The organism is Polynucleobacter sp., assembly GCF_030693775.1.
Lineage (GTDB): Bacteria > Pseudomonadota > Gammaproteobacteria > Burkholderiales > Burkholderiaceae > Polynucleobacter.
Genome location: NZ_JAUXZY010000005.1, coordinates 114,807 through 226,336 on the forward strand (window position 1 = coordinate 114,807; position 111,530 = coordinate 226,336).

Below are 111,530 nucleotides of genomic sequence, written 5' to 3' on the forward strand. Positions count from 1 at the left end.
GCGAAGGCTGAGCGTAGCCACGCAAACAAGTTCACCAAGACTTTGGAAGCGCACTTAGCAAACGTGTAATTGCATTTGCCGTGATTGAAAAAGGCTGCCTCGGCAGCCTTTTTCTTTTGTGCTCTCAATACCTTATTGCCGGCTGCTTTTATTTCCTCCTCAGGAAATAGGAAGGCGTCGAGTTTGGGGTGTACGACTAACCCAAAATAAAAATGGCCATCCGAAGATGGCCATTGCCTAATTCAAAAACTGCTGACTAGAAATTAAGCCTTCTTAGCCCATGCAGAGCACCAGCCTGCGCCAGCCACTTTTTTGGCACCAAACAGGCTGCAACCACCAGTAGGGCCAGAGCCTTGATATAGAGCACAGTTAGAGCAAACTTGACCAGCTGCGTACTTAGGAAACTTGGCTTTGTTTACTTTAGTTGCATCTGCTACATAACCGAGGGCAGCAGCTTGTGGATCGGTTTCAGCAACCATGGCTTGAGCCTGAACAGTATTGCTGAGCGCAATGCTGCAAGCACCGGCAGCGGACATGATCATAAATTGGCGACGACTAGTTTTCATACATTCTCCAAAGGGTGGTACGCGGAACAATTAACAATGCAAATAATTCTGTCTGAATCATAAAACAGATGGGCCATATGCTGGAATACAGCTTTAAGTATCTGATTTATATGACTATTTGATTGAGAACCGTTCTCAATTTGAAAACAGCCCTAGCACACCCTTTTTAGCGGCGGTCCATTAGCGCCAAAAACTCCCGGCGCAAGTTGGCGTCTTTTAAGAAGGCGCCGCGCATAACGCTATTCACCATCTTCGAATCGCGATCTTTCACTCCGCGCCACTGCATGCAAAAGTGATCTGCATCCATCACAATCGCAACCCCAACAGGGCGAATCTTTTTCTCGAGCATATCAGCAAGGTGCACCACGGCTTCTTCCTGAATTTGGGGACGGCACATCACCCACTCTGTAAGGCGTGAGTATTTCGATAGGCCAATCAGTGCCGATTCTTTGCTCGGCAACACCCCAATCCAGACACGGCCCATGATGGGGCAGAGGTGATGCGAGCAGGCGCTGCGAACCGTAATCGGGCCAATGATCATAAGTTCGTTAAGGTGACTAACGTTTGGGAATTTTGTGAGTGATGGTTGCTCAACGTAACGGCCATTAAACACTTCATTGACAAACATTTTGGCAACGCGCTGGCTAGTGTTACGGGTATTGTGGTCACTCTCCGTATCAATCACCAAGCTTTCTAAAACGGCTTGCATCTTCACTGCGACCTCATCGACCAAACCCTCTAAATCACCTGGCTCAATGAACTGGGAAATATTGTCGTTGGCATGAAAGCGGGCTTTCTTTGCCTGTATGCGACGACGAATAATGGTCGACAGCGGCACGCCATCCTCGGCCTTGGACTGTGTCGGCTTCTTTACGGCGGGCTTTGGTGCCACGACTTTCTTTGCTACCTTTAGGGGGCTACTGCTCTTGCGGGTGCTGGTTTTGGTGGCGGGCATAGGATGTTTAGGTACGTTAATGAATTCATGAATGGTAATCAAAAATGATTACCTTCACAGGCCAGGGTTAAATCTGGAAAAAGATAGCAATGATTGCTGCTAGCGCTACAGTCCAAACGGCAGTGCGCAATTTAGGCCAGTCAGCAACGTAGCAAACAATGAAAGCAATCCGTGCTAACACGTAAATGACTGCCAGAAAATCAATACGCTCTTGCGGCGCTTGTGTAATCGCTGCTATTGCGATTGCAGCAAAAAAGAAAGGGATCGATTCAAAGGTATTGGCTTGCGCTGCATTGGCGCGCGCCCGAAAACCAGTTTGCTTTGCCAACCATTGACGCGGATTACTGTTATCAAAATCTTTAAAGCCGAACTTAGCAATGCCTGCCGCTACGATCGGCAGTAAGCCTGCAATCAACACGCATGCAAATGCGATGGTCATTCCACTTTCTCCGCGGGGGTTGGTGGTGTTGTTTTTTTCTTGCCAATGCGCATCTCAGTACCATTCATTAAATTGCGAATGTTGCTCCGATGACGCCAGATCAGTAAAGTACAAACTACGCTAAGGGCAATTGCCATCGGCTGAAAACCGAACAAGAAAACAAAATAAATTGGACCGAAGACAGCGGCAGCCAAGGCAGCGAGTGAGGAGTAGCGCAAAAAGAAAGCCACAATCAACCAGGTTGCCAAAGTTGCTAGGCCCAGCGTCAAATTAATGCCAAATAAAATTCCGCAGGCGGTTGCAACTCCCTTGCCTCCCTTGAATCCATGAAACAAGGGATACAGATGCCCCAAGAAAACAGCAATCACTACGCCGCAGAAAATCCACGCAGCTGCGCCTTGGGTCACCATCGCCTCACCCAATACCAAACGAGCCAGGATCACTGCCACAAACCCTTTAAGGGCATCGCCAAGCAATGTCAGTACTGCAGCGCGCTTATTACCCGTGCGCAGCACATTGGTTGCGCCAGGATTTCCGGATCCATAGGAGTAAGGATCGGGCAAGCGCATGCATTTACTTACAACGACCGCAAATGAAATCGAGCCAATGAGATATGCGAAGGGGATTAACAGCCAAGTCATAACGCTATCTTAATCATTATTCCTAAATGGTTTTAAAACCAGGGACTGCTTGACCCCAGATAGGGACTAGATTGACTAGCCTCTGGGGTGATGGTGCTGATGAATGGATTTGAGCCGCTCTCGCGCTACGTGAGTATAAATCTGCGTAGTCGATATATCGGCATGACCCAGCAGTAACTGCACCACCCTCAGATCGGCGCCGTGGTTGAGTAAATGCGTGGCAAAGGCATGGCGCAGGGTATGCGGTGACAGTGCTACCGGAATTTGCGCGATTGCAGCATAGCGCTTAATCAAAGCCCAAAATGCTTGGCGGGTGAGAGCGCCACCGGTATGCCGACCAATAAATACCGCATCGGAAGTTTTGCCGGCCAATAGGGTTGCCCGCGTTTCTCCAAGGTATTTACGCAACCATTCTCCTGCTTCGCCACCAAAAGGTACTAGCCGTTCTTTGCCACCCTTGCCATTCACGATGCGCACGATGCCTTCATTGAGGCTGATGGCCACGGTTTTCAGGCTAACGATTTCGGAAACGCGTAGGCCACTGGCGTACATCAATTCCAACATAGTGCGATCGCGCAAACCCAAGGGGGTTTCGATGTCGGGCGCCTGGATTAAGCGGGTGACTTGATCTTCGCTTAAGGTCTTCGGAAAGCGCTGCGCCTGTTTGGCGGCACGCAAGGTCATGCACGGATCCCGCTTTACCCACTGGTGACGTAAGGCGTGGCGATAAAACCGTTTAAACACCGTGAGGCGTCGATTGGCAGTAGTCGCTTTATCTGTTCGACGGCATGCAATATATGCTGTTAATTCAGTTTCGGTGGCGGCATATAAATCGATGCCGCGCTCCTGTTGCAACCAGTGGGCTAGTAAAAGCAAATCCCGTCGATAGGCAGCGAGGCTGTTTTTGGCGAGGCCGTCTTCTAGCCAGCAGGCATCGCAGAATCGCTCAATTGCTTCTTGTGTTGCCGGCGAAATAGCGCGTAACTTAGAATCGGCATCAGCTGTTGCATTCGATATCGATGCCATCAAAGGACTAAGCTCGCTTAATTTTTAATCGTCTGAGATCAGCGGTTGAAAATAGCTGACTACGGCCCACAATATGCGACGGCTTAAGCCTACCAGATTGAACATAGCGGCGTAAGGTTGGTAGAGATACCTCTAGATACTCTGCCGCTTGCTCTGCTGAGAAGCGGGTATTTTTTAGGTGGCCGAATACTTCTTCATGGGTTTGCATATCTACCCAACTCAGAGGGCTATTCGGCAATGCTTGCATAGAACTCTTAATCCCTAAAGTTATCAAAACCCAATGGTGCTTCGCTAACATCTTTGCGCAGCAATGCCATCACTGCTTGCAGATCATCCCGCTTGCCACCGGTAACGCGTACCGCGTCCCCCTGAATACTGGCTTGCACTTTTATCTTGCTGTCTTTGATGATGCGCACAATTTTTTTCGATAAATCCGAAGTCACACCTTTTTGAATCTTCATGCTTTGCTTGCGCTTATCGCCGCCAATCGTTTCCAGCTTGTCGTCTTTGAGGTAGCGTACGTCAACGTTGCGTTTAGCCATTTTATTAATCAGGACATCGCGCACTTGACCTAATTTAAAGTCATCGTCTGCAAATAAAATGAGTAGCTCTTCTTTGAGCTCGACCCTGGAATCTGATCCCTTAAAGTCGAAGCGGGTAGAGATCTCTTTATTGGCCTGTTCAATGGCGTTCTTTAATTCCACCATATTTGGCTCGCACACTACGTCAAATGTTGGCATTTATTGCTCCTATTTACTCAAAATTACGGAAGACGAATAAGATTGTGGCATGAACTCCGCCCCAAATGCGCCTTCCTCACCCAAAACGGCCCCGCCCTCCGTGATTCCAGTGATGCTGCCTGACGTTTCTTTAAGAGCGCGCAATAGCTTTGGATTTGACGTTCTTGCTGAGCAAGCCTATTCCATTACCGATGCTGAGCACATTGGGGCTGTGATGGAAGCAATTAAGGCAGCAAACCTACCCTGGCGTGTACTGGGCGGCGGTAGCAATGTGGTCTTGCCACCAACACTATCCGGCGTGACCTTACTCATGGATATTGCCGGGCAGGCGATCACGCAGCAGGATGAACGCGGTGCTGTAGTGTCGGTTGGGGCTGGCGTGAACTGGCATGACTTTGTGATTTGGACGCTCGATCACAGCCTGCCTGGCCTAGAAAATCTCGCGCTAATTCCTGGTACGGTGGGCGCTGCGCCGATTCAGAATATTGGCGCTTATGGCGTTGAGGTCGGTGAATACATCCAATCGATCGAAGCTTACGATTGCCATTCCAAAACCCTGGTCAATTTGCTGGCGAGTGAATGCGCATTCACGTATCGCAACAGTATTTTTAAAGCCCATCCCAATCGATACATCATTACGCGCGTGCATTTTTACTTGCCCGCTGCGTGGAGTCCCCGTTTACGTTATGCCGATTTGGCTGCTGCCTTTGTAAATCGCCATGTACCAACAGCGGAAGAGGTCATGGTGGCGGTATGCAAGATTCGTAATCGCAAACTACCCGATCCAAAATTGATCGGCAATGCCGGTAGCTTCTTTCAAAATCCGATTGTGGAGAAGGCGCAGTACTTGGCATTACTGAAGCAATTCCCTGAATTGGTGTCCTACCCTGAAGGAAATGAACAGGAGGGAAAGCGCAAATTAGCTGCAGGCTGGATGATTGATCACTGCGGCTTTAAAGGCTTACGCGCTGGCGCTGTGGGCGTTTATCAACACCAAGCCTTAGTCCTCGTCAATCATGGTGGCGGCAGTGCCGATTCGGTCTTAGCCTTAGCAAAAACCATTCAAGACAAAGTGCAAGATACCTTTGGCGTTACTCTTGCGATTGAGCCGATTCGTTACTGAGGCTTCACCTTAGCTAGCGTAACTTCCGCACTGCCTTCTGCCAACTGAATGCGGTAATCGTGCTGAGCCAGCAGCTGATCTGGCTTACGCACTGCGCCCGCGCCCTCTTGCAAAATCACCGCATAACCCCGCTCCAAAGTACGCTGCGGACTGAGTGCCTCTAACTGCGCGGCAAGATGCTGCTGATGCCGCTGCCAGTATTGGGTTCGCACCATCCACGATTGTCCGAGGCGCTGCCGAAGATTCTGAATCTGCTCGCGCATCCGCTCGGGATTGGGCATGGCATGATTTAAACGCAGCGCAAATTGATCGAGTGTCTGGGCCTCGCGCTCGAGTCGCCGCTCTACAGCTTGCGTCATGCCCTGCTTGAAACTAGCCAACTCGGCTAGCAATTGATCGCGGCGCGGCGCGGCCATCTCAGCTGCGCCGGTCGGCGTGGGTGCGCGCAAGTCGGCAACAAAATCTGCAATCGTGGTGTCGGTTTCATGCCCTACGCCGCAGACGATCGGCAACGTGGATTCTGCAATAGCGTAGGCCAACTGCTCATGATTGAATGCCCACAAATCTTCGATACTGCCGCCACCCCGCACAAGCAGAATCACATCCACTACCGCCTCCCGATTAGCCTGTTCGAGTGCCGCGATAATGGTGAGGGGTGCTTCTGGGCCCTGCACTAAGGTGGGGTAAATCACAATCGGAATGTGTGGCGCTCTGCGACCTAAGGTACTCAGGACATCCTTTAATGCTGCTGCCTGCGGCGAGGTGACGATACCAATCGCACGGGGGTGCGTAGGAATGGGGCGCTTTCGCTCTGCTTCGAATAAGCCCTCTTTGGCTAACTTAGCTTTGAGCTTTAAAAAGGCCTCATATAGCCCACCCGTACCTGCGCGGCGCATCACCTGGACGGTTAACTGGACATCCCCACGCGGAACATATAAGCCGAGACTGGCTCCAACCTCTACCAAATCCCCCGATTGGGGCATAAAGCCCACTTGGGCATTTTTGCCCCGGAACATCACGCAGCGAATCTGCCCCTCCTCGTCTTTTAAGGAGAAGTACCAGTGCCCGCTGTCATAGGCCTTAAAGTTCGATACCTCACCGCTAACCCAGACGGAATCAAACTGGTCCTGTAAGGAGCTTGCAATGGCGCGGTTTAGATCGCCAACACTCAGAATGGGGTTCGGTATTTCAGGCATTTTCTAGGGGTCGATTTTGGTGAATAAATAGGGTTTTACTGGATAGGCCTAATACATATCCACAGTCTTGAATGGCATTATCGGGCTCAATTAAGAAGTAAGTGTTTGCTGACCCATAACGTCGTATAAATCTGACACTTGCATCATAAGATATTGATTCATATATATAAATTATTTTAGGTTCAGCTCAGTTTACTGCCATTGTTTGGGGTGCTACACCACAAATCAAGGACTTACAGCAAATAGGGTCAAAAGTTTTGCACAGAGTTATCCACAGCCCAAGCAAAACCCCGCCAAAGCCAAATTTTTTGAAAAATATCAAGCTTCTAGCAATCCCTGTCCACCTGGAAGCCCATTTCATTTCAGCTAAAGTACTGATCTTATGTACACCATCTTACTGTCTGCCGGTTGGCCCATTTGGCCCCTATTAGCCCTCTCCATTGTTGGCCTCGCCATTCTGATGGAGCGAAGTTGGTATCTGCGTCAGAGGCACATTGCCCCACAGGCTGACCTGGAAGTTGCTTTTGGCATAGCCGAGGGATTAGCAAGCGGTAAAGCAGCTCCAACTGGCTTAATTCAGGATCTGCGCCAAAACTCCGTCATCGGCACGCTCCTCGCCTCCATTCTTTCTGAAAAACAGGCAGGGCATTCAGCCGGGCAGGCAATCGAAGAGCTTGCAGTACTCGCAGACACCACTTGGATTAAGTTGGAACGCTATCTTGGAGCCCTTGCCACGATTGCAACCCTTGCCCCGCTCCTCGGCTTATTTGGCACCGTGGTTGGCATGATTGAAATTTTTGGTAGCCAAGGAATAGTGACTGGTAGCGGCGGTAACCCGCAGCAGTTGGCAAACGGCATTTCGATTGCGCTCTACAACACCGCATTTGGACTCTTGATTGCGATACCGGCCTATGCCGGTTGGCGTGGCTTACGTGCCTTGGCTGATCAACGCCAGCGGGAGTGCGAAGAGTTGGCGCGCCAGCTGTTTAAAAAACTCTATCCTGAAAATACATGAGCTGGATTGCGCAACGCTTAAGCGGTCAGCGAGTCAATATCGGTTCGCTACGGAATGCTAATCGGTTTGCCCGTGCCGAGCCAGAAATCAATCTCATTGCATTTATTGATGTGTTGCTAGTGGTCTTAATTTTCCTCATGGTTTCAACCACCTTTACGCGCTACAACGAACTGGCGATTACATTGCCGACTGCCAGCGGTTCGGATACGTCGATCAAGCCGCAGTCCATTACCATCACTGTGAGCCGCGATGGTCGCTACGCCCTCAACGGCAAGGTCATCGATCGCAGCCAATTGGCCGTATCCCTTGGCAAAATCGCTAATCCATCGGCACAGAGCAGCCTAGAAAATAGTCCACAAGTGAATATCGATGCCGATGCCAGGGCACCTCATCAGGCAGTGATGCGCGCACTGGAAGCAGCGCGCGATGCGAATCTCCCTAATGTCGTCTTTAGTAGTCAAGGCAGCAAATAATGCGGTCTTTTAACCGTGCATAAGGCGCCAATCCAGGGTCGATCAGCGCCCGCCTTTTGGGAGCGGCGTGGCTTCCTAAGCTGGCTTCTGTGGCCTCTATCCAAAGTAGTTGGTCTATTTGTGGCGAGCAAAAATGCCCTGCGCGATCTCGGCATTGGAGTAGGAAAACCATTTTCAGTACCCATCATTATTGTTGGCAATCTGCGCGTCGGTGGCACAGGCAAAACCCCGATCGTCATTGCGCTCGCTGAGCGTCTGCGTGCCCGTGGTTTTTATCCGGGCATCATCAGCCGGGGCTATGGTGGTCGCAGCCACTCGAAGCAATCGAATCCAATCGAGGTCAGCAGCAAATCAGATCCCGTCGTGGTTGGCGATGAACCCGTGCTGATGGCACAGCGTACGCAAGACGCAATACCCATTTGGGTATGCCCAGAGCGCCGCAAGAGCATTCGTGCGCTCCTTAATGCCAACCCCGAAGTCAACATCATCATCAGCGACGATGGCTTACAACATCAAGACCTGATCCGTTGGCCAGCGCGCGAAGGCGGCCGTGATATTGAAATCATCGTACGCGATCACCGCGGTGAAGGTAATGGCTTTTTGTTACCGGCCGGCCCCTTGCGTGAGCCTGCTGATCGGGATCGTGACATCACCTTAGTCACTGGGAGCAGTCAAGGCGCTGATAGCCCCACTGATGTTGCCGATGGATTGCATTACATTGCTGACCGCCCTGCATTTACACTCGCACCCACCTTAGCGTTTGCCTATCCTCTGCATGAGCCCAGCCAAGCTATTTCACTTGAGATCCTATTGGCACAGAACAGCAGTGCACCAATCACTGCAATTGCTGCGATTGGTAACCCCCAGCGATTTTTTGATGGCATTCAATCTCATCTTCCATACCCTGCTGCGCCATTGAAAGGCATTGCATTGCCGGATCATGGGCAGATTGATGTCGCCCTGCTTAATACGCTGGATGCGAAGTGCATCTTGATCACCGAAAAGGATGCCGTAAAATGCGCTCATATTGATGATCAGCGTATTTGGGTTGTGCCGATGCAACTCACCCTACCGAATGCACTGATGAATTGGGTTGAGTCGATTCTCCAAAGACCGGATCCGAATGCGATGCACAGCGAGCCTAGAGGGAAAAAAGATGGATAAGCGTTTACTTAGTATTTTGGTTTGCCCTTTGTGTAAAAGCGGCTTGCACTTAGACGAGCAGCAGCATGAATTAATCTGCAGAATTGATAAGCTTGCTTACCCGATTCGGGATGGCATTCCGGTGATGCTAGTGGATGAAGCGCGCACCTTAACGCCTGAAGAAATACAGGCCTTGTAAGTTAATCGATTTTGAACACACTCACCCTCCCCGAATTTAGCGTTGTCATTCCGGCACGCTTAGGCTCTACCCGCCTTCCCCGCAAACCCCTGGCGGATATCGCCGGCAAGCCCATGGTTGTCCGCGTTGCTGAGCAGGCAAAACGCTCTGGCGCACAGAGCGTGATTGTGGCAACTGATTCAGGGGAAATTCAGGCAGTATGCGATGCCCATCGGATCGAGTGCCTCCTCACGCAAGCCGATCACCCTACCGGTACCGATCGAATTGCTGAAGTTGCGCAATTGTTAAAGTTGCCTGGCGATGCATTGATTGTGAATGTGCAAGGCGATGAACCGTTGATTCCGCCAGAGCTGATTAATCAGGTTGCACTGGCATTAGCAGCTCACCCGCAATGCGCGATCGCCACAGTGGCGACGCCCATCACTGATCCAACAGAAATCAATAATCCCAATGTGGTGAAGGTGGTACTCAATCGCCACAATGAGGCCATGTACTTTTCGCGCTCGGTTATTCCATTTGAACGCGATGCAGCAATTACTAAACCCCCATACCTGCGGCATTTGGGGATTTACGCCTACCGGGCGAGCTTTCTAGAGGCCTATGCCCGCCTCGACCCAGCGCCGCCAGAACAGGCAGAGTCACTCGAGCAGCTGCGCGCCCTATGGCATGGCTATCGCATTCAGGTTCATATTACGGCGGATGTACCTCCTGCCGGGGTCGATACTGAGGCGGATTTAGAGCGTGTGCGGCTCGCTTTTGCATCTCGGGGATAATCCTAGGAAAGTTCCGGCCAATAGGCTTACAAAATACGGGACAATGACGAATTGAGGGGAGAATAACAATGCGGTTAATCCTATTGGGCGCACCAGGCGCCGGCAAAGGAACACAAGCTCAGTTTATTTGTGAGAAGTTTGGTATTCCGCAAATTTCGACGGGCGATATGCTGCGTGCCGCAGTCAAAGCGGGTACGCCCCTCGGCGTTGCTGCAAAAAAGATTATGGACTCAGGAGGCCTCGTTTCTGACGACATCATCATTGGTTTGGTGAAAGACCGCCTCAAAGAATCCGATTGCAATCATGGCTATTTATTTGATGGCTTTCCACGCACTATCCCCCAAGCACAAGCCATGAAAGATGCGGCTGTGCCAATCGACTTTGTACTTGAAATTGATGTCCCCTTTGATGCCATCATTGATCGCATGAGTGGTCGCCGCGTTCATCCTGCCTCAGGTCGCAGCTACCACATTAAATTTAATCCGCCCAAAGTAGAAGGCAAAGACGATGTCACGGGTGAGCCTTTAATTCAGCGGGATGACGACAAAGAAGAAACCGTACGCAAGCGCCTGCAGGTCTACACCGATCAAACCCGCCCATTAGTGGAGTACTACTCTAGCTGGGCCGCTAGCGGTGATTCTGCGAAGGTGAAGGCGCCTGCTTATCGCAAGGTCAGTGGCACAGGCACTGTGGACGACATTACGAATTCGATCTTTGCAGTATTGAAGTAAATATAAAAAAATTTATAAAAGTTTTATATGTGTCGTAAGCAATAGCCGTTCTATCGAATCAACTTATTGCACGCACAAGTGCATTCTCTAAAATGGAGGGTTGATTCTTAGAAAGGTTTATATGCCAACAATCAGCAGTTTTTATGGCATCCTCATTCGAATGTTTTTCAATGATCACGCGCCTCCTCATTTTCATGCTGAATACGGTGAATACAAGGCCATAATCGATATTAAGACCCTATCCATTTTGAGTGGCGCACTTCCTAGACGGGCTCACGATTTGGTGTTAGATTGGGCCCATAATCATCAACTTGAGCTACTAGAAGATTGGGATCTATGTATGTCTAAACAGCAGCCAAAATACATAGAACCACTAAAGTGAGATTGCTATGGATTGGGATGTAAATCAGGTTAAAGTTGTCGGCCCTCTACAGTTAGAGGTAGTCTTTGCCGACGGCACCCGCGGTCGTGTGGTGTTTGAACCAACCCACCTGACTGGCGTTTTTACTTCACTTCAAAATCCAAACTTCTTTAACCAAGTCAGAATTAATGGTGGTGCAGTCAGTTGGCCTGGCGATATTGATTTAGCTCCAGATGCCATGCACGAGGCAATTCGCAAATCCGGGGTATGGGTACTGCGCTAATGTATCGTCCAGCTTTTCCCTACTTCAATTCTTTCAGCGCACTCTCAAACGATTCGATATCGGCAAAGCTACGATAGACCGACGCAAACCGAATGTAGGCGACTTTATCCAGGCGCTTAAGCTCACGCATCACGAGCTCACCAACGCGGTCGCTGGCAATTTCTTTCTCGCCCGTTGCCACCAGCTTTTCTTCAATACTAGCAATCGCTTCATCCACTAAATCAGACGATACCGGACGCTTACGCAGAGCGAGCTTGATCGAGCTCGCTAACTTGTCATGGCTGTAATCAACCCGGCTGCCATTCTTTTTGACGATCGCCGGAAATGTCAGCTCAGCGCGTTCATAGGTGGTAAAGCGTTTGTCACAGCTGGTACAGCGTCGGCGGCGGCGCGTGGTATCGCCCTCGTCTGACACCCGGGTATCCATTACCTGGGTGTCCTCGCCGTGACAAAAAGGGCAGCGCACGAATCAGTTTCCGTAAACCGGGAAGCGCTTCGTTAGAGCATGCACTTGGGCTTTGACTTTCTCAATGTTCGCCGCATCATTTGGGTTGTCGAGTACATCAGCAATAAAGTGACCCACCTGAATCGATTCGGCTTCTTTAAATCCGCGGGTGGTCATCGCCGGTGAACCTAAGCGGATACCGCTCGTTACCATCGGTTTTTGTGGGTCATTGGGAATGCCGTTTTTATTGCAGGTAATGTGTGCATCACCCAATACTTTTTCCGCCTCTTTGCCCGTCATGTTTTTGCTACGCAAATCAACCAACATGACATGTGACTCAGTGCGACCTGAAACAATCCGTAAGCCACGCTCAATTAATGTATTGGCTAAGGCTTGTGCATTGGCAATCACCTGCTTTTGGTAGTCCTTAAAGCCAGGCTCCAAGGCCTCTTTAAATGCAGTTGCTTTAGCAGCAATCACATGCATCAACGGGCCGCCTTGCAAGCCTGGGAAGACGGCAGAGTTAATGGCTTTCTCATGCTCAGCCTTCATCAAAATGATGCCGCCGCGGGGGCCACGCAAACTCTTGTGGGTGGTTGAGGTAACGATGTCGGCGTGCGGTACTGGATTGGGATAGACGCCAGCAGCAATCAAACCGGAGTAGTGGGCCATATCGACCATGAAGATGGCGCCAACTTCTTTGGCGACTTTGGCAAAGCGCTCAAAGTCGATGTGAAGCGAATATGCCGATGCGCCGGCAATGATTAACTTTGGCTTGTGCTCGCGTGCCAAACGCTCCATTTGCTCGTAATCAATGGCTTCGTTTTGATCAAGTCCATAGGAGATCGGGTTAAACCACTTGCCACTCAGATTGAGTGCCATACCGTGAGTCAGGTGACCACCTTCGGCCAAGCTCATGCCCATGAAGGTATCGCCTGGCTTTAAGAAGGCTAAGAAAACGGCTTGGTTGGCAGAGGCGCCGCAATGGGGCTGCACGTTGGCCGCCTCAGCACCAAATAAGGTCTTTACGCGATCAATCGCCAGTTGCTCGGCGACATCCACAAACTCACAGCCACCGTAATAACGCTTGCCTGGGTAGCCCTCAGCATACTTATTGGTCAACTGGGAGCCTTGCGCCTGCATTACGGCGGGCGAAGTGTAATTCTCAGAAGCAATCAGCTCAATGTGGTCTTCTTGGCGGCGATTTTCATTCTGAATTGCGGCCCAGAGTTCGGAATCGGTCTTGGCAAGGGTGTTTTGGCGGTCAAACATAGCGATAATCCTGATTTAGTTGGATTGGTTAGATAAAATCAACCTACATAATACAAAACACCTATGAACCCGACCGAAGACCTCTCCTTTTTATCCCTTATTCTCAATGCCAGTTTGATCGTCCAGCTGGTCATGCTGATCCTCATCACCATGTCAATTGCATCTTGGACCGTGATTTTTAAGAAAGGATCGACCCTGCGGGGCGTACGACGCGATACCGAACGCTTTGAGCGTGACTTTTGGTCTGGCGGCGACCTCAATACCCTCTTAGAGGCTGCGCAGCGCAATAACCGCAGCTCAGCTGTAATGGAGCGTATTTTTGCGGGTGGCATGCTGGAGTTCTCCAAAGCACGTGAAATTGATGCAGCGCGCCGCGCCATGAAGGCGACCTACCAACGTGAGATGGATCTCTTGGAGGCCAATCTGCCCTTCCTGGCCTCCGTGGGCTCAGTATCCCCTTACATCGGCTTATTTGGCACCGTTTGGGGCATCATGCACGCGTTTAAGGGCTTGGCCAATGTTCAAAATGCTACTTTGGCTGCGGTTGCACCTGGCATTGCTGAGGCCCTAGTCGCTACCGCCATTGGTTTATTTGCGGCGATTCCGGCAGTCGTTGCTTACAACAGCAATGCGACTGAAATCGATCGCTTAGCCATTCGGTTTGAAACCTTCATGGAAGAGTTCACCAACATCCTGCAGCGCCAAGCTGCCCATCGTTAATTGCTTGCCTTAAGGAATAACTAAGCGAATGGCCCAATCCAGTCGATCATCCTTTCGGTCTAATCGCCGCCGCGCGATGTCGGACATCAACGTCGTTCCTTATATCGATGTGATGCTCGTCTTGCTCATCATCTTTATGGCGACGGCGGCATCCGTTAATCCAGGCATCGTTAATTTGCCTACCGTTGGTGGCGCAAAAACACAAACTCTGCCCCCCATCTTTTTATCGGTGGATGCCAATGAGAATATTACGGTGAAGCGCGAAGGTGAATCATCGCAAACGCTCAGCCGTTTGGAGCTCGGTGCATTTGCCCGCACCCAAGCTGAGAAGTCCGCCGATCAACCGGTTGTACTAGCGGCCGACAAGTCGGTGAAATACGAAGTCGTCATGGATGTGATGGCCAAACTCAAAGAGAATGGCGTCAAGCGGGTTGGTCTTGCTGTTAAGAGCCAGTAATTTCATGGACGTATCTCCCAGCACATGCTGAACCCATGAATACCGCACAACAATGGCCCTCGCCTTTTTCACGGGCACAGCCAATCAAAACCGAAAGTAGCGCACGCGCCTTCTCGTATTCGATGTTGGCGCATTTGGCGCTCATTGCAATGTTCACGATTGGCATTAATTGGCGTACCAGCGCCCCAGGGGGAGTCGAGGTTGAGCTATGGGATTCGACCCCTGTAGCCCAGCGCACTGAAACGCCACCACCGGCGCCCATGAAAGAAGAGGTGGCCGATATTGCGGTCAAGAAAAAACCAGCAGAAAAAGAGCCTCCTAAAAAAGAGGTAGTGAAAGAAGTGCCTAAGCCAGCCAAGGTAACGCCGCCGAAAGAAAAAGCCAAAGAGCCCGAGAAGCCTAAAAAAGCAGAGGAAGCAAAAGCACTCACCCCCGCACAAATTAAGGCCAACGCTGCTGCGGAAAAAGCGCGCGCCGATCAACTCGCAAGACTACGCGCTGCCGCAGGTGCTGAGGGCGGCAGCGGTGGTCAAGTTGGCAGCAGTGTTGGCGGCGGCGGCAATGCACCGCCAGCGTATGCGGATAAAGTGCGGCGCAAGATTAAGCCCCTGATTGTGTTTAACCCTGAATCACTAACGGGCAATCCAGCCGTAGTGGTCTTAGTTGATCTTGCGCCCGATGGCGCGATCTTGAAGCGCAGCGTGGTCACCTCCAGCGGCATTCCCAGCTGGGACCAAGCGGTTTTACAGGCGCTGGATCGTGCAGAAACCTTTCCAAAAGACGACAATGGCATCATTCCCATGCGTCAAATGAGACTCACTTTTAAACCCAAGGATTAATTCCATGCGGACACTCCTCCTGCGACTCCTGCGCCCTCTGATTGGCTTAATTGCGACCCTGGGCTTTTTGAGCCCAGCTATCGCACAAATGAATATTGAAATCACGGGTGTAGGTCAATCCCTCTACCCTATTGCGGTAATGCGTTTTGAGGACGAAGGGAAGTTGCCTACCAGCGTGACAGAAATCATTCGTCAAAATTTAGCGCGCAGTGGTTACTTTAAAAATACTGAGAGCGGCAATGCCAGTGAGAGTGATGAAGGCACGCCTAATTACAAAGCGTGGTCAGCTCGCGGCGCTGATGCCTTGGTTGTGGGCTCTGTAAAACAAACCGGCCCCACTCAATTTGAAATTCGCTACAAGTTATTTGATATTCGGAAGCAGCAAAGCTTAGATGGTTTGCTGATCACCTCAAGTAGTGACAATCTGCGCCAAGCCGCACATAAGATTTCCGATGACATCATTTATAAGTTACTGGGTGAGCGCGGGATCTTCTCGACGCGCCTCTCCTATGTCATTAAAGACGGCAACCGCTACCGCCTGGTGATCTCGGATGCCGATGGTCAGAATATTCGCAATGCCCTCAATAGTGCCGAGCCGATTATTTCGCCATCGTGGTCTCCCGATGGAAAAAAAGTAGCGTACGTTTCCTTTGAAGATCGTAAACCCGTTGTCTATGTTCATGAGCTGGCAACCGGTCGCCGTGTATCGCTCTCCAATCAAAAAGGCAATAACAGTGCGCCAGCATGGTCACCAAATGGTCAGACCGTTGCGCTGGCCTTATCGCGTGATGGCAATACGCAGATTTATTCCATGAATGCGGATGGCAGTAATTTACGTCGCCTCACCCAAGGCAATACGATCGATACCGAGCCGCAGTACTCTCCCGATGGTCGCTCGATTTATTTCACCAGCGACCGCGGTGGCAATCCACAAATCTACCGCATGAGCGCGGATGGCGAGCGGGTCGAAGGGGCTAGACGTGTGACCTTCAAACAATCGTTTGCGACCTCACCGCGGATATCGCCGGACGGCAAGCTCATGGCTTACATCGCCAATGTAGGTGGTGGCTTTCGGGTACATACCCTCAATTTAGCCACTGGCGAGACCCGCGCCCTAACGGATACCGTTCATGATGAATCCCCCTCTTTTGCGGCCAATGGCCGTTACATCCTGTACTCCACCCGGGTTGGCGGTAAGCGGGTACTCGCTGCCGTTTCAGTCGACGGGCAATCAAAACAGGTATTGAGTATTCCGGGGTCTGATGTCAGGCAGCCCTCCTGGGGGCCCTTCATGGATTAGAGTCCCTTTCTAATTCAGGGACGAGAGGGCATAATAGAGTCATAGTGGCATTGTCATCAATGCCCACCACTCATACTGAAAAGGACTATAACCATGATTTCCATTGCTCGGCGTTCAGCTGGATTCGCGATCTTAGGCTTCGTTGCTCTCTTAACCGCTTGCTCTTCTGGAGTGAAGTTAGATGATGTTAATGGTGCTGGTGGTAGCGGTGGAGCTGGTGCATTTGGCTCCCAACCTTGGAATGACCCTAAAAGCCCTTTGTTTGAGCGCAGCGTCTACTTTGGTTTTGACGAGTTCACGGTGGATGGCAAATACCAAAAGATGTTGTCAGCCCATGCGAGCTTTCTCAAGCAAAATACGGCCCAAAAAATCATCATCCAAGGCAATACCGATGATCGTGGCACAACCGAATACAACCTAGCGCTGGGCCAACGTCGCTCCGATGCGGTACGCAAATCACTGGCCTTAATGGGCGTCTCCGATGCACAGATGGAAGCCGTCAGTTTTGGTAAAGAAAAGCCCAAAGCAGAAGGTGCTACTGAAGCAGCGTATGCAGAAAATCGCCGCGCTGATATTGTTTACGTTCCCAAGTAATTTGGAATTCCTGCAATGACATGGAATGTTGCTTTAAGAAGGGCGCTGTCAACTAGCGCCCTTGCTTTTCTATTTGTGCTACCCACATCTGCCTGGGCACTTCTTTCTGATGACGAGGCGCGCAAAGCCATTTTGGATTTGCGCAAGACATTGGCAAGTACGCAGCTCGAGCTGCAAAGCCAAATTGAGCGACTCAAATCAGAAAATGCCCAGTTACGCGGTCAGATTGAGAACCTCCAGCGACAGAGTGAAGAATTCATTGCCAGCCAAAAAACCAACTACCAAGATTTAGACACGCGCTTAAGTAAGTTTGAGCCTCGCACCCTTGAAATTGAAGGCGTTACCGGCACGATCCAGCCTGGAGAAAAAGCAGCCTACGATGAGGCCTTGGCCGCATTTCAGGCGGGTCAACTTAAAAAAGCCGATACAGGTTTTACTAGTTTTGTACGCAAATACAACGCCAGCCCCTATTTGCCGCTCGCACTCTACTGGCTGGGCAATACTAAATACGCCTTAAAAGAATATCCTGGAGCCATCAGCCAATTGCAGGCCCTCATCAAGGCCTACCCAAAACACCCTCGCATTCCAGCAGCGATGTTGACGCTCGGTAACTGCCAACTCGAGAGCGGCAATAAAACAGCTGCTCGTAAAACGTATGGCGATCTGATTGCAAGCTATCCCGACTCTGAAGTGGCGGTAGAAGCCCGCCAAATGCTGCCGCGCACGAAGTAATTGGCTTTTTTAAGCGCAGCATGACTCGTGTCAATTCACTTTCTTCTTTTTCTGGATTTGCACCCCGCACCGCTGGAGCGCCTGCAGTTATCTTGTTTTCTGGTGGGCTAGACTCGACGACAATTTTGGCATTGGCAAAGCAATTGGGTTACGCGCCCTATGCCCTCTCAATTCGCTATGGTCAGCGTCACTCCTCGGAGTTAATTGCAGCAGAACGCATTGCCAAATCGATCGGAGTGGTTCGTCATGAAGTAATCGACCTGGCGCTGACGCGTTTTGGTGGCTCTGCGTTAACCGACTCCAATCTAGCCGTACCGACGACCTCGAATGCCATTGTTAATCCCAATTCAGATATTCCGATTACCTATGTCCCGGCCCGCAATACCATCATGCTCTCGCTTGCACTCGGCTGGGCAGAAGCCTTAGGGGGCTCTGATATTTTTTATGGCGCAAATAGCGTTGATTACTCAGGCTACCCAGACTGCCGCCCCGAATACGTTGCCTCCTTTGAGCGCATGGCCAATCTAGCTACCAAAGCAGGAGTCGAAGCACACAACGATGCGGAACGCTTTCGGGTACATGCGCCCATCATTGCCATGAGCAAGGCAGACATCATTCACCTTGGCATGACTCTGGGAGTGGATTACAGCCAAACCGTGTCGTGCTATCAGGCGGATGCCCAGGGGCAAGCCTGTGGTGAGTGTGAATCTTGCAAGCTACGTAAAGCCGGATTTGTGCAGGCTGGCCTTGCTGATCCAACGCACTACCGCAAATCTGCCTAACGAGATTACGACCTGCGCTATCGGCAGTCCTGCCGATTAGATTATTTGATTTTGAAATCCATCAAACGCGCCACATAGCGTGCAATCAGATCAACTTCTAAGTTCACGGCGTCGCCAGCCTTGAGCTGACCTAATGTGGTGTGTTGCATGGTGTGCGGGATGATATTGATTTCGATCGTGCAGCCACCTGCATTACTTTTGTTTGCAGCATTCACCGTGAGCGAAACCCCATTCACCACAATCGATCCTTTATAGGCCAGAAAAGGTGCAATGTCCGCTGGTGCCTGGATCACCAAATGCCATGAGCCATCGGGGGATTGATCCACTGCTGCAAAACGCTCTACCTGACCGATGCCATCGACATGGCCGCTCACCAAATGCCCGCCGAGGCGATCGGAGAGGCGCAAGGCTTTCTCTAAATTCACGGGGGCTTGTAAATCCAGGCCAATCGTCTTGTTCAAAGACTCACGCGAGATATCCAAAGTAAATTGATTTCCCTGGATTTGGGTCGCTGTCATGCAAGCGCCTTGGATCGCAATGCTATCGCCAATCGCAACATCATCCAGGTAGCCGGCTGGCGTCTCAATCGTGAGGCGCATCCCATCACCAAAGGCAGATGCGGTTGTAATGCGGCCAACTGCAGTAATGATTCCTGTAAACATATCGGTGCTTTATTGGTAGGTGGTTTCTGTATGGGGAGTTTTTAATTCTGCTGTCTGCTTATCTTACGGCCTTACTGCCGTACAAAGCGTAAACGAATATCCGGATCGAATGCCATGCAATCAATTCGCTTCCAATCGGTACGTTGCGTTAATGACGTTAGCTCCGGTAAATTGGCGATACCCAGACCCGAACCAAGCAAGGTAGGCGCTAGATAGACGAGCAACTCATCCACGCAGCCTTCACGCAATAAGGAGCCGTTCAATTTATGGCCGGCCTCTACATGAATCTCATTCATCTCACATTCGGTAGCAAGGTAACGCATGAGTGCAGGTAAATCGACTTTGCCCATGCTGTTGGGCATGGAAATCACTTCAACACCCTGGGCCTGCAGCTGGGCCTGCTTCGCTAATTGCGCATCCGTTGTTATCTCACCGCACACCACCATCGCTCCGCCGTCTTTGCTAGAGGCGGACCCATTTGCAAATGGCCTCAGCACAGCCGCAGTGAGCGGAATATCGAGTTTGGAATCAATGATGATGCGCTTGGGTTGGCGCAAGGTATCAACCGCCCGGACAGTCAAACTGGGATCATCTTCTTTGACCGTACCGACGCCCGTCAGAATAGCGCAGGCTTGAGCGCGCCAGCGGTGACCATCATCCCGGGCAGCAGCGCCCGTAATCCATTGGCTTTGGCCGTTGGGCAGTGCTGTTTTGCCATCAAGGCTGGCAGCAACTTTGAGTCGTACCCAAGGTAATTGCCGCGTCATGCGCGATACAAAGCCAAGGATTAAGGCTGCAGCCTCTTCTTCTAGTAAACCGCACTCCACCTGAATGCCCGCTGCGGCCATCTGCTGGATGCCTTTTCCACCAACCAAAGGATTGGGATCTTGCATGGCAATGACAACACGCGCTGGTTTGGCGGCAATAATCGCCTGAGTGCAGGGCGGCGTTCTACCCACATGGCAACAAGGCTCTAAGCTGACATAAATAGTGGATCCACTGAGGTCTGCGCCGTGCTTACGGGCATCGGCTAGAGCTTCGACTTCAGCATGGGCAAGGCCTACTTTCTGCGTAAATCCGGTACCGATGACTTGGCCAGCGTTGACGATCACACAACCAACCCGAGGGTTCGGGTTCGAAAGGTAAAGGGACTTTTGCGCCTCGGCTAAGGCCAAACGCATAAAGTCGGCATCGTCTTGAGTAAACATACCCCTATTAAAACCGATTTATCGACAGCGCTTACTATCTTGGCTAGGATCGCATAAGCGCCAACGTCCACCGCTACTCAAAATGGCATGGCGCTCAATTCCGCGCGCGCTCTCATGCCGAAATACCATGCGGTTGGCGACAAAACCGCCAGACTGGCTTTTTGCGGATCCAAAAACATCAAAAGTAATCCGTTTTTGTTGTCCATTAGGTCCTGCAAAACCCGAGCTGCGCTCATCTACTTCGACCGGGGTGATAGCGCCCTGCCTTAACAATGCCTGATGCACCGCAGCCGTAGTCTGTGAATGAATTTCTGTTTGAATTACGCTCCAACCGCGCGACCACTGACGCTCAAGCGGCACAATTTGAACGCTAGTCCCACGGCCCAATAAAGCAGCTTGGCGAGCAAATTGCGCATGCTGAATAAAACGCCGGGCGACGGTCTCTACTTCACGCTCCGCCAATTGCTGGTGGAGAAGCGGCGCTCCTATGCTCGCCATGATCGCAACAATAGCAACAACCGCCATCATCTCGAGCAAGGTATGGCCGTTCGCAGTGCCATCCTGCGTCTTTCGAATCGAATGTCGCATTAGGTCAGCTGAGGCTTGATCGACTGCGTTGCTGACCACAGTACGCGCCAACTCAGCCGCCTAAGGGTGTGATCGCGCTTATCGCGATACACCATGATCTCGAGTTGAGTTTGTGTGGCGAGATTGGACTCGGATGGCCTTGATTTTTTTGCTACGGCATTCCCAAGCGCTCGGATGCGGATGAGCTCGCCTGTTGCACTAGTATCCACAACAGTGATATCGCATGCCGAACCAATATCGTATTCATTCGGAACAGCAAGTAGAGTCGCATTACTCAATTGCGCTTCGCAGCGATCGAGTTACTTCTCTGCTGCCACGAAAGCGGTGTGCGCTTCTTGCTCGATGGCGAGTAATCGAATTTGCAGGGCGGTACTGTGCTCTAAGTTAATCACCAAAGTAGTCACGATCGCAATGATGCTGAGGATACAGGCAATGATCATGGCACGTTACGAAGCGCCACAAAGCGACTGAACTCACGCTCCATTAGCGTGGTCTTCAGGGCAATGTGCACCCCGGCTCGAGTCGGAGAAGTCGGCTCACCTGAGCGGGTTTGCTGCCCTACCCACTTAAAGTGAAGTGTGTCGATGTGATTCATCAAACTGGTGTGTTGTAGGCGCCCCTGGCGATCGAGTGAGGCGCACATGAGCGATCCGCCGCGATCATCTCCTGCCTTTTTTACAAAAAATCCTTGGTAGCGTAAGCCATTTTTGGTTCTCGATTGCGATTTTCCGTGATTGAGTTGCTCTACCCGATTTCCCAGGCAATCGCCCTCCGTACCATCGGCAGGCTCGTGCTTTACCCACAGTAAATCCGAATGGTTCCAGCCAGTGCGATGCTCAAGGCCAATGTAATCGACTTTAGCCATACGCAGACCTTGCCGGTACTCTCCCAAGGAGCCAATCTTGCGGTAACCTGCCATGCGAATGGCGCGTGCCATGAGCTCCAGCACCCGAATTACGTCTTGCTCGACTAACCAGGCTTTTTCGACGTGAGTTTGCTTACGCACAAGCGCCGAGCTGGATTGCAGTAGTGGCGCAATCACTGCAATACCAAGACTCATACTCACCAAACATCCCAATAAACTCAAGGCGATCCCCGCTCGTGCTGATCCTGAGCTCGATTCAGTTCGGTGCGCCTCACCTCAATTTGCCCGTAACGCAACAGTACCCGCTGATAGGCCTCCACCACACTGATGTACGTGCCTGCGACCAAAGCCATTGCCACCACTACCTCAATTAGCCCAAACCCCCTGTCATCGACAAGGTGGGCTGTATGGGACGTCGGTATGGATGGGTGAAATCGGCTTGCGTATGGTTTTTGCATGCACCCATATTGCGGGGATGCAGGGCTCATTTCTATCAGGCAATACGGCTTTTCTAAGGCAAAAGTGCAGTAGACCTACCGCTTTTGCCCCCTGCGCTTAAAATAGCGGCTTATGCCTACAACCTCATCCACCATTTCTTCTGTCCCGCAAGGCAGCCTCTCCTCAACCCAGGAGATCATCGCTGAAATGCAAGCGGGTCGCATGATCATTTTGGTAGACGAAGAGGATCGCGAAAACGAAGGCGATTTGGTTTTAGCAGCCGATCACGTTACGCCAGAGGCAATCAATTTTATGGCCAAGCATGGTCGGGGTTTGATCTGCCTAACCCTGACACGCGAACGCTGCCAGCAATTGAACTTGCCTTTGATGGTGCGTGATAACGGCACCTCCATGGGCACCAACTTTACGGTCTCGATTGAAGCGGCCAGCGGCGTTACAACCGGCATCTCGGCAGCGGACCGCGCGCATACCATTCAGACGGCTGTAGCTGCTCACGCAAAACCAAATGACCTGGTGCAACCGGGCCATGTATTTCCGCTGATGGCACAACCGGGTGGCGTACTCATTCGCTCCGGCCATACCGAGGCAGGTTGCGATCTGGCTGCACTGGCCCACTGCTCCCCCACTGCCGTCATTTGCGAAATCATGAAAGACGATGGCAGTATGGCAAGGCTGCCCGATCTGCTGGAGTTTGCCAAAGAACATCAACTGAAGATTGGCAGCATTGCCGATCTGATTCAGTATCGCAGTCAAAACGAGAGCATCGTTGTACGCGAAGGTGAGCGCACCTTCTCAACCCCCTGGGGCGACTTTCAGGGGATTGTGTACCGCGATACCCCCAGCTCCTGTGTCCATCTGGCCCTCGTTAAGGGCAAGCCAACGGAGAACATTGAAACCTTAGTGCGCGTTCATGAGCCCGCCACCGTTCTCGATTTTTTAGAAAGCAATGAAAGTACCCACTCCTGGCCCTTGGCCCATGCGTTGCAGAAGATTGCAGCCGCTCCAGTTGGCGTTGCAGTGCTGCTCAACATCGCAGGTATTGCAGCGCCGTCCGAGGCGAGTTGGCTATCGCAGTTCCATAAGCTCAATAAGAGTGTTTCGCCCAGCGAGAAAAAAACGGTTGGTCACAAAACTGATTTTCGGAGCTACGGTATTGGCGCGCAAATTCTGAAGGACTTGCATGTGGGCAAGATGCGTTTGCTAGCGAAGCCGACTCCCGTACCCAGCCTCTCCGGTTACAAACTTGAAATCACGGGGCATATCCCATTTGAGTCGGCCTAAGCTCGCCTGACTTTAGATAAATCGCACATCACTTTTTTACATCCAAGTAATTACACCTAACCGATCGGAACCATTATGACTAGCCAGACTTCCAATCCTGCCATGGACGATGACTTTGAGGCCCGCGGCGTTGGTATCTTAGAGGCCGACCTGAATGGCCAAGATATGCGCATTGGTATTGTGCAGGCGCGCTTCAATGAGGACCATTGCAATGCCTTAAGTGAAGCCTGCATCGCTGAATTAATTCACCTAGGTGTGGCGCAAGACGACATTCGACTAGTAACGGTGCCTGGCGCACTGGAAATTCCGTTTGCACTCCAAAAGCTCGCTGAGACGGGTGAGTTTGATGGCCTCATTGCTTTAGGCGCCGTCATTCGTGGGGAGACCTATCATTTTGAGCTGGTCTCCAATGAGTCTGCTGCTGGCATCTCTCGAGTCTGTTTGGAATCCGGTCTACCGATCGCTAACGGTGTATTAACCTGCGACACCGATGAGCAGGCCGATGAGCGTGTTCACATCAAAGGGGCTGACTGCGCCCGCGCGGTGGTGGAGATGGCCAACCTCGCTCTAGCCCTCACGCCCGACCTCGATATTGAAATCAATAATGCCGAATAAATCCCCAAAACCTTTGGACGACGGCGTTTCCAAAGCAGCAGCGCCTAAGCGCTCGCTGACGCCTCGCCGCCGCGCCCGCGAATACGCACTGCAGGGAGTCTATCAATGGCTAGTGATGCGCCGCGCTGGCAGCCTAGGTAATGCCGCTGCCATTAGTAAGCAGTTAGCGGAAGATCCCGCTTTTGCCCGCTGCAAACTGGATTTGTTTGACGGTTTATTTAATGGCGTGCTCGATCATGCGGATCAGTTGGATAGTGTGATCGCCCCCGCCCTCGATCGCCCTGCTAATGAACTATCCCCGGTTGAGCATGCCGCTTTACTAATTGGCGCTTATGAACTGGCGATGGATCTTTCTGTGCCGTATAAGGTAGCCATCAATGAAGCAGTGGAGCTCGCCAAAACCTTTGGTGGCACGGACGGCCATAAGTACGTCAACGGGGTGCTTGATTTATTGGCACAGTCCCTCAGAACAGCCGAGACCCAAGCAGGCTAAGCCAAGACCTAAGGCTACAGCCCAGTCCTAGCAATTACGCGTTGGAATTACCCGCAGCCCTTGGGGAACGATTGCGCGCTACATCGTTGAGCTCTTCACGCTCCGTAATCACTTTGGAGGTATAGCTGTTCGGACCACTGCTGGCATTCGGGGCACCGAGGTAACTGCGCAAACCGGCCTCGAGTGAGCCAGCCTTGGCTATACATGCTTTCAGTATTAAGGCGCCTACCCGAATGTTCGCTTCCGGCGCAAATGCGGCCACAGTACCGCCGTAGGGCTCAAATTTTTCGGTATGCACACGGGTGAGTACTTGCATTAAGCCCTGAGCCCCTGCGCGACTTTGCGCATTGGGGTTAAAACTGGACTCGGTAGCCATAATCGCCAGTAGCAGAACTGGGTCCAAATTAACTTCATTGGCCACCTCGACTGCATGTTTGACGTATTGATAACTCTCGGCAAGGCTAATCCGGTATTTACTAGCAAGGTGACTTGCTACCGCGTGGCGCTCTTTATCGCCCTTCAAAAACTGGGCATCGAGTGCAGCATGGTCAATCTTGCTGGTCGGTATTGCTGCTGCGGCATTCGCAATCGACGGGACTGTCGGAGTGGATTCGGTACTGGCAAATTCAAATTGGGTGTACGCCAAGAGCAATTGCCGGGCTTCACTCGGCACCAAAATGCGCGCAAACTCAAAAGCGCCGGCGTTGGTCCGCGGGCCCGTTAGCCAAAGGGCAATCGCCAGGAATACGATGGCTAGCCAGGTATTTTTGCTTAGGGCCTTCATGAACGGAACTATGTTCCGCGCAAGAATGGCAGGCTGTACGGTGCTTAACTGCGGTATTACGTTGTCTACTGGTTTTCTCATTTATTGGAGTCACACTGCTATCTGCTACTTCAACCACCCGCATATTGCATTGCAACATTTAATATAGATGATGCATAGTAGGTAAGCCTATATATCATGTCAAGTATATAAAAGTAGTTTTCTATAACTTTTTAGACCTATAGACTGATATCGGCCTCGCTCTAGGGCGAATACGATTTTAAAATATTATATAAATCAGTACCTTATGAATGTTAGTCAGCACTAATTTTGTTATATGAAAATCTACCCTTCCTAGCTCTTTTTTTCATTTTTATCGCTATATAAATACTAGATCTAGTGATCGATAACGATCTTGCCGCCTAGGGGTAGTGTCTCTTCAATGCATTCCGTCATGAGTATGGTCTTCGTTTTGCTTGGTATTGAACAGAGTGGTTTAGCCCTTGCTACACTTCATCATTCCGATTCAGTACTATTTCTGCCACCATCAACCGAGCTTAGCCATGCCCAATTCCACCATCCAATCTACTTTGCAAAACCCTGCCTTGTTTCAGGCCGACGCCTGGATCAACGGCAATTGGATTGGAGGGAGCTCGCGCTTTGCGGTGGATAACCCAGCAAACGGTGATGTGATTGCGCAGGTCAGTAATTTGGGCGCTACGGAGGCCGATGCAGCGATTGCGGCGGCCGATGCAGCCCTACCGGCATGGCGCGCCAAAACTGCCAAAGAGCGCTCTGCTATTTTGCGCCGCTGGTTTGATTTGATTGTCGCCAATAGCGATGATTTAGCCCGGATCTTAACCTTAGAGCAAGGTAAGCCCCTAGCCGAGGCCAAAGGCGAAGTCGCCTATGGTGCCAGCTTTTTAGAGTGGTTTGCCGAAGAAGCCAAGCGGGTAGCTGGCAGTATTCCGGCCAGCACCTGGAGCGATAAACGCATGCTGGTACTCAAGCAGCCCATTGGTGTATGTGCCGCCATTACCCCATGGAACTTTCCGATTGCGATGATTACCCGCAAGATTGCCCCCGCTTTAGCAGCAGGCTGCACGATTGTGATTAAGCCCGCCGAGCAAACACCCTTATCGGCCCTGGCTTTGGCCGAACTCAGTCGCCAAGCCGGTATACCCCCGGGCGTGGTTAATGTGGTGACCGGGGATGCAGACCATTCCGTCCAGATTGGCAAGGCTCTGTGCAGCTCGCCGATTGTGCGCCACCTCTCCTTTACCGGCTCGACTGAAGTCGGCCGTATTTTGATGGCGCAGTGCGCCCCAACAATTAAAAAGCTAGGCTTAGAGCTGGGTGGCCACGCCCCCTTCATTGTGTTTGAAGATGCCGATATTGATGCTGCGGTTGCTGGGGCCATGGCCTCCAAATACCGCAATGCCGGGCAGACCTGCGTCTGTGCCAACCGCTTTTATGTTCACAGCAAGGTCATCGATGCCTTTACCGAACGCTTTGCTAAAGCAGTGCAGACCTTAACGGTTGGTAACGGCCTGGATACCGGCGTGATGCAAGGCCCCTTGATTGATAAGGCAGCACTCACCAAAGTCGAGGAGCACGTAGCCGATGCGCTTGCCAAGGGCGCTAAGCTCGTGACCGGCGGCAAGGTAGCTGCGATCGGCGGGCACTTTTACGAGCCCACGATTTTGTCGCACGTCACGACAGCGATGCGCATCAATAGCGAAGAGACCTTTGGGCCAGTAGCCCCCATCATGGCGTTTGATGACGATGCTGAGGTTGTGCGCCTAGCGAACCAATCACCCTTTGGTCTGGCCTCTTATTTTTATAGCCGTGATATTGGCCGGATCTGGAACGTGGCTGAAGCACTCGAGTACGGCATCGTTGGCGTCAACAGTGGCGCAGTCTCCAACGAAGTAGGTCCCTTTGGTGGAGTGAAACAATCCGGTCTTGGACGCGAAGGCAGCGTCTGGGGAATGGATGAGTATCTGGAGATGAAGTACGTGTGCGTGGGCTTGTAGGGGACTGTAAAGCAAACAGGCTCCTGCACGCCCTTTAGTTTTTTTAAATATTACCGCTCGGTACTATTTTATCATTTCTGTACCTTAATCTGCTACTATATTACCTATCGGTAACTTTTAGGAAGCAATATGGGCGGCCATCCACTCAGTACCCCCTCGACCCATGTTCATAGCACCCGTGACTTGGGTTTACTGTTGAAACACTTCAGAGGCACTTTGGATTTAACCCAAGCAGATATTTCTGGTCTGGCAAATACCGGTAATCGCTTTGTCATTGAGCTGGAGAGGGGCAAGGAAACCGTCCAACTCAATAAGGTATTTGATGTGCTCGAGGTATTGGGACTCGAAATGGTGATTCAACCCAAGCGCAGTTTTTAATGACCATCAATAAAAGGTTGGCGGTCTACCGAGGAAAGTCGCTGGTTGGATATCTTGCGGATGAAGATCCCTTGTCCTTTACCTATGCAGATGCTTGGTTACAAATTCAAGGCAGATCAATCACACCAACACTCGATGTGTCACGACAAAAACACCGCGGGGAATCGGTTGAATCCTATTTTGAAAACCTGCTGCCAGAAGCAGGCATTCGGGATCTACTTAAACTCAAACATCAATGCACCAGTACCTTCGGGCTATTGAACGCGATTGGTGGGGATACCGCTGGTGATTTGAGTATTTTGCTAGAGGGTGCTGAGCCTACGCGCGATGAATATCTCCTGATTGACTGGAAGGACGTGGCAAATTACGTTTACCAGGGCAAGGGCCTCATGCATGAAGCTTGCCAAGAGCATGGCTTGCGCATTTCCCTTGCAGGGGCGCAGAAAAAAAATGGGGTTGTGATAAATCACGCAGGGATTTTGCTGCTCCCACTCAAAAATACTCCATCGACTCACATTGTGAAGCCAGACATTCAGGGTATTGACGGGGTGTGGTCGTCTGCGATCAACGAGACCTTTATCATGCGCCTAGCGCAGAAAATAAATCTAGGTGTTGCTGCAGCGCGCTTTGAACCCCTTGCTAAAGCATGTGTGATTGAGCGTTACGATCGATGGCTGGATGGTGACCGACAAATTCAGAAAGTGCATCAACTCGATCTGTGCCAATTGGCCGGTAAGCCATCGACTATTAAGTATGAAGCGGATGGCGGACCGAACTTAAAGCAGTGCCACCAACTCTTAAAGCATCACGGCATATCCGGCAATGACATGAAACGGTTTTTGCAGTGGATCTTTTTTAACTTATTCGTTGGTAATAATGATAGCCATGCAAAAAACATTTCGGTCTACTTTCCACCGGATCAGCATATTAGCTTAACGCCTTTTTACGATCTACTGTGTACCACCATTTACCCAGGCTTATCTAAGCGCTTTGCGTTTTCTATCGGAGGGGAATCTAGGCCATCGCATCTCAATAGAAATAATCTGACGCAAATGGCAATTGAACTGGGTTACAAGCCGGCCTTTGTAATGCAAATAGCCAAGACCACTGCCGATGCCATCCTGAAGAATAGTAGCCTCGTTGCGAGCGAATGCCAAATCCTTGCCTCTGTGGGCAGTGAAAACACGATGTTAGAGAGACTACAAAGCCACGTTTGCAGTAATACCCAAAAACTACAAAAGCGATTATTAATTTAATTAGTGCCAAGACTACACAATGTCCTGGCTGAGTTTCAACAAATCCCAAACGCCATGCCCCAAGCGTACACCGCGGTTCTCAAACTTAGTTATGGGCCTGCAAACGGGTCTTGGACGCGAAGATAGCCTCTGGGGAACAAATGAGTATCGGGAGATGAAATACCTGTGCGTGGGCTTGTAGTAGCCGGTTTGTGCATGATTGCTTCAGGACTACCCAATAAAGCAGACTATTAAACGCTTGACATAATCAGATTGTCTTGAAATCTTAAAGATATATATTTTTTAGGATTACATGATGCCTACTGCCATTCCACAAATTGCATTTCGGTACCGCATGAAAGACAGTGCAACAGGAGTCACCCGCTCAACAGCAAAACGTCTTGCTGATGTACTGGGAGTGGATGAGACTCAAGTCATTCACCTTGCGCTTCATGAGATGGCCAGCAAATTACTCCCTCAATATGAGGCGGATGATGGGGCGCTTAGCAAATCGCAGTTAAAACAAATAAAAAAATCTGCCCCCAAAGCAAAAAATGGGGTGATTCGCAGCAGCCTCTTTAATACAGAGACGGCTTGATCCGCTTTTGGCCAGAGCCATTGGCAGGCGATATTGTTTGGTGCCACTTCCCCAATTCAACCCAACCCAAACTAAAGCCACGGCCTGCGCTCGCTCTCTCAACCATTGAGGATGAAGATGGTCAACTTTTTGTCTGCGTTGCATACGGCACCAGCCAAAAAACCAATCGACTTTTTCGAGGGGAATTTCTGATTGCGAATAGCCAAAATCCCATTTCATACCGAAGTGCTGGACTGAGTTATGAGACTAAATTTGACCTGAATAATCATATTGAACTGCCATACAACAAGGACTATTTTTCAATACCCCCAATGGCTTCTTTTGGTCAAAATCCAAAGCTTGGCATTCTGCATCCCAGCATGGTCAAGGTTGCTGCAGCAGCATTTCAATCAATCCAAGGTAAATAAGCTCGCGTTCCTCTAGGCGTAAAACCGACTCGGCCTACTTGAGGTCATGCATAAAGAATGCCGCAACGGTGTAAGCAGGATTTAAATAGATCGATTACTAATTAGGCCTATCCGTATTCAACTCATTTACTTTTTCATGTACCAGCTCACACGCGCTAATTAAATCCAGTACCAATCGCTCATCGATACTGAGATGACCCTCGTACTCCGCAAGATTACGGACCTCGTGGCACTTAGCTAACACACGCCAAATCGACGGCCCTAAATTTAATGTATCTGGTAGTACCTGAAAAACAATGTATCGATTTGATGCGCGATAACCGCACCACCGTAAACCCGCCAAACTGAAAGCATGGGCGGCGTTATAAGCAAGGTCGAAACGACTTTCTAAAGACAGTGTGGTGTTTTGCGCGTCGCGAAGTCGTGCTTGGCCGGACCGCTTAAGCCCCTCGAACTCTTGGCCGTCAAATGCTTCGTGTTTTAATGGTTTATTGGGCCCACATAAATTAGTTAGGGACAAGTTGCTCTTTCGTGCCAATGATCCAGAGGAGTGGCTGCTCCAGTATTCGAGTTATAAATGCATTCCCGCTGTTCTTGCGTTGCATAAAATCCAGTCTTGTGTAGATAGTTGGGTTTATCGGGCGACCTAGAGGAATAGGAATATGCTCTAGCGCCTCAAAAATCTCCTCGTATTTTACGTCCTCACTAATAACCATTAAATCAATGTCACTACTTGCACTATCGTTGGCTTTTGCTATCGAGCCATAAATAAAAGCAACAGAAATGCGATCGCTCAATGGCATCAATGCATTTTTAATGATCGATGAGAGCCCAACGGTTTTTTGAATAATCTGACACAACTCTGCAAATAATGGTGTTTCTGTATTTGCTTGATAATGCGTTTGATTACCCATTCGGGTCTTGATGACTAAACCACTTTCGGTCATGCGCTTTAACTCTCGCTGCACTGCTCCTGATCCACTTTGCGCCAATGCAATCAGTTCATTCAGAAAATAGACGCGCTCCGGAAAGCCAAACAATAGAAAAAGCACTCGCTGCTGTGTCTTCGTAAATAAAGCATCCGCCATAGCGGAATTCGCCATGACTGCATTTTGAGCAATTGAAGCTGCTGGAGGTGTCTTATTTATACCCATATTGGGCATTATAATACCTAATATGGGTATAAATAGCAATCGGATTGAATTGACATTGAATTTTGGAATTACATCGTTACTGGAGAAGTAAAAACCTGGCTCGGCCTATTTGAGGTCATGCATAAGGGATGCGCCGCAAGGGTTTAAGCGGGGTTTACTATCAGTGCTTTATTGATTAAATACCTCTGAATGCATTCCAATTCGGGCTAGGTACAGGCTGTAACAAATTCAACGCAATAAATCCTTGTGCAGTGCATCTGCTGTTTTGTACTTCTTTAACTTAGTCTTTGCTTTAGGCGACTCTAACTCCTTAATCGCCAGCATGGTCTTCTTGTTTGGCGTACGTAAGTCAAATGGAATTGCCCCATCCGTCGCAACCCGCTTCAAAAAAATTCTGATTGCATCTGAAATAGTTAATCCCATTGCTTCAATCACTTCCGCAGCCTCTGCTTTCGTTTTGGCATCAATGCGGCAACGTACATCGGTTGTGAGCATAGTATTCTCCAATAAATATGCCGCTATTGTAGCTACAAATGGCTACATAAACAAGGGCCCAAAACGGTTTTAGCGCTTTCTGTAAACCAAATCCCAAACGCCATGCCCCAAGCGTATGCCGCGGTTCTCAAACTTGGTGACAGGTCTGTAGGAGGGGCGATCGGCATATCCGGGATGGTTGTCCTCAAGATCGCTCAAGGAAGGTGTAAATTCATTTTTAGAACTTGGGCCATCCGCGCCAGAATCAACAACATCGGCGCGGGTAAACGTTTCAATACGGATGGATTCAGTAGAGGTGTTTTGCAAGCTCGCCTCTCGATTCAGAACGAGTAGCATTTGCTCGGCGTAGTTGTGCCAATCGGTTGCCAAGTGCAAATAGCCGCCTGGCTTAATACGGGTTGCTAAAAGCGCGACAAACTGCTGTTGTATCAAGCGGCGTTTATGGTGGCGTTTTTTATGCCATGGATCTGCAAAATAAATATGAATACCATCTAAGGAATTTGCTTCGATCATGTGCTCAAGCACTTCGACTGCATCGTGCCGAATCAATCGCAAATTCGTGAGGCCTAATTCGCCAATGCGTTTGAGTAATGCGCCTACTCCCGGCAAATGCACTTCGATCGCTAAAAAGTCATCTTCCGGGCGTAACTGCGCAATGGCAGCCGTGGTTTCACCCATACCAAAACCAATCTCCAAAATGCGGGGACGACTTGGGTCTGTAGTACCAGCGGTAGCCGTAGCAGAATTAGCGCTAGAAAACGTAGCATCCCAGTTCAGCGGCTGGGCCGCAAAAGAAATTAAAAACTGTGGGCCTAACTCATCGAGCGCGCGCTGCTGACCCGCGGTTAAACGCCCTGCACGCAGCACAAAAGAACGAATGCGATCCGTGCGATCCGCTTGCCCTACAGAGCTAGTCTGACCGACTGGCATTGATTTCGTTTCCACGGAATGCGCTGGTACAGTGGGTACGATGGCTTAGGTATTCGCCAAGAGGGCCCTAAAGTAGGCAATGGTCTCTTTTAGGCCGTCCTCTAGGTTCACCTTAGGCTCCCAGCCAAGCTTGGCTTTAGCTAAGGCGATGTCGGGTTGGCGCTGCTTCGGGTCATCGGATGGCAATGGCGCAAAGACCAGCTTGGATTTGCTACCGGATAAGCGCAGAATCGTTTCAGCCAGTTGCAGCATGGTGAACTCCCCTGGGTTACCGGTATTTACAGGACCAGTAAAGCCAGCTTCGGAGTTCATCATTTTGACCATGGCATCAATCAGGTCGTCGACATAGCAAAAGCTACGGGTTTGCTGACCATCGCCATAAATGGTGATGTCTTTGCCTTGCAAGGCTTGCACAATGAAGTTGCTCACTACCCTGCCATCATTGGGGTGCATGCGCGGACCATAGGTATTAAAGATACGCACGACCTTAATGTCGAGTTGGTGCTGGCGGTGATAATCAAAAAAGAGGGTTTCGGCACAGCGCTTGCCCTCGTCGTAGCAAGAACGAATACCAATCGGGTTGACTTTGCCCCAGTAGGACTCCGGCTGGGGGTGCACCTCTGGATCCCCATAGACTTCGCTGGTCGAAGCTTGCAGAATACGCGCCCGCGTCCGCTTAGCTAGGCCCAGCATATTAATGGCGCCATGCACGCTGGTTTTGGTGGTTTGCACCGGATCGTATTGGTAGTGCACAGGCGATGCCGGGCAGGCTAAGTTGTAAATCTGATTTACCTCCACATACAGCGGAAAGGTGACATCGTGGCGCATCACCTCTAGACGGGGGTTATCTAATAGGTGTGCAATGTTTTGTTTGCTTCCTGTGAAGAAGTTGTCCACCACCAAGACTTCATTGCCCGTCGAGAGGAGTTTCTCAGTCAAGTGAGAGCCTAAGAAACCAGCGCCTCCGGTGATGAGGATTTTCTTGGCACTAATCGTATTGATTGAGGCGGGGTTCTTAATCATGGGGTATTCCAGAAAGATAATGGGGCGACGTTAGTAGATAGAGTAATCAGTATGAATGGGTTTAAAGATAGAACACGATTGAATGTTCTCATGAGGGCGGCATATCCCAACTCGCCGAGCGGTAGGCATGTACTACCTCTGCCAACACAATCAGCAGGGAAGTCATAAAGGAAATTAAACCCAATACAAAAGTAGCGACCACATATCCAGTCTGCAGCAGCGCTACCGAGCCAGTCTGAAAGAAAAACAGTTCCAATACCGTTAAAGAAATCAATACGCCACTGAGCACATTAAAGAAGATAGCGACGGTACATAAGCGGCCACGCATCTTAAACTCACGCAGCTCAATCTCATAATGCATACGCAACTTGTCCGAAAGGGCTTGGTTGCCATATAAGGCATTTTGCACAAAGCGCATGCGGTCTACTGTTCTGGCCAACCGCGTTGAAATAGCACCCACCAAGGTGGCTACCGCAGTGAGTAAGAACACCGGCGCCAAAGCCAATTGAATGTTACTGGTTAGGGCATCAATCGATATGTTCATAAGGGCAATAGGTGTTTCAGTAGCAAGGTATCCGTGTTTATGCGGGCCAGGGTTTGTAGGAGGCATCCTGGTTGCAGATGCGAAAGAAGAATTGTGCTTTTTTTCTAAGGCTTATTTACATGTATTTTAAACCCGCCCAACTAATATGCTCTTTGATACCCGGGCAGGTGCAGGCCCTTATTTAAATGGTTTATCCACTTGTGGATATTAAAAATACTCTGTATAGTACGATTGATAGTATTAATAAGGAGACCCTCATGGGTACGGTTGTTGCAAACGATTTAAAAACAAAAGGCATCAAAGCGATTGAAGATGCCCTACTTAATGAGCCAGAGGCATCTCTCTCCGTGCGCGGCCTAATTAAGTACGTCGTGATGAGTCAAGACCACTATCACTATCTACGGGAATGCGAGCTGGAGGCAGCTCTGGCTGAATCGAAGGCCAATTTAACATCTGGGGATTTTGTAAAAGAAACCGTTTCTGAGCACCTCAAACGCCTCAAGCAACTCAATAAAGCAGCTAAATGACTTGGCAGTTCATTTTTACCGAACAATACAACCGACGAGCAGCTAAGTTTCTAAAACGCAACCCTGCGATCGAAAGCCAATACGCTAAAACGCTGGAACTCTTGGAGCACAACCCCCATCACCCCTCATTGCGCCTCCATTCCTTAAGCGGCAAACTTGAAGGACTGTATAGCGTTTCCATTAACCTGAAATACCGCATCACCATGGAGCTAATCATTACCGAACGCGAGATTATTCCAATTAATGTAGGTGATCACGATGTGGCTTATAAATGACTGGGTATCTCTACGCGGACGTGATATTAACTCCATTTATTTGGTGAGAGAAAACCGCTTAGTCGTTATTGCACAGCGCTCTTCAATCAGCGTAACAATTTTGGCAATGATCGGATGACCCCAACCTTTGGACTCAAACTGGGCCTGTAACTCTTTTGCCAAATGAGGTAACTCACCCGCTATCTCCAGTACCCTTCTTTTTAGCTGGGGAGCGCCCAACTGGGCTGATTCAGCCATTTGTACCCAATGGCGCGCATGCAATTCATCAAAGCGGTATTTACTACCAATCTTCATTGCCATCTTATCGCTGAGGTCGGAGTAGACCGCCGTTGATAAAACATCATACAGTGGCGCCAATTGGATTCCGCCTTGACTGTAGAGTAATGAAAAGTTCTTTCCATGGGCATCGTTATTCCCCACTAAAGTATTGAAGATGATGTAATCCAATAGTTGCAATACATTCGGGGCACTGGGCCGGGTTACTTTCCGTACCAATTCAAATCCATCAGCAATACTGGGCCCACCCTCGTTCTGGTATTTAAACTGAGGCGGCACTCCCAACGCCTGACAAAAATCCTCTTGATGTAATCGCTTTAAATGCCCTTCATCATGAAAGCGGTCATAGCGCCCTACGAGTAAATATGTTTTATCTTTTGTTCGACCAATCTGGGCAGTGGCGGCATTTAGCTTTAACTCCCTAGCGAGGGCAAGGCAAAAAGCTTCGTTATAGACACTACCATCGAGGCCCGCTATCTCTGGCTTCAAAATAGACGAGCTTGGAATGTTGTTCTTTGGCAGGCCAATTTCAAATTCATTGAGGCCTGCTTTGCTTGGCAGCTCTCTTGTCAGTACCGGCAATTTCTCTTGTGCTCCGGCAAGCGATAGCCTTAAGCCAGACTCTCCAGCCAGCAATGGCCGCTTAGGCAACCTCTCTAGCACTGCATGCAATCGGTCTTCATCCAACCACTCAATAGAGCCACTTTCATGCGCCTCGATTGGAGGCACTTGACCAGGCTCTAGCAAAATTAATGCGCCGGCGCACTCACCTCCGATGCCATCCAAAAGTGCAAAATCATTTTTACTCGATACTTTCAAGATGTTCGCTACATCGGTGCGTTTATCGCCCTCAGGCAATAGGCCAGCAAAGAAAGGTTTTGCCATTGGATCATCAAATGGCTCTATGCGCAAAGGCAAAGAGTGGGAGAGTGGCCTAGCGTTTTTTGATTCCAACCATTCTGGCAAATAGTGAAACGATAGATAGCCTTTATCTTGAGTTAGGATCCCCGCGCACTGACCAAAGAACCAAACATGCAATTCTCGGACCATTAGCGCGCTCCCTCCTCTGTATTGCTAATAAAGCAATCCATACCTTCCACAGTCAACACGCCACCCAAGGCCTGCAGCACCCGCAAGATATTTTCCAACCGGAGAGTCGATTTGCCGGCTTCGAGTTCAACAATGAATCTGACCCCCACATTGGCAGCAAGCGCCAACTGTGGCTGAGTCAATTTCAGGCGCTTGCGTGTCTCACGCACCATGCAGCCAAGATCTTGAGGGGTGTGAATGGGTGTGCTCATAATTATTTCCTGATCGGGAAATTTTATCTTAATTTACTTGTTTTTTCTACATAATTTCCCGATCAGGAAATTTATTGCTTAAATGCATCATAATTAGGCATATATTCCCGATCGGGAAATATTTATAAAGCACTAGCAAGTGCGCCTGGCAAATACCTAAGGCATTACTAATAATTTACGATCCGGTTTATTAGGGCTTGGGTTTGCCTAAACGGGACATGTCTTTGGCGGCCTTATTCATGGCCAGCAATTCTTTATGTAACTCTTGCGGCAATACTTCCTTTGCAGGCTTAAATAATTTCATATCGGCGGCAGATAAAGTTCTAATCTCTCCATCAGCTTGAATTATCAATGGTCTTGGTTTCATATTCTTTTTTTACTCCGAGACTTCTAGCGCCGCAATGTGTGTGGCGCCTTTAAAAAAATCATCCAAATTGATATGCGCTCAGATTGCTTGCCTTCACTTCTTCCATGCTGACAAGCATATCTTGCAGCATACGTATTGGTAAATCCGGATTTTCTTCTGCAACTTTGCCTAAGCGAGCCCAATACTCAATCTGCTCTGCAACTGCTCGATGCATCTCCTGAGCATAGGGCTTTGCCTCCTCAATCAGTACCTCAGATAACTGAATTGCAGTGGGCATCTACTAAGACCACGCCACTAAACCCGTATACGCCGTAATCAGGACCACTACACCAAACACAATGCGGTACCAGGCAAACGGCACAAAGGTATGGGAAGCCACATACTGAATTAACCAGCGTACACAAATAAATGCCGAAATGAATGCCGCTATGAAGCCCACCACAATCGCCCAGCCAAAATGCATGGTCTCTGCGCCACCTGTTTGGATGGGATTGATCCAAAGCTTTAATAGCTCATATGCGGTAGCGCCGCCAATCACTGGAATGGCCAAGAAAAAAGAGAACTCGGTTGCAACTGCTCTAGGCAAACCAAAGAGCATGCCGCCAATGATGGTAGCGCCCGAACGGGAGGTTCCCGGTATGAGGGCAGCGCACTGCGCTAAACCGACTTTGAAGGCATCCAGCGCCCTTAGATCATCGACCGATGTAATCACCCTCGTATTTTCTTTGGGTACTTTAGCTGGCTTATCTGAACTACTGCTAGCCTTTGCCATTTGCGCTTGGCGACTCTCTGCCCAGAAAATAATCAGGGCGCCGCCAATAAATGCCATGGCAACCGGTACGGGTGAGAATAAAAACTGCTTGATGTATTTACCAAACAGCAATGCCAGCGTCATCGCCGGAAAGGAGGCAATCAATACATTCACGACAAAGCGCTGCGAAGCGCTGCTGGTCTTAATAGTAGAAGCGATGGACCATAGCTTGCTACGAAACTCCCAGCAAACCGCCAAAATAGCCCCAAACTGAATAATCACCTCAAAGGCTTTGCCACGCTCGTCATTAAAGCCCAGTAAGTCACCGACCAAAATGAGGTGCCCTGTACTGGAAATCGGTAAAAACTCGGTCAGGCCTTCCACAATGCCAAGAATGAGGGCCTTGCCCAGTAGTAATAGATCCATCGCCTGATTTTACGACCTGCGAGCAATACCAAGCCCATATTACAGCCTGGGGAAATAGCCCTCCTGCTATCAGCCTGCGGTCTTAGGCATTCAGAGTCGGTTTAGCCTTAAACTGAAGGCTATTTAGTACTCATTTTTCATCTATTTTTAGCTAATGCCAATTTGAATGACCCTCCCGTTTTATTCAGTTCCTACCCACTTTAAGCGCCGCTATCTCCAAGGCGTGATGAGCGCCGGCATTTTGGGTGCTCTAGCTTTGACTATTCCTGCCAGCAGTTGGGCGCAAGCAGTCAATCCACTTCAAGGCCGTAATGACGCTGCAGCAGGCCAAGTGACTGTGCTGCCCGATGTATCTGCCAAAACGCCAAGCGCAGCTCAAGGCATTCAAAACCTATCCTTACCGCCAGCATTAACAGCACCGGCCTCGAGCAGCGTTCCCGCGTTTAGTAATTTCAGCAAGCAGCCTGCCGGCGCCAACTTTGGCCCGAATATGGATCTCATGCGCCTTTATCAAGAGGCAGCATTTAATGATCCGGTACTCAATAGCGCACGCTTTAATTACGCTGCCAATAAAGAGATTTATTGGCAAGGTTTATCGACTCTGCTGCCGCAGGTTTCCGCCAACCCGACTGCCACTCGGTTTTTCCAACATGGTGAGGGTAATAACCGCATCTTTGATCAGAAGAGTTATACGGTTACCTTAACCCAGCCAGTTTTTAATGCTGCTGCTATCGAAGTATTTAAGCAAGGCGACTTGGTAACCAAAGTAGCGGATTTGCAGTTTTTGCAGGCCCAACAAGATTTAGTCATTCGGGTTTCGCAAGCCTATTTTGATGTGCTCACGGCGCAAGACAACGTCGAGCTCTTCCAAAACAAAAAAGCACTAATTAAGCAGCAGCTTCAAGCCGCCCAATCCAAATTTGAAGTGGGTTCAGCCACCATTGTTGATGCCAATGATGCGCAGGCCCGTTTTGATTTAGCCAATGCCCAAGAGACCGCTGCCCAAGCCGAATTAATCGTCCGGCGCGGCGTGCTTGAGCAGATCGTTGGGCATCCAGTGCCGCCACTCAAGCCACTGGCAAAAGACGCCAAAATTGAAGGGGTGGTTGCCGACCCGAGAGCTAAAGTAAAGGATGCCAATGGCATACCGATTGCAGAAAGCGTCAACCCCAAGCTACCACCCGGTCAAGAATTGAATGACTGGGTTAAGCAAGCGGAAGCAGCCAACTATGGAGTCTTGGCCAGTCAACTGAATGTCGATATTGCCCAAAGTTCCTATCGGGGCTCTTTAGCAGCCAACTACCCCACGGTGAACTTTGTAGGCACGACCGGCTTTAATGCCGCCAATGGTTCGCCTACGAACTTTAATCCATCGACTACGCAGAATATCTTTAATAACACCATTGCCCTGCAGATGAGTTTGCCGATTTTCTCGGGTGGCTTTAATAACTCGGTGATTCGGCAACGAGCAGCGCTGGTTGATAAAGCCAAATCGGATTACGACAATCTGCGCAGAACAGCTGCTCAAGCTACCCGCCAAGCCTTTACCGGCTTTTATGGTGGACTAGCCACAGTGAGAGCATTTGAGGCCGCAGAAAAATCATCGGCCTCCGCCTTAGCATCAAGCCAGCTAGGTTTTGATGTGGGCACCTTAATTAATTTAGATGTCTTGATTGCACTCGACGCGCTCTTCACGACGAGAGCAACCCTGTACAAAGCGAGATACGACACCATCCTCAATGCCTTAAGGCTCAAAGCACAAGCGGCGGCACTGACGGATCAGGATTTATTGGCGGTCAATGCCCTGTTGAAGTAATTAAAAATTTTACTACGTCATTTCAACTATAAGATTGCCGCCCCGAATCGCCTCGTAATGCAAATGCGGTCCAGCTTTTGCACAAAGCTCACAAACTAAGATGTGAGAAATCCCAAAATTGGCGAAGAACTATCTTGGCGAGAGCAAAATGAAAAAAATGTTGACAACTTAATCCTATTTAAAATAAAAAAAATCGCAAAAAAATTAAAAATTAATTCTTTCCTTTTCGATGACTACCGGGCGATTTTTTGCAAAAGTATGGAGAGAGCCAATATATTCCCCTAACAAACCAATAAAAATAAATAGAAAACTATTAATAAAAAAGAAACCTACAACCAATGGAGCCAATCCCAAGGAAAAAGAATCCCAATAAACCAGCTTCATTACGAGATAGTAAACTCCAATTAAAAAACTAAATAATCCAATCCCAAGACCAAAAAAGGTTGCCAAACGAAGCGGCAAAATTGAATGACTCACAATACCCAACATTGCTAAATCAAAAAGAATATAAAAGTTGTTTTTAGAGATTCCAGATCGTCTTCGAGGCTGTTCAAATGGTAGAGTTTTAATAGGGTAACCAAATTCACAAATCATGCCTCTAAGGTAGGGGTAAGGATCCGCGATATTACGAATTTGATCCAAGACCACTTTGTCATATAAGCCAAATCCTGTGGCATCTTTCACCAGTTTAATATCTGATATGCCATCAAGAATGTGGTAATATGTCCTTCTAACCAAATGCATCCAAGGGTTGGTATAGCTGACAGGCTTGGTGGCTAAAACAACCTTCCAGCCCTTCTCCCATTCAGCTAAAAATGATGGTATTAACTCTGGGGGATCCTGCAAATCAGAGGACATAGCAATAGTAGCTTCACCAGAAGTCTGCATCATTCCCCAATAAGGTGAGCGGAGATAGCCAAAATTTCTCTGATTTATGATGACTTTTATCCTTTTATCTAAGGTCGCCATTTTTCGAAGAATCTCTACGGTATCGTCTTCACTAGAATTATCTATAAAGATAATTTCAAATTCATACTGTTTTAATGGCTCTATGACACTAAGAATTCGTGCATAAAGTTCCTCCACGTTTCCAGATTCATTAAAGCAGGGTGTAAGTATGCTGATAAGTTTAGACATATTTAATTATTTACCATGGTCTTTAGAAATCTTGATGAAAGTGAATATACGATGTATGAAGTAAGAGGCAACCATTGTTATACCAATAACTATTAGTTGCGAAATCCAAAAAGGCCATTTAAAAAAATCAACAAATAACCAAATAAGTAGCGTTCCAAAAACTGCTGTACCACCATAGACTAGGTAGCATTTCATATATTCCGATACCCAATTACCTTGAGTCTTAAAAACGAACATTTTATAAGTAAGAAATGCAAACGATATTGCTAATATATTAGCAATTACTGAAATCATAATAATATGAAATCTTAAAGAAAAGCTTTCATACAACATTAGACCAACACTATAGCCAAAAACGCTATTCCCAATACCAGCAATCAAGTAGCGTTTTTTTTCGGTCAATTTCATGCTGGGCCTGAACGTTCACGCAGGATTTCTCCGGTTAGCTCAATAGATTGCCGCAAAGAATAAGCAGGCTCAAGTCCAAGCGCTTCGCTCGCTTTACGAACATCGGGAATATAGCGATTACGGTCGAGCCCTTTGGGAGTGCCTTTTATTATTACTGGCTTGCTGGGAGCCAAAATAGATCCGACTAACTTCGCCAAATCACCCAGCGAAATTGTTTCATGTGAGCCTACGTTGTAAGCTTGGCCAGATTGACCTTTTTGTAAAATCTCCAAAAGCCATCTCGCCAAATCTTCTTGGTAGAGATAAGTACGTAATGGGATGCCATCACCGGAAACAATAATTTCCTTATCGTACAAAGCATTTTTAATAAAGTTGCCGATTGCAAAATGGGCCGATAAAGGCAAATCAGGCCCTACAAATGCAAAACATCTCGCAATCTTCACTTGCAAATTGAATTGACCAGCATAGATGGCACACAACAATTCTGCTTGTCGCTTAGCCACACCATAAACATTATTGATATTTAAAGGATCGGGCATTCCCAGATAGACTTCTGAAATAGAGGGCATGTCGCCTGGCTGTGGGCCATAGACGCCGCCAGAACTGGTTAATAAGAAGCGTTGTGCATGAACCCTTACAGCAAAATCTAATACATTTCGAGTGCCATTGACTATTTGATCAAATCGGTTAAGCGGAGTAAGCTCGGGAATATCCAACGAATCAGCAGCTGCATGCAAGACATCAGTGAATTCCTCCCCCAAAGGAAAAGACTGGGGGTCTTGAATATTACCCCGATGAAGTCTTAGCCATGTGCAGATTGAAAATTCTGGGTGACGCTGAATGAACAGCTGGGGATCTCGACTCATAATAACAACTTCAAAAGCTGTTTCTTGATTACAAGCCAAGTGCCGTGATTGCAAATAATGCAATATTGACTTGCCGAAAAAACCTGTTCCGCCAGTAAGAAATAATTTCATCTTCAGCGCAGAATTAAACTCGTACCTTGCGGCATAGAACACTGGTAACGACAGCAGTCCGCCACCCTAGTGAAATTTCATTAGGCACAATCTCAATCAACTCTAAGCCCGCACCTTCAACTAACTTGCGCATTGAGTCCAATGAAAAGAAATTGATATGTTCATGCCAATGACGCTTTCTTTGAGCTAAATCTGGGGAACCAGCAAACTCTCTCATCACCTCCTCATAGGGAACCTCAAGATACAAGATGGTCGAGTCAGACATCGCCGAAACAATATCTTGCAAGATATTATGAGGGTAAGGAATGTGTTCAAGCACCTGACTGCAAATAATTAAATCATATTGATTCTGCTTTATTTCATCAAGCGAGACAGCCTTCACACCATCGATAGTTGCCATTCCAGAAATATCAAAAACGTGAACTTCCTTAGCCTTAGTGAGCAAGGGCGTATTGACGCCAGTATCACCACCCCAGTCTAATATTTTGTTAGGCGCAGGAATACGCTCCAATAAAAAGGCTTCGATACCCTCAATATAGGGTGCGCGTCCAGAAAAGAATTTATTTTTCTCGGCGTATCCAGGCTCAAAAAGCTCACGCAATGAAGTATAGGTATCGTCGCGATAGCCCTCATACAAAAGAGAGAGTTCACGGTCGGTAAAACGAATATCCAAAAATACTACGCCACAATTTAGGCAATGAAGAGAGTTGCATAAGCTATATGCAAATCCAGGTTTAATATCTCTAAATCCCCAGTCTGCGGTTATTTCTACAGGATCATATCCCCAGATACGTTTCGCAATAAAAGGCATGACGATCGCCGACGACCTATTGAGCTTCTTACTGGCGCAACAAATGCATTCCTGTGCTACCCGTTCCCCGGAAAAATGTTCCCGTTTTGTCATGATAATTGCGCCTCGTTCTGTAAGCCTCTAGCCTCATATGATTCTTTTTTAATCTTTGCGTATTTCAATGCCAGCTTCAGCTCTTCAATTGGCAAAAGAGGTGACATATCTTCAATTGGCATGGATGTAATTTTTCCATCGTCTGCAATATGTGCCTGTACTTTTGGAAAAAGTTTTTCATCCGGATCAACAAAAACTTCAATAATCAATGGATTCAAAGAGCCCAAAGATTGTTTTAGATGCGCAGTAAGGTCTTGAACCGTTTTAGCAGAACAATATGGGATTGAATAGCCTTCCGCTATCCTCTCAAGCGAAGGTAGATAAAGTCCGCTTTGCTGACTTGTCCCAATAAAGCGTTTTTCAAAGTAATTGATTTGCGTATTGCGAATTGAAGCATACCCGCTGTTATTAAATAAGATCAGGGTAATTGGAAGATTGCTCCCCGCGACTACGGCTAGTTCCTGGATATTCATTTGCAAACTTCCATCGCCCTCTACACAGAATACCTGCGATCCTGGGCGGGCTTGGGAGGCGCCGATTGCAGAGGATAAGCCAAACCCCATTGAGCCCAAACCAGAAGTAATGGAAATTTTTTGATCCAACTTATTTTTAAAGAATGCATAAAAAACTTCGATGCCTAAGCCAGAGCTTCCAGTAGCAATATTAGCGCCTACTGGTAATACATCCGATAAGACATCAATTGCCTCATAGTGAGAAATGTGTTCATTCGATTTTTTTAAGAAACGTTGGTATTCATTAGCATAGGTAGCCTTAAGCCAAGCAGTAAATACTACCCATTCATTTGTATCGGGGCGCTGGAGAGAACCCGAATCACTATAGTGCTGCATTACTGTCCTAAGAAATTGCTTGGCATCTCCAACAACTGGCGTTAATTTGGTAAGAGCATGCTTTTCGATTTCGTGCGGATCAATGTCTACCAAGATTTTTTCTGCATCTGCTGCAAAGTTTTGGGGATTAAATGCAGTTATCACATTATTCAAGCTAGAGCCAACACTTATTAAGAGATCACAGTTTTGCACAGCAAAATTAGCCGAGCGCATGGAAACTCCACCTGGGCGACCCACATAAAGAGGGTGATCGTACTCAAATAAATCTAAAGCTGGAAATGTAGAGATAACAGGAATCTGAAATGTTTCAGAAAAATGCTTCAGAAGTTCATGATCGCCCTCACCTCGAATACCCTGGCCTACCAATAAAAGGGGGCGTTTTGATGCTTGGATTTGAGAAATAATTGCTGCCGGATCAAATTGAAGGGCGCCAATATCATAAGAGGTCATCAAGGCTTTGAAATCAATATCAGGGTAACCATCTGGTAAAACAAAGGCTTGAATATCTAAGGGCACATCTAGCCAAGTTGGGCCACATCGCGGCGTTATTGCCAAAGCAATACAACGTTCCAAATCCGCTTTGATAGCCAGTGGGTCATCTACCAAAATACAACATTTAGTAATATTTTTTACCATCGACATCGTATCCACTTCTTGCACGCCGGATTGCCTTAAGAGGCCACCCTTATTTAAGTCTGCCCTCTTTACTTGACCTGATATCACCAGCAACGGATTAGATTCAATATAAGCCCCCGCTACCGGCGTAATAACATTGGTACTACCTGGACCGCTGGTGACAACCGCTACTCCGAGCCCACTAGGGTGATACCTGCCATAAGCCTCAGCGGATATTCCCGTTGCCTGCTCATGCAAGCAAGCCGTATAGCGCATTCCGGATGATGCAACAGCATCGTCTAAATACATAGCCCCACCGCCGGGCACTAAAAAGACAGTGTCGATGCCAAAACGTTGCAGTTGTTTAATGATGTAATCAGCGACCCGCATAAATAAAACCCTTAAAAAGAAAAATTCTTTGCAACAGAAGAAAAACCACGCCTAAGAATGGTACGTGCCTCTTCTAAAGAAACCAAACGATTGTCGACTTTTAGAGAAGCTTGAGATTGACAATACTCAAGAATCGCACGCGACATCTCCAGATACTGGGTATTGCGCTCAAAAGGAAGAGATCGCATGAAGTTTTTATACCCCTTTTGCTTGCGAACTGTTGCCTCGATCTGAGCCGTCCGAAAATTTAACTTTACAAGCCCCCGATCAAATTCAAACTCTGCCGCCATGACGGGGGGGCGACCCAGATAGTCGCCGTTGATTGTGCCCAGCACATCTCCGTCAAACTGATCATACCTAAGAGAACTAGTAAACATCTCATCACAATCGATTCCGAGATGACTACCATCTCCCAATGTGGTGACATACTCATCGGGTGCACCCAATAAATAAAACATGAGGTCAGTTCCATGATTTTGAGTCAAAAAAGACCCGCCGCCCAATGATTTTTGAACAGCATAGCTGTTGCGAAAATCTTCCCAAGGATGCCAAAGTGCAATATGTTCGGAATGCGTCACATTAAATCGGTACAAGAAACCCATGACATTAGAGGTGATGATTTTCTTAATCAGCGCACTCAAGGGGTGGAATCGAAGTTGCTGAACCACTAAAATTCGGTCAAGATTTTTAATCTCATCGAAAAGGGCTAGTTGATCCATGTTAGTAGCGCATGGCTTTTCCAGCAAAATAATGGCTGAAGTCTCTTGATAGAAAAACAAGGCTGTTTGCGCATGCAACGCCGAAGGATTTGCAATTATGACCAAGCTAGGATTTATAGCCTTAGCCTCTTGCAAGCTAGTAATGGTCTGATAGTTCGGAATTGCCTGATCAAAACCAGGATGGGTTTTAATTGGTTCAGATGCAATTTGTCTTAAAGCAAAAAAATTTGCACCTGGATTTAAAGTGTGAAAATTAATGAGATGCCGAATGCCAATTGAACCTAGCCCAATGATCAGAATATTCATCACATTTACAACACCCAGCCGCCATCAACATTAAAAGTTGCGCCTGTAATATACGAGGACTCATTACCAATCAATAATTTAACAATGCCAAGTAAATCTTCTGGTAGGGCCATCCTTGCCATGGGGCATTTTTTCGCATAGCGTTCGATGAATTCGGGAGATTGTTCAGACAATACGCCGCCCGGCACTACCGTATTAACTCGAATTTTGGGTGCCAAACAAATCGCCAAATATTCTGTCAGATTAATTACTGCAGATTTCGAGACAGGATAACCAATATGCTTTAGATACCCATCATACAATTCTGGTTTAGGGGTTACTACTCCATAGATGGATGAGAAGTTAACAATCGATGCTGTCTCATTGTATTTCGCAAACGCCCTACAGACTGAAAATAAGGTAGTGATATTCGTATGCAAGTATTGATCAATATCACTCAGAGAAAAATCCCAAATTGTTCTTGCCTGAGTTGCGCTTTTGGAGATATGCTCATTTAATGCAAACAAGTTTACTAAACTGGAGGCGCGATTATTTTTAAAGAGCTCATCCACATATTTCTCATCCGATAGATCATCACCTAAAGAGAGGTCTACTGGTTTTACTATTAAACCGGCTTCCCTTAATAGGGCAAGTAACTCGCTACCAATACGGCCTGACGATCCGGTCAGAATCACATCATATGAATTCACAATATTTCCTGATAGTAACGTTTAATAGTTAATGAGCAATCTCGCCAAGACTCCATCTTTGAAGATCTTCAGCCACCATGTCGTGAGCTATCTGAGCAACTGAGGTGGTTGGCTCCCACCCAAGTAATTTTCGCGCCTTTGTAAAATCTCCGGCCATTCCTGGTGTATCAATCTCGCGAAAATGCTTCATGCTTACTTCAGCCAATAACTGATTTGTTTTCTTACAGCGGCATTTTTCTTCAAGACCGCTTCCAGTTAAAATTGGCTCAAATCCTGCAGCTGTTGCAGCAAGGATTAAAAAGCTTCTCACAGAAGTAGTTTTACCTGATGCAAATATGTAATCATCACCCTCAATTTTCAACATTGATTGATGCATGCCTTGTACAACATCACATGCAGATGACCAATCACGCTCCATGTTCAAGTTGCCTAACCTCAACGGCTCTCCACCCTCTACTTTCAGTCGCGCCAAATTGTAGCTAATTTTCCTTGTTAAAAAATGCTTTGTACGTAAAGTACTCTCATGATTGAATAAGATTCCGTTAACAATGTGTAAATTATGAAAGTTGCGATATTGCCGCGCTAAGTGAAACGAACATAGCTTTCCTAGCCCGTAGGGGTTGTTAGGAAAACAAGTTGCATCTTCAGTAATAAGGCCATCTGAATTAGGAGTGGCACTGCCAAACATTTCAGAACTCGACGCAATAAAAATACGGACGTGAGGCATCAAATCAACGCATAAATCAAATATATCTGTTACCCCATGGACCGCCTCACTAATGGCGCCATCTGGTCCATAAAAGGAGGAGTAAGTTTTGGAATTTCCTGCCAACATATAAATTTCGGATGGCGTGCATTCTGTAATTATTTTTCTGAGGCTTTCCTTGTCTAGAATATCGTATTTTCTTAATTGCACTTGCTCATAGATTCCAAGGCTTTTAAGGCGCCAACTACTAAATGGATCTAAATTACGTGCGCCACCAAATACTTCATAACCCCTCTCTAGCAAATGCTTGGATAAAAGAGAGCCGTCTTGACCCTGTATACCTAGAATAAGGGCTACATTACGCATCCTAATCTCCAAGAGCTGCAGCATAAAGTTGCATAATCGAATCCCTGAAACCAGAAAATTCGTTGAGATGCCCTTGCCACACCTCAATTACCTTTACTTGAGGTAAATCGAGAATCTGTTGGATAAGCTCTTTATTCTGGCTAGAAAGCTCAGAAAATCCGACCCCCTCGCCATCTATCCCATCTGCAAGTGATAAATGAATATGTTTAGTCGTAGGAAGTAACTGATCAATTGCACTTTTTAAATCAGTGTGATGGTAATTGCATCCCATAATCAAATGACTTAAATCCAATGTAATTGGAATCTCCAGCTCGGCTATATAAGCCCAATCTACCGGTGCACAGTAGGCATTTAAAGGCACACTCCCCCCAAAATACCAAGCAAAGGGTGGTAAGGTTTGATATGTGAGCTCAACACCGGCATCACTATATTTTTTTGTTAAAGCATTACAGTTTTTGTAAAAATTTTCTATGCTATCATCCACAACAGACAAGCTTGATACTAAGGAAACTCGAACTCCAGTCAACTTAAATAGGTGGGTCGCCAAAGCTAATGTATTTTCAAAAATGTTGATGCTTCTTTCCTTAATACTTTGATTTTTCGAAAAGGGATTTATCAGCTCTGTTGAGGAAATATAATCAGGCAAATGAATCGAGTAATTCTCGTCAGCTCTAAATAGGGACTCATCGATCTGAGAACTCAGTTCAGTGTAGGAGAGATGCATCTCGAAATTCTGGATTGGAAATGCCTCCCTTAACTTAGGCAGATCATGAAACCGCGCTGGAAGGCTTACCTTATTCACATTTAAAAATTTGATCTGGCCTGCTGTCAAGTTAGGCGTAATAGCGAATAAAGATTCACTTAAAGGCTGTCCTACACGTCCATCACGTAACAGCTTCTTACCCAGAAATTGTTTAATTTTATTCTTACCAATTCCGGTAGCAGGAGAGCGATAGGAAATTGCATCGTCCAAAAGCGCAGAACCAGCCTCAATCGGTTTGATGATGTGATATGAGCGCCCTAGATTTTGGAGATTCATTCTTTCGCCCTGATTTGCTATCCTGGGACTATCTCCATCAAGCATGGTATCTGCATATTTTGCATAAGTTGCGAGTTCAGCAAACTCATCGGGAGTCGAGCTTGTAGAGTGATCTAACCCGTCCATTGCTTTATTTAAAGTGATGTGTCGCTCGATCCACCTTGCGCCCAAAGCCAATGCCGCAATACATGCTCGCCAATCTGATTCATGACTTGAATACCCGACCGGTCTATTCCATTTTTTTTGCAAGTACTTTAAATAACCGAGCCTTGAATTAAATAGCTCAGCAGGGTAATTTGAGATGCAATGGAACGGGTTCCAACTGTCTCCAGTTAGCGCATTGAACGTTTCTTCTATGTCTCGCTCATCATGAGCACCAGTGGAAATATAAACATCTCGCCCAAGACTTAATAATCTATTGATCAATTCAACATTTTTTAATTCAGGGGATGGAACTTTAAAAAAATTATAATTTGATAAGCTGCCATCAAAATCGTTGATATCTTCAATGATAAAAAAGCTAATACCAACCTCTAAGCCGCAAGACTTTCCATAAGCGCACAGTTCGTTCAGATCGTTGGGGCTCAAGTAAGCTCGACGTATTTCCGTATCTAAAATCTCATCGCCGATTTCATTTTTATTCCCCATATAAGTTCTATCGATATTTCTGTACTGAAATTTAATGCACTGAACCCCTGCTTTTGAAGCGGCTTCAATAAGTTGCCTGGCTATGTCTTTTTCACCGTTGTGATTGATGCCAATTTCAGCAATGATCTTCACTGGAGGGATTGCTTTCAATTCACTCATCTCCATCCACATTCTCACTAATACAATACAAAACCAAACCATAAGTATTGTATTCATGGCAGCGTAAATAAAACTGATACCCTAACTTCCATGATGCTAATAAATCCAAGATATCTAATGGATCTCCTGGGCGATGGTAGACAGAAATACAAAGATTAGGTCGGCATTTATGAATGAGCTTTTTTGCACCATGCAATACCTCTAACTCAGATCCTTCAATATCAAATTTGATCAAATTTGGTTTAAAGTTGATTGCAACACTGTCGAGGGATACGCATTGAATCAGCGTGGACCCGCCAACGTCTAATCCACTTGCCAATGAATTATCAGAATTAGCGGAAAAGTTAAGCTGTATCTCGCTCGACCACAAACCAAGCGGGAGAGGGGTGAGATTGAAGTCCTCAGTTTTTTTTACTAGCTTTTGGAAATTAATTGGATCAGGTTCAAATGCCATAACAGCATCTATGTGATAGTTAGCCTTAGTCAATCTAGTTAGGGTACTTCCATTAGAGGCACCACAATCAATTACTCGTAAGCTTTCAGGATATCTAGGTACATCGACTGGAACATATTCATCGTGAAGGCTTGGCTCAGGGCAGCGCTCTAAAACTCCTTTACTCCAATATTCCCAAGTGTCTGAGAGTATGCTTCTACTAAGCTCATCAGAAAACAAGGGCAGGAGACGGTCAAGCTGAGTTAGGCGGGATTCGTAAGAGAAGGAACTTGAGAGCCAGTATTTATCAGGGAATTTCCAAGTCTTGGAAAATTCAACCATATTCAATACTTTTCCAAACCCTACTTTTTGGAGCTCAGCGCCGATAGGCTTAGGATCGATATAATGGTTATGGATAGCATTGATACAGACTAGTTGTTGAAGACTATCAGGACGCACCCACTCATCAAGTTTCAAAATATTAATACCGCGATAATCACTGCTCTTGGGATTGCGATCAAAAATTGCAGCCACTGTCTGATTCTTTGCCAACAATAAATCTGCTACTTGTTTACCTGTCTCACCAGCACTGTAAATTACAAAACTATTATTTTGCTTCACTTTGAAAATCCCCGACCCGCTATTGGGCAACTAAAAACAGACCATTGAGTGTTTGACTGTTGATCATTTTTATTACAATGCTGATAAATATACTCAGAAATTTTCGCCATCCGCAGTTGTGTCTTTGCAAAATTATAAGGCCCTAGGAAATACTTTCCATCACCCTCAATGAGCTTTCGATCGCCTGATATTTTCGGACCAAATCCCAAGTTGATCTGCAAATTTTTATGGTCGACAACAAATGTACCGCCATTATTTTTGATGGCTGAAATTATTTTATCCATTTCCATGTCGCTAACTAATTGGGTTCGCAAGTCAATAAATCCAAAATTGTTTTTCACATCATATAAAAATAAAATGTACTTATCAAAATTAGACACAATAAAATTCTGATTATTTTCTAAAGGATACGCCCCTAGATGGCCCGCTAAATCGCTGGAGATATTCGCGCTGATCTTTTTATTGTTGATAATGAAATCATCTGTCTTAAAGAAAATATTATTATCTGATCCAAACATTGTAGTAATTGGCGATTCTTTATTAATGCTATTAAACTTCATCAGATTGAAAAAAATTATTAAAAATATGACAAGTAAGATTAATATCTTTAAAAATTCTAATGATCTAACATCAATTTTATCGGCAAAATTTGTCTTCATCGTAAAAAATTTAAACGCATTTTCAGATACGAAATTCTTTAAAATTATAAAAATACACATATAAAACGGTAGTACATATTCTAAATATTTGTAATAGTGCACCCAATCTGGAGTCATCAAATAATAGATGATTGATATATTTCCTAGGAATGCAAAATATATGTATTTATAATTTAATTTATTTTTAATGTACAGTGTTAATATTATTATAAGCGTTAGAGTATTTAATATTAAATATCTGATCGCATGATTTGATAAATCACTTGAAATTATATTATTATTAATCATCGATAAAAAGTAATAAGCATTACTACTATAAGAAATTACAGTAATTACTAGAGTTAGAACAATAGTAGCAGCAATAAGTGCATTTTTTTTCGTAATTTCTATTGAACGTTTTTTATAGATATTTACGATATAAGATAGAAATACAGCAGTCCACGCAAAAGCCCCACTCATAGGATCAAGGAGCAAGGTAAAGATAAATAATAAAAATAAAAATAAGATACGATAATATTTAAAATCTTTTTCTATAAATATAAAATAATTTGAAATGAAGTAAATTATTAGAAAATTCAATTCTCTAAACCAATGAGCTCCTGGAGCTAAAAAAATAATAAATTCTCTTAAATTAATAAAAAGCACTATTTTTATTAATAAAAAGGTTATAACTGTAATTGGATATTTTTTAAATATTAAAAAAAGTAAAATACTATACAACAGTGCTGATAGATAAAATAGAATCCAAACCACAGAAATATACTGAGTTGGACCATCATGAGGAAGGTTCGAGCTAATAAACTGAGCAATTATCGGTATAACTACCCCGTACTGAGCTTTCATTTTGGAACTAAAAACTGCTCCCTCGTAAAAGTGTGCCCAATGGTGCAATACTGACCTACCTTCAGCAGCCCAAAAGTATTCGGTAATGCCTAATTGTTCATTTTTGGACAAATTAGGGCATCTTAAATAGTACTCCTGTGATTTTCTTTCTAGAAGTTCCATAGAACTTCTAGTGACGTACCCTTGTTCTATTAATTGATTACTTACAATAGAGATTTCTTTCTTTATTACTCTGGCAAAATGCGAGTCTTCCTTATGAATTAAAGAGCCTGTTATCAAGCCATCTTTGATACTGCCTTTTACTAATCTATATTCATAATCTATTGCTGCTTGGTCAGCAGCATAAAGTCGCCCATCGTGAACTAAAAAGATATGGGAGGAGTCGACCAGTTTTAGAAGGTCATCATCGACTTTAACAAGAGGGATGTTAGGCCCGTATATTTGAACTTTTCCACTGCTATTGCTAGAGTCATTACCAGCTCTAGATGTTATTGCTTTGCAGCTACCTGAATCTGTCTGATCTTTTTCAAGAGTGCGAATGAGGGAATCAGAAGCGCTATATTCGATACTTTCAGCAGGTAACTTGCCGATATTATCGAGATGCCTAAGATAAATAAAAGACAGTAAAAGAAATACTGCAATTAAACCAAATGCTTGAAGAAACCTTCTGACAAACATCCTAAAAATTTACCCCTAAAAATGCTTCAATTTGCGAAACCGTATATTCAAGCATCTCTTTTGTTAAAGCAGGTTGAACACCAATCCAGAATGTGTTGTTCATCACAACGTCGGTATTGGTCAGTTCACCACTAACACGGTAAACGGCATCTTTCATACAAGGCTGGCGTGTGAGATTACCTGCAAAGAGTAATCTGGTGCCAATTTTGTTTTGATCTAAAAAAGTGGTCAGATCTACACGCGAAACTGGGCAATCCTTTTTTAAAGTAATTGGGAAACCAAACCAAGATGGATCTGAGCCCTCTATTGCTTCTGGTAACTGCAAAAATTCTTCGCACGTTGCAAGGCGTTCTTTTAAAAACTTAAAGTTATCTTTACGAGCCTGAATAAATGCCGGTGCTTTCTCTAGCTGGGCTAAAGCACAGGCTGCTTGCATATCAGTAATTTTGAGGTTGTAACCCAAATGACTATAGGTATATTTGTGATCATAGCCGTATGGCAGATCGCCCAACTTCCAAGCAAAACGCTTGCCGCAGGTGTTGTCCTTTCCTGGAGGACAGTAGCAATCTCGACCCCAGTCCCTAAAGCTTTCTGCGATTTGTTTCAACTCATAGTTATTAGTAAACACTGCGCCACCCTCACCCATGGTGATGTGATGAGCTGGATAGAAACTCAGCGTAGCAATATCACCGAAGGTGCCAACCATTTGCCCTTTGTAAGTCGTACCTAGGGCATCACAACAATCCTCTACTAGCCAAAGATTGTATTTCTTACAAATTGCTGTAACAACATCTAAGTTAAAGGGATTACCCAACGAATGCGCCAACATAATGGCTTTCGTTTTTGGACTAATCGCCGCTTCAATCTTGGAAGCATCAATATTATGGGAAATTGGATCCACATCTACAAAAACAGGTACTGCACCAAACTGCACAATTGGATTCACTGTAGTCGGAAATCCTGCGGCTACCCCAATGACTTCATCACCCTTTTTAATGGCGCGATCACCCAGCTTTGCAGAAGTTAAGGTGGAGAAGGCTACTAAATTCGCGGAGGAACCTGAATTCACAGTTATCAAATGCTTAACGCCAATAAATTCAGCCAGCTTCTTTTCAAAAAGGTCATTAAAGCGCCCAGTGGTAAGCCAGCCATCTAAAGAAGCTTCAACCATATTTTCCAACTCTCTTGAGTCGATTAACTTACCCGATGGAGGTACCGCTGTTTGGCCTGGAATAAATTGCTTTGGAGCAAACTCCAAAGCGGAATACTCTTTTACTAATTCCAAAATTTGCTTACGAATTTTGTCTTTGGCAAATTGATCAATAGAGATAGAAGCTTCAGTCATAGTTTTTACTTATTAAAAGGATGATTAAGAATTTTGATAACTAGCAATTTGTTTTAAGCTCATTTCACGCATATTGCTTTGCTGTTGATGTGCTTGTTGCCACTGTGTAATATTTTCTATTGCTTGCTCAAGAGTCCACTTTGGAACCCAATTTAAATACTGTCGTGCTTTTGAACAATCCAGTTTTAATAAATGTGCTTCATGAGGCTGCTCATCTTGGTCTTGAGTCCAACTGGCAGTAGATCCCCAGTTTGTAATGAGTAAATTGATCACTTCCTGGACTGATCTAGCATCTTCGTCACGCGGACCAAAGTTCCAAGCACCATCAAACTTAGCGCCTTCTTGATAAAGAGCTTGGGCCAATACTAGGTAACCGGATAAGGGCTCTAAGACATGTTGCCAAGGACGCGTTGCTAAGGGATTACGGATCATCAACGCTTCTTTTGCTTCAAAAGCTTTTATTGCATCAGGTATTAAACGGTCTTCCGACCAATCGCCGCCGCCAATCACATTACCCGCTCTAGCTGAAGCAATAGCCACTTTATGTTGGGCATATTTCTCGGGTGAAAAAAAGGATTGACGATAAGCACTGGTGACCAATTCAGCGCAGCCCTTGCTATTGCTATACGGATCATGACCGCCCATGGGCTCGTTCTCGCGATATCCCCAAGCCCACTCTTTATTCTCATAACACTTGTCGGTGGTAACAATTACCGCTGCCCGGACACAATCTAAATTACGAATAGATTCAAGCACATGAACTGTTCCCATCACATTAATGGCATAGGTCTCCACTGGATTGGCGTACGAGTACCGCACCAAGGGTTGGGCGGCCATATGAATCACAATTTCTGGCCTAGCACTCGCCATCGACTTTTGCAATTTTTCTAAGTCGCGAATATCAGCAATATGCGACTGCTCGAGATCGTCTGCAACGTGAACAACGTCAAAAAAGTTCGGGGCGGTATTGGGGGCTAATGCATAACCCGTGACTTTGGCACCCATTGAAGCGAGCCACAACGACAACCAGCCACCCTTAAATCCAGTGTGACCAGTTAAGAAGACCCGCTTGCCATTCCAAAAGCTGGGATTAACTGATGCCGACTTAGCAAGCTCTGAATGCTGCATGCTTAAGCCCATGTCTTCCAGGGCGCCTTACCGCTAGCCCACAATTCTTCAAGGTGCTGCTTATCACGCAAAGTATCCATCGGCTGCCAAAATCCATTGTGTGTAAAAGCTTGGAGCTGACCAGAAGTTGCCAACGTTTCTAAAGGTTTACGCTCCCAAATCGTACTGTCCTCCTCAATTAAATCAATCACTTTAGGGGAGAGTACAAAAAATCCGCCATTGATATACATACCATCACCATGGGGCTTTTCAACAAAACTACTGACCGCATTACCATTCATTTCAAGCGCTCCAAAGCGTCCTGGAGGCTGCACTGCTGTTACTGTGGCCTGTTTACCATGCGCCTTATGAAAGGCAATCAATTTAGTGATATCAATATCGCCAACACCGTCACCGTAAGTAAAGCAAAAATCCTGATCGCCTAAATATTGACGCACGCGTTTGAGCCGACCACCCGTTAAAGTATCCTCACCAGTATCAATTAAGGTAACCTTCCAAGGCTCAGCATATTGCTGATGTATTTGCATGGCATTGTTGTTTGCCATATCAAAGGTAACGTCAGACATGTGCAAGAAGTAGTTTGCAAAGTACTCCTTGATCATGTAGCCCTTGTAACCACAACAAATCACAAAATCATTAACTCCATGGGCGGAGTACATCTTCATAATGTGCCACAAAATAGGCTTGCCGCCTACCTCCACCATGGGTTTTGGGCGAGAAGATGTTTCTTCTGCAATTCGGGTACCTAAACCACCGGCTAAAATGACTGCTTTCATCACAACTGTCAGTCCCTTGAGGAAATTTTAAGAAAAAAGGTGGAGATCACTCTGTTTTTATTATTAGCGAACATAAAGAAATAAGTTTCTTAGTAATATCAAGGCGTTAAAGTACTCATCATTATAACTAATATAGACTTTAAGCTAATGCTAGGTTGAAGAAACGGCATGCTAACTGACGATTAATGCATTTAACGTGCCTTTGTAGCCGTAGAATTTCTTTCACGTTTGGAAAGATCTGGGCAAGAAAGATACGAAAAATGAGCCTGCTTGGAGCTTTTTACTAAACACCCTGCCTTATCTTCAAATTGGTAAAAGTACTGGCAATCCCCCCAAAAAGGGTTGCAACAAAAAACTCAGATGAAAACGGGATTATTTGCTTGCCTAATAAAAATGCTTTGATATTATCTTGCATCATTTCATATTGTTTTGCGTTAATGCTTAATAAATAATTATGTAATTTTTCTGTTGATGCAAAATATCTAGCATCTACGAAACAATTCTCCGGGATATATTTTGTAATGTTGTTAGCACCTAAGTAAATCGGCACGCTACCGCACATCATCGCATCAAATATTTTTTCTGTGATATAATTTGTTAAATTTTTTGAATTTTCATAGCAGTATGCAAACTTGGCTTTTCTAAAGATAGCCCTCTTGTTAAGCACTTCACCCTGATAGCTCGGAAAAGGGCGATATGAAAATAGCTTCGAACGTGTACGCTTAAATGCCCTTAATATTCTTTCGGATACAGTAAAGGCAGGGCCAGGTTTATCCCACCCCCGACCAAAAAGCATAAAGTTGCTCGGATCGTGATCCTCATACCAACGTATCAAACGAAGCCTCTCAATATATAAATCATTTTCATCGCTATGAAAAAAACGTTTATTTGCGTTAATCAAACAGGCAAAAATGGGTCTCTCATTGAAGCCAGGGAAGGACTCAATCCGTATTTCGTTCGGGACCATACTCAGAACCCCATTTTCTAGTGCCGCTACAGCAGGATTCCAAGAAAAAACTTTTTCAAACTGACTGCAGTAATTTAGATCCTGGTTTAGTGGATTGATATTTGGGTTTTCCATTGCCACTAAATATTTTGCTACATTTGAAGGTTGAACTACTTGACCTTCAACGTATAACTCGAATATGGCGTCTTTTCCCTCATTTAAATCAGCAGTATTTAGCTCAATGCCGATTTCTAAAAAGGCTTTTCTTAGTGATCGTGATGTATGTGTAGGCGCATAGGTATGTGTTGGATCATTCTCAGCAAACAAGGAATTATTTTTATGACCTTCTGCAAATATAGAAGCAACCCTCATCGTGAGAGTCCTTCATTAAATCTTAAATAAAGCTTGGTAAACGCTTTATTGATTAAAGCTTGATAGAAGCTGAGACGAAACAGCCTCTGATATCGATGCGCAGCAATGAATTTCGATAGCAGATGATGGGTATTGCTATGATTCTTCATTCTTAACCTATGCACCAATTTCTTATACAAAAAAAATCGATAATCGCTCAAAATTTCTGGACTAAATACATTATGCGAGTTTTTTAAGTACGCCAGAAACTTTAAACGATCGTGTATTGACTCGAAATTACCATCATTGTTTCCGTGCAGGCGATACACCATTATTGGCTCTGTAATCCAAATAATAGAACCTAAAGCGGCCCAATTAGAAAGCCACTGAACATCGGCATATTTGCCTCCAGAAACATTAAAATGCAGATTCTGTAGACCATCTTTTTTATAAATGTAGGAAGGTAGTGGTGCAATACCCAGTTGGTGATGAGAAAAATATCTGCGCAATAAATTATCAGGGCTAATGGGGCCAACATAACTGCGAGTTGCGTTAAAAGATAGTCCTACAAATACTTTGTGCAACTCTACTCGAGCATTGGCGCCAAACGCTATCGCACGAGGAAATAAAGTCTGTGCCTTCCAAAATTCAGCCACATAATTTGGCATCATGACATCATCATCATGAAATAATGTGAAATATTCAGTAGTCACTTCTGATAGGCATAAATTACCATGATCTGTAGCAGCTAAAACCTTTGGTCGCTTGATGTAAAGAAGATCTTTACAACCACCAATCAAATGACGCAACTCATCCGTGTTTGAGTTATCTGAGACTACCAAACGAAATCGGCGATCTGTTTGAGCCTGAATAGATATAATCGCCTCCATTGCAGATGCTGGACGATTATGAGTAGTGAGATAAATAGTTAGCAAATGTATGAAATTATCTAAAGTAAATCAGTCTTTATTGTGTGCCTGAAATGCTTCATAAGTGAGCCTCAAACCCTCATTTAAGCTTACTTTCGGATTCCAGCCCAACTTATTTAAACGTTCAGAGCTCATCCATTTCCGAGGAGATCCATCAGGTTTGCTGGGATCAAATTTAATATTGCCTTGATAGCCAACAGCTTTTGCTACAGCGTGAGCCAATTCTGCAATCGTGACATCACTTCCAAAGCCCACATTAAGATGATTTTGCATCGGCTGCGTTTGGCTATCGTAGGTAGTTTTATCTAACTGCATTACAAAGATCGAGGCGGCAGCCATATCGTCCACATAGAGAAACTCCCGCTTAGGCCTGCCCGTTCCCCAAATCAATACTTCAGGATAGTTGGCGACCTTCGCCTCATGGAATCGTCTAACTAATGCTGGAATGACATGGCCATTCTCTGGGTGATAGTTGTCACCAGGGCCATATAAATTAGTCGGCATCACCGAGCGGTAGTCAATCCCATGGGATTTGCCATATTGGCGGTTATAGCTCTCGCACATCTTAATACCAGCAATCTTGGCAATCGCATAAGGCTCATTGGTTAACTCTAACTTACCCGTAAGCAGTGCATCTTCGCCCATCGGCTGAGGTGCTAACTTGGGATAGATGCAACTTGACCCCAAGAACAAGATTTTTTTTACTCCACTAACAAAAGCTTGGTGGATAACATTGTTCTGCACTGCCAAGTTGTTGTAAATAAAATCAGCCGGGAAGGTATTATTCGCATGTATACCTCCCACTTTAGCGGCTGCTAAATAGACTTGATCGGGCCTTTCTGTTGCAAAAAAAACTTGCGTGGCCAATTGATTTGTGAGGTCAAGCTCTTTGTGGGTACGAGTGACGATGTTGTTAAAGCCTTTGGCCTGAAGATTGCGAACAATGCTTGATCCAACCATACCAAGATGGCCAGCAACATAAATCTTTTGATTCAAATCTTGACCCATGTGAATACTTTTTCTTTTTTAATTCTCTTTGCCTACTGATACTGAATAACCATGTTTACTCAATAAAGCATGTTGCCTAGCCTGATCAAGGTCGTTTTCAACCATCTCTTCAATCATTTGATCTAGTGTAATTTCCGGAACCCAGCCTAGCTTTTCTTTGGCTTTAGTGGGGTCCCCCAAGAGTGTTTCGACTTCCGTTGGACGATAGTAGTGAGGATCGATTTTCACAATCACATCACCTACTTTTAAGGCTGGAGCCTTATCACCCACAATTCTAGTGATAATAGCTTTTTCATTTTCAGCTGCACCGTCAAACTCGAGAGAAATACCAAGTTGCTTAGCGCTGCGGGTAATAAATTCACGAACAGTAAACTGGATGCCTGTAGCAATCACATAGTCTTCTGGGTTGTCTTGTTGGAGCATTAGCCATTGCATTCTCACATAGTCTTTGGCATGGCCCCAGTCGCGCAGGGCATCTATGTTACCCATGTATAGACAATCTTCTAGACCTTGGGCAATATTAGCTAAGCCACGCGTTACCTTACGGGTTACAAAGGTTTCACCTCGGCGCTTCGATTCATGATTAAAGAGGATGCCGTTACAGGCATACATACCGTAAGCCTCACGGTAATTCACGGTAATCCAGTAAGCATAAAGCTTAGCTACTGCATACGGGCTTCTGGGATAAAACGGGGTTGATTCTTTTTGAGGGGTTTCTTGTACTAAACCGTAAAGCTCAGAAGTCGAAGCTTGATAGAAACGGGTTTTGTTTTGCATTCCTAAAATCCGAATGGCCTCCAAAATACGCAGGGCTCCCATGCCGTCGACATCCGCGGTGTACTCAGGTGACTCAAACGAGACCGCCACGTGACTTTGCGCACCTAGGTTATAAATCTCATCAGGATGGCATTCCTGAATAATGCGGACCAAGTTACTAGTATCAGATAAATCGCCGTAATGCAAAATCAAATTACGGCTACTTACATGCGGATCCTTATAGAGATGATCAATGCGGTCAGTATTAAAAGAAGAAGAGCGGCGCTTAATACCGTGGACAACATACCCCTTTTCCAACAAGAACTCGGCAAGGTAAGATCCATCTTGGCCAGTTATACCGGTAATTAAGGCGACTTTTTGTTGACTCATTTCATTTCTCATTAACATTTTTAAAAGCGTATTACTCAGTAATTTAATTTAACAGAAATTAAATAACTTGATTTAACATTATGCTGAATTAATTACGACCATAGGTATCTTCAAAACGCACAATATCATCCTCACCCAGATAACTGCCAGATTGCACCTCAATAACTTCTAAAGGGGTCTTGCCAGGGTTCGCCAATCGATGTGTCTGGCCTTGCGGAATATAGGTACTTTGGTTTTCAGTTAGCGTAATCACCTTGTCGCCGTTCGTAATCTCCGCAGTGCCTTTGACCACGATCCAATGCTCGGCGCGGTGATGGTGCATCTGCAGGGATAAGCTTGCGCCAGGTTTTACTTGAATGCGCTTCACCTTAAAGCGCTCACCCTCATCGACACTGTCGTACCAGCCCCAAGGACGGGCGACCTTGCGGTGCAGGGTTTTTTCTTCGCGCTTCTGTGCCCCTAATTGGTTGACGATGTGTTTGACGTCCTGACTCTTGCTCCGGTCCGCTACCAATACTGCATCCGCAGTTTCAATCACAATCAAATTATCTACGCCAACCGTACTCACCAAACGGCTACTAGCATGCACTAACGAGTTTGTTGAATTACTGAGCAGCACATCGCCACTCGTGACATTACCGTCGCCATCTTTATGACCTACTTGCCAAACTGCATCCCAAGCGCCTAGGTCATTCCAGCCCGCATTCAGCTCAACCATCTTGATGTGATATTGGCTACCAGGGCATTTTTCAATCACAGCATAGTCAATTGAATCACTCGGAATACCGCCGAACAATCCTTTGTCAGGCCTCATAAAGGGCGTACCGTCTGCCTGATCTTCGGTCTTTTGACCCCAGGCTTTCTGCGTAGCTTCTAAAATGTCAGGGCGATATTCTTGTAAGGCAGCAAGCCACGTGCTGGCGCGCAGGACAAACATCCCACCATTCCAGCAATAATTGCCGTCTTCTAAATAAGCCATAGCAGTTTCTAAATTAGGCTTTTCAGCAAACTGCTCGACGATGTATTCTGCAAAACTACCTTTACTATCTGAACGCTTAATGTAGCCATAACCGGTTTCTGGTGCAGTTGGCCTAATACCTAAAATAGCGATGGTTTTTTTATTCGCATCATCAGCCACAAGGGAAATGCAGCTTTGTAATGCATTCTTAAATGCATCTGCGTTTTGAATGGTTTGGTCTGCGGGCGTAATGACCAAAATAGGATCATGGGTTTTATCAACGCCGCTCTCAGATGCGTAGAGTGCTGCCAAAGTTAGTGCTGGAGCGGTATTTCGGCCAGCGGGCTCCAAGAGTAAAGTTGCCTTGATGCTTTCCATCTCACGCAGCTGATCCAGCACCAAGAAGCGATGGTCTTCATTGGTCACAATCACGGTGTTGCCAAGTGATATCGATGGCAAAGCTAATTGATTGAGTCGCCCCACTGCCTCCTGAAACAAACTCGTCTTTTGATCATTTCCGGAGAGCGCCAGGAACTGCTTCGGAAAGGCTGCCCGAGACAATGGCCAAAGGCGAGTGCCAGAGCCGCCACACAAAATTACAGGAAGTACGGTTGTCATTAAACTGGGGGAAATAAGCGTTTATGCTTTTTATAAAGAAAGCCTTATTTTATATGTCCCAAGCCTCCAAAACTAAGTAAATCCAACTTAAAGTGTATTTTGTTAGTAAATACTAACTTTTCGGATGCTTAATTGAACTGCTTTTGCTGCCGAGCGGATTGCGCTACTAAAACGGCTTGCGCAGCCATCATTACCTCATCTACTAAAGGTACTGTTTTCATATCCCCTACATTCGCAATCATACTACTCCAATACCCTTCAGTCTTCCATCTGGGTGAGTCGCAATAAATCTCCACCGTAGACTTACCCAGTACTGCCGATAAATGAGTGAGGCCAGTATCGACTCCAATCGTGAGTGCGGCATGCGCTACCAAAGAATAAGCCTCCTCAATCGAAAAAGCCCGCGGCACCATTGCCCCCGGAATTTGACTCGCTATCAAGGCGCTCACCTTCATCTCCGCTTCACTGCCCCAAGGCAGAATTACTTGATAACCTTGGCGGGACAATTCTTTTCCTAACTCTACCCAATGTTCATTGGGCCACCGCTTAGCAGCCCTTGCCGTCGAATGAAAGCAAACCACATACGGCATCGGAGCGCCCTGCTCGGTTTTCTTGAGTCCCTCAAATAGAAGTGGAGGTAGCTGCTCTACAAACGCTTGCGGGTAAAAGCGTGGCGGATCTTCATTACGATTGAAAAGCGGCCAGTCAAACGCCGAACACATCACCCAGCGAGAGCGATCAATCGCATGGCACTTCAGCGGAACATGAACTGATTCGGTATAAAACATTCTGGCAATGGGCTCATAACCCGAATGCTCGGTTGCATTACCAAGGCCAGCCACGACTAAATTATTTGATTTTTTTGCCAGCGCGCACACTAGGGCAGACTTTAATAAGCCCTGAGTCTCTAGCAGCACATCATAAGCAGTGGCTTGTAATAATTTGCGCATCGCAAAGAACTCACGCCACGTGCGAAGACTGAACAGATTCTTGCGCCAGCGCCGAAAGGCCACTGGAATAATGCGATCAATCCCTTTAAAAGTGGCTGTGGTTTTCAGAGGCTCCAGCAAATGTACATAGCCCTCTTCCACAATCCAATCGATTTGGGCATCGGGCAGACGTTTGCGCAAATCCCAAACGATAGGCAAGTTATGCAGAACGTCGCCCAAAGAAGAAAGCTTCACCAATAGTATTTTTGGTGCTTGGGCTGCCTGCGCTGTTTGCTCCGCTTGCGTAACTTGCGCTGTTTGCATTCGTTCCAAAGCAGGGGTTTGATGCTGACTAGTCATGCCCACATTATCGTATTGTTTAGTACCCAACTCAGCGGCACATTCACCACCACGGGGAAATTAGAACTTCGGCACCTGATCCCAGGCTAGCCCTGCAGCATCTTTGGCATTAAGCAGCGCCTGCTTATCCAGCGGAATAGGCCAATCAATTCCTACTGTTGGATCGCACCAAGACAGGCAGACTTCGCTGCTGGGGTCGTAATAGTCGGTGGTTTTGTATAAAAACTCAGCAGTTTCCGATAGAACCAAGAAGCCATGGGCAAAACCTGGCGGGACCCAGAGTTGTTTATAGTTTTCAGCACTCAGAATCTCACCGACCCATTGGCCAAACGTACTGGAGTCTTTTCTTAAGTCGACCACTGCATCAAATACGGAGCCCGCTGTGACTCGCACTAATTTACCTTGGGTGTGTTTTAGCTGGTAATGCAACCCCCGCAACGTCCACTGCCGTGAGAAAGAATGGTTGTCTTGCACAAACTCCACATCAAGGCCTGTTGCCTTAGCAAAGTCATTCGCATTAAAGGACTCGGTAAACCAACCGCGGTTATCACCAAAAACTTTGGGCTTCAGAATCAACAAACCTTCTAAGGCTGTTGGGGTTATCTGCAATTTTAAGTCGGTCATTAGTTTCTATATTAACTAGCCAAAAGTTAGGCTATATATCGTGCATTGTAAGGCTGATTTTCATTTTTTTATGGCATGTGATTGAGAGCCCACTCTATTGCTATGCGGTAGCGCCCATATCAATACCGGTCCTTATGTAATTATTAACATATTCAGTCACCTGAGTTCTCCACAATCGATCAAAGAGTTGCACTCCCGATTGATTACTTTGGCCTAGAAAAACGTGTTGAATTTTTTTAACATCCAAGCGTGAATTTATTGGACGGGGTGCAATCATAGGAAAGTTTGAAGCCGGGATTGCCTGAATTGCTTCTGGGCGCAGCTTTAGTTCTGCGCCCGCATCGATTGCTACCTTAACTGTGTGGCATGCCAAGGCGTGCCAAGTCGTTTCACCCTTGGGTGCGGCATGGTAAATACCCGACGTAATTGACTTTAAATGATGATGCTCATCCAGCACCAAGCCTAAGCTGACTTCTGCTAGCCAAGTAGCGCTGGTTGGTACACCACATTGATCGGCAATAACTTTGAGGGATTCGCGCTCCTTGGCTAAGCGCAAAATTGTACGAATAAAGTTATCTCCATCACCATACACCCAACTGGTTCTCAAAACAGCATATTGCGCACTCGAGTTTGCAGGCAGATTTGCAAAAATACTCTCAATTGCTTCCTCGCCTGCCGCTTTGCTTTTGCCATAGGTGCCTAGCGGATTACGTTGATCATCCTCGGCATAAAAACCGTCTTTACTTCCATCAAATACATAGTCAGTGGAATAATATAGAAAAATAGCATCATGCAGTTTGGCATACATAGCCATTACCTCTGGAGCTTTAGCATTAATGGCATAAGCTAAATCAACTTCGGCTTCTGCTTTGTCTACTGCTGTGTAAGCAGCGGCATTAATAATCAAGTTTGGCTTAATCTGATTAAGTAGATTTGCAATTGTATCTGCATTACTCAGATCACATTCAGTACGGCTAGCATAGGTGATGCAGTGCAATTCATTTAACCTGTTCGCATCAAAGACGACCTTAAACGCTTTGCCGAGTTGGCCATCTTTACCAAAAACGAGAATATTCATGTGGACGGTTTATGTGGCTGTACGGTTGGCCGTGTATTTTGCTATGCGTTTAGTTGTATTGCTTTTGTAACCAGTCGCGATAGGATCCGCTCACAACGCCTTCAACCCAAACTGGATTATCCAGATACCATTGCACCGTTTTTTTGATACCGGTATCAAAGGTTTCTTTTGGCTTCCAGCCCAGCTCCCGACTTATCTTGCTCGCATCAATGCCGTAACGGCGGTCGTGGCCAGGCCTGTCTGTAACAAAGGTAATTTGTTCGGCATAGGATTTTTTGTCTGCCCTTGGCTTGATCTCATCCAAGATCTGGAAAATGGTTTTGACTACATCGATATTGGCTTTTTCATTCCAGCCACCGATGTTGTAGGTTTCGCCTAACTTGCCTTTAGCGAGCACTTCCCGAATCGCAGCGCAGTGGTCACCAACGTAAAGCCAATCGCGTACTTGCTGTCCATCGCCATAAATAGGCAGGGGCTTATTGTTTAAGGCATTGAGAATAACCAAGGGAATGAGCTTTTCTGGAAAGTGATACGGACCGTAGTTATTCGAGCAATTAGTGGTGACAACTGGAAAACCATAGGTATGAAACCAGGCTCGCACTAAGTGATCCGATGCAGCCTTTGAAGCCGAATAGGGGCTATTGGGCTCATAGGGATGCGTCTCGGTAAATGCAGGCGCAGTACTGGAGAGCGAGCCATAGACCTCATCGGTCGAGACATGATGAAAGCGAAAGCCTGCTTTTTTGCTTTCATCCAAGGAATTCCAATAACTTCTCGCGCATTCAAGCAAATTAAAAGTTCCAACAATATTAGTTTGTACAAACTCAGCCGGCCCATGAATCGAGCGATCGACATGGCTCTCCGCTGCAAAGTTCACAATTGCTCTGGGTTGATGCTCTTTTAGTAGTGTTGTAACGAGTTCTTTGTCGCCAATATCACCGTGCACAAAAATATGGCGGGGGTCGATCTTAAGGGAATCAAGTGTGACTAAATTACCGGCATAGGTTAATTTGTCTAAATTAACAATGCCTTCGGCTTTTGGGTCTTTAAGCCAATCGAGAACAAAATTACCACCAATAAAGCCAGCGCCGCCCGTTACGAGAATCATATTTAGTGAATGTCTTTTAGTAATGAAAGGTACTTATTAAATCGATTTCTGCCAAAAATACCTACCCCAACTTTTCGAATGCATCGAATACAGATCGTTGATATGAGTCTACTTACGACAGCAGTGCAATTCAACATTTTTAGATTTATGACCAATTGAAATCTACTTTCTTCCATCTATCAAAAATAGCTTTGCAAATAACGTCCCATGCGCTTGAGTTTTTTCAAGGCACGCGAAAAAATGGACTTTTGACTTGGGCCCAGATCAAGGCTCAAATCCCAACTGGACTGGTAAATCAGTCCAAGGTAATTTTCTTTGAGTTTGGGAATCGACTCTCCCAACCTTCGCAGGAGAAAGTAATGCCAATCGTAGTAATACACCCGAAACAATTGCTCTATCGGGTGGAGGGGAATGGCGCGGTAGTTCAGCATGGCCTCGTTGTAAATAAAGGTTTCAGGCTGCTTGGGCGTACATAAATCCCACAGGGTGATGCCACGGGGTGAGAGGTAATTGGCATCCAAAGAGGACCACACCGCCGCAGACCAAATAAATGGTGGGCACGGACAATAATAATTGGGCCCATCTCGGCCAAAGAGCGCTTTTACATTTTCCGCCTCAATTTGTAAATTGCGTGGCGCTTTAGCGTACCCGCGATTAAATGCCAGTTGGTGGTATTCCTTATTTTGATAAATCACCGTATAGGGATTTCCATCGCTTGCCAAAAAATCGCTTTTCTTAAAGTCTTTGATAAAAATACAATCAGAATCCAGGCAGACATAATTTTGTGCGGTGCCTAAACGCCAAAATTCAGACTTAATCACCTGCTGCGATAGCCCACCCGGCTTTGTTTTCTCAATGCCGGCGGGCACCTTCGGATTGGATTGGATGATCGACTCATCTGAGACCCACTGATACCCCTCGGCACCAATGTAGCGCTTGAGTTCGTCATACTGACTCTCTGGCGTAGAGACATAAAAATCAATCTGATCCGCATTAAATTGCCGAATGGAAGCCAAGAGATTCTTCAGGCGCAAAAAATCCTTTGAGTACGACTTACAGTAGAGAACAATGTCGTTCAAGGCTATTCCTATTGATGGGCTTGGACTGCATTGAGAATGGTTGCTACCGCTTGATCAACACCAATCGGCTTCCAGATTGGCTGGATGAGCTGCTGCTTACGCCAATCGAGCCATATTGTTTCTAGCATAGCGGCCACTTTCTCATCTGAGTCGTCGTAACAAATATAGGATCCGCGCTCCAGCAGCATTTGATCCAATTGGGGATTGCGGTGGCTAATGCCCCAGATAGGCCGGCCGGCCCATAGGTATTCATAAAACTTAGATGGAATATATTCGGTGCACCACTCCTCATGCCCCAACATTAAAAGCAATACATCTGCCTTTTGCATTTTCTCGACAACGCGCTCCCGCCCTAATTTTCCAGTGACGGGGTCTTTTTCTAAACGGCCATGGGCAATGAGCACATCCTCAAACCCCCACTGCTTGAGCGCATCTAAGGTGAGCGAATCCAGAGGAGCCCCATAGGCATTGATTCGTATATGCTGGCGTGCTTCAGGATATTTCTGAAAAAGGGGAATCAATGCCTTGAGGATCGTAGACAAGGACCGATCCTTTGCTAAAGAGCCGAAATGGCATATATTGAGATGCTCTGTATACACGTGTTGCTGACCGGCCGACAAGCCTCCAGGCGGCTCGGCTCCAGGCAACACCATAAATCCATAGGCATTATTAGGTGTATTGAGGTTGGGGTTACGCACTCCCGCATAGTGAAGCGCGCCATCCGTAAACCACCACACCAAATTGGAGTGCTGGGTCAGCTGCGCCTCTAAATAATGCCGAAATGCAGCGTCTCGATTTGTTGGCTTTGCGATCCCCTGATCGTTTTCATCCTTGCGAAGGACCATAGGATCGTGCACTTCAGAGATCAGCTCAATACCCGTCGCTTTTTTTAACCATACTCCAGCCAAATGCGCAGACCAGGCACTACCAACCGAAAAAACTACATCCACCTTACCTGCTCGTATCAGTTTGCGGCCATGAAAAAAGGCTGGGAAAACCCATGACCACTGGCTTGAATACCCTAGCAGGGCGCGCTCGAGCGCAATGAAGGGGGCTAGTGCAATAGAAACGATGCTTGTGCTTACTTTGTATAAAACACCACGGCCATAGCGATTAGCAACCCAATGTCGAAAATCGAATCGAAATCCAGCAGGGCCCCAGGCGAGATACTGGTAGTGCGGAAAGCGCTGGTCTTTGAGCCCCGTGATTCCGCTCAACACAATGGGCTCAACCCCTGCCTTTAGCAAATAAGGAATTTTGTCGGTAATGGTTTGACTCGCCGCCCTGCCATCCATATTGAATGCGTGCGACAGAATGAGCCAGCGCTTTGGGCTAGTAATCTGCGGTAATGGAGCCGTCACTGTTTTGATTGGATGGGGTTTAGTCGTGCGCTTTAATTGCCGGCCACAATCGACATCACTGCCATGCGCACCGCAATGCCAAAGGTCACTTGTTTCAGAATGACCGACTGCGCGCCATCCGCTACTTTGGAGTCAATCTCCACACCGCGGTTCATTGGGCCTGGGTGCATGACAATCGCATCGGGCTTGGCCAAAGCCAGGCGCTCTTGGGTTAACCCAAACTGCTTAAAGAAGGCATCTCCTTCAGGCACCTTGCCGGCCTCCATGCGCTCTTTCTGAATACGTAGGGTCATCACCACGTCTACGCCGCGCAAACCCTCTTCCATGCTGTGAAAGACCTTCACACCCAGCATGTCCAAATCATTGGGCAACAAACTCTCTGGGCCGATGGCACGGATATCAGTACAGCCCAGCGCCGTTAGCGCATGGATATTGGACTTGGCCACTCGGCTATGGACGATATCACCCACGATTGCTACCTTGAGCTTACTGAAGTCTTGCTTAAAGTGACGCATGGTGTACATATCGAGTAAGCCCTGCGTCGGGTGCTGATGGCTACCATCGCCCGCATTAATTACGTGTACATAGGGTGGCACATGATTAGCAATTTCAATCGGTGCCCTTGATACACTGTGGCGCACGACAAAGATGTCGGCCTGCATCGCTATCAAGTTATCAATGGTGTCAATTAGACTTTCGCCTTTGGTAGTCGACGAGGTAGAAATGTCTAAATTAATCACATCAGCCGATAAACGCTTAGCGGCAATCTCAAAGGTTGTGCGGGTACGGGTGGAGTTTTCAAAAAAGAGGTTGAATACACTTTTACCCCGAAGCAGTGGTACTTTTTTTACTTCACGTGCTGGGTCGGTCACACTAACAAACTGCTGAGCCGTATCCAGAATATGCAGGATCTGCTCTTTGGGCATACCCTCTAAGGTCAGTAAATGGGTGAGCTCACCTGCCTCATTAATTTGATTAGTCTGCATGGCTTGCTTGGTCTGATTCGCTTCGATACTCATGCTCGTTCCTCCAGAACAAAGCGGAATGTGTATTGGTCACTGTTTGCATCTGAACTGTGCTTTTCTAATGCGAGTATCTGGTGGTCTGGCACGCTCACATGTTCGCCTACAAAATCAGCGGCGATAGGCAGCTCCCGCTTACCGCGATCCGCCAGCACCATCAGATCAACACTCGCCGGACGACCAAAATCAAATAATTCATTGAGGGCGGCGCGCACCGTTCTGCCCGTCAGCAGGACATCATCAATCAGTACGATGTGCGCGCCCGCCACCTCAAACGGAAGATGGGTCGCCATACTGTCTGCCGAGCGCATTGCGGCTAAGCCCTTTTCAGCATAGTCATCCCGATGAAAGGCGACATTGATCACGCCGTAATTTGGGAGACCTAAATCGCGCGCCAAGCGCTCCGCAATCCAAGCGCCTCCAATCGCTAAACCGGCGAGCAGAAATGGTGAATTCGCTTTGGATGTTCGGGCCTGCAGATGGGCTAGCAGCTTTTTGTACAGTAACTCGGCATCCATCCTATTGTCCTGAAAGGGTTTATCTAGTGTGCTGCTCGCTGGTTTGCAACTTGATGCAAATTCATGCAGGTTATTGCATTGATCTGCTGCATTACAACCTCAGCACATAAGCGCATTGATGCTTATTTTATTGTGCTGGGCGTATTGAGGGCTGTTTTTTGTAAGCGCGACGCTAAAAGTACATTGATAGTGGCAATTCAAGGGAAGGTTAGACTTATTCGGCATTGATGGTGTGCGTGCGGAGCTTTTCCAGCCGACTCAGGCAATTGAAGCCTTAAGCTACCGATTACACTACCGTTAATGTTAGTCAAACGTAACTTTTACCTTGTTTTAATGCTAATATGTTGCTTATGACTAACAATTTATTTAATTTGCGTGAGCTAGGACGAGCCGTTCGTTCGGAACGGAAAGCGCTAGGCCTCACTCAGGCTGAACTGGCTAAAAGAGCTGGCTTACGGCGAGAGACCATTATTCAATTAGAAGCGGGTGTAAATATCAGCGCCCATACCCTCCTTCAAACCTGCACTTCCCTCGGGAAGTGCTTGCGCATTGACGATGTGCGCCTAGATTACGACCGGCTAAGAGAGGCCCTCGATGAAGTCTGATCGCGTAAAGCGCCTTCACATCAGTACCCCGGTCCGTTGAGAGCGCCAGCGTTCTAGGGTTGACTCGCTGACCTGCCAGCGCTAGGCCAGCTCGTTTTGGGAGATGCATCTTCCGTCCATGTGGGTGTCCTTCCTCAGGTGTTGCCAAGCCTCTACGAACGCGCTGTTTGCCATAGAAGCCAAGCGGTTCGGCGAAATTTGCCCTCATGTTGCGCGAGCAAGTGATTCACTTGCTGCATTTGTTGCACTTGGTGTGCTATCCTGTACGAGATAACCACGGCTGTGACGTGGCAGACAAGACAGGAGAAAGACATGCGAACGATTGATCGTGTTCGGGAGGTTGCCCCCCTACCGCTGAATGCCAAAGATAAGGAAATGGTCAGGGTGGCTCAGCGCTGCATCATGGCGTCGCTCGACCATTCGCGCGCCGCAGCCATCACGCTGACCACAGACACAGGGGAGCAGCCAACGGTCGAGGTGCCGCCTGCAGCCCTAAAGCTGATTGGGCAATTGCTGGGAGCCATGAGCGAAGGTCGTCCCATCGTGCTGATGCCGACTGAGCAAGAATTCACGACGGTCGAAGCCGCCAATTTCCTGAACGTCTCTCGGCCGTTTGTGATCAAGGAAATGGAGGCCGGGCGCCTTCCGCATCGAAAAGTGGGCTCGCACCGTCGTATTGCCTTGGAAGACCTGTTGGCATATGCGCAAAAGATGCGCGCGCAGCAGGCCAATGCACTGGAGCGAATGGCTGAGAACGCCAAAGAGTTGGGATTGGATTACTGATGGCTGGGCATGCCCGCTATACGGCGCTGCTGGACGCATGCGTCTTGTATCCGCTGGCGATGACGGATGCTTTGATGAGTCTGGCTACGGCAGGTTTCTTCGCCGCCAAGTGGACAACCCGCATTGAAGATGAGTGGATCCGTTCCTTAGAAAAGCAGCGTCCTGAGCTGGTCGGCAAGCTTGGGATTCGACGAGACAGCATGCGCGATGCCATCCCTGACTGGGAAGTGCCTGAAACTGCATGGTCAGCGATCACTGGTGGAATTGAATTGCCCGATCCCAATGATGTTCATGTTTTGGCAGCTGCGATTGCGGGCCATGCTGACTGCATCGTGACATCGAATTTGAAGGATTTTCCGACATCGATCTTGATGGAATTCGGCATCGAAGCTGCTGATCCAGATACGTTCGTCATCAACCAATGGGATCTGGATCCTGTCAACGCGATTGCAGCATTCAAGCGAATGAGAGCGCGTCGCCAGAAGCCGCAGTCAAGCCCAGAAGATTTCGCATTCGGTTTGGAGCAGGGTGGTCTGCCAACGACGGCAGAGCGGCTGAGGCTCGCGGCGGAATTGATCTGATCACACCTGCTAATTTCCTCAACAGTACGCAAGTGCATTCAACTGCCCCTAACTCTCTATGAGCGGTAATTCGAATTGAGTCGCCTGCCCACCTTTGCCATTCAATTAAAAACCCATCCAGCGTATTTGATGAGACTGAACACTAACATAAAACTATAATTTGCACGATAACATAAATCATGTTATCGTGCTTTAATTATGTTAATATCAAAACAATCCATTGCTCAGTACTTAGGGAGCACCCTCGGGCTGACTAATCTGACATTGGTGGATTACCCCAAGACTCAGCAATTACCTTACCTGCTTCAAGACGAGTTTGCATTTTTACAAATGGAACTGGGGCGGTACTTAGTCACTCTAGCCATGCCCAAAAAAGACACTCCTTTACGGCAAATCCGCACTGCTTTAACGCACATGCCCAAGGATGAACTCTTGGTGCTTTGTTTTGAATCCTTGGCATCCTATGAAAGACGCTACTTAATTGAGCAAAAGATTTCTTTTTTGGTGCCAGGTAATCAGCTTTATCTGATGGAGCTAGGAATTGATTTGCGCGAGTACTTTCATCGCCAGAGAAAAGCGCCTGTCCGCGCACTCAATCCGGCAACCCAGGCGATGCTATTGTGGTTTTTACAAAACCAGCCACTCGCATCCGAGTGGTCACCTAGCGAAATTGCAGCAACGTTGCAGTATTCCAACATGACTGCCTCTCGGGCTGTTGCTGAATTAGTTGAACTTGGATTATTTGAGGAGTTCAGTTTGGGTCGTCGCAAATACCTGCGCAGCAACGATGGGCATGAAGTCATTTGGCAAAAAGCGAAGGCTTACTTAAGAACGCCTGTGAAATTTGAAATATGGACTCACAGCCCGGTTTTCTTACGCGCTTCGGAGATTTGTCTGGCGGGTATTTCAGCTCTATCCAAACTCACCATGGTGAATGCAGATCAAGAAACTTGCTATGCTCTGTCTCCTGCTCAATGGCGAGAAAATCAAACGAACATTACTGTCTTGCCTGAAAAAGAACCTGGGGCTACGTGTTACCAAATTTGGGCATATGAGCCACGAATGCAGCGCAGTAAAGATGCAAACTCATCTCGTACACCGTGTGTAGATGCCCTCTCTTTATGGCTCAGCTTTAGGGATAACGGTGATTCCAGAATTGAACTCGCACTTAGCGACTTAGAAAAGAAATTTAGATGGTAAGGGGGTTAAATATTTTTTTGTAATAACTTAAAACTGATTAGGCTCAACTTCATAAATATTACTTTTGTTACTTATTACATTCTCGTTCCTATGATGAAGTGCGCATAGTAGTTATCTATAATTACGACTGTTGTATCTACTCCATTGATAAGGAATCCAATGAGTACCAAACAGTGTGTAACAGACATTGCGAACACTCCCACACCTTGGGAAAGCGGCAAATTAGGCAGGGATAAGCAATATGCCGTAGCAGCCAGCAAAGAGCTCGGCGATCAAATCGATGATGCGCTGGGTTTGCAAATGATCTCTATTCGATTGGATAAAGAGGTGATAGATACATTCAAACTGTTAGGCGAAAAATACCAAATTGGTTATCAGTCTTTAATGCGAGAAGCATTGAGACGATTTGTCGACGATGAACTCAAGACGTTGGCGCTTGAGGTCTTCGAAAAACAAAGCCTTACAAAGTCCTTAACAAAGACTGGGTAAGAGTGATTGCTAAGGTGTTTACACATAATCGCATTCAAGCGGTTTACCTACCTGCAGATGCGGTCTTACCCGTTGGGGTAAAGCAGGTCATGGTGCGAATTCGGGGCAAGGAAAGATTAATTACTCCAATTGAAAATACGTGGGATCACTTTTTCTTTAATGGGCCGGAAGTGACGGCTGACTTTTTTAAAGAAGCTGAAGATGTTTTGCATACAGCACGGAAAGAATGAACATAATCAAAATCCGTACTGCTCCGCAGGCCAAGATCCGTGAACTTATCTTGGCTATCACCAGTGGAAAATTTAGGTCAAACCTAATCAATCCTACGATATGGTTTACGTCCATGCATTCGTTATTTCAAGTGCTAAGCAAAAATAATAGGTTTTTGTAAGAGGAAATTAGTAATGTCATCAACTAGGTTCTTTAAAGATACCGTCAAGGCACGCATAAAGCGTGATCCTGCTTTTGCTGCAGCTCTCTTTGAGGAGGCGCTCTCCGCTTTTTTTGAGGGTGATAGTGCGCTTGGGAAGGCCTTACTCAGAGACATCGTGAATTAAACAATTGGGTTTGAGGGCCTAGCTCAGGAACTCAGTAGGCCGAGTAAAAGCCCGCACCGTATGCTTACCCCTCCGATAATCCCTAGACAGAGATTTATTCAAGCGATGCATGTGGTCCGCAAGAATGAAAGAACTGATCGTTATTTGCCTGCCTTAATAGTACTATCGAGCAGCTAATATAAAGTTAACCCAATGTTGCAATCATTTCTATTTTTGGTGCAACTGTTCTAACCAACTTCTCAACGCCATGACCCGGATTTGATCGCTTTTGCGAGACAAGTAATCCCAGCTTCTCCAAGAGTCCAATATCTTTAGTAATAGCAGAACGTTCGCGGTGTAAGGCAACGGTTAACTGAGTAATCGTCTTAGGCCCATCCATTACCTCTAACATCAAACGCCGGCGGGCCTCCGAGAGCACCATGAACATCTCTTGGGGATCTTCAAATGAGAAGGTGACTGACTTTTTAAACGACTCACCGCGATCTGCTTTTTGTGCAGCTTTTCGCGCACGCTCAAAGAAGCCTTCAACCTTATCTGTACGAATAATTACTTTTGTCATTTCTTACCCTTCCGTAAATCCTTAATTATTTCTTGCCATTCTTTTTGAAATCGCTCTTGCGTTTGTTCATAACTCACGTACTCAACTGGGGCTACTTTACCCATGTAGTGCCGGTGGTGGTAGTTATGCGCATTATCAAATCCTACCACCCGGCCATTGTCCTTTTGGAAAATCAGTGGGTTGATGTACGCCAAGTTGTACCGCGTTACCACCGTCTTACCATCTTGCACATAGCCCCAAACCTCAAAACTTAAAATTCCTCCACCATTATTTTTCTTGATTTTAAAAGTTTCTTTCTCAAGCAAAGATTCAATTTTTTTTGATTTCTTAATCATCTGTGTGATTTTAACAGATATGCATTTAAATTGCATACCTGATTTTATACGGGGTTTTTTAGTAGCACCGATGATGATTTAATACCCACTATGGTGCGCCTCGAAAAAACCATGCCGTAAGATATGGTGAAATTAGTCATACAGCACCACCGAGAACTCAAGTCGTTTTGATACTGCCGGGCTACAGTTTGCGGATTGGATTGCTCGGCCTGTGAGTTTAAATGTTCTTAGGCCGCAATAAAGTGGCAAAGTAACAAAGCAACGAAGTAATAAAGCCTTTGATGTTTTCGTTCGAAATTTTATTGCGCTGGCGGTCGAAGAGAGGAGGGCAAAAACTTTATTGGTTGGGGATTGAAGGTATACCCTGAGCGCTAGAAAGCGAGAAGCCCCGATAAAATTCATCGAGGCTTATGCGCCGACCGGGTTCTCCCAATCCACTCAGCCTAATTATAAATTTATTGTCGTTGCCGTCACTAAAAAATCAAACTAATTACTGTGTTTTCTATGCTGATACATTTTTAGTTCTCAGCACCACCTATTTCAGGCGTTCAGCAACATAGTCTTTGCTTTTATAACAACCGTTTTTCCATATTTGTATTACATTATAGACAAAGTAAGTGTTATTTACATATAATGTAATACATGCCTAGCAAAGCTCAACCTATCTATCCATCTGAACAAAAAATTCTCGTCAATTTAGGTGAGCGAATTAAGCTTGCCCGACTGCGCCGCGGCATTTCAGCAGATACCTTAGCTGCACGCTCGTCTATTTCTCGAATGACATTGCACCGGGCAGAAAAAGGCTTTCCTGCGGTCACACTCGGAACCTACCTCAGAATCATGGCGGCCCTTCAACTCCAAGACGACTTCAATTTACTTGCTAAGGATGATGTGCTTGGGCGCCGCCTTCAGGACATAGCATTATCTAAAACAAGGAAATGCAGTACCTGATAGTAATTTTAAGGTTTGGGTTGATGAGGGCTTTATTCAAACCGCACCCATGAAAATTAGTAAATTGCTGCATTGCCTAGGGTGTGTTTGCTCTTATTACCGTGAAGCATGGAACTGCCTCGATACACAATAAACTGATCTCAGAATAAAGAGAAAAATCATAGCTATTTCTATTCAACTAGATCCTGAGATTGAGCAAAGGCTGGATCATCTTGTCGCTAATACAGGAAAGGCGAAGTCTGACTTCCTACGCGAATTCATTCAGAATGGGCTTGATGACCTTGAAGACGTTTACCTAGCCAATGCAACCTTGGAGCGCGTGCGCAATGGTAGTGAAAAGGTACTGAGCTCTAGCCAAGTAAGGAAAGCGCTAGGTCTAGATCGCTAACCCTCATTTCCCAAGCAAACGCCCCAAAAATACTGCTCCAAAATCAATCTGGCCGATTCGGAATCGAAGCCGCAATCCTTTTTCACGCTTTGGTGAAATATCCAATTGGTTTGTCTAGTTATATATTTATATAATAAATTGCAACGGAGTCAAATACATGTTATATTTACATATAACTAATAGGAGTCAGCAATGCAAACCAATTTAAGAAAAGTAGGTGGATCCGTAATGATTGCCTTACCTCCGGTATTTTTAAAGGAGCTAAAGATTGCCTCGGGATCAATGGTTGATGTTGCACTCCTAGAGGGCCAACTGGTGGTAAAGCCCATCACCAAGCCTAAGTATCAATTGGTCGATTTATTAGCAAAATGCGATGCAAAAGCAAAAATGCCTAAAGAGGATAAGCAGTGGCTAGAACTTACTCCAGTAGGCAATGAGATTTTGTAATGAATCGAGGCGATATTTATTTAGTTTCTCTGGATCCCACTTCTGGTCATGAGCAAAAGGGAGTTCGCCCTGTACTGGTGATATCACCAGAACCTTTTAATAAACTAACCAAGACACCTCTTGTGGTGCCTATCACTACGGGTTGTAATTTTGCTAGGGTGGCTGGATTTACAGTAGATCTAATCGGAACCAAAACAGTGGGCGTCGTTCGCTGTGATCAGCCAAGGGTGCTTGACTTAGTGGCGCGAAAAGCAAAAAAACTCGAGCGTGTTTCGACCAATGTGATGGACGATGTATTGGCTAAATTAGCTACACTGGTTTTATAGCTCATTATTTTGTAAATTCTATTTACTCGGCTATTTTTACAAGGCAATTACTTGCTTGATAAACGCTCTAAAAAATATTGCTCCAAAATCAATCTGGCTGACTCGGAGTCAAGTCCGCCATCTTTTTTGCTCACTTGGCTTTTCTTAAAGCTGGGATCGCTTTCAAGTACGGCAGAGGTGTAACGCTCGTCTACCCAAGCAATGGGCAGGCTAAAACGCCCATGCAGCTGATTACCAAAGCGCCGTGCTTTTACCGTCATGGCATGTTCTGCGCCATCGGGGTGGCAGGGTAAGCCCACCACCAGTTGATCGGGCGCCCATTCTTTAATTTGAGCAGCAATCAGGGCAAAACGAACATCATCCTGGTCGGCAGTAATCGGGGCCAAGGCCTGACTCGAGCCTGTAATCGAATTTCCCACCGCCAAACCAATGCGGCGAGTACCAAAATCAAATGCGAGGGCAGTAATGGCTTTGATGATTGGTTTTAAATAAAAGGGTTGGCTTATCTACTGTATTGGCTGGGCTATGCGCTTCGATGCATTGAATGCATCACGCATGCCCTACTTGCCCCGATAGATCGGCGGGATCAAAGCCTAAGGCTTTCATGGCGCGCTGGTAGCGCTGTTCTGCGGGCGTATTAAAAATAATCTCGGCCATTTGGGCGCGACTGAGCTCGGCATTAATCCAGCCATTGAGGGCGATTTCTTCCTCAAGCTGGCCAGCGCCCCAACCCGCATAACCTAGGGTCATAATGAACCGTTTTGGGCCATTGCCTTTAGCAACGGCTTCCAGCACATCTTTCGATGTAGTCATGGTGAGGCCGCCCGGCACAGTTAACGATGAGCTGTAGCTTGTGCCTGAATTTGCTAAATCATCAACGCCGGCTTGCGCATCTACAGCACTGAAGTGGGACGTTTCATGCAATACAAAGCCGCGCTCGGTTTGCACTGGGCCGCCAAAATAGACTGCTTGATCGGCAAACGGCGTAATCTCTAGCTTAAGTTCAATTTTATCGAGCAAAGTCGATAAATTGACATCGGTTGGGCGATTTACTACAAGGCCCATGGCACCTTTGGCATTGTGCTCAAAGAGATAGACCACCGAACCTGCAAACTGCTCATCCAGCATACCCGGCATTGCTAGTAAAAATTGATTAGTCAGTTGGCTGCTCGGCTGTGGCAGCGCGTCTGGAAAAGCCGAGGCCGAACCTGGGCCTTCTGCATTAGCCGAACTCTTGATGCCAGAGGTTTTCTTGGGGGTGCTCATGTAATTTCATTTTACCGAAAATGACCCTTTACCGGTAATCCAGTAAGCGGCTATTCCCACCAGTTCATGAATCAACCAATTCCACTGCTCACCGCCTTCGACTAAATCAAAGCGATGCCAAGAATTGGAATAGCTGGTTTGGTAATCGACCAATACGGGCACCACATCAAGACCTTGTTTATGCGCCACCTGCATCGAGCGTAGCATATGCCGCGCCGAAGTGATCAAGAGCCATGGCTTAACGGGGGCGCCTTCTTTTTCTGCAATCCCATCGATGATTTTTTTGGAATAGAGCATATTCTCGTAGGTATTGCGCGATTGGTCTTCGTAATAGCCGGGATGATTGCCGAGACCTTGTTCTTGTAGCAACTGTTTAAACGCATCGGCTTCTGAGAGGCCTTGCGGTAGTAAGCGTCCTGAATAGCCACTAAAGATAAAGGGTAGCTCTGGATGTTGGCGTAGCAGCTGTAATGCTTTTGTTACCCGCTCGGCAGCAGAATAAATCGATACCTCGCCACGATCACGTGCAATCGGACCGCCCTCAATGGCGCCGCCTAAAATCAGAACACCGCCCACTTGAGCCAGTAACTCTGGCGTCAGTGTCGTCTGTGGCACTGCATCTTCTAAGATTCGCATCGCAAATTGTGAAGTCGGCATATAGCCAATGAAGAATCCCAAACAGAGTGCAATGCCCAATACACGCCGCACCAAGTGATTCTTGCGCAGCAACAAAAATAGTAGCGCTAGCGCAATCAAAATCATGAGCCAATTGAGGGGCTCAATCAGGATGTTCACTACCTTGGAGAAAATGAAAAAAATACTATCCATATAGCCATTCTATTCCTTGGGCTGTCGTCTTACCGGAAGCTGTTATTAAACGAGCAAGATCTTTAACAATGCAAAGTTTTTATCTGTTTTTTTCAAAAAAAAATTATGCATTAATGTAATTGGCAATCCAAATACGGGTGGATAACTACCAATTTAGTTTACGCCCACACTCCGTCAACGGTGTATTCATTGATTCCTTAATTGACTTATGTGTTTCAGGATTTTCATATAAGTAAAGAGTTTCCTGTATGGCGTTCCACTTTTCTTCAGAAACTAAAATAGCATTTGTCGTTTTTCCGGATATTCGGATAATTTCGTGCGTCTCTGCTACTCGATCAATCAAGCGGCATAAGCTCATCCTAGCCTTACCAGCACTTATAGTAGTCACGCAATTACCCTCTCTCGAAACAATGTACATTCGACCATAAATCTTTTTAGTATTTTATTAGTATGGATAAGATAAGAAAGCTTTGGAGCGCATCCATACATTGGCCTGTAATACCATACGCAATCTTGTCGCCATCATCACGCATTAATCACCCTGCTGTCCTACAAACTATTATTTTATCTCTTTAAAAAGCTATTCTAAAATTAGCATCAAAGTAAGTAATTCCCACTTTCATCAAAATCAAACATTCCATAAAAAATGCGAAACCACGGGTGGCATATAACAGGCAGCTTGACTGCCGACCCGTCGAGTAGCGTCGCAATCAACAAATTACAATCCAGTGGGTTTACCGAACCTCAGGCAAAAGCGATCCTAGATAGTATTTACGAGAATGATCACCACGAACACTATGCGACGCAAACCCAAATGCAGGAAGTGAAACATGAAATTAATGCCCTTCGGATCGACATTCAATGAATTCATACCCAACTGAGTGTGATTGAACACAAATTGGTTTACAAGCTTGGTGGCATTTTGATTTCAGGGGTAGCTATTTTGGGGATCTTAGACCGCTACTTTGCTTAAGTTTCACCCCAATTCGGATTAAGCCCTAAGATAGCGGCTATGGCCCTATCGAATACCCCAACTTCTCAACATTCTCATCCCGCAAGCCTGGTTTGGCTCCGCCGTGATTTACGCCTGTATGACCATGCTGCACTGAGCCATGCGCTTTCATCGAGCAAATCGGTTTGGGTTGTGTTTGTATTTGATACGACTATCTTAGACCTCCTAAAGGACAGTAAGGGCGACGCCCTTACGGCCGATCGGCGCGTGGACTTTATTTGGCAAGGCATTAGCCAAATCGATACCGCCCTACGCAAGCAAGGGGGCGGCCTCATCGTTCGATATGGCAAACCGACAGAATGCATCCCCAAAATCGCGACTGAGCTGGGAGTTTCTTGCGTGATGGTCAATCACGACTACGAACCGAACGCAATTGAGCGCGATGCTGTGATTGCATCCTCTCTTGAAAAGAATGGCATTGTCTTTGAGACATTCAAAGACCAAGTGATCTTTGAAAAGAAAGAAGTGCTGACCAACTCGGCTACGGTGTTTTCCGTGTTTACGCCGTATAAAAATGCCTGGCTTAAACGCCTTGATGAAGGTGATCTTGCGCCCCATGCATGCAAGGCAAGGCCAGGGCAATTTGCAACCATTCCCAAAAAACTGGATTTAGGCATTCCGTCACTGGAGTCGATGGGCTTTTGCGCAACCGGTATTGAAAGCTACCTACCCCCGGGTTCAGATGGTGGCGAGTCTTTTTTAGAAGACTTCTTAAAACGCATCGATCAATACCAAATTGGACGGGATTTTCCAGCGATCAAGGGCGTGAGTTATTTATCAACCCACCTGCGCTTTGGCATGCTCTCGATTCGGGGTTTGGTACGCGAGGCGCACCGGCGGATGCTGGCTGGCAGCATGGGCGCCACCATCTGGCTCAGCGAACTCATTTGGCGTGACTTTTATTTCATGATTTTGGCCAATCACCCGCGCCTTGCTAGCGGCGCAGCATTTAAGCCCGACTACGATGGCATTGTTTGGGAGAGTGGCGCCACTGCTAAGAAACGCTTTGCGGCCTGGTGTGATGGCAAGACTGGCTACCCCTTGGTTGATGCCGCTATGCATCAACTCAATCAAAGCGGCTATATGCACAACCGCCTGCGCATGATTGTGGCCAGCTTCTTAACCAAAGACTTGGGCATCGATTGGCGCTGGGGCGAAGCCTACTTTGCAAAGCACCTCAATGACTTTGAATTCTCATCGAACAATGGGGGCTGGCAGTGGGCCTCTTCTTCTGGCTGCGATGCCCAGCCTTACTTCCGCATCTTTAATCCCACTACCCAATCGCAGCGCTTTGATCCGCAAGGCAAGTTCATTCGTCGCTATATCCCTGCTTTAGAAAAGCTCTCGGATAAATCGATTCATGCCCCATGGGAAGCGGGTCACATTGAATTAGAAGCCGCGGGTATTTTGCTCGGCCGCGATTACCCCTTGCCGATCGTCAATCACGACGAAGCCCGTAAAGAAACCTTGGTGCGGTACAGCGTAGTGAAAAAAGTCGCCACTTCAATATAAGTTTGTTCGTTCGCTTACTTCTTTACCCAAAAGGTCACGTTCCTTATTTTTTCTCTGCATGTGCTTGCCTTAGCCAGACTGCAAGTTCTGTTTCTGTCTTTTCATTATTGACAATGGCAACGATCCACTCGCCAAGCGCATGTCCCTTAAACTGAATTTCAATTTGGTTTGCCTTTAGCACAAAGAATAATGTTGCTGCAGCGGTTCGCTTATAGGCCTCATTAAAACAATGCCCCTTTGCAATAAAGCTGGCATAACAGGCTGCTAATTCGTATGCATCGACAATAAATCCATAACGTACTCGATTATGTACGCGCTCCAAAACCGCATCCAGTGATTTATCTTTGGATAAACCCTGTAGCTCATGCCGACCTATCAGGTAATCGTGCAGAGTAATGACTTGCGATGGCCCAAGAATTGCAAATTGGGTCATTTATTTATCTTTCAGGTAATCCAACACATGGGCGATTTCAGATAAATTGGTATGCATGAAGGCGTCGAGCTCTGCATTCGATATTGGCAGCATCTCCACATCGGCAACGGCGCTCTTCGGTACAAAATAGCCTATCGCCTCATTGCGATTCATGATGGCAACCGGCTGATTGCCTGCTCTCGCTATTACCTTATTCGGCTCGCGTAACTCGGTTAACGATGCGGTTAAGTTGGTTAAAAGGCGCTCCATAGCATCTCCTGTTGTATTGGTAAATTATAATATATGTTTAAATATATATTTAATAATACAACCATATGCTTACCTGCGACTTTATTACGAGCTACTGCAATACGGCATCCGATAATCTATTTGTCTACGACTTTTTTACATAGAATTGGACAAAAGTCGCGACTTTTATCCACGTGACTACATAATAGTCGAATGAAACGCTATCTCGACCAGATTGTTCTCAAAGACCTTACCAGTAAGGCTGTGGTCTTAACCGGCCCTCGGCAGGTGGGTAAAACCACCCTCAGCCGGCAGTTGATGGGCAAGTTCAGCCAGGCCCAACACCTGAATTGGGATGTGCTTGCGGACCGCATGGTTTTACAAAAACAATCCTGGAGTCCAGCAGCTGATCTCTTGGTAATGGATGAAATCCATAAAATGCCCAACTGGAAAACGTGGCTTAAGGGTGTCATCGATGCGCGCCCTACCGGTCAAGCGCTGCTCGTTACCGGTAGCGCTCAAATGGACACCTTTAGGCAATCCGGCGAATCTTTAGCAGGACGCTATTTTTCATTCAGATTGCATCCTATTTCAGTGCACGAATGGTGCACTCAAGAAGGAGTAAGTCCAGCGATTGCACTGGATCATTTGCTAGAGCGTGGCGGATTTCCGGAGCCCTGTTTGGCTCCAAATGCAATTGAGGCCGATCGCTGGCGCACGCAATACTTTACCGACCTGATTCGCGAAGATGTATTGGAGTTCTCGCGTCTTCATGAAATTACAACGATGCGCCTCTTCATTGAATTGTTACGTGAACGGGTTGGATCACCCCTATCCCTTGCATCCATCGCACGTGACTTAGCAGTCTCCCCCACTACTCTAAAACACTATCTTGAAATCCTAAAAGCCCTGTTTATTGTTTTCACAATCCAGCCCTGGCACCACAACATTGCTCGTTCCATGCTGCAGATGCCAAAGGTCTATTTTTTTGACACGGGACTGGTACGCGGCGATCCAGGTATTCGCTTAGAAAATGCCGTTGCCGGCATGCTACTCAAACAAACCGATTTTCTGCGGGATAGCACTGGTCAAGACGCCGGCCTTCACTACGTGCGGACCAAAGATGGTGCTGAAGTTGATTTTGCTCTCAGTAATGACCAGCAACTAAGCCATCTGATTGAATGCAAATTAAGTGATACCAAGCCCCACACTGCATTAACTCGGTTTGCTACTCAGTTTCCACAGGCCAAAGCAGTGCAGCTTGTTTTCAATTTAAGACAAGAGGAATTCCGAAATGGCATTGCAATTACCGATGCCGCAAAATGGCTTAATAGCCTAGCAGCTTAAGCACTAACGCTATACCCATTCACCCTTAATCCACTACACTTCACCCATGTCATCCGTTTACGCTATCGGCGATGTGCAAGGCTGTTTAGTGCAGCTCGATGCACTGATTGCCAAACTGCCCAAGAAATCAAAACTCATTTGCTTGGGCGACCTCGTCAATCGAGGCCCTAATTCCTTAGGGACATTGCGGCGCCTCAAAAAACTACAAGAGCAAGGCATTGCTGAATGCATCCTTGGCAACCATGATCTCAATCTCTTAGCGCGCGATGCGGGGCTGCGGGGATCGCGCCCACTCGATACCCTTGATGGCATCTTAAAAGCCAAAGACCGCGCAGAACTGATCGATTGGCTACGCCACCGCCCAATGGCGCTGAGCAATGGCCATGCCTTACTGGTTCATGCAGGGGTACTGCCCGATTGGGACGTAAGCCAAACCCTGGAATACGCGCATGAAGTGGAGAAGGCGCTCCGCAAATCATCGTACAAGCGCTTTTTGGCTGAGATGTATGGCAACACACCAACCAAATGGAGTAACTCCTTAAAAGGAAATGATCGTCTGCGCGTCATTACCAACGCTCTAACCCGCCTGCGTTTTTGTACGCCCAAAGGCCAAATGGAATTTGATACTAAAGAGGGATTAGAGGCAGGTCCAAAAGGCTATTTACCTTGGTTTGAAGTGAAGCAGCGTAAGACCGAAAACACCCGCGTGATTTTTGGGCACTGGTCAACGCTCGGATTAATTCAGAAACGCAATGTCAGCGGGCTGGATACCGGCTGCGTCTGGGGTGGCAAACTCACCGCGATTGAAATTCCCGACTCGGCTACGAAGAGTCGCTCAAACAAGTACCGCATTGTGCAGGTAGCAGGCTTCGACCATCCTTTGCGGATGTAAAGGCATACAGAAACCCTACCCCCATGGCTGATTAGGGCAATAGCGCCCGTAGTGCAGGTGAAGATACGTCATCGATGTGCCTAAACGCAGGACTGATCTTTTCAATTTCTGCTGCTGAAACTTTAAATTCATCAAAGTAGGTTTTCCACTGCCGCGTTACCCGCCAAACTTCGCTGATGCATTCGCAGGCCTTTTTTTGTGGCAGCATAAACGATCCAGCGGCACTAAGCGCATTATCAATCGTAGCTAAACGCCCTTGATTGCCAATCGCAAGATGCAAAAATCGTTCTGACGCAATCGAAGCGCGTGGCAGAACATCGTACAAAGGGCTCAGGCGCCATCCTGAAATACACGGGTCCCATACAAAACCGTGGTTACGCAGGTGGTCATCGTCGTTGCTTACCAAAATATTAAAAACCATTCGCTTAAAGAGCTCTTCGCTATCGCTACGTATCACGCCTGGGTGGCAGTAGCGGCGTATTGCAGCTGCAAGATCACCATAGGATTTATTTTTAGAATCCATCTCATCGCAAGCAGCCAAGGTCAACCCACTCACAAACCCCATGCGATGCTCTACTTTTTGGTGTCCCGCCACCGTATCGAACACATCAAAATCAGTTGTGTTTTGCTCGCCCTCCCTTGCCCAGTAGCGATCAAAGCGCCGTATCAGCATAATGCGACGATCACCCAGCATTATTGTTTTAACCGGCGGCACGTGTAAACCCGCTTTTTGCGCTAGCAATAAAGTTGCGCACTCGATTTCTGGGATATCAAACGCATCATTGGGATTACTAAATTTAGCAATCCACAAAACACCATCCACATCGCGAATAGACGCTTTTGGTCGGGCTCCGCCCAAGCCAGATCCAACCAAGAAGATGGCCTCAAGACGCTCTGGTATTGCTAAGCCCTCCTGAATACGATCAGCAGCCTCCATCAGGTACGCAAGATCATGCACTGCACTCACGCCAGCACTTGGCGCGTCCGTCATTTGGCGACGAATGTCCAGAGCCCCAATGCGCTCGCTACCTGCGTCCAGCAAATAATCTGATTCTGGCAAGCTATTGGGGGGCACCTTTCGTTTCGCCTCGATTACACGCCTACCCCACGCATCCGGAGCGCAATCTCGGATGCCACCAAAAAAAGGTAATGACGCGGTGGGTAGTAATAGTTGACCGCTTACTGCGGCGCGGTTTGCAATCGATAGACTAACTGGATCTACTTCGAGTGCATTAGCGCGCTTCAAGTAGTTAACTCCATAGGCAAACTGCGATGCCACTAATTGGGGGCCTTGCTCTTCCAGCGTTAACTGGCCGCACGGTACCCATTCGTGCTCCAGGTTAGCAAACACCACTAGCTTTTCATTTTTAAGTGCCACCCTTAAAACTCCAACTCTTTTAACTCCGCAGCAGTCATGCCGCGTACCCGCTGGGTTTTTTCACGCAAGTGCTGGCTAATTAAGGCGGGGTCGCTTTCGTTTAAGAGCTGCTTTAGGTTACAGCCGGGCGCAATCGCATCAAGGTAGCGCAGAATTTGGCCCATGGCGACACCGGGGTCGCCATGCTCAATCCGGTAAGCAGTATTTCTGGATAAGCCCGCGCGCAGGGCTGCCTCAAATTGCTTCATGCGCCGGGCTGTGCGCAAGCGCGCAATGCGCTGCCCAAGTTGCTCAGAATCAGCCAATAGAGTGGGGCTTAAAACTGCGGTTTGATTGACTTTCATGTACTTTAAATCGATCTTTAAATAGATATTGCTTGATTTAACAAGCATTCTAAATCAATAATCCGATTTAAGCAATAAAGTACTTTAAAAAACTCACTAATACGATAATGATCGTTTTAACGAACAAAAATAGGAGATTGAGGGATCAAGGCTACTCCACTCACCCAAGGGATTTACTTCGAGCAATTTACTTCAAGCGCACAAAGGCTTTTTTCGATGCAGTGATAATCTCATCGAGCACCGCATTGTCATGCGCGATCGACGTAAAGCCAGCCTCATAGGCAGATGGAGCCAAGTAGACACCTTCATCCAGCATCGCATGAAAGAACACCTTAAACACATCAATATTGCTCTTGGTTACCGCATCAAATGAGGTGGGGACTTGGTCGGTAAAGTAAAAACCAAACATACCGCCCACACTATCAGTTGAGAATGGAATACCTGCCTCCTTGGCTGCTTGCTGTAAACCGGCCATCAGCTTGCTGGTTTGACCGCCAAGACAATCAAAGAAGCCATCCCGCGAAATGATCTCTAGAGTTTTCATGCCGGCTGCAACGGCAACTGGATTTCCCGACAAGGTACCCGCCTGATAAACGTTACCGATCGGTGCCAACTTCTGCATGATCTCTTTTTTGCCGCCAAAAGCAGCCATCGGCATACCGCCACCCATCACCTTGCCAAGGCAAGTCAGGTCTGGGGTGATACCCTGCAGGCTTTGTGCTCCACCGAGTGCCACCCGAAAGCCCGTCATCACTTCGTCGTAAATCAAGACACTGCCGTGGTGCTGCGTTAACTTCCGAATGGCCGCTAAAAATTCGGGCTTGGCTTTAATGAGATTCATATTGCCAGCGATGGGCTCAATGATCACGGCTGCAATCTGATCGCCGTGCAATTGAAAGGTTTCTTCAATCGCGGCCGTATCGTTGTAAGGCAGTACTAAGGTGTGCTTGACTAAATCCTGTGGAACGCCGCCCGATGAGGGCGCATTTTGAGTTGAATCAGCAAAAGTGAGTAGGCCCGAACCTGCTTTTACCAAGAGGCTATCGGCATGGCCGTGATAGCAACCCTCAAACTTAATAATCAAGTCACGTCCGGTATAGCCGCGCGCTAAACGCAGGGCGCTCATCGTCGCCTCCGTCCCGCTCGATACCATCCGAATTTGCTCTACGCTCGGCATAATGGCGCAAATGCGCTCGGCTAATTCAATTTCGCCGACGGTGGGGGCGCCATAACTAAAACTCAGGGTGGCTGCTCGCTGCACTGCCTCCACTACCTCTGGATTAGCATGACCCGCAATCATGGGGCCCCAGGACATGATCAAGTCTACATAGCGCTTGTCTTCAATATCCCAAAAGTGCGGACCGAGCGCCTTCTTAATAAAGCGCGGGGCACCGCCCACTTGGCGAAACGCCCGTACAGGGGAGTTCACGCCGCCCGGAATGGTTTTTTGTGCACGCTCGAATATGGTTTCGTTTAAGCCCATGTGATTCTCATTCGTTTTATTTGTTAAGGTGTATTTTGCTTTAGAACTTAAATTGCCATCATCTCAAAATCGTCTTTGCGCGCGCCGCACTCGGGACAGGTCCAATTGATGGGCACATCTTTCCAGAGGGTTCCTGGTGCGATGCCTTCATCGGGCAAGCCGGCAGCCTCGTCATACACCCAGCCGCAAATCAGGCACATATAGGTTTTCAGTTCCATTGCGTTTTATCTTTCTTTGCTCAGCTGTATTTTTAAGATTACTCATTTTAATGCTGAATACTGAATGCTGAATAACAACTAGATTCGCTGATTTGGATGAGGGATCGAACTCCGTTACCAAAGCCTTGAATCGTCACACCATAACCCCTGATACTCAAATTGCATATTTTGCCCATTTATCCAATCTTTATAGTCTGACTCAAATTGCATTTTTTTCTTATTAAAACCGACGTCGAGGGCTGGCACAGCCTCTTTCTGGTGAGCAGAATTTATGAAGCCATTAATACGATCATCTTTTTTAATCGACATAAGTTTTTTGTTGCTTAACTTAATCGCTCCGCTTTGGAGCGCATCTCAAAGCGGAACAAACGGCATTCCAGTGGGCCATTAAAGAGCGGGGTACGTCGTGACTCTTTGATCCGCAACTGCCCTGGCAATGCCATATCGGCCGTCAAAATGAAAATATGCCAGCCGCCAAAGGCATCTTTCAGATGCTGGCCAAATTGCTTCATGAACTCTAAAAAGGCGGGATCGATTTCTTCTTCGGCCTGCAGGCGCTTTAATGACTCACGGCTGGAACGCTTGGCACTCTGGCGCCCGGTCTCAATATTGTGGCTATACGGATCCACATCATCACCATAACCCTCATCGTCGTAGCGGCCCTGAGCCTGATCGCGATCATCGCCACGACCACCCTTAATGCCAAGGCGTTGTCCATAGGGCGGATTGAGTAAAGCCAATCCTGGTAAGTTATTTGCCCCAGACACATCACCGGCAGTCACTGGCGGCTTAGCTGCTAAGGCATCAACCTGGCGTACCACTGGCAAACCCGGTAGCTGCGCGCGCTGCCAGTTGGATTTGGTCATCGAGACCAGTTTTTCATTAATGTCGCTGCCGCTGATGTGTAGTGACTGCGCATCCGGGAAAGCCTTACGCCGCTCGAGAATTTCTGCGAGGACGGCATCCTTTAGGGCTTGCCATTTTTTCTGTTCAGCACCAACGACGTATGGCTTTAAACGTAAAAAACCAAAGCCATGTACCGAGGTAACCAACGGGCGATATGCCAAGCGTGTGGGTACTGATTCTTTGCCAGCCTCATCATACAAACCCGCCCGAATCGCTCCCGATGGAATACCCATAGCGATCTGCGCTGCCTCAATTAAAAAAGTGCCACTACCGCACATTGGATCAAACAAAGGCTGCTTCGGCTGCCAACCCGTGATCGCCAGAATACCCGCAGCCAGATTTTCTTTTAAAGGGGCATCGCCCTTTTCATCGCGCCAGCCGCGCTTAAACAGAGCCTCGCCCGAGGTATCCAAATAGATCGATACGTGGGTAGCAGTTAAGTGCGCTTGCACGCGCACATCCGGAAAGGCCGTATCGATCGAGGGACGATCACCCGACACTTCTCGCAAGCGATCGACAATGGCGTCTTTGATTTTTAAAGTCGCAAAGTTCAAACTTTTGAGGGGTGAGCGATGCGCAGTCACATCAACGCGCAAGGTTTGTTTGTGTGTAAACCACTCCTCCCAGGCAAGGCCATGGGCTAAGCGATACAAGTCGTCTTCTTGGCGATAGGTGGATTCCGCCATTTGCAAGAGTACTCGGCTGGCAATCCGCGAATGCAAATTAAGCGCCATGGCGGCGGATAAAGGGCCAGCCAAACCAACGCCGCCCGTCGGGCTAGTTGGCGTTGGGTCAATCACCCAGACGCCTTGGGCTTTTACTTCAGGGCGCTCGGCAATCTGCCGCAGCTCAGTAGCTAAGACCGTTTCCAATCCGCCGGGACACACCACAAAAAATCGCATGAAGAAAACCTAAAAAAATATTGGGGAATAAATAGCGATTTGCTTAGGGCTTAATCACGACGATGGCAGTGATGATGACAAGCAAGACCACCGGAACTTCATTAAACCATCGGAACCAAACGTGGCTGCGCTTATTAATGCCTTTGCGGAACTTCTTCAGTAAGGTGTAGCACGAGTGGTGGTATCCCAAAATGATCAGTACAAAAAGCAATTTGGGGTGCATCCAGCCGGCACCGCGACCAATACCAAAGTGAAGCCAAAGCACCACACCCAGCACCACCGCGGGCACCATCAAAATGGTCATAAACCGAAAGAGGCGATCAGCCATACCCAACAGGCGTGCATTGACTTCAGGATTGGTCTCTTGCGCCATATTGACAAAAATGCGCGGCAAGTAAAAGAGGCCGGCAAACCAGGAAGCGACTAAAACAATGTGGAATGTTTTTGTCCAAAGATATGCGTCACCCATTTTTATCCCCTTTGTTCGTTAACTAAAGCGGCATTGCCTTAGTTCAATGCTAACTACTATACCGATTTAATTAGGTTCTAATTTCCCCATGACCCATCACAATGTACTTCAGTGAGGTCAAGCCATCGAGACCAACCGGGCCACGTGCATGCAGCTTGTCATTGGAGATCCCAATCTCTGCGCCCAGACCATACTCAAAGCCATCCGCAAAACGGGTACTGGTATTGACCATGACGCTGGCACTATCGACCTCACGCAAGAAGCGGTCTGCCGTCCCTGTATTGGTCGTGATAATGGCATCCGTATGCTTGCTGCCATAGCGCTCAATGTGATCCATCGCTTCATCCAGCGATTCAACGGTCTTAATCGACAAAATCGGTGCCAGGTATTCGGTTGTCCAGTCCTCTTCTGTTGCATCGACCAAGCCTGTAAAGCCAGCTGACTCAAGCGTGGTACGGGTTTTGTTATCCACCCGCAGCTCAACGCCCTTGTCTTGGTAGATTTTGCACAGGCGGGGCAATACGGCACTAGCAACCGCCTCATGAACCAGTAAGGTTTCCATCGCATTGCACGGCGCATAACGCTGCGTTTTCGCGTTATCGCAAACCGTAATCGCTAAATCAAGATCGGCATCACGGTCGATAAAGGTATGGCAAATGCCATCGAGGTGTTTAATCATGGGTACCCGAGCATCGGCCATCAGGCGCGCAATTAAGCTCTTACCTCCGCGCGGCACGATCACATCGATGTACTCGGTCATGGTGATCATCTCGCCCACGGCGGCACGGTCTGTGGTGCTGACTACTTGTACTGCATTGGCGGGCAAGTTCGCCGCAGCCAAACCCTGCTGAATTAATCCTGCCAAGAGCGTATTGGAATCAATCGCTTCGGAGCCACCGCGCAAAATCACAGCGTTACCCGACTTCAGACACAAAGCGGCTGCATCAATCGTGACGTTGGGACGGGATTCATAAATGATGCCAATGACACCCAGCGGCACGCGCATTTGCCCGAGTTCAATTCCAGAAGCTTGGCGTTTGAGCGGGCTGATTTTGCCAATCGGATCTTCCAAGCTGACAATTTGCTCTAAACCCAAGGCCATCGACTCAACCGTTTTGGCTGTCATGGTCAGACGATCAATAAAGGCTGCATCGTGCCCGCCTTTTTTGGCGCGCCCCACATCGACTGCATTGGTTTCTAAGATGCGTGAGGCCTGTTCGCGCACTAAGCGCGCGATGTGGGTGAGGGCTTGATTCTTTTGCTCGGTATTAGCGCGCGCCATCGCCCGCGAAGCCTGCCTCGCCTCTTTGCCTACTGCCTGCATCATCTCGGTAATTGAAGTACTCATATTTACTCTGCCACTGTATTCATTTGGTCTATTTATCGCAACAAACTGCCTACTAAGCGTAAGCCATCCCACGGATCCGCTGGCAAGTCTGCTGCAGATAAGCCTTTAGCCTGCCGATCTAAACCGGCTGCCACCTGCATTGCGCGCCGCAGTTTGATGGGATTTACGCGGCGCAGGGCTCCAGGGTATAGCTTTTCCTTATTGCCCCAGATGCGATTCGCACGCATCAACTGCTGCACTGACTCACCACGCTGACTCGCAGCCTGTAACTTCGATAGTATCCGAAGCTCCTCGGTCACGCTCCATAGAATGAGGGGTAAAGGCTCACCCTCCCCTTTGAGGCCATCCAGCATGCGGTTTAAACGGGCTAAATCACCGGCCAAGATGGATTCAGTTAATTGAAATACATCGTAGCGTGCTACCTTGAGAATCGACTCGCGGATTTGTGCTTCCGTCAAAGCGCCCTGGGGATAGAGCAAGCCGAGTTTTTGAATCTCTTGATGAGCGGCAATCAGATTGCCTTCGACTTGATTGGCAATAAACTCTAGCGCTTCTTGACCGGCAGTGCCAGACTCTACAGACTGGCCTTGTTTTTTTAAACGCTGCGCTATCCACATCGGCAAATGACTGCGATCAATCGAGTCAATCTGTACTGCAATCGAGACATCCTCTAGTGCACTAAACCAGGCTGAAGTCTTAGTTTTGCTGTCTAACCTGGGCAACACAATGCAGACGATCGTATCGGGGCCATCATGGCCAGGTGACTGAGACTCCATTTGCGCAGCAAATTGCTTGAGCGCTTCTGCACCATCCCGTCCCGGCTTACCCGAGGGAATGCGTAACTCTAACCAGCGCTTATCACCAAACAAGGACATGGTTTGCCCAGCAGAGAGTAAGGATGACCAATCAAAATAGCGTTCATGCATCAATACCTCGCGCTCGGTATACCCGAGCTTTCGGGCGACAGAGCGCAATTGATCCATGGCCTCCATCATCAGTAAGGGCTCATCCCCACTAAAGACATATACCGGAGAGAGCGCTAGACTGGATTTAACTCCGCTAATGTGCGCTTGCAGCGCATCGCTCGTCATCATTTAAGCAGTAAACCCATGCTTAGGGCTTACCCATGACAGGCTTAGCGCCGGTGGGCGCAGGCGCTCTCGGTTTGGCAGCAGCAGATATGCGGCGCAAAATCTGCAGGGATAAATCCATGCGCATCGCATTCGTAAACTGCTGCTGTTGCACATCGGTTGCCAGTACGGTGGAGACCGAGAAATCCATATCGCGAGTAACGTAAATTTCCGACTCAGGAACGACGTCCACGCCATTTTGATCGATCGCCTGAAACGCGACACGCGAGTTCAATCGATAGGCGGAAATCTGACCTGCAGCGTTGTAGGCCAAAATCTCACGGCTATTGACTTCGCTAATGATCTCTAAAATCAGATCAGCATCTTTGGCATTATTGGCAACTTTAGAGTCACTGCCCGTCAAGATAATCATCTCTAAATCGGATCGGAGTAGTGGCGACGGAACGCCTGTAATCGCAATCACCTTGTACGGAATTGATACCGAGCCGCGCAACTTAAAGCCGCAGGCCGTGGTGAAGAGGGTCGGCAAGGCAATCAAAGCCCCAAGCCAAGCTCTGCGGTCCAAGCTTGGGCCTTGACTCTTGCCCTTGGCGCTAGAGCTCACTACAGGATCGCTGATGTTGGAGTTGATGATGGCGCCTCTATTTCCTTAAACAACAATATTAACTAAGCGGCCTGGAACCACAATCACTTTTTTGGGTGACCCCCCATTTAAGGCCTTCAGGGCAATTTCGCTTTGCAGTGCAGCAGCCTCAATTGCCTCTTTACTCGCATCGGCTGCGACAGTGATTGCGCCACGCAATTTGCCATTGACCTGCAATACCAAATCAATCTCCGTTTTCACCAAGGCAGCTTCATCGACTATCGGCCAAGGTGCATCCAAAATCAGTCCATCCTGATTGCTGTAACCCATCTCGATCCACAAACGGTGCGTCAGGTGCGGCACCACTGGATAGAGCATGCGTAGCAAGATGCCGATGCATTCACGCAAGACTGCTGGACGAACCGCTTGCCCACCATTCTTGCCTTCACTCAACTTGACTGGCTCTAAGGTATTGAGCATTTTCATGGCAGCCGAAACAACCGTGTTGTACTGGCGGCGCTGGTAATCAAAATTGGCTTGCTTCAATATCGTATGGACTTCACGGCGCAGGGTTTGCTCTGCCTCACTCAGATCGCTTGGCAGAGCAGCATTGGACTCTGCAATTGATCGAATGGCAGCGGCCTGACTCATCGAGTAGGACCACACCCGCCGCAGAAAACGCGACGCACCCTCAACGCCTGCACCAGACCACTCGAGCTGCTGCTCGGGTGGCGCCGCAAACATCGTAAAGAGCCTTGCTGTATCGGCGCCATACTGATCAATCAATGCCTGTGGATCAACGCCGTTGTTTTTACTCTTCGACATTTTTTCAACGCCGCCAATGGTGATGGCGTTGCCACCGAGCTCAATACCAGAACCTGCTTTGGGTTTGGCGCCCGTTGGCCGCCCTTTATCGTCTAGCGTTAACTCGACATCGAGGGGATTAAGCCAGGTCTTTTTACCACTGGCGTCTTCGCTGTAGTACGTCTCGTTGAGAACCATACCTTGCGTGAGTAAATTCGCAAAGGGCTCATCAAAAGTAATCAAATCCAAATCACGCATCACCTTGGTCCAGAAACGCGCATAGAGTAAATGCAAAATTGCATGCTCGATGCCACCAATGTATTGGTCCATCGGCATCCAGTATTGATTACGCTGATCGACCATGGTTTTTGCATCTGCGCCGGTGTAGCGCATGAAATACCACGAGGAATCCACAAAGGTATCCATGGTGTCAGTCTCACGCCGCGCTGGCTTACCGCACTTCGGACACGCCACATTTAAAAAATCAGCGCGCTTATTGAGGGGGTTGCCACTGCCATCCGGAACGCAATCTTCCGGCAACACGACTGGTAAGTCTGTTTCTGGGACAGGGACAGCGCCGCAACCGGGATTGGCCTCATCGCCACAATGAATAATCGGAATCGGCGTACCCCAATAGCGCTGCCGTGAGATACCCCAATCGCGCAAGCGGTAGGTAGTTTTGATTTCACCCACGCCCTGCGCCGCTAAATCAGCAGCGACAGCAGTGACGGCATCACTCACTGAGAGACCGTCATACTTACCGCTATTGATGCACTGCGCATTCTCTTTTTGGGCATACCAGGCATCCCACTGTGTGGGGTTGAACATGGGCGACTCGCCGGCGAGTGCAATCACCTGTTTAATCGGCAGATGGTATTTGAGGGCAAAGGCAAAGTCCCGCTCGTCGTGGGCAGGCACACCCATCACAGCGCCATCACCATAACTCATCAACACATAGTTACCAACCCACAAGGGGACAGGCTCTTTGTTTAAGGGGTGGGTCACATATAGACCCGTAAACATCCCTTCTTTTTCTTGGGTAGCCAGGTCAGCTTCGATCACGCTGCCGGTTTTGCATTTTTCAATGAAACGAGCAAGCTCAGGATTGCTCTGCGCTGCTTGTGTCGCCAGGGGGTGCTCAGCTGCTACTGCGCAAAAGGTCACGCCCATAATCGTATCGGCACGCGTGGTAAACACATACAACTTGCCATCCTGAATCAGCTCACCAGCGCTATTCTTGATCGCATGGTCAAAGGCAAAGCGCACGCCGCGGCTTTTACCAATCCAGTTTTGCTGCATGGTTTTCACGCGCTCGGGCCAGCCCAAATCATCCAGACCCGTCAGCAGTTGTTCTGCGTAGGCAGTGATGTTTAAGTAGTAACCGGGGATCTCGCGCTTCTCGACTAAAGCACCTGAGCGCCAACCGCGCCCTTCAATGACTTGCTCGTTCGCCAATACGGTTTGATCGACCGGATCCCAATTGACGACCTGGGTTTTGCGGTACGCCACGCCCTTTTCCAGCATCTTTAAAAAGAGCCACTGGTTCCAACGATAGTAATCCGGTTTGCAAGTAGCAATTTCGCGGGACCAATCAATCGCTAGGCCCATCGCAGCCATTTGCTTTTTCATGTACGCAATGTTTTGGTAGGTCCACTCAGCCGGCGGTACTTTGTTCTGGATTGCAGCGTTTTCAGCAGGCATACCAAAGGCATCCCAACCCATCGGCATCAATACGTTGTAGCCCTGCATGCGCAATTGGCGCGCCATCACATCGTTGATGGTGTAGTTGCGCACATGGCCCATGTGCAATTTACCCGATGGGTAAGGCAACATCGAGCAAGCATAGTACTTAGGCTTCAGCTTGCCTACTGCATTGACTGCATCTTCGGTGACGCGGTAGACGTCTTTGTTATTCCAATCTGCTTGGGCTGCCGCTTCAATGCTGCGGTAGTCGTATTCCATACTCATGGTGTAAGGCTCTTTTCGCTGTAATCGCTTGGTGTTTTTATCGGTCTTATGCTCGCAGACCCAATACGTCTTGCATATCAAATAGACCGGATTTTTTATTCTCTAAAAAGCGTGCCGCCCGAATCGATCCTTGAGCGTATGACTGACGGCTAGACGATTTATGGCTAATCTCAATGCGCTCACCCTCACCTGCAAAGAGCACAGTGTGATCGCCGACAATATCGCCGCCCCGAATGGTTGCAAAACCAATCGATCCGGGCTTACGCTCGCCGGTATGGCCTTCGCGCGCATAGACCGCAACATCGCTTAATGATTGGCCCAAAGCGCCGGCAATGACCTCACCCATCTTCAGTGCCGTGCCCGATGGCGCATCGACTTTATGGCGGTGGTGCGCTTCGATGATCTCAATGTCGTAACCACTATCGAGCATCTTGGCGGCCACTTCCAATAACTTCAAAGTGACATTGACGCCCACGCTCATATTGGGAGCAAACACCATCGCAATCTTGCTTGATGCCGTTTTCAGCTGGGCGATTTGATCAGCACTCAATCCAGTAGTGCCGATGATCATATTGACGCCATGGGTAGTGCAGGCAGCTAAATGCAGCATCGTGCCCTCGGGCCGGGTGAAGTCAATCAAATACTCAGCATCACGCAAGCCGTGCGCTAAATCAGACGTAATCATCACGCCCGTTTTTTTACCCAAGAAGGCGCCAGCGTCTTCGCCTAAAACAGGGCAAGATGCGTGATCCAGCGCACCAACCAAAGTGGCATCCGGCAATTGCAATACTGCCTCAATTAGCATTCGGCCCATTCGGCCACTCGCTCCTGCGATTGCGATTTTCATAATCTCACTCTTTGCTTAATTAACTTTACTTAACTAATTTTTTTAATTCCACTTCGGCATTGCTGAATCAGCATCAGCGCTATTTACTTGACCGGTGTGACGATGGGGCCGCTGCTCGGCGGACTCGGTATCAATACCTCAGGCTGTTGCAATGGTGGTGTTACTGGATTCTTGTTTTTGCCCGTGAGCATATCCCAGAAGGAGCGCTTATTCTTGGCATAGTTATCGATCTCTGCAACGAGTTCAACTTCAGTTGGCAATGCGTCACCATTAAATTTTGTTACCTTATCGCCATCGAAGAACACCGTTACGCGACGCTCTTTACTGATTTTTTCACCGAGGCGTTTAAATTCAAATACGTAATCCCAGCGATTGGCATGAAAGTAACTGGCTAATAATGGGGTACCTAAAATTTGGCGTACCTGCTCCCGGCTCATACCCACTTCCAGCTTGGCGTATTGCTCGCTGGAAATAAAGTTACCCTGAACAACATCCGGCACATAAGGCCGAAAAATACTGTTCATCATCGTGCGCTGGGTTTCGTCGACTTTCGTCGAGCAGCCGGTTGCGATCAAAGCGGCCAATAGAATCGCAGCCAACATGCAGCAGCGCAGCAATCGCTTGCTGGGGCTTAAAACCCGCATTGAGATGCTACGAATCGGTAAAAGACAGTTTTGCATGGCAAGCCGTATCATTAAGGTCTTGATTTTAGCCCTCAATCGATGCCTATGAACCAAAACCCCTCCCCAGCCGATTTACGGGATATTGGCCTAAAAGCCACGGCTCCCCGTATGCAGATCCTGGATTTTTTTCATCAGCATCCGGGTGCGCATTTCAGTGCCGAAGAAATCTTCATGGCCATGGCCAAAGAAGACAAAGACATTGGTCTAGCGACGGTCTATCGGGTACTCACCCAGTTTGAGCAGGCAGGTCTCTTGCTCCGCAGTCATTTTGAGTCCAGCAAAGGCGATAGCCGGGCGATTTATGAGCTCAATGAGGGTACGCACCACGATCACCTCGTTTGCCTTGACTGTGGCCACGTAGAGGAATTTGTCGATGCTGCGATTGAGCGGCGCCAAAAGGAGATCGCCAAATCCTTGGGTTTTGCCCTTGAGGAGCATTCCCTAGCCATGTATGGGCATTGCCAAAAGAAAAACTGCGCCCACAAGCGTAAATAAGCCGTTTTATGCAAAAAGGGGCTTTTGAGCCCCTTTTTTAGCAATGACAGTCACCGTTTGGCTGTTTGGCTGTTTTGCCTAAGCTGCCATCAATGCCTCAGCGGCATTGAGCATCTGTACTGAATACCCCCACTCGTTGTCATACCAAGCCAGTACTTTGACCAGCTTGCCATCGGCCGAAACCCGCGTTTGGCTAGCGTCGTAAATACTGGGGCGGGGATCATGGTTAAAGTCGATCGATACCAGGGGTAAGGTGTTAAAGCCCAAAATACCCTTGAGCTCGCCTTCGCTGGCTTTTTTCAGAACGGCGTTGACCTCATCGACGCTGGTGGCGCGCTTGGCCACAAAGGTTAAATCAACCACCGAAACGTTAATGACTGGAACCCGCATCGCAAAGCCATCAAAACGACCCGCTAATTCTGGCAATACCAAACCAACCGCTTTGGCAGCGCCCGTTTTGGTTGGGATCATGCTGCTCACGGCGGAACGCGCACGGCGCATATCCTTGTGATACACGTCCGTCAATACCTGATCATTGGTAAACGCATGAATGGTGGTCATTAAACCCGATTCAATGCCAATGGCATCGAGTAAGGGTTTGACTAAAGGCGCTAAACAATTGGTGGTGCAACTGGCATTCGACACCACGACATCGCTGGACTTCAGTACTTTTTCATTAACGCCATAGACGATAGTTGCATCAACGTCTTTTTCGCCAGGAGCCGAGATCAATACTTTTTTTGCCCCTTGCTGAATATGCACCATGGCTTTTTCTTTGGAGGTAAATTTACCCGAGCACTCGAGCACTAAATCTACCTGATGCTCGCCCCATGGGGTCTCCAATGGATTGCGCGTGGAATACATTTTGATGCGATCACCATTGACCACCATGTGATCACCATCGACGATGACTGTACCTGGGAAGCGGCCATGGGCAGAGTCGTATTGGGTGAGATGCGCATTGATATCAATATCGCCCATCGCATTGATGGCAACAATTTTGATATCGCGCTTGCGATCTAAATTTGGCTGGCTCTCATATAAAGCGCGCAGCACCATGCGGCCAATGCGGCCATACCCATTAATTGCAACCCGAATCGCCATCGCTATTCCTCTACTCGTTTTCTATGTTAATTACTGACCTTCATTTCTTACTTTGCTTGCGCAATGCACTGCTTTACCGTCGTACTAATCTGATCAACGGTTAAACCAAAATACGCATACAACTGATTTGCGGGCGCAGACTCACCGAAGGTGTCCACACCATGCACCGCAGCGCAGCCGTACTTCCACCAATAATCGGTCACGCCGGCCTCAATGGCAATGCGCGGCAAACCCGCCGGTAATACGCTGGCTTTGTATTGCGCATCCTGCTGATCAAAGTAGGTTGTTGACGGCATCGATACCACGCGTACTGGTGTGCCCTCTTTTGCTAGCTGCTGCGCCGTTTGCAATGCTAAGCCGACCTCAGAGCCAGTAGCGATGATGACCGCCTTGACTGCCTTACTGGGCTCGTGAACCACGTAGCCACCGCGCGCGATGTTCTCGATCTGCTTTTGCGTACGCGCTACAAATGGGCAATTTTGACGACTAAAAATCAATGCACTGGGACCGTGCCGACGCTCAAGCGCCGCGCCCCAGGCCACTGCACTCTCGGTCGTATCACAAGGGCGCCATACCGCTAAATTAGGTATCAGACGCAAACTCGATACGTGCTCCACTGATTGATGAGTGGGGCCATCTTCACCCAAGCCAATTGAGTCATGGGTAAAGACAAAAATGCTGCGCAACTTCATGAGGGCAGCCATGCGGAGCGCATTGCGACTGTAATCCGAGAAGGTCAAGAAAGTGCCACCAAACGGAATGTAGCCACCATGCAATGCCATACCGTTCATGATCGCGCTCATACCAAACTCGCGCACACCGTAATTAATGTGATTGCCCCACTGATTAGCACGCACGGGTTTGCATGCACTCCAATTGGTTAAGTTTGAACCGGTTAAGTCGGCAGAGCCGCCCATCATTTCTGGCAGCGCAGGTGCTAATGCTTCAATCGCATTCTGGCTCGACTTGCGTGTTGCAATCGTTTCTGCTTTGGTTTGGCATTGTGCGAGCAATGCATTGAGCTTATCTGCAAAATCAGTTGGCAAGTCACCGCGCATGCGGCGCAATAGTTCGGCCGCCGAGCGAGGATGGGCTTTTTGATATGCAGTAAAGCGCTCGTTCCAGGCATTCTGCATGGTTTGGCCGCGGCCACGAAAATCCCATGCCAAATACAAATCGTCTGGTACTTCAAAGGGCGGAGAAGTCCAGTTCAAGGCCTTGCGGGTAGCGGCGATTTCATCGGCGCCCAGAGGAGATCCGTGCACCTTATCGCTGCCCGCCATATTGGGCGAGCCTTGGCCAATGGCCGTCTTACAGCAAATCAAAGTAGGCTTATCGCTTTGCTTTGCTCTGGCAATTGCATTCGCAACCGCGCCAGCATTGTGACCATCAACCCCGCGAATCACATTCCAACCATAGGCCTCAAAACGCTTAGGCGTATCTTCGTTAAACCACGCCACAACCTTGCCATCAATCGAGATGCCGTTGTCATCCCAAAGCGCGATGAGTTTATTGAGCTTGAGTGTGCCAGCCAAGGAACATACCTCGTGACTAATGCCTTCCATCAAGCATCCATCGCCCAAGAAAGCGTAGGTGTAGTGATCAACGACATTAAAGCCAGGGTGATTAAATTCCTCAGCAAGTAATTTTTCAGCCAGCGCCATGCCAACCGCATTGGAGATGCCTTGACCGAGCGGGCCAGTGGTGGTCTCTACGCCCGGGGTAATACCAAACTCGGGATGACCTGGCGTCTTGCTGTGTAACTGGCGGAAGTTTTTTAGCTCGCTCATCGGCAAGTCATAACCGGTGAGATGCAATAACGCATAGAGCAACATCGAGCCATGACCATTGGAGAGCACAAAGCGATCGCGATTAATCCAATGTGGATCAGCTGGATTGTGTTGCAAATGCTGATCCCACAGCGCTACTGCAATATCGGCCATACCCATCGGCATACCCGGGTGCCCAGAATTGGCTTGCTGAACGGCGTCCATCGAAAGTGCACGAATGGCATTGGCCATGCGGATTTGTAAATTTGACATCGTAAAAGTGGTCTCGAAGGAATTAAATTGGCTATATTGCGGTAATGCCTCAATTTTATCTTCCTCCTCCCTGGGAAACCCAAAAACCCCACCCCTTGCCCGCGGAGTTGCTGCACCACCTACGGGTTCGGCGTATTAGCGAGGGCGAAGTCATTCCCATTTTTGATGGTCAAGGGCAAATCGCCTCTGCCACCCTCATCCGCTTGGGCAATAAAACCGGTGAATTAACGATCACTGCCGTAAAGCAAGATACCCAAAGCGAGCCGCCCTATGGCATCACCTTGGCCCAAGGCCTGGCTGGCGGCGATAAGATGGATTGGGTCGTTGAAAAATCGGTTGAAACGGGTGCGAGTCGCATTGCGCCCCTGCAGTGCGAACGTTCCGTGATCAAACTACACCGCAGCAGTGATGCCGAGCGTGCGCAAAAGCGCTTAATCCATTGGCGCGCCATTACGCAAGCTGCCTGTGAGCAATGTGAGCGTACCGTACTGCCCCTGGTAGAACCAATACAGACCATGGCAGATTACCTGAGCAAAGCCTCTGATGAGCAACTCAAAGGCGCTCTCAAGCTCATTTTTTGCACGGGTGATCACCCGTCCTTGGCGAACACCATCGCGCCCTTGCCTGCGCAAAATGTAATCCTCTTGATTGGGCCAGAAGGGGGATTTACGCCAGAAGAAATAGCGCTCGCAATGAAGGCGGGATTTCAGGCGGTGTCTTTAGGTAAGCGGATTTTGCGCACCGAGACTGCTGGGATTGCAGCCATCAGCACAATCCACGCGATTTGGGATCGCTAATCTACTAAGCTACTAAGCGGGCAATAAAAAAGCCCTGGATCTAAGCAGATCAAGGGCTTGTAGCAAAGCGTGGGCGCTTACGCGAAGGAGTAGAACACCCGATACGGTACGCGGCGCTCAGACCAGAAATCAACCGCATCACGGAAGACATCCAATAAAGTCTCGCGGGCTTCTTTGTCAAATTTCTGGGTGCAAGGCAAGCCTTCTAATACGACCACGAAACCAGGTTGTGGGCCCGCCTTATCCACCATGGTGGTTAAGGTATCCAACAACGGATCGTAGTTTTTCGCTTGCTGCTTGGTAAATACATAAGCATTAGCGATCGACTCGAGCACTTCGCTCTTGGTGAGGCCATTTGCGCAATTGGCGTAGATAAAATGCTGACCGAGCTCGGCTGCGGCTTCCATTAAATCGGTTGTGCGAAATGCCCGAATCGATTGAACGATATTGGGGCGCACGCTGCGAAGCATGGCAGGAGGGCCTGCATCACGAACGGCTAATGCAGCACGCCAGGATGCGGGTACTTTTTTACTGGAAGCATGATTGGCGGCGAACGTTTGCAGGCGCGACAGACCACCCTGAGCGTAGACATTGGTGGCAGAAGGCTCACCATCGGACTGCTCGTTTCGATCCCAACTTTCGGCGCGACTGTGGTCGTCCCACTCAGCGGATGTAATTTCAGGATTATTCATGATGGGTGTAAGGTTACCCGTAAGCGACAGCCAAATCAAGCCTAATTACAGTGGTTTTTTTATAAACCACTGATTTATATAGATAAATATATATGTGAGCGTTTGCTCACATACATAAATAAACCTTAACTTCCCTTAATTCTGGCCTCGCTAGCTGCCTCGACCACCGTTAATGCAGTGACATTCACGATCCGCCGTACGGTTGCTGCGGGGGTCAGAATATGCACTGGCTTAGCTACCCCCAATAACAGTGGGCCGATGGCGATGCCATTTCCGGCAGCGGTCTTGAGCAAGTTATAGGAAATGTTGGCGGCATCAATATTGGGCAATACCAATAAATTAGCAGCGCCCTCCAGTGGCGAACTGGTCACTGCACCAGCACGAATTTCTGGATCGAGCGCGCAGTCACCGTGCATCTCACCATCGACCTCCAGCTCTGGGGCCGTCGCTTGCAAAATAGCCAGTACTTGACGCATCTTCGCAGCCGATGGCGCATCACTACTACCAAAATTGGAATGGGACAGTAATGCGACTTTGGGGGTCATGCCCAACTTGCGCATTTCGCTAGCAGCCATGAGGGTAATTTCGGCCAACTGCTCTGCCGTAGGATCTACATTCACATGGGTGTCGACTAAAAATACTTGGCGTCCTGGCAAAATCAAACCGCTCATCGCGCCATAGACGTTAGCGCCTTTTTCATGACCAATTACCTCATCAATGTATTTGAGGTGGGTTGATACTTTACTGATGGTGCCGCAAATCAAGCCGTCGGCCATACCTTTAGAGAGCAAGGTCGCGCCTATCAGGGTATTGCGGCGACGCATCTCCAGCTTGGCAAACGACGCGGTAACGCCCTTGCGCTCCATGATGGCCAAATAGGATTTCCAAAAATCACCAAAACGGGAATCGTCTTCTGGATTCACAATATCGATATCGGTACCGCAAACCATGCGCAAACCAAATTTTTCAATGCGGTGCTCGATCACGCTAGGGCGACCAATCAAGATGGGCGTTGCAATACCTTCATCGAGCACAATCTGAACCGCACGCAGGACACGCTCATCTTCACCTTCGCAAAAGACAATGCGTTTTTGCGCTTCAGGAACGCCTTTGGCGATCGTAAAGAGCGGCTTCATTAAGGTACCCGAGTGGTACACAAATTGCTGCAACTGATTACGATAAGCATCAAAATCTTTGATCGGGCGCAGGGCAACGCCATCATCCATCGCCGCTTTTGCAACCGCTGGCGCAATCACCGTGATTAAGCGGGGATCAAACGGCTTCGGAATCAAATACTCTGGACCAAACGATAAATTCTCGGTGCTGTAGACCGCTGCAACCACTTCACTTTGTTCCGCCTGAGCCAGCTCAGCAACGGCTTTGACTGCAGCCACTTCCATGCCGCGGGTAATGGTGGTTGCACCAACATCTAAAGCGCCACGGAAAATAAATGGAAAACACAACACGTTATTCACTTGATTGGGGTAATCGGTACGACCGGTTGCCATCACCGCATCGGGCCTGACTAATTTAACTTCCTCTGGCAAGATTTCTGGTGTGGGGTTTGCCAAGGCAAACACCAAGGGCTTATCAGCCATCTTTTTCACCATCTCGGATTTCAGAACACCACCAGCGGAGAGACCCAAGAAAATATCCGCACCCTCAATCACCTCACTCAAGGTGCGCAATGGTGTGTCTTGGGAGAATGGCTCCTTCTCAGGATCCATTAACTCTTTGCGGCCCTTGTATACGACGCCCGCTATGTCGGTGACCCAAATATTTTTTCTAGGTACGCCCAAGTCCACTAACAAATCGATACAGGCTAGCGCCGCAGCGCCCGCGCCCGATGTTACGAGTTTGACATTGGACACATCCTTGCCAACAACTTTTAAGCCATTCAGAATCGCAGCCGCAACCACAATAGCCGTGCCATGCTGGTCATCATGAAAAACTGGAATCTTCATGCGGGCTTGCAGTTTGCGCTCAACTACAAAGCAATCCGGCGCCTTAATATCTTCTAAATTAATACCACCAAAAGTAGGCTCAAGCGCTGCAATGATTTCGACTAATTTATCGGGATCATTTTCATTGACCTCAATATCAAAGACATCAATGCCAGCAAACTTTTTAAATAAGACCGCCTTGCCTTCCATTACTGGCTTACTGGCCAGAGGGCCAATATTGCCAAGACCGAGTACGGCGGTACCGTTGGTAATGACGCCTACTAAATTACCGCGCGCGGTGTAGCGAAAGGCATTAGCTGGGTCTTTGACGATTTCTTCGCAGGCAGCAGCAACCCCAGGGGTATACGCTAAGGCGAGATCGCGCTGGTTGGTAAGTTGTTTAGTTGCCGCAATTTCAATCTTTCCAGGGACCGGAAACTCGTGATATTGCAGGGCTGCAGCCCGTAAGGCTTTGATTTGCTGTTCTTTACTGTTGTCCGCTTGGCTCATCGATTGACTCATTGGTATGGCGATTGGAAGGTTCTTATTCTAGTCCTCTCCAGCACATTCGCCCTCAGGGAACATAAAATGAAAATATGGAAGCAAAACTAGGGGAATTTGATCTGATCTGGCGTTTTTTCAAAGCCGGCTCGGAATCCATGGCTCAAACCCAAATAAACCGGGTTCTACTGGGGATCGGGGATGACTGCGCCCTGCTCCAGTCAGACGCCACACAAAGCCTTGCGGTGACCAGCGATATGCTGGTCGAAGGCCGGCATTTTTTTGCAGGCGCCAACGCCGAGTGGCTTGGCCATAAAGCCTTGGCGGTTAACCTCTCTGACCTTGCTGCAATGGGAGCAAAACCAGTTGGTTTTACCTTAGCGCTTGCATTGCCCAATGCGAATGCGGACTGGCTTGCACAATTTAGCCAAGGCTTGTTTCGCTTGGCGCAGCAGTGGCAATGCCCCTTAATCGGCGGCGATACCACCCAAGGACCCCTTACCATTTGCATCACCGCTCTAGGCCATGTACCTGCCGGTTCGGCTATCAAGCGCTCAGGCGCCAAGACGGGTGACGATATTTGGGTATCCGGCACCTTGGGTGATGCAAGGCTTGCTTTAGGGGCATTGCGCAAGGAATGGTCACTTAACCCTAGCAGCTTAGAAACGGTGTTGCCCCGCATGCATGAGCCCGAACCGCGCATTGCGCTTGGCATGCAATTACGCGGGATTGCGAATAGCGCGCTGGATGTATCGGATGGGCTCTTGGGTGATTTACGCCACATCCTTAAGGCATCCCAAGTGAATGCCGAGGTACTGATTGATCAATTGCCCGCCTCACGAACCCTTGCCGAACAAACGCAGGACCTACGCCGGCAATGCGCGGCCAATGGCGGCGATGATTACGAACTGTGTTTCACTGCCCCAGCCAGCAAACGAATGGAAGTGGAATCGCTCAGTACTGCCCTACTGCCGCTCACGCGCATTGGCAGCATTACCTCTGCTAGCAATGGCGCTGAGCCCGAGCTAATCCTGCGCGATGCCAATGGAAATCCACTCACTAATGCAGACAGTATGCGGCTGACGCAATCCTTTGATCACTTTAAGAGCACGTAAGTGGTGATCAACACCAATCAAACCAAACCCACCCTACGCTGGATGTTTCAGACTGCCGGTCGCACATTGGCGCTTGGATTTGGCAGTGGGCTCAGCCCCTTTGCCCCAGGTACCGTTGGCACACTCTGGGCTTGGGCACTTTTTTTGATTGGGCAATTCTTTTTTACTACCGAGAATTGGATTTGGATTATCGGTGGCGGACTGATCGCTGCTTGCTGGATTTGTGGGCAAGTGAGTGAAGAATTAGGCCTTGCTGATTTTGGCGGAATTGTGCTCGACGAGATCTTGGCTTTTTGGCTGGTCTTGCTCTTAATTCTGCCGGCGCCACTCTGGATCCAGGCCTTGGCATTTGTACTCTTTCGTTTCTTTGATGCAGTCAAGCCGGACCCAATCGGTATGATCGATCGCTACTTTAAAGACTGCGCCTGGATTGCTCCAGGCTCGCCCACCACCATACCCAAAATCCTGTGGCGCGGTTTTGGCATTGTGGTTGATGACCTAGCGGCGGCGTTTGCAACTCTACTCATTCTTGCTTTACTCAGCACAACCCAGCTATTACCGTCGTATTAATTTCGGAGCGATCCATTCACAAGGCGTTGCATGCAAACCTCTTCTCCATCAACAGCACTTACCTCGATTGATTCTGCTGATCTTCAGGAATTAAGCAGCGCAGTCGCCACTGCATTCAGTCAGCGTGGCTGGACTCTTGCGGTAGCCGAGTCATGCACTGGCGGACTGCTCGCAGCCAGCCTCACCGACCTAGCTGGATCGAGTCAGTGGTTTGAGCGCGGCTACGTTACCTATAGCAATGCTGCAAAGACAGCGTGCTTACAGGTATCACCTATGCTGATTGAATCCGAAGGTGCAGTCAGTGAGGCAGTAGCCAGTGCAATGGTTTTAGGGGCGCAGCTGAGCAGTGGCGTGACTGTGGCGATTGCGATTACGGGCATTGCCGGTCCTAGCGGCGGTACAGCAGAGAAGCCAGTGGGGACCGTGTGTTTTGGCTGGGCACTAGAGCGTGCCGACGCTAGCAATCACATCACGACGACGACCGCACACTTCGTGGGCGATCGTCAATCGGTGCGGCAACAAGCCGTAGTATTTGCTTTACGCGGCTTACTGCAATCGATTGCTTAAATCGAAGCGATTAACCCAACCACCCTTTGTGCCGGAAATAGCTCAGCGGAATAATCGCTGAAATTACCATCGACAAAATAGCTACTGGATAGCCCCAGGTCTCGGTAAGCTCGGGCATGTGCTGGAAGTTCATCCCCCAAATACTTGCGAGCAAGGTCGGCGGCATTAAAGCAACTGATACCACCGAGAAGATCTTGATGATCTTGCTTTGATTCAAACTAATAAAACCGACCGTGGCATCCATCAAGAAGTTAATCTTGTCGAATAAAAATGCGGTGTGATTCTCAAGGGAGTCAATGTCACGCAAAATTTGCCGCGCCTCTTCTTGCTGCTCATCCGAGAGTAATTTGCTACGCATCAAAAACGACAGAGCGCGGCGAGTATCCATCACATTGCGTCGAATGCGGCCGTTGGTATCTTCTTCTTTGGCAATCGTCTCGAGCACCTCGGCAGCGTCTTTATCGCTAATGTCATCGGAGAGCACGCGCTTACCAGCCTGCTCTAAGTTCTCATAAACTTCCTCAAGCGCATCGGCTGAATACTCGGCATCAGTTGAGTAAAGGTCCAATAAAACGTCTTTGGCATTGCTCACCGAACCAGGGCGCAAACGGGCACGCAAGCGCACCAAACGGAACACCGGTAAATCTTCATCATGAATCGAGAACAGCACTTGCTTAGTCATCACGAAAGCAACCCGGACGTTGCGCGAGGTTTCTTCTTCGTCCAGCAAAAAATCGGTCCGAATGTGCATATGGCCATCGTCCGCCTCAAAGTAGCGAGCGGATGCCTCTAAATCGCCTAAATCATCTAATTCAGGCAAAAGAACGCCAAAAGCCTCTTTAATCCAGAGTAATTCTTCTTCTTCGGGGTCAATCACGTCAATCCAGATTGGATTAACGTGTTTCAGGAGCTCATTGCGATCTTCGACTTGCTCTTGGGAGAGGCGGCCATTTTGCAGGACGAACAAGTTAATCATGGTGAACTCCTAGGGAATGCGCTAGTTTATCCTATAGATAATGACAGCTTTGCGAAAATAAACACAAAACCAATGAACTCAAGCCAAACCACCTTTACCCAGCAACTCCAGTCTGCATGGGCTTCGCAAGGCAGCATGCTGTGCATTGGCTTTGACCCTGACCCCAAACGCATGCCTGCCTCCCTGCACGGCAAACCCCAGGGTATTTTTGAGTTCTGCCGCGAGATTGCCGACGCCACCGCCGATGTGGTGTGCGCCTTTAAACCCCAATTTGCCTACTTTGCCTCCCAAGGGGCCGAGAATCAGCTCGAAAAACTGATCCAACACCTCAAAGACCGCTATCCTCATATTCCAGTGATTTTGGATGCCAAGCGCGGTGATATTGGCAGCACAGCAGAGCATTACGCCCTCGAAGCGTTTGAGCGCTATGGTGCTGATGCGGTTACCGTCAACCCCTATATGGGGCGCGATTCGATCGAGCCCTACCTCAAACACCAAGGCAAAGGCGTGATTATTCTGTGCCGCACCTCCAATCCAGGCGGATCAGATTTGCAGTTTTTGAACGTCGCAAGCGATGGTCAGCCGCTGTATTTACACGTCGCCACCCTCGCAGCCAAGGAGTGGAATAGCAGCGGTCAAGTTAGCCTCGTCGTCGGCGCTACCTTCCCCGATGAAATCGCCAAGGTCCGCGCGATTGTGGGCGAGATGCCACTGCTCATTCCGGGTATTGGTGCGCAAGGTGGCGATCTCAAGGCCACGGTCAAGGCGGGTCATATTCTAGGCAAGCCTGGTACTGGAATGATGATTAATTCATCACGGGCGATTTTGTATGCGAGTAGTGGAACTGATTTTGCACAAGCAGCACGCATCGTTGCCATCGAAACACGCGATGCCCTGCGCGCTGCTAGCACTCAATAAAACCGCTTACTTTGTTTGCTTTGTTTGCTTTACATCTTTTGGCAGAGCAATGCGATCCATATTGCCGAGAATAAATTCTTGGCGGGCGCCGTAATCAATTCGGCCTCTGCGGCAATACTGCGCCTTATCAAAACACTTGGGCGCGGGCAGCGCTGAAGCCAAACTCGCTGCTTGTTCACGGTCTAGTTGCTGGGGTGTCGTTACAAAATAATGTTTTGCTGCAGCACCCACACCAAAGATGCCTTCACCCCACTCCACTGAGTTTAGATAAATCTCGAATAAGCGCTCTTTGCTCAGGATTAACTCCAATAGGCCAGTAATCACGAGCTCTTGAGCCTTACGAACGTAATGCTGCTCGGACGATAAAAAAAGATTCTTACCGAGTTGCTGTGTAATGGTGGAGCCACCCCTCAGTACCGGGGCTTTTTTATTCTTGGCCTGCTTTTGGTTTTTCTCCCATGCTTTTTGCATGTCGCTCACACGCACACCGGGGTGCTGAAAAAAGATGTCATCCTCGCTGACTAGAACGGCTCGCTTGAGATTGGATGAAATGGCGTCATAGGGCACCCAACGCGATTCGATCGGGCAGGACCAATGCCAAGTGCACAAACGCCAGCGCTCCGCGCGCTGAAACGCTGTAGTGCTGGGGTCAACAAAAGCCCATGCTGCGATTTGCACGGCAAAATACATCTGCATGGCAAGGATGCCAAACAACAGGCATTTAATCGGATAGGCGATCCAGCGCATGTGTGGGCTCAAAAAATGCAGTACGAATAGCGTCGCTTAATTTACGGCGCTTTAGTAGCAAGCGCTTGGCGCAGCTCATCTAACACCGCCCGCGCATTTAATTGCTGAGCAAGCGCTGCGCCGCGCCAGAGTAAAAACGCATCGGCTGCTTGCTCTACCAGCATACCCAATCCATCGCTCACGCGGCAACCTTGATTGATGGCTTGCTGCATAAAGTGGGTGACTGTTCCATAGACCATGTCATAGGCAAATACAGTAGGTCTAAGAATTTGTTGCGCGATCGCATCGCTAAGCGGAGAGTCATTACTGAGGCCAGCCGCAGTCGCATTGATGATCAAATCAATTGCGGCATGCTTTGACTGGCTCCCCAATGCATCGACCGGGCATACCGTCAGCAGGACGCCATGGGCATCAGCCATAGCCTGAAAGGCTTGTTGTAAATCCTGTGCTTTATCGATCGATCGATTGGCGATGATGATCGATTGGGGCTTTTGCTCGAGCAATGGGCCCAGTACCCCGCGCACTGCGCCACCGGCGCCCAAGATGCAAATCGAGGCATTGGCTAGCGCAATGCCTTGCGCCTGCAAGTCACG

130 protein-coding genes and 1 pseudogene (2 of these 131 cut by a window edge) are annotated in these 111,530 nt (G+C 47.8%); 48 read left to right on the top strand and 83 right to left on the bottom strand.

Features of this window, described 5'->3' with window-relative positions; translation table 11 throughout:
* Nucleotides 1–69 carry the 3' end of a rubrerythrin family protein gene (locus Q8M75_RS08520; protein ID WP_108468497.1) on the top strand. 369 nt of this gene lie to the left of the window's left edge, so 69 of the gene's 438 nt are visible here — the last part of the coding sequence; the start codon falls outside the window, past its left edge; the stop codon is at nt 67–69.
* A 194-nt stretch (nt 70–263) separates the two neighbouring features.
* On the opposite strand, the gene Q8M75_RS08525 is transcribed toward Q8M75_RS08520, so the two are convergent.
* The 7 genes from Q8M75_RS08525 to Q8M75_RS08555 form a co-directional block, all read right to left on the bottom strand.
* The gene (locus Q8M75_RS08525; RefSeq protein WP_305488491.1) at nt 264–566 is read right to left on the bottom strand and encodes a high-potential iron-sulfur protein; all 303 of its coding nucleotides are present in this window, start codon (nt 564–566) and stop codon (nt 264–266) included.
* Between the two features lie 166 nt (nt 567–732).
* Nucleotides 733–1,563, bottom strand: coding sequence for a GTP cyclohydrolase I (gene folE / locus Q8M75_RS08530; protein WP_305488494.1), 831 nt, complete (start codon nt 1,561–1,563; stop codon nt 733–735).
* 25 nt (nt 1,564–1,588) lie between these two features.
* Complete coding sequence (locus Q8M75_RS08535) at nt 1,589–1,960, bottom strand: MAPEG family protein (RefSeq protein WP_305488496.1); 372 nt, start codon at nt 1,958–1,960, stop codon at nt 1,589–1,591.
* Entirely contained in the window at nt 1,957–2,601 is a 645-nt protein-coding gene (gene plsY / locus Q8M75_RS08540; protein ID WP_305488499.1) for a glycerol-3-phosphate 1-O-acyltransferase PlsY, read from the bottom strand. The genes Q8M75_RS08535 and plsY overlap by 4 nt, the downstream gene beginning before the upstream one ends.
* A 75-nt stretch (nt 2,602–2,676) precedes the next feature.
* Nucleotides 2,677–3,627 carry a site-specific tyrosine recombinase XerD gene (gene xerD, locus Q8M75_RS08545; RefSeq protein WP_305488502.1) on the bottom strand — a complete coding sequence of 317 codons (951 nt, stop codon included), beginning with the start codon at nt 3,625–3,627 and terminating at the stop codon, nt 2,677–2,679.
* 7 nt (nt 3,628–3,634) lie between these two features.
* A complete protein-coding gene (locus tag Q8M75_RS08550; protein ID WP_305488505.1) occupies nt 3,635–3,874 on the bottom strand; it encodes a helix-turn-helix domain-containing protein in 240 nt (79 codons plus the stop codon).
* Nucleotides 3,875–3,881: 7 nt separating this feature from the next.
* Entirely contained in the window at nt 3,882–4,367 is a 486-nt protein-coding gene (locus Q8M75_RS08555; protein WP_108468491.1) for a YajQ family cyclic di-GMP-binding protein, read from the bottom strand.
* A gap of 49 nt (nt 4,368–4,416) precedes the next feature.
* Between Q8M75_RS08555 and murB the strand changes: the two genes are divergently transcribed.
* Complete coding sequence (murB, locus tag Q8M75_RS08560; RefSeq protein WP_305488509.1) at nt 4,417–5,490, top strand: UDP-N-acetylmuramate dehydrogenase; 1,074 nt, start codon at nt 4,417–4,419, stop codon at nt 5,488–5,490.
* On the opposite strand, the gene xseA is transcribed toward murB, so the two are convergent.
* On the bottom strand, nt 5,484–6,686 hold the full coding sequence (gene xseA / locus Q8M75_RS08565; protein ID WP_305488511.1) for an exodeoxyribonuclease VII large subunit: 1,203 nt from the start codon (nt 6,684–6,686) through the stop codon (nt 5,484–5,486). The genes murB and xseA overlap by 7 nt on opposite strands.
* Nucleotides 6,687–7,068: 382 nt before the next feature.
* Here xseA and Q8M75_RS08570 point away from each other — a divergent pair, with 382 nt between their 5' ends.
* The 8 genes from Q8M75_RS08570 (at nt 7,069) to Q8M75_RS08605 (ending at nt 11,664) form a co-directional block, all read left to right on the top strand.
* Nucleotides 7,069–7,701 (top strand): MotA/TolQ/ExbB proton channel family protein, encoded by a 633-nt coding sequence (locus Q8M75_RS08570; protein WP_305488513.1) that lies wholly within the window; start codon nt 7,069–7,071, stop codon nt 7,699–7,701.
* Nucleotides 7,698–8,174 (top strand): biopolymer transporter ExbD, encoded by a 477-nt coding sequence (locus tag Q8M75_RS08575; protein ID WP_305488515.1) that lies wholly within the window; start codon nt 7,698–7,700, stop codon nt 8,172–8,174. Before Q8M75_RS08570 ends, Q8M75_RS08575 begins: the two co-directional genes overlap by 4 nt.
* Before the next feature lie 15 nt (nt 8,175–8,189).
* Nucleotides 8,190–9,338 (top strand): tetraacyldisaccharide 4'-kinase, encoded by a 1,149-nt coding sequence (lpxK, locus tag Q8M75_RS08580; RefSeq protein ID WP_305488517.1) that lies wholly within the window; start codon nt 8,190–8,192, stop codon nt 9,336–9,338.
* On the top strand, nt 9,331–9,516 hold the full coding sequence (locus Q8M75_RS08585; protein ID WP_305488519.1) for a Trm112 family protein: 186 nt from the start codon (nt 9,331–9,333) through the stop codon (nt 9,514–9,516). Before lpxK ends, Q8M75_RS08585 begins: the two co-directional genes overlap by 8 nt.
* Nucleotides 9,517–9,524: 8 nt before the next feature.
* Nucleotides 9,525–10,289: a 3-deoxy-manno-octulosonate cytidylyltransferase gene (gene kdsB, locus Q8M75_RS08590; RefSeq protein ID WP_305489094.1), complete on the top strand. Its 765-nt coding sequence runs from the start codon at nt 9,525–9,527 to the stop codon at nt 10,287–10,289.
* Nucleotides 10,290–10,357: 68 nt separating this feature from the next.
* A complete protein-coding gene (gene adk / locus Q8M75_RS08595) occupies nt 10,358–11,020 on the top strand; it encodes an adenylate kinase (protein ID WP_305488521.1) in 663 nt (220 codons plus the stop codon).
* 121 nt (nt 11,021–11,141) lie between these two features.
* The gene (locus Q8M75_RS08600; protein ID WP_305489096.1) at nt 11,142–11,402 is read left to right on the top strand and encodes a DUF4160 domain-containing protein; all 261 of its coding nucleotides are present in this window, start codon (nt 11,142–11,144) and stop codon (nt 11,400–11,402) included.
* Between the two features lie 7 nt (nt 11,403–11,409).
* On the top strand, nt 11,410–11,664 hold the full coding sequence (locus Q8M75_RS08605) for a DUF2442 domain-containing protein (protein ID WP_305488524.1): 255 nt from the start codon (nt 11,410–11,412) through the stop codon (nt 11,662–11,664).
* Between the two features lie 19 nt (nt 11,665–11,683).
* Here Q8M75_RS08605 and nrdR read toward each other — a convergent pair whose 3' ends face one another.
* Both nrdR and glyA read right to left on the bottom strand, forming a co-directional pair.
* Nucleotides 11,684–12,130: a transcriptional regulator NrdR gene (nrdR, locus tag Q8M75_RS08610; RefSeq protein ID WP_305488526.1), complete on the bottom strand. Its 447-nt coding sequence runs from the start codon at nt 12,128–12,130 to the stop codon at nt 11,684–11,686.
* A gap of 3 nt (nt 12,131–12,133) precedes the next feature.
* Nucleotides 12,134–13,381, bottom strand: a complete 1,248-nt coding sequence (glyA, locus tag Q8M75_RS08615; RefSeq protein ID WP_305488528.1) for a serine hydroxymethyltransferase — start codon at nt 13,379–13,381, stop codon at nt 12,134–12,136.
* A 63-nt stretch (nt 13,382–13,444) separates the two neighbouring features.
* On the opposite strand from glyA, the gene tolQ reads away from it, so the two are divergent.
* The 7 genes from tolQ (at nt 13,445) to queC (ending at nt 18,805) form a co-directional block, all read left to right on the top strand.
* Complete coding sequence (tolQ, locus tag Q8M75_RS08620) at nt 13,445–14,101, top strand: protein TolQ (RefSeq protein ID WP_305488530.1); 657 nt, start codon at nt 13,445–13,447, stop codon at nt 14,099–14,101.
* A 28-nt stretch (nt 14,102–14,129) separates the two neighbouring features.
* Nucleotides 14,130–14,558, top strand: coding sequence for an ExbD/TolR family protein (locus Q8M75_RS08625; RefSeq protein WP_305488533.1), 429 nt, complete (start codon nt 14,130–14,132; stop codon nt 14,556–14,558).
* 35 nt (nt 14,559–14,593) lie between these two features.
* On the top strand, nt 14,594–15,397 hold the full coding sequence (gene tolA, locus Q8M75_RS08630; RefSeq protein WP_305488536.1) for a cell envelope integrity protein TolA: 804 nt from the start codon (nt 14,594–14,596) through the stop codon (nt 15,395–15,397).
* 4 nt (nt 15,398–15,401) lie between these two features.
* Nucleotides 15,402–16,697, top strand: a complete 1,296-nt coding sequence (gene tolB, locus Q8M75_RS08635) for a Tol-Pal system beta propeller repeat protein TolB (RefSeq protein ID WP_305488539.1) — start codon at nt 15,402–15,404, stop codon at nt 16,695–16,697.
* 93 nt (nt 16,698–16,790) lie between these two features.
* Nucleotides 16,791–17,291: a peptidoglycan-associated lipoprotein Pal gene (gene pal, locus Q8M75_RS08640; RefSeq protein WP_305488542.1), complete on the top strand. Its 501-nt coding sequence runs from the start codon at nt 16,791–16,793 to the stop codon at nt 17,289–17,291.
* A gap of 15 nt (nt 17,292–17,306) precedes the next feature.
* Nucleotides 17,307–18,023, top strand: coding sequence for a tol-pal system protein YbgF (gene ybgF / locus Q8M75_RS08645; protein ID WP_305488544.1), 717 nt, complete (start codon nt 17,307–17,309; stop codon nt 18,021–18,023).
* Nucleotides 18,024–18,043: 20 nt separating this feature from the next.
* The gene (queC, locus tag Q8M75_RS08650) at nt 18,044–18,805 is read left to right on the top strand and encodes a 7-cyano-7-deazaguanine synthase QueC (protein ID WP_305488546.1); all 762 of its coding nucleotides are present in this window, start codon (nt 18,044–18,046) and stop codon (nt 18,803–18,805) included.
* A 41-nt stretch (nt 18,806–18,846) separates the two neighbouring features.
* Here queC and Q8M75_RS08655 read toward each other — a convergent pair whose 3' ends face one another.
* The 7 genes from Q8M75_RS08655 to Q8M75_RS08685 form a co-directional block, all read right to left on the bottom strand.
* On the bottom strand, nt 18,847–19,467 hold the full coding sequence (locus Q8M75_RS08655; protein ID WP_305488548.1) for a riboflavin synthase: 621 nt from the start codon (nt 19,465–19,467) through the stop codon (nt 18,847–18,849).
* A 71-nt stretch (nt 19,468–19,538) separates the two neighbouring features.
* Complete coding sequence (gene ribD / locus Q8M75_RS08660; RefSeq protein ID WP_305488550.1) at nt 19,539–20,675, bottom strand: bifunctional diaminohydroxyphosphoribosylaminopyrimidine deaminase/5-amino-6-(5-phosphoribosylamino)uracil reductase RibD; 1,137 nt, start codon at nt 20,673–20,675, stop codon at nt 19,539–19,541.
* 18 nt (nt 20,676–20,693) lie between these two features.
* Complete coding sequence (locus Q8M75_RS08665) at nt 20,694–21,263, bottom strand: GspH/FimT family pseudopilin (RefSeq protein WP_305488552.1); 570 nt, start codon at nt 21,261–21,263, stop codon at nt 20,694–20,696.
* Entirely contained in the window at nt 21,263–21,541 is a 279-nt protein-coding gene (locus tag Q8M75_RS08670) for a hypothetical protein (RefSeq protein ID WP_305488553.1), read from the bottom strand. The genes Q8M75_RS08665 and Q8M75_RS08670 overlap by 1 nt, the downstream gene beginning before the upstream one ends.
* 21 nt (nt 21,542–21,562) lie before the next feature.
* Entirely contained in the window at nt 21,563–21,703 is a 141-nt protein-coding gene (locus tag Q8M75_RS08675) for a hypothetical protein (RefSeq protein ID WP_305488555.1), read from the bottom strand.
* The gene (locus tag Q8M75_RS08680) at nt 21,700–22,329 is read right to left on the bottom strand and encodes a hypothetical protein (RefSeq protein WP_305488557.1); all 630 of its coding nucleotides are present in this window, start codon (nt 22,327–22,329) and stop codon (nt 21,700–21,702) included. The genes Q8M75_RS08675 and Q8M75_RS08680 overlap by 4 nt, the downstream gene beginning before the upstream one ends.
* Before the next feature lie 17 nt (nt 22,330–22,346).
* Entirely contained in the window at nt 22,347–22,586 is a 240-nt protein-coding gene (locus Q8M75_RS08685) for a prepilin-type N-terminal cleavage/methylation domain-containing protein (RefSeq protein ID WP_305488559.1), read from the bottom strand.
* A gap of 112 nt (nt 22,587–22,698) precedes the next feature.
* Between Q8M75_RS08685 and ribBA the strand changes: the two genes are divergently transcribed.
* From ribBA to nusB, 3 genes are all read left to right on the top strand, one after another.
* Complete coding sequence (ribBA, locus tag Q8M75_RS08690) at nt 22,699–23,868, top strand: bifunctional 3,4-dihydroxy-2-butanone-4-phosphate synthase/GTP cyclohydrolase II (protein ID WP_305488560.1); 1,170 nt, start codon at nt 22,699–22,701, stop codon at nt 23,866–23,868.
* Between the two features lie 102 nt (nt 23,869–23,970).
* Nucleotides 23,971–24,483 (top strand): 6,7-dimethyl-8-ribityllumazine synthase, encoded by a 513-nt coding sequence (gene ribH / locus Q8M75_RS08695; RefSeq protein WP_305489098.1) that lies wholly within the window; start codon nt 23,971–23,973, stop codon nt 24,481–24,483.
* Entirely contained in the window at nt 24,473–24,976 is a 504-nt protein-coding gene (gene nusB, locus Q8M75_RS08700; protein WP_305488562.1) for a transcription antitermination factor NusB, read from the top strand. Before ribH ends, nusB begins: the two co-directional genes overlap by 11 nt.
* Nucleotides 24,977–25,010: 34 nt before the next feature.
* Here the strand turns inward: nusB and Q8M75_RS08705 are convergent, their stop codons facing one another.
* On the bottom strand, nt 25,011–25,760 hold the full coding sequence (locus tag Q8M75_RS08705; protein ID WP_305488564.1) for a lytic transglycosylase domain-containing protein: 750 nt from the start codon (nt 25,758–25,760) through the stop codon (nt 25,011–25,013).
* 542 nt (nt 25,761–26,302) lie between these two features.
* On the opposite strand from Q8M75_RS08705, the gene Q8M75_RS08710 reads away from it, so the two are divergent.
* The 3 genes from Q8M75_RS08710 (at nt 26,303) to Q8M75_RS08720 (ending at nt 29,409) form a co-directional block, all read left to right on the top strand.
* Nucleotides 26,303–27,775: an NAD-dependent succinate-semialdehyde dehydrogenase gene (locus tag Q8M75_RS08710; RefSeq protein ID WP_305488566.1), complete on the top strand. Its 1,473-nt coding sequence runs from the start codon at nt 26,303–26,305 to the stop codon at nt 27,773–27,775.
* Between the two features lie 129 nt (nt 27,776–27,904).
* Complete coding sequence (locus tag Q8M75_RS08715) at nt 27,905–28,153, top strand: transcriptional regulator (protein ID WP_305488567.1); 249 nt, start codon at nt 27,905–27,907, stop codon at nt 28,151–28,153.
* Nucleotides 28,153–29,409, top strand: a complete 1,257-nt coding sequence (locus tag Q8M75_RS08720) for a type II toxin-antitoxin system HipA family toxin (RefSeq protein ID WP_305488569.1) — start codon at nt 28,153–28,155, stop codon at nt 29,407–29,409. Before Q8M75_RS08715 ends, Q8M75_RS08720 begins: the two co-directional genes overlap by 1 nt.
* A 12-nt stretch (nt 29,410–29,421) precedes the next feature.
* Here the strand turns inward: Q8M75_RS08720 and Q8M75_RS08725 are convergent.
* Nucleotides 29,422–29,523, bottom strand: a pseudogene (locus Q8M75_RS08725) (tRNA (guanosine(46)-N7)-methyltransferase TrmB); the annotation flags it as partial.
* A 178-nt stretch (nt 29,524–29,701) separates the two neighbouring features.
* Between Q8M75_RS08725 and Q8M75_RS08730 the strand changes: the two are divergent.
* On the top strand, nt 29,702–29,986 hold the full coding sequence (locus Q8M75_RS08730) for a hypothetical protein (RefSeq protein WP_305488571.1): 285 nt from the start codon (nt 29,702–29,704) through the stop codon (nt 29,984–29,986).
* Nucleotides 29,983–30,393, top strand: a complete 411-nt coding sequence (locus Q8M75_RS08735) for a hypothetical protein (RefSeq protein ID WP_305488574.1) — start codon at nt 29,983–29,985, stop codon at nt 30,391–30,393. The genes Q8M75_RS08730 and Q8M75_RS08735 overlap by 4 nt, the downstream gene beginning before the upstream one ends.
* A gap of 506 nt (nt 30,394–30,899) precedes the next feature.
* Here the strand turns inward: Q8M75_RS08735 and Q8M75_RS08740 are convergent.
* The 5 genes from Q8M75_RS08740 to Q8M75_RS08760 all read right to left on the bottom strand — a co-directional run bounded on the left by Q8M75_RS08740 (nt 30,900) and on the right by Q8M75_RS08760 (nt 34,539).
* Nucleotides 30,900–31,496: a transcriptional regulator gene (locus Q8M75_RS08740; protein ID WP_305488576.1), complete on the bottom strand. Its 597-nt coding sequence runs from the start codon at nt 31,494–31,496 to the stop codon at nt 30,900–30,902.
* A 279-nt stretch (nt 31,497–31,775) separates the two neighbouring features.
* A complete protein-coding gene (locus Q8M75_RS08745) occupies nt 31,776–32,042 on the bottom strand; it encodes a type II toxin-antitoxin system RelB/DinJ family antitoxin (RefSeq protein ID WP_305488578.1) in 267 nt (88 codons plus the stop codon).
* 69 nt (nt 32,043–32,111) lie between these two features.
* Entirely contained in the window at nt 32,112–32,972 is an 861-nt protein-coding gene (trmB, locus tag Q8M75_RS08750) for a tRNA (guanosine(46)-N7)-methyltransferase TrmB (RefSeq protein WP_305488580.1), read from the bottom strand.
* A gap of 45 nt (nt 32,973–33,017) precedes the next feature.
* Nucleotides 33,018–33,995: a UDP-glucuronic acid decarboxylase family protein gene (locus tag Q8M75_RS08755; RefSeq protein ID WP_305488582.1), complete on the bottom strand. Its 978-nt coding sequence runs from the start codon at nt 33,993–33,995 to the stop codon at nt 33,018–33,020.
* An 88-nt stretch (nt 33,996–34,083) separates the two neighbouring features.
* Entirely contained in the window at nt 34,084–34,539 is a 456-nt protein-coding gene (locus tag Q8M75_RS08760; RefSeq protein WP_305488585.1) for a DUF2721 domain-containing protein, read from the bottom strand.
* A 257-nt stretch (nt 34,540–34,796) separates the two neighbouring features.
* On the opposite strand from Q8M75_RS08760, the gene Q8M75_RS08765 reads away from it, so the two are divergent.
* Nucleotides 34,797–35,066 (top strand): hypothetical protein, encoded by a 270-nt coding sequence (locus Q8M75_RS08765; RefSeq protein WP_305488587.1) that lies wholly within the window; start codon nt 34,797–34,799, stop codon nt 35,064–35,066.
* A complete protein-coding gene (locus Q8M75_RS08770; RefSeq protein ID WP_305488589.1) occupies nt 35,063–35,341 on the top strand; it encodes a hypothetical protein in 279 nt (92 codons plus the stop codon). The genes Q8M75_RS08765 and Q8M75_RS08770 overlap by 4 nt, the downstream gene beginning before the upstream one ends.
* Before the next feature lie 36 nt (nt 35,342–35,377).
* Here the strand turns inward: Q8M75_RS08770 and Q8M75_RS08775 are convergent, their stop codons facing one another.
* From Q8M75_RS08775 to Q8M75_RS08790, 4 genes are all read right to left on the bottom strand, one after another.
* Entirely contained in the window at nt 35,378–36,667 is a 1,290-nt protein-coding gene (locus tag Q8M75_RS08775; RefSeq protein WP_305488590.1) for a type II toxin-antitoxin system HipA family toxin, read from the bottom strand.
* Nucleotides 36,667–36,918 (bottom strand): helix-turn-helix transcriptional regulator, encoded by a 252-nt coding sequence (locus tag Q8M75_RS08780; protein ID WP_305488591.1) that lies wholly within the window; start codon nt 36,916–36,918, stop codon nt 36,667–36,669. The genes Q8M75_RS08775 and Q8M75_RS08780 overlap by 1 nt, the downstream gene beginning before the upstream one ends.
* Before the next feature lie 425 nt (nt 36,919–37,343).
* Nucleotides 37,344–37,562, bottom strand: a complete 219-nt coding sequence (locus Q8M75_RS08785; RefSeq protein ID WP_305488593.1) for a hypothetical protein — start codon at nt 37,560–37,562, stop codon at nt 37,344–37,346.
* A 3-nt stretch (nt 37,563–37,565) separates the two neighbouring features.
* A complete protein-coding gene (locus Q8M75_RS08790) occupies nt 37,566–38,462 on the bottom strand; it encodes an undecaprenyl-diphosphate phosphatase (protein WP_305488596.1) in 897 nt (298 codons plus the stop codon).
* A 166-nt stretch (nt 38,463–38,628) separates the two neighbouring features.
* On the opposite strand from Q8M75_RS08790, the gene Q8M75_RS08795 reads away from it, so the two are divergent.
* On the top strand, nt 38,629–40,278 hold the full coding sequence (locus Q8M75_RS08795; protein ID WP_305488599.1) for a TolC family protein: 1,650 nt from the start codon (nt 38,629–38,631) through the stop codon (nt 40,276–40,278).
* Between the two features lie 204 nt (nt 40,279–40,482).
* Here the strand turns inward: Q8M75_RS08795 and Q8M75_RS08800 are convergent, their stop codons facing one another.
* The 27 genes from Q8M75_RS08800 to pyrR all read right to left on the bottom strand — a co-directional run bounded on the left by Q8M75_RS08800 (nt 40,483) and on the right by pyrR (nt 70,707).
* Nucleotides 40,483–41,415, bottom strand: a complete 933-nt coding sequence (locus Q8M75_RS08800) for a glycosyltransferase family 2 protein (protein WP_305488602.1) — start codon at nt 41,413–41,415, stop codon at nt 40,483–40,485.
* 6 nt (nt 41,416–41,421) lie between these two features.
* Complete coding sequence (locus tag Q8M75_RS08805) at nt 41,422–41,823, bottom strand: GtrA family protein (RefSeq protein WP_305488604.1); 402 nt, start codon at nt 41,821–41,823, stop codon at nt 41,422–41,424.
* Complete coding sequence (locus tag Q8M75_RS08810; protein WP_305488605.1) at nt 41,820–42,800, bottom strand: NAD(P)-dependent oxidoreductase; 981 nt, start codon at nt 42,798–42,800, stop codon at nt 41,820–41,822. Before Q8M75_RS08810 ends, Q8M75_RS08805 begins: the two co-directional genes overlap by 4 nt.
* Nucleotides 42,801–42,813: 13 nt before the next feature.
* On the bottom strand, nt 42,814–43,704 hold the full coding sequence (locus Q8M75_RS08815) for a class I SAM-dependent methyltransferase (RefSeq protein WP_305488607.1): 891 nt from the start codon (nt 43,702–43,704) through the stop codon (nt 42,814–42,816).
* The gene (locus Q8M75_RS08820; protein ID WP_305488609.1) at nt 43,701–45,557 is read right to left on the bottom strand and encodes a thiamine pyrophosphate-binding protein; all 1,857 of its coding nucleotides are present in this window, start codon (nt 45,555–45,557) and stop codon (nt 43,701–43,703) included. Before Q8M75_RS08820 ends, Q8M75_RS08815 begins: the two co-directional genes overlap by 4 nt.
* 11 nt (nt 45,558–45,568) lie before the next feature.
* A complete protein-coding gene (locus Q8M75_RS08825) occupies nt 45,569–46,582 on the bottom strand; it encodes a Gfo/Idh/MocA family protein (protein WP_305488612.1) in 1,014 nt (337 codons plus the stop codon).
* Between the two features lie 5 nt (nt 46,583–46,587).
* Nucleotides 46,588–47,271 (bottom strand): SDR family oxidoreductase, encoded by a 684-nt coding sequence (locus Q8M75_RS08830; protein ID WP_305488614.1) that lies wholly within the window; start codon nt 47,269–47,271, stop codon nt 46,588–46,590.
* Between the two features lie 28 nt (nt 47,272–47,299).
* On the bottom strand, nt 47,300–48,343 hold the full coding sequence (locus Q8M75_RS08835; protein ID WP_305488616.1) for a GDP-mannose 4,6-dehydratase: 1,044 nt from the start codon (nt 48,341–48,343) through the stop codon (nt 47,300–47,302).
* A 1-nt stretch (nt 48,344) separates the two neighbouring features.
* Nucleotides 48,345–50,189 carry an N-acetylneuraminate synthase family protein gene (locus Q8M75_RS08840; RefSeq protein WP_305488618.1) on the bottom strand — a complete coding sequence of 615 codons (1,845 nt, stop codon included), beginning with the start codon at nt 50,187–50,189 and terminating at the stop codon, nt 48,345–48,347.
* Complete coding sequence (locus Q8M75_RS08845; protein ID WP_305488620.1) at nt 50,182–51,243, bottom strand: FkbM family methyltransferase; 1,062 nt, start codon at nt 51,241–51,243, stop codon at nt 50,182–50,184. The genes Q8M75_RS08840 and Q8M75_RS08845 overlap by 8 nt, the downstream gene beginning before the upstream one ends.
* Nucleotides 51,240–53,423, bottom strand: coding sequence for a hypothetical protein (locus Q8M75_RS08850; protein ID WP_305488622.1), 2,184 nt, complete (start codon nt 53,421–53,423; stop codon nt 51,240–51,242). The genes Q8M75_RS08845 and Q8M75_RS08850 overlap by 4 nt, the downstream gene beginning before the upstream one ends.
* A 1-nt stretch (nt 53,424) precedes the next feature.
* Nucleotides 53,425–54,768: a lipopolysaccharide biosynthesis protein RfbH gene (gene rfbH, locus Q8M75_RS08855; protein WP_305488624.1), complete on the bottom strand. Its 1,344-nt coding sequence runs from the start codon at nt 54,766–54,768 to the stop codon at nt 53,425–53,427.
* A gap of 24 nt (nt 54,769–54,792) precedes the next feature.
* Nucleotides 54,793–55,908 (bottom strand): CDP-glucose 4,6-dehydratase, encoded by a 1,116-nt coding sequence (gene rfbG / locus Q8M75_RS08860; protein ID WP_305488626.1) that lies wholly within the window; start codon nt 55,906–55,908, stop codon nt 54,793–54,795.
* Nucleotides 55,899–56,672, bottom strand: a complete 774-nt coding sequence (rfbF, locus tag Q8M75_RS08865) for a glucose-1-phosphate cytidylyltransferase (protein ID WP_305488628.1) — start codon at nt 56,670–56,672, stop codon at nt 55,899–55,901. Before rfbF ends, rfbG begins: the two co-directional genes overlap by 10 nt.
* 283 nt (nt 56,673–56,955) lie before the next feature.
* Nucleotides 56,956–57,990, bottom strand: coding sequence for a glycosyltransferase family 10 domain-containing protein (locus Q8M75_RS08870; RefSeq protein ID WP_305488630.1), 1,035 nt, complete (start codon nt 57,988–57,990; stop codon nt 56,956–56,958).
* A complete protein-coding gene (locus Q8M75_RS08875; protein ID WP_305488632.1) occupies nt 57,987–58,904 on the bottom strand; it encodes a glycosyltransferase in 918 nt (305 codons plus the stop codon). Before Q8M75_RS08875 ends, Q8M75_RS08870 begins: the two co-directional genes overlap by 4 nt.
* Before the next feature lie 24 nt (nt 58,905–58,928).
* Complete coding sequence (locus tag Q8M75_RS08880; RefSeq protein ID WP_305488634.1) at nt 58,929–59,906, bottom strand: GDP-L-fucose synthase; 978 nt, start codon at nt 59,904–59,906, stop codon at nt 58,929–58,931.
* Nucleotides 59,907–59,924: 18 nt separating this feature from the next.
* Nucleotides 59,925–61,052, bottom strand: a complete 1,128-nt coding sequence (gene gmd / locus Q8M75_RS08885) for a GDP-mannose 4,6-dehydratase (RefSeq protein ID WP_305488636.1) — start codon at nt 61,050–61,052, stop codon at nt 59,925–59,927.
* A gap of 88 nt (nt 61,053–61,140) precedes the next feature.
* Nucleotides 61,141–62,628: a mannose-1-phosphate guanylyltransferase/mannose-6-phosphate isomerase gene (locus Q8M75_RS08890; protein WP_305488638.1), complete on the bottom strand. Its 1,488-nt coding sequence runs from the start codon at nt 62,626–62,628 to the stop codon at nt 61,141–61,143.
* Nucleotides 62,629–62,756: 128 nt separating this feature from the next.
* Nucleotides 62,757–63,917 (bottom strand): lipopolysaccharide heptosyltransferase I, encoded by a 1,161-nt coding sequence (gene waaC / locus Q8M75_RS08895; RefSeq protein WP_305488640.1) that lies wholly within the window; start codon nt 63,915–63,917, stop codon nt 62,757–62,759.
* Nucleotides 63,918–63,977: 60 nt separating this feature from the next.
* Nucleotides 63,978–64,541 (bottom strand): dTDP-4-dehydrorhamnose 3,5-epimerase, encoded by a 564-nt coding sequence (gene rfbC / locus Q8M75_RS08900; RefSeq protein ID WP_305488642.1) that lies wholly within the window; start codon nt 64,539–64,541, stop codon nt 63,978–63,980.
* Between the two features lie 100 nt (nt 64,542–64,641).
* Nucleotides 64,642–65,619, bottom strand: a complete 978-nt coding sequence (gene rfbD, locus Q8M75_RS08905) for a dTDP-4-dehydrorhamnose reductase (RefSeq protein ID WP_305488644.1) — start codon at nt 65,617–65,619, stop codon at nt 64,642–64,644.
* Nucleotides 65,620–65,668: 49 nt separating this feature from the next.
* Nucleotides 65,669–66,727, bottom strand: a complete 1,059-nt coding sequence (gene rfbB, locus Q8M75_RS08910) for a dTDP-glucose 4,6-dehydratase (RefSeq protein WP_305488646.1) — start codon at nt 66,725–66,727, stop codon at nt 65,669–65,671.
* A 179-nt stretch (nt 66,728–66,906) separates the two neighbouring features.
* Entirely contained in the window at nt 66,907–67,806 is a 900-nt protein-coding gene (locus Q8M75_RS08915) for a DUF6492 family protein (protein WP_305488648.1), read from the bottom strand.
* Between the two features lie 8 nt (nt 67,807–67,814).
* On the bottom strand, nt 67,815–69,167 hold the full coding sequence (locus Q8M75_RS08920) for a hypothetical protein (RefSeq protein ID WP_305488650.1): 1,353 nt from the start codon (nt 69,165–69,167) through the stop codon (nt 67,815–67,817).
* A gap of 32 nt (nt 69,168–69,199) precedes the next feature.
* Nucleotides 69,200–70,153: an aspartate carbamoyltransferase catalytic subunit gene (locus Q8M75_RS08925; RefSeq protein ID WP_305489099.1), complete on the bottom strand. Its 954-nt coding sequence runs from the start codon at nt 70,151–70,153 to the stop codon at nt 69,200–69,202.
* A 29-nt stretch (nt 70,154–70,182) separates the two neighbouring features.
* Nucleotides 70,183–70,707, bottom strand: coding sequence for a bifunctional pyr operon transcriptional regulator/uracil phosphoribosyltransferase PyrR (gene pyrR, locus Q8M75_RS08930; protein WP_305488652.1), 525 nt, complete (start codon nt 70,705–70,707; stop codon nt 70,183–70,185).
* Between the two features lie 350 nt (nt 70,708–71,057).
* Between pyrR and Q8M75_RS08935 the strand changes: the two genes are divergently transcribed.
* From Q8M75_RS08935 to Q8M75_RS08965, 7 genes are all read left to right on the top strand, one after another.
* Nucleotides 71,058–71,312: a helix-turn-helix transcriptional regulator gene (locus Q8M75_RS08935; RefSeq protein WP_305488654.1), complete on the top strand. Its 255-nt coding sequence runs from the start codon at nt 71,058–71,060 to the stop codon at nt 71,310–71,312.
* Between the two features lie 312 nt (nt 71,313–71,624).
* Nucleotides 71,625–72,095: a helix-turn-helix domain-containing protein gene (locus Q8M75_RS08940; protein ID WP_305488655.1), complete on the top strand. Its 471-nt coding sequence runs from the start codon at nt 71,625–71,627 to the stop codon at nt 72,093–72,095.
* On the top strand, nt 72,095–72,676 hold the full coding sequence (locus Q8M75_RS08945; protein ID WP_305488657.1) for a PIN domain-containing protein: 582 nt from the start codon (nt 72,095–72,097) through the stop codon (nt 72,674–72,676). The genes Q8M75_RS08940 and Q8M75_RS08945 overlap by 1 nt, the downstream gene beginning before the upstream one ends.
* Before the next feature lie 198 nt (nt 72,677–72,874).
* Nucleotides 72,875–73,876 carry a winged helix-turn-helix domain-containing protein gene (locus Q8M75_RS08950; RefSeq protein WP_305488659.1) on the top strand — a complete coding sequence of 334 codons (1,002 nt, stop codon included), beginning with the start codon at nt 72,875–72,877 and terminating at the stop codon, nt 73,874–73,876.
* A 159-nt stretch (nt 73,877–74,035) separates the two neighbouring features.
* Nucleotides 74,036–74,365, top strand: coding sequence for a BrnA antitoxin family protein (locus Q8M75_RS08955; protein ID WP_305488661.1), 330 nt, complete (start codon nt 74,036–74,038; stop codon nt 74,363–74,365).
* Between the two features lie 14 nt (nt 74,366–74,379).
* Nucleotides 74,380–74,595, top strand: coding sequence for a type II toxin-antitoxin system VapB family antitoxin (gene vapB, locus Q8M75_RS08960; RefSeq protein WP_305488663.1), 216 nt, complete (start codon nt 74,380–74,382; stop codon nt 74,593–74,595).
* A 174-nt stretch (nt 74,596–74,769) separates the two neighbouring features.
* Nucleotides 74,770–74,922 carry a hypothetical protein gene (locus Q8M75_RS08965; protein WP_305488665.1) on the top strand — a complete coding sequence of 51 codons (153 nt, stop codon included), beginning with the start codon at nt 74,770–74,772 and terminating at the stop codon, nt 74,920–74,922.
* A gap of 184 nt (nt 74,923–75,106) precedes the next feature.
* On the opposite strand, the gene Q8M75_RS08970 is transcribed toward Q8M75_RS08965, so the two are convergent.
* Both Q8M75_RS08970 and Q8M75_RS08975 read right to left on the bottom strand, forming a co-directional pair.
* Nucleotides 75,107–75,481 carry a MarR family transcriptional regulator gene (locus Q8M75_RS08970; RefSeq protein WP_305488668.1) on the bottom strand — a complete coding sequence of 125 codons (375 nt, stop codon included), beginning with the start codon at nt 75,479–75,481 and terminating at the stop codon, nt 75,107–75,109.
* Nucleotides 75,478–75,816: a DUF6516 family protein gene (locus Q8M75_RS08975; RefSeq protein WP_305488671.1), complete on the bottom strand. Its 339-nt coding sequence runs from the start codon at nt 75,814–75,816 to the stop codon at nt 75,478–75,480. Before Q8M75_RS08975 ends, Q8M75_RS08970 begins: the two co-directional genes overlap by 4 nt.
* Nucleotides 75,817–76,458: 642 nt before the next feature.
* Between Q8M75_RS08975 and Q8M75_RS08980 the strand changes: the two genes are divergently transcribed.
* The 4 genes from Q8M75_RS08980 to Q8M75_RS08995 all read left to right on the top strand — a co-directional run bounded on the left by Q8M75_RS08980 (nt 76,459) and on the right by Q8M75_RS08995 (nt 77,928).
* Nucleotides 76,459–76,767: a helix-turn-helix domain-containing protein gene (locus tag Q8M75_RS08980; protein WP_305488672.1), complete on the top strand. Its 309-nt coding sequence runs from the start codon at nt 76,459–76,461 to the stop codon at nt 76,765–76,767.
* A 172-nt stretch (nt 76,768–76,939) separates the two neighbouring features.
* Entirely contained in the window at nt 76,940–77,155 is a 216-nt protein-coding gene (locus Q8M75_RS08985; RefSeq protein WP_305489101.1) for a CopG family transcriptional regulator, read from the top strand.
* A gap of 192 nt (nt 77,156–77,347) precedes the next feature.
* Nucleotides 77,348–77,602 carry an antitoxin gene (locus tag Q8M75_RS08990; RefSeq protein WP_305488674.1) on the top strand — a complete coding sequence of 85 codons (255 nt, stop codon included), beginning with the start codon at nt 77,348–77,350 and terminating at the stop codon, nt 77,600–77,602.
* Nucleotides 77,602–77,928 (top strand): type II toxin-antitoxin system PemK/MazF family toxin, encoded by a 327-nt coding sequence (locus Q8M75_RS08995; protein ID WP_305488677.1) that lies wholly within the window; start codon nt 77,602–77,604, stop codon nt 77,926–77,928. Before Q8M75_RS08990 ends, Q8M75_RS08995 begins: the two co-directional genes overlap by 1 nt.
* A gap of 47 nt (nt 77,929–77,975) precedes the next feature.
* Here the strand turns inward: Q8M75_RS08995 and ruvX are convergent, their stop codons facing one another.
* From ruvX to Q8M75_RS09015, 4 genes are all read right to left on the bottom strand, one after another.
* On the bottom strand, nt 77,976–78,407 hold the full coding sequence (gene ruvX / locus Q8M75_RS09000; protein ID WP_305489102.1) for a Holliday junction resolvase RuvX: 432 nt from the start codon (nt 78,405–78,407) through the stop codon (nt 77,976–77,978).
* Nucleotides 78,408–78,477: 70 nt separating this feature from the next.
* Nucleotides 78,478–79,065, bottom strand: a complete 588-nt coding sequence (locus Q8M75_RS09005) for a YqgE/AlgH family protein (protein ID WP_305489104.1) — start codon at nt 79,063–79,065, stop codon at nt 78,478–78,480.
* A gap of 135 nt (nt 79,066–79,200) precedes the next feature.
* Nucleotides 79,201–80,022 (bottom strand): YdcF family protein, encoded by an 822-nt coding sequence (locus Q8M75_RS09010; RefSeq protein ID WP_305488680.1) that lies wholly within the window; start codon nt 80,020–80,022, stop codon nt 79,201–79,203.
* A 145-nt stretch (nt 80,023–80,167) separates the two neighbouring features.
* Nucleotides 80,168–80,440: a type II toxin-antitoxin system Phd/YefM family antitoxin gene (locus Q8M75_RS09015; RefSeq protein WP_305488682.1), complete on the bottom strand. Its 273-nt coding sequence runs from the start codon at nt 80,438–80,440 to the stop codon at nt 80,168–80,170.
* A 594-nt stretch (nt 80,441–81,034) separates the two neighbouring features.
* On the opposite strand from Q8M75_RS09015, the gene Q8M75_RS09020 reads away from it, so the two are divergent.
* Entirely contained in the window at nt 81,035–82,546 is a 1,512-nt protein-coding gene (locus tag Q8M75_RS09020; RefSeq protein ID WP_305488685.1) for a deoxyribodipyrimidine photo-lyase, read from the top strand.
* Between the two features lie 43 nt (nt 82,547–82,589).
* On the opposite strand, the gene Q8M75_RS09025 is transcribed toward Q8M75_RS09020, so the two are convergent.
* A complete protein-coding gene (locus Q8M75_RS09025) occupies nt 82,590–82,979 on the bottom strand; it encodes a type II toxin-antitoxin system death-on-curing family toxin (protein ID WP_305488688.1) in 390 nt (129 codons plus the stop codon).
* Nucleotides 82,980–83,228, bottom strand: a complete 249-nt coding sequence (locus tag Q8M75_RS09030) for a hypothetical protein (RefSeq protein ID WP_305488691.1) — start codon at nt 83,226–83,228, stop codon at nt 82,980–82,982.
* 192 nt (nt 83,229–83,420) lie between these two features.
* On the opposite strand from Q8M75_RS09030, the gene Q8M75_RS09035 reads away from it, so the two are divergent.
* Nucleotides 83,421–84,554, top strand: a complete 1,134-nt coding sequence (locus Q8M75_RS09035) for an ATP-binding protein (protein WP_305488694.1) — start codon at nt 83,421–83,423, stop codon at nt 84,552–84,554.
* 46 nt (nt 84,555–84,600) lie between these two features.
* A complete protein-coding gene (locus tag Q8M75_RS09040) occupies nt 84,601–85,446 on the top strand; it encodes a symmetrical bis(5'-nucleosyl)-tetraphosphatase (protein WP_305488697.1) in 846 nt (281 codons plus the stop codon).
* Between the two features lie 31 nt (nt 85,447–85,477).
* On the opposite strand, the gene Q8M75_RS09045 is transcribed toward Q8M75_RS09040, so the two are convergent.
* From Q8M75_RS09045 to Q8M75_RS09105, 13 genes are all read right to left on the bottom strand, one after another.
* On the bottom strand, nt 85,478–86,824 hold the full coding sequence (locus Q8M75_RS09045) for a type II toxin-antitoxin system HipA family toxin (RefSeq protein WP_305488699.1): 1,347 nt from the start codon (nt 86,822–86,824) through the stop codon (nt 85,478–85,480).
* Nucleotides 86,825–86,826: 2 nt separating this feature from the next.
* Nucleotides 86,827–87,168 carry a helix-turn-helix domain-containing protein gene (locus Q8M75_RS09050; RefSeq protein ID WP_305488700.1) on the bottom strand — a complete coding sequence of 114 codons (342 nt, stop codon included), beginning with the start codon at nt 87,166–87,168 and terminating at the stop codon, nt 86,827–86,829.
* A 187-nt stretch (nt 87,169–87,355) separates the two neighbouring features.
* On the bottom strand, nt 87,356–88,651 hold the full coding sequence (gene hemL, locus Q8M75_RS09055) for a glutamate-1-semialdehyde 2,1-aminomutase (RefSeq protein WP_305488703.1): 1,296 nt from the start codon (nt 88,649–88,651) through the stop codon (nt 87,356–87,358).
* 47 nt (nt 88,652–88,698) lie between these two features.
* Nucleotides 88,699–88,869 carry a rubredoxin gene (locus tag Q8M75_RS09060; protein WP_305488706.1) on the bottom strand — a complete coding sequence of 57 codons (171 nt, stop codon included), beginning with the start codon at nt 88,867–88,869 and terminating at the stop codon, nt 88,699–88,701.
* A gap of 114 nt (nt 88,870–88,983) precedes the next feature.
* On the bottom strand, nt 88,984–89,178 hold the full coding sequence (locus tag Q8M75_RS09065) for a hypothetical protein (protein ID WP_305488708.1): 195 nt from the start codon (nt 89,176–89,178) through the stop codon (nt 88,984–88,986).
* A 14-nt stretch (nt 89,179–89,192) separates the two neighbouring features.
* Nucleotides 89,193–90,677, bottom strand: coding sequence for a class I SAM-dependent RNA methyltransferase (locus Q8M75_RS09070; RefSeq protein ID WP_305488710.1), 1,485 nt, complete (start codon nt 90,675–90,677; stop codon nt 89,193–89,195).
* Nucleotides 90,678–90,720: 43 nt separating this feature from the next.
* Entirely contained in the window at nt 90,721–91,146 is a 426-nt protein-coding gene (locus Q8M75_RS09075) for a CopD family protein (protein ID WP_305488712.1), read from the bottom strand.
* A 70-nt stretch (nt 91,147–91,216) separates the two neighbouring features.
* Entirely contained in the window at nt 91,217–92,494 is a 1,278-nt protein-coding gene (locus Q8M75_RS09080; RefSeq protein ID WP_305488714.1) for a glutamate-5-semialdehyde dehydrogenase, read from the bottom strand.
* 32 nt (nt 92,495–92,526) lie between these two features.
* Nucleotides 92,527–93,588, bottom strand: a complete 1,062-nt coding sequence (holA, locus tag Q8M75_RS09085; RefSeq protein ID WP_305488716.1) for a DNA polymerase III subunit delta — start codon at nt 93,586–93,588, stop codon at nt 92,527–92,529.
* A gap of 19 nt (nt 93,589–93,607) precedes the next feature.
* Nucleotides 93,608–94,189 carry an LPS assembly lipoprotein LptE gene (gene lptE, locus Q8M75_RS09090; protein ID WP_305488719.1) on the bottom strand — a complete coding sequence of 194 codons (582 nt, stop codon included), beginning with the start codon at nt 94,187–94,189 and terminating at the stop codon, nt 93,608–93,610.
* 45 nt (nt 94,190–94,234) lie between these two features.
* Nucleotides 94,235–96,940 carry a leucine--tRNA ligase gene (gene leuS / locus Q8M75_RS09095; RefSeq protein ID WP_305488721.1) on the bottom strand — a complete coding sequence of 902 codons (2,706 nt, stop codon included), beginning with the start codon at nt 96,938–96,940 and terminating at the stop codon, nt 94,235–94,237.
* A gap of 46 nt (nt 96,941–96,986) precedes the next feature.
* On the bottom strand, nt 96,987–97,787 hold the full coding sequence (gene dapB, locus Q8M75_RS09100; RefSeq protein WP_305488723.1) for a 4-hydroxy-tetrahydrodipicolinate reductase: 801 nt from the start codon (nt 97,785–97,787) through the stop codon (nt 96,987–96,989).
* Between the two features lie 83 nt (nt 97,788–97,870).
* A complete protein-coding gene (locus tag Q8M75_RS09105; RefSeq protein ID WP_305488724.1) occupies nt 97,871–98,467 on the bottom strand; it encodes an outer membrane protein assembly factor BamE in 597 nt (198 codons plus the stop codon).
* A 42-nt stretch (nt 98,468–98,509) separates the two neighbouring features.
* Between Q8M75_RS09105 and fur the strand changes: the two genes are divergently transcribed.
* Nucleotides 98,510–98,965: a ferric iron uptake transcriptional regulator gene (fur, locus tag Q8M75_RS09110; protein WP_108468389.1), complete on the top strand. Its 456-nt coding sequence runs from the start codon at nt 98,510–98,512 to the stop codon at nt 98,963–98,965.
* A 78-nt stretch (nt 98,966–99,043) separates the two neighbouring features.
* Here fur and gap read toward each other — a convergent pair whose 3' ends face one another.
* Nucleotides 99,044–100,069, bottom strand: coding sequence for a type I glyceraldehyde-3-phosphate dehydrogenase (gene gap, locus Q8M75_RS09115; RefSeq protein WP_305488727.1), 1,026 nt, complete (start codon nt 100,067–100,069; stop codon nt 99,044–99,046).
* 47 nt (nt 100,070–100,116) lie between these two features.
* Nucleotides 100,117–102,111, bottom strand: a complete 1,995-nt coding sequence (gene tkt, locus Q8M75_RS09120; protein ID WP_305488730.1) for a transketolase — start codon at nt 102,109–102,111, stop codon at nt 100,117–100,119.
* A gap of 44 nt (nt 102,112–102,155) precedes the next feature.
* Here tkt and Q8M75_RS09125 point away from each other — a divergent pair, with 44 nt between their 5' ends.
* Nucleotides 102,156–102,908, top strand: coding sequence for a 16S rRNA (uracil(1498)-N(3))-methyltransferase (locus Q8M75_RS09125; RefSeq protein ID WP_305488732.1), 753 nt, complete (start codon nt 102,156–102,158; stop codon nt 102,906–102,908).
* 77 nt (nt 102,909–102,985) lie between these two features.
* Here the strand turns inward: Q8M75_RS09125 and Q8M75_RS09130 are convergent, their stop codons facing one another.
* Both Q8M75_RS09130 and Q8M75_RS09135 read right to left on the bottom strand, forming a co-directional pair.
* Nucleotides 102,986–103,600: a barstar family protein gene (locus tag Q8M75_RS09130; protein WP_305488733.1), complete on the bottom strand. Its 615-nt coding sequence runs from the start codon at nt 103,598–103,600 to the stop codon at nt 102,986–102,988.
* A 125-nt stretch (nt 103,601–103,725) separates the two neighbouring features.
* Nucleotides 103,726–106,065: an NADP-dependent malic enzyme gene (locus Q8M75_RS09135; RefSeq protein ID WP_305488734.1), complete on the bottom strand. Its 2,340-nt coding sequence runs from the start codon at nt 106,063–106,065 to the stop codon at nt 103,726–103,728.
* Between the two features lie 74 nt (nt 106,066–106,139).
* Between Q8M75_RS09135 and thiL the strand changes: the two genes are divergently transcribed.
* The 3 genes from thiL to Q8M75_RS09150 are packed head-to-tail and all read left to right on the top strand — an operon-like array spanning nt 106,140 to nt 108,296.
* Nucleotides 106,140–107,159 carry a thiamine-phosphate kinase gene (gene thiL, locus Q8M75_RS09140; RefSeq protein WP_305488736.1) on the top strand — a complete coding sequence of 340 codons (1,020 nt, stop codon included), beginning with the start codon at nt 106,140–106,142 and terminating at the stop codon, nt 107,157–107,159.
* Nucleotides 107,160–107,729, top strand: a complete 570-nt coding sequence (locus Q8M75_RS09145) for a phosphatidylglycerophosphatase A (RefSeq protein ID WP_305488738.1) — start codon at nt 107,160–107,162, stop codon at nt 107,727–107,729. It abuts the gene before it with no gap.
* 30 nt (nt 107,730–107,759) lie between these two features.
* On the top strand, nt 107,760–108,296 hold the full coding sequence (locus Q8M75_RS09150) for a CinA family protein (protein ID WP_305488739.1): 537 nt from the start codon (nt 107,760–107,762) through the stop codon (nt 108,294–108,296).
* A 10-nt stretch (nt 108,297–108,306) separates the two neighbouring features.
* Here Q8M75_RS09150 and corA read toward each other — a convergent pair whose 3' ends face one another.
* Nucleotides 108,307–109,272: a magnesium/cobalt transporter CorA gene (corA, locus tag Q8M75_RS09155; RefSeq protein WP_305488741.1), complete on the bottom strand. Its 966-nt coding sequence runs from the start codon at nt 109,270–109,272 to the stop codon at nt 108,307–108,309.
* 72 nt (nt 109,273–109,344) lie between these two features.
* Here corA and pyrF point away from each other — a divergent pair, with 72 nt between their 5' ends.
* Nucleotides 109,345–110,190: an orotidine-5'-phosphate decarboxylase gene (pyrF, locus tag Q8M75_RS09160; protein ID WP_305488743.1), complete on the top strand. Its 846-nt coding sequence runs from the start codon at nt 109,345–109,347 to the stop codon at nt 110,188–110,190.
* 6 nt (nt 110,191–110,196) lie between these two features.
* Here pyrF and mtgA read toward each other — a convergent pair whose 3' ends face one another.
* The gene (mtgA, locus tag Q8M75_RS09165; RefSeq protein ID WP_305489107.1) at nt 110,197–110,937 is read right to left on the bottom strand and encodes a monofunctional biosynthetic peptidoglycan transglycosylase; all 741 of its coding nucleotides are present in this window, start codon (nt 110,935–110,937) and stop codon (nt 110,197–110,199) included.
* Between the two features lie 41 nt (nt 110,938–110,978).
* Nucleotides 110,979–111,530, bottom strand: partial view of a shikimate dehydrogenase gene (aroE, locus tag Q8M75_RS09170; RefSeq protein WP_305488745.1) — the 3' portion only. Its footprint extends 366 nt past the window's final position; 552 of the gene's 918 nt are visible here — the last part of the coding sequence; the start codon falls outside the window, past its right edge; it ends in the stop codon at nt 110,979–110,981.

Coding starts and splice junctions, on each gene's coding strand:
- Q8M75_RS08710 (WP_305488566.1), top strand. CDS start 26,303: ATGCCCAATTCCACCATCCAATCTACTTTGCAAAACCCTGCCTTGTTT.
- tolB (WP_305488539.1), top strand. CDS start 15,402: ATGCGGACACTCCTCCTGCGACTCCTGCGCCCTCTGATTGGCTTAATT.
- ybgF (WP_305488544.1), top strand. CDS start 17,307: ATGACATGGAATGTTGCTTTAAGAAGGGCGCTGTCAACTAGCGCCCTT.
- tkt (WP_305488730.1), bottom strand. CDS start 102,111: ATGTCAAATTTACAAATCCGCATGGCCAATGCCATTCGTGCACTTTCG.
- glyA (WP_305488528.1), bottom strand. CDS start 13,381: ATGTTTGACCGCCAAAACACCCTTGCCAAGACCGATTCCGAACTCTGG.
- waaC (WP_305488640.1), bottom strand. CDS start 63,917: ATGACTAGTCAGCATCAAACCCCTGCTTTGGAACGAATGCAAACAGCG.
- Q8M75_RS09105 (WP_305488724.1), bottom strand. CDS start 98,467: ATGCAAAACTGTCTTTTACCGATTCGTAGCATCTCAATGCGGGTTTTA.
- Q8M75_RS08760 (WP_305488585.1), bottom strand. CDS start 34,539: ATGAACATATCGATTGATGCCCTAACCAGTAACATTCAATTGGCTTTG.
- pyrR (WP_305488652.1), bottom strand. CDS start 70,707: ATGGATGCCGAGTTACTGTACAAAAAGCTGCTAGCCCATCTGCAGGCC.
- Q8M75_RS09005 (WP_305489104.1), bottom strand. CDS start 79,065: ATGCCGGGTATGCTGGATGAGCAGTTTGCAGGTTCGGTGGTCTATCTC.
- xseA (WP_305488511.1), bottom strand. CDS start 6,686: ATGCCTGAAATACCGAACCCCATTCTGAGTGTTGGCGATCTAAACCGC.
- Q8M75_RS08990 (WP_305488674.1), top strand. CDS start 77,348: ATGCAAACCAATTTAAGAAAAGTAGGTGGATCCGTAATGATTGCCTTA.
- mtgA (WP_305489107.1), bottom strand. CDS start 110,937: ATGCGCTGGATCGCCTATCCGATTAAATGCCTGTTGTTTGGCATCCTT.
- Q8M75_RS09135 (WP_305488734.1), bottom strand. CDS start 106,065: ATGAGTCAATCGATGAGCCAAGCGGACAACAGTAAAGAACAGCAAATC.
- Q8M75_RS08970 (WP_305488668.1), bottom strand. CDS start 75,481: ATGACAAAAGTAATTATTCGTACAGATAAGGTTGAAGGCTTCTTTGAG.
- gap (WP_305488727.1), bottom strand. CDS start 100,069: ATGGCGATTCGGGTTGCAATTAATGGGTATGGCCGCATTGGCCGCATG.
- queC (WP_305488546.1), top strand. CDS start 18,044: ATGACTCGTGTCAATTCACTTTCTTCTTTTTCTGGATTTGCACCCCGC.
- xerD (WP_305488502.1), bottom strand. CDS start 3,627: ATGGCATCGATATCGAATGCAACAGCTGATGCCGATTCTAAGTTACGC.
- Q8M75_RS09040 (WP_305488697.1), top strand. CDS start 84,601: ATGTCATCCGTTTACGCTATCGGCGATGTGCAAGGCTGTTTAGTGCAG.
- Q8M75_RS08965 (WP_305488665.1), top strand. CDS start 74,770: ATGTCATCAACTAGGTTCTTTAAAGATACCGTCAAGGCACGCATAAAG.
- Q8M75_RS08665 (WP_305488552.1), bottom strand. CDS start 21,263: ATGCGACATTCGATTCGAAAGACGCAGGATGGCACTGCGAACGGCCAT.
- Q8M75_RS08685 (WP_305488559.1), bottom strand. CDS start 22,586: ATGCAAAAACCATACGCAAGCCGATTTCACCCATCCATACCGACGTCC.
- Q8M75_RS08550 (WP_305488505.1), bottom strand. CDS start 3,874: ATGCAAGCATTGCCGAATAGCCCTCTGAGTTGGGTAGATATGCAAACC.
- rfbF (WP_305488628.1), bottom strand. CDS start 56,672: ATGAAAGCAGTCATTTTAGCCGGTGGTTTAGGTACCCGAATTGCAGAA.
- adk (WP_305488521.1), top strand. CDS start 10,358: ATGCGGTTAATCCTATTGGGCGCACCAGGCGCCGGCAAAGGAACACAA.
- Q8M75_RS08785 (WP_305488593.1), bottom strand. CDS start 37,562: ATGCCCACTGCAATTCAGTTATCTGAGGTACTGATTGAGGAGGCAAAG.
- Q8M75_RS08675 (WP_305488555.1), bottom strand. CDS start 21,703: ATGATCATTGCCTGTATCCTCAGCATCATTGCGATCGTGACTACTTTG.
- leuS (WP_305488721.1), bottom strand. CDS start 96,940: ATGAGTATGGAATACGACTACCGCAGCATTGAAGCGGCAGCCCAAGCA.
- Q8M75_RS08600 (WP_305489096.1), top strand. CDS start 11,142: ATGCCAACAATCAGCAGTTTTTATGGCATCCTCATTCGAATGTTTTTC.
- Q8M75_RS08755 (WP_305488582.1), bottom strand. CDS start 33,995: ATGATTAAGAACCCCGCCTCAATCAATACGATTAGTGCCAAGAAAATC.
- Q8M75_RS09070 (WP_305488710.1), bottom strand. CDS start 90,677: ATGCGATTTTTTGTGGTGTGTCCCGGCGGATTGGAAACGGTCTTAGCT.
- Q8M75_RS08730 (WP_305488571.1), top strand. CDS start 29,702: ATGATGCCTACTGCCATTCCACAAATTGCATTTCGGTACCGCATGAAA.
- Q8M75_RS08795 (WP_305488599.1), top strand. CDS start 38,629: ATGACCCTCCCGTTTTATTCAGTTCCTACCCACTTTAAGCGCCGCTAT.
- murB (WP_305488509.1), top strand. CDS start 4,417: ATGAACTCCGCCCCAAATGCGCCTTCCTCACCCAAAACGGCCCCGCCC.
- gmd (WP_305488636.1), bottom strand. CDS start 61,052: ATGAGTCAACAAAAAGTCGCCTTAATTACCGGTATAACTGGCCAAGAT.
- Q8M75_RS09010 (WP_305488680.1), bottom strand. CDS start 80,022: ATGGATAGTATTTTTTTCATTTTCTCCAAGGTAGTGAACATCCTGATT.
- hemL (WP_305488703.1), bottom strand. CDS start 88,651: ATGGGCTTAAACGAAACCATATTCGAGCGTGCACAAAAAACCATTCCG.
- Q8M75_RS08775 (WP_305488590.1), bottom strand. CDS start 36,667: ATGGTCCGAGAATTGCATGTTTGGTTCTTTGGTCAGTGCGCGGGGATC.
- Q8M75_RS08840 (WP_305488618.1), bottom strand. CDS start 50,189: ATGAGTGAATTGAAAGCAATCCCTCCAGTGAAGATCATTGCTGAAATT.
- tolQ (WP_305488530.1), top strand. CDS start 13,445: ATGAACCCGACCGAAGACCTCTCCTTTTTATCCCTTATTCTCAATGCC.
- Q8M75_RS08950 (WP_305488659.1), top strand. CDS start 72,875: ATGTTAATATCAAAACAATCCATTGCTCAGTACTTAGGGAGCACCCTC.
- Q8M75_RS08655 (WP_305488548.1), bottom strand. CDS start 19,467: ATGTTTACAGGAATCATTACTGCAGTTGGCCGCATTACAACCGCATCT.
- Q8M75_RS08765 (WP_305488587.1), top strand. CDS start 34,797: ATGGGTACGGTTGTTGCAAACGATTTAAAAACAAAAGGCATCAAAGCG.
- Q8M75_RS08995 (WP_305488677.1), top strand. CDS start 77,602: ATGAATCGAGGCGATATTTATTTAGTTTCTCTGGATCCCACTTCTGGT.
- Q8M75_RS09015 (WP_305488682.1), bottom strand. CDS start 80,440: ATGTACATTGTTTCGAGAGAGGGTAATTGCGTGACTACTATAAGTGCT.
- Q8M75_RS08720 (WP_305488569.1), top strand. CDS start 28,153: ATGACCATCAATAAAAGGTTGGCGGTCTACCGAGGAAAGTCGCTGGTT.
- Q8M75_RS09020 (WP_305488685.1), top strand. CDS start 81,035: ATGGCCCTATCGAATACCCCAACTTCTCAACATTCTCATCCCGCAAGC.
- Q8M75_RS08705 (WP_305488564.1), bottom strand. CDS start 25,760: ATGAAGGCCCTAAGCAAAAATACCTGGCTAGCCATCGTATTCCTGGCG.
- Q8M75_RS08745 (WP_305488578.1), bottom strand. CDS start 32,042: ATGCTCACAACCGATGTACGTTGCCGCATTGATGCCAAAACGAAAGCA.
- ribD (WP_305488550.1), bottom strand. CDS start 20,675: ATGTTTACTCAAGACGATGCCGACTTTATGCGTTTGGCCTTAGCCGAG.
- Q8M75_RS08740 (WP_305488576.1), bottom strand. CDS start 31,496: ATGGCGAATTCCGCTATGGCGGATGCTTTATTTACGAAGACACAGCAG.
- Q8M75_RS08570 (WP_305488513.1), top strand. CDS start 7,069: ATGTACACCATCTTACTGTCTGCCGGTTGGCCCATTTGGCCCCTATTA.
- Q8M75_RS08945 (WP_305488657.1), top strand. CDS start 72,095: ATGGCTGGGCATGCCCGCTATACGGCGCTGCTGGACGCATGCGTCTTG.
- fur (WP_108468389.1), top strand. CDS start 98,510: ATGCCTATGAACCAAAACCCCTCCCCAGCCGATTTACGGGATATTGGC.
- Q8M75_RS08940 (WP_305488655.1), top strand. CDS start 71,625: ATGCGAACGATTGATCGTGTTCGGGAGGTTGCCCCCCTACCGCTGAAT.
- Q8M75_RS08535 (WP_305488496.1), bottom strand. CDS start 1,960: ATGACCATCGCATTTGCATGCGTGTTGATTGCAGGCTTACTGCCGATC.
- Q8M75_RS08850 (WP_305488622.1), bottom strand. CDS start 53,423: ATGTTTGTCAGAAGGTTTCTTCAAGCATTTGGTTTAATTGCAGTATTT.
- Q8M75_RS08925 (WP_305489099.1), bottom strand. CDS start 70,153: ATGCAGACTAATCAAATTAATGAGGCAGGTGAGCTCACCCATTTACTG.
- Q8M75_RS08810 (WP_305488605.1), bottom strand. CDS start 42,800: ATGAAATTATTTCTTACTGGCGGAACAGGTTTTTTCGGCAAGTCAATA.
- Q8M75_RS08870 (WP_305488630.1), bottom strand. CDS start 57,990: ATGAGGGTTGCTTCTATATTTGCAGAAGGTCATAAAAATAATTCCTTG.
- Q8M75_RS08575 (WP_305488515.1), top strand. CDS start 7,698: ATGAGCTGGATTGCGCAACGCTTAAGCGGTCAGCGAGTCAATATCGGT.
- rfbB (WP_305488646.1), bottom strand. CDS start 66,727: ATGATTCTCGTAACGGGCGGCGCTGGCTTTATTGGTGGTAATTTTGTT.
- rfbG (WP_305488626.1), bottom strand. CDS start 55,908: ATGGGCTTAAGCATGCAGCATTCAGAGCTTGCTAAGTCGGCATCAGTT.
- Q8M75_RS09035 (WP_305488694.1), top strand. CDS start 83,421: ATGAAACGCTATCTCGACCAGATTGTTCTCAAAGACCTTACCAGTAAG.
- Q8M75_RS08935 (WP_305488654.1), top strand. CDS start 71,058: ATGACTAACAATTTATTTAATTTGCGTGAGCTAGGACGAGCCGTTCGT.
- Q8M75_RS08555 (WP_108468491.1), bottom strand. CDS start 4,367: ATGCCAACATTTGACGTAGTGTGCGAGCCAAATATGGTGGAATTAAAG.
- trmB (WP_305488580.1), bottom strand. CDS start 32,972: ATGCCAGTCGGTCAGACTAGCTCTGTAGGGCAAGCGGATCGCACGGAT.
- Q8M75_RS09050 (WP_305488700.1), bottom strand. CDS start 87,168: ATGAAAGTCAATCAAACCGCAGTTTTAAGCCCCACTCTATTGGCTGAT.
- Q8M75_RS09060 (WP_305488706.1), bottom strand. CDS start 88,869: ATGGAACTGAAAACCTATATGTGCCTGATTTGCGGCTGGGTGTATGAC.
- Q8M75_RS09080 (WP_305488714.1), bottom strand. CDS start 92,494: ATGAGTACTTCAATTACCGAGATGATGCAGGCAGTAGGCAAAGAGGCG.
- Q8M75_RS08770 (WP_305488589.1), top strand. CDS start 35,063: ATGACTTGGCAGTTCATTTTTACCGAACAATACAACCGACGAGCAGCT.
- holA (WP_305488716.1), bottom strand. CDS start 93,588: ATGATGACGAGCGATGCGCTGCAAGCGCACATTAGCGGAGTTAAATCC.
- Q8M75_RS08800 (WP_305488602.1), bottom strand. CDS start 41,415: ATGTCTAAACTTATCAGCATACTTACACCCTGCTTTAATGAATCTGGA.
- Q8M75_RS08585 (WP_305488519.1), top strand. CDS start 9,331: ATGGATAAGCGTTTACTTAGTATTTTGGTTTGCCCTTTGTGTAAAAGC.
- ribH (WP_305489098.1), top strand. CDS start 23,971: ATGGACGATGACTTTGAGGCCCGCGGCGTTGGTATCTTAGAGGCCGAC.
- Q8M75_RS08715 (WP_305488567.1), top strand. CDS start 27,905: ATGGGCGGCCATCCACTCAGTACCCCCTCGACCCATGTTCATAGCACC.
- Q8M75_RS08605 (WP_305488524.1), top strand. CDS start 11,410: ATGGATTGGGATGTAAATCAGGTTAAAGTTGTCGGCCCTCTACAGTTA.
- Q8M75_RS08790 (WP_305488596.1), bottom strand. CDS start 38,462: ATGGATCTATTACTACTGGGCAAGGCCCTCATTCTTGGCATTGTGGAA.
- Q8M75_RS08825 (WP_305488612.1), bottom strand. CDS start 46,582: ATGAATATTCTGATCATTGGGCTAGGTTCAATTGGCATTCGGCATCTC.
- Q8M75_RS09030 (WP_305488691.1), bottom strand. CDS start 83,228: ATGGAGCGCCTTTTAACCAACTTAACCGCATCGTTAACCGAGTTACGC.
- Q8M75_RS08980 (WP_305488672.1), top strand. CDS start 76,459: ATGCCTAGCAAAGCTCAACCTATCTATCCATCTGAACAAAAAATTCTC.
- Q8M75_RS08815 (WP_305488607.1), bottom strand. CDS start 43,704: ATGACAAAACGGGAACATTTTTCCGGGGAACGGGTAGCACAGGAATGC.
- Q8M75_RS09125 (WP_305488732.1), top strand. CDS start 102,156: ATGCCTCAATTTTATCTTCCTCCTCCCTGGGAAACCCAAAAACCCCAC.
- rfbC (WP_305488642.1), bottom strand. CDS start 64,541: ATGACCGACTTAAAATTGCAGATAACCCCAACAGCCTTAGAAGGTTTG.
- rfbD (WP_305488644.1), bottom strand. CDS start 65,619: ATGAATATTCTCGTTTTTGGTAAAGATGGCCAACTCGGCAAAGCGTTT.
- Q8M75_RS09150 (WP_305488739.1), top strand. CDS start 107,760: ATGCAAACCTCTTCTCCATCAACAGCACTTACCTCGATTGATTCTGCT.
- plsY (WP_305488499.1), bottom strand. CDS start 2,601: ATGACTTGGCTGTTAATCCCCTTCGCATATCTCATTGGCTCGATTTCA.
- Q8M75_RS08820 (WP_305488609.1), bottom strand. CDS start 45,557: ATGCGGGTCGCTGATTACATCATTAAACAACTGCAACGTTTTGGCATC.
- pal (WP_305488542.1), top strand. CDS start 16,791: ATGATTTCCATTGCTCGGCGTTCAGCTGGATTCGCGATCTTAGGCTTC.
- Q8M75_RS08890 (WP_305488638.1), bottom strand. CDS start 62,628: ATGACAACCGTACTTCCTGTAATTTTGTGTGGCGGCTCTGGCACTCGC.
- thiL (WP_305488736.1), top strand. CDS start 106,140: ATGGAAGCAAAACTAGGGGAATTTGATCTGATCTGGCGTTTTTTCAAA.
- pyrF (WP_305488743.1), top strand. CDS start 109,345: ATGAACTCAAGCCAAACCACCTTTACCCAGCAACTCCAGTCTGCATGG.
- Q8M75_RS09025 (WP_305488688.1), bottom strand. CDS start 82,979: ATGACCCAATTTGCAATTCTTGGGCCATCGCAAGTCATTACTCTGCAC.
- Q8M75_RS09130 (WP_305488733.1), bottom strand. CDS start 103,600: ATGAATAATCCTGAAATTACATCCGCTGAGTGGGACGACCACAGTCGC.
- corA (WP_305488741.1), bottom strand. CDS start 109,272: ATGATTAACTTGTTCGTCCTGCAAAATGGCCGCCTCTCCCAAGAGCAA.
- rfbH (WP_305488624.1), bottom strand. CDS start 54,768: ATGACTGAAGCTTCTATCTCTATTGATCAATTTGCCAAAGACAAAATT.
- tolA (WP_305488536.1), top strand. CDS start 14,594: ATGAATACCGCACAACAATGGCCCTCGCCTTTTTCACGGGCACAGCCA.
- Q8M75_RS08780 (WP_305488591.1), bottom strand. CDS start 36,918: ATGAGCACACCCATTCACACCCCTCAAGATCTTGGCTGCATGGTGCGT.
- Q8M75_RS09065 (WP_305488708.1), bottom strand. CDS start 89,178: ATGTCGATTAAAAAAGATGATCGTATTAATGGCTTCATAAATTCTGCT.
- Q8M75_RS08880 (WP_305488634.1), bottom strand. CDS start 59,906: ATGGGTCAAGATTTGAATCAAAAGATTTATGTTGCTGGCCATCTTGGT.
- Q8M75_RS08955 (WP_305488661.1), top strand. CDS start 74,036: ATGAGTACCAAACAGTGTGTAACAGACATTGCGAACACTCCCACACCT.
- dapB (WP_305488723.1), bottom strand. CDS start 97,787: ATGAAAATCGCAATCGCAGGAGCGAGTGGCCGAATGGGCCGAATGCTA.
- Q8M75_RS08835 (WP_305488616.1), bottom strand. CDS start 48,343: ATGCGTAATGTAGCCCTTATTCTAGGTATACAGGGTCAAGACGGCTCT.
- Q8M75_RS08805 (WP_305488604.1), bottom strand. CDS start 41,823: ATGAAATTGACCGAAAAAAAACGCTACTTGATTGCTGGTATTGGGAAT.
- Q8M75_RS08525 (WP_305488491.1), bottom strand. CDS start 566: ATGAAAACTAGTCGTCGCCAATTTATGATCATGTCCGCTGCCGGTGCT.
- Q8M75_RS08975 (WP_305488671.1), bottom strand. CDS start 75,816: ATGATTAAGAAATCAAAAAAAATTGAATCTTTGCTTGAGAAAGAAACT.
- nusB (WP_305488562.1), top strand. CDS start 24,473: ATGCCGAATAAATCCCCAAAACCTTTGGACGACGGCGTTTCCAAAGCA.
- Q8M75_RS09075 (WP_305488712.1), bottom strand. CDS start 91,146: ATGGGTGACGCATATCTTTGGACAAAAACATTCCACATTGTTTTAGTC.
- ribBA (WP_305488560.1), top strand. CDS start 22,699: ATGCCTACAACCTCATCCACCATTTCTTCTGTCCCGCAAGGCAGCCTC.
- Q8M75_RS08625 (WP_305488533.1), top strand. CDS start 14,130: ATGGCCCAATCCAGTCGATCATCCTTTCGGTCTAATCGCCGCCGCGCG.